The sequence below is a fragment of the Micromonospora sp. NPDC047527 genome (assembly GCF_040643015.1).
Taxonomy (GTDB): domain Bacteria; phylum Actinomycetota; class Actinomycetes; order Mycobacteriales; family Micromonosporaceae; genus Micromonospora.
The window spans coordinates 1,178,344-1,290,912 of the sequence record NZ_JBEYTK010000001.1; the positions used below are offsets into that span (position 1 = coordinate 1,178,344).

General features: G+C 72.5%; 113 protein-coding genes and 2 pseudogenes (1 of these 115 only partly in view). 56 read left to right on the forward strand and 59 right to left on the reverse strand.

The window, feature by feature from the left end; genetic code table 11:
- Positions 1-58: 58 nt before the first annotated feature.
- Positions 59-679 (forward strand): isochorismatase family cysteine hydrolase, encoded by a 621-nt coding sequence (locus ABZ808_RS05060; RefSeq protein ID WP_357001054.1) that lies wholly within the window; start codon positions 59-61, stop codon positions 677-679.
- Here ABZ808_RS05060 and ABZ808_RS05065 read toward each other — a convergent pair.
- The 3 genes from ABZ808_RS05065 to ABZ808_RS05075 form a co-directional block, all read right to left on the reverse strand.
- Positions 610-1,533 (reverse strand): IclR family transcriptional regulator, encoded by a 924-nt coding sequence (locus tag ABZ808_RS05065; RefSeq protein WP_357001056.1) that lies wholly within the window; start codon positions 1,531-1,533, stop codon positions 610-612. The genes ABZ808_RS05060 and ABZ808_RS05065 overlap by 70 nt on opposite strands.
- A 73-nt stretch (positions 1,534-1,606) precedes the next feature.
- Positions 1,607-2,806, reverse strand: a complete 1,200-nt coding sequence (locus ABZ808_RS05070) for an NAD(P)/FAD-dependent oxidoreductase (RefSeq protein ID WP_357001058.1) — start codon at positions 2,804-2,806, stop codon at positions 1,607-1,609.
- Positions 2,807-2,808: 2 nt separating this feature from the next.
- Positions 2,809-3,597, reverse strand: coding sequence for a hypothetical protein (locus ABZ808_RS05075; RefSeq protein ID WP_357001060.1), 789 nt, complete (start codon positions 3,595-3,597; stop codon positions 2,809-2,811).
- A 248-nt stretch (positions 3,598-3,845) separates the two neighbouring features.
- On the opposite strand from ABZ808_RS05075, the gene zwf reads away from it, so the two are divergent.
- Together zwf and ABZ808_RS05085 are read left to right on the forward strand one after the other, a co-directional pair.
- Positions 3,846-5,225: a glucose-6-phosphate dehydrogenase gene (gene zwf, locus ABZ808_RS05080; protein ID WP_357001062.1), complete on the forward strand. Its 1,380-nt coding sequence runs from the start codon at positions 3,846-3,848 to the stop codon at positions 5,223-5,225.
- A complete protein-coding gene (locus ABZ808_RS05085; RefSeq protein ID WP_357001064.1) occupies positions 5,222-6,052 on the forward strand; it encodes a GNAT family N-acetyltransferase in 831 nt (276 codons plus the stop codon). The genes zwf and ABZ808_RS05085 overlap by 4 nt, the downstream gene beginning before the upstream one ends.
- A 14-nt stretch (positions 6,053-6,066) precedes the next feature.
- On the opposite strand, the gene ABZ808_RS05090 is transcribed toward ABZ808_RS05085, so the two are convergent.
- The 4 genes from ABZ808_RS05090 to ABZ808_RS05105 all read right to left on the reverse strand — a co-directional run bounded on the left by ABZ808_RS05090 (position 6,067) and on the right by ABZ808_RS05105 (position 9,554).
- Complete coding sequence (locus ABZ808_RS05090) at positions 6,067-7,044, reverse strand: hypothetical protein (protein ID WP_357001068.1); 978 nt, start codon at positions 7,042-7,044, stop codon at positions 6,067-6,069.
- On the reverse strand, positions 7,041-8,399 hold the full coding sequence (locus ABZ808_RS05095) for a hypothetical protein (protein ID WP_357001070.1): 1,359 nt from the start codon (positions 8,397-8,399) through the stop codon (positions 7,041-7,043). Before ABZ808_RS05095 ends, ABZ808_RS05090 begins: the two co-directional genes overlap by 4 nt.
- Positions 8,396-8,701, reverse strand: coding sequence for a DUF6403 family protein (locus tag ABZ808_RS05100; RefSeq protein WP_357001073.1), 306 nt, complete (start codon positions 8,699-8,701; stop codon positions 8,396-8,398). The genes ABZ808_RS05095 and ABZ808_RS05100 overlap by 4 nt, the downstream gene beginning before the upstream one ends.
- 124 nt (positions 8,702-8,825) lie before the next feature.
- Positions 8,826-9,554, reverse strand: a complete 729-nt coding sequence (locus tag ABZ808_RS05105; protein ID WP_357001076.1) for an SDR family oxidoreductase — start codon at positions 9,552-9,554, stop codon at positions 8,826-8,828.
- Between the two features lie 89 nt (positions 9,555-9,643).
- On the opposite strand from ABZ808_RS05105, the gene ABZ808_RS05110 reads away from it, so the two are divergent.
- From ABZ808_RS05110 to ABZ808_RS05120, 3 genes are all read left to right on the forward strand, one after another.
- On the forward strand, positions 9,644-10,477 hold the full coding sequence (locus ABZ808_RS05110) for a patatin-like phospholipase family protein (RefSeq protein ID WP_357001078.1): 834 nt from the start codon (positions 9,644-9,646) through the stop codon (positions 10,475-10,477).
- A gap of 45 nt (positions 10,478-10,522) precedes the next feature.
- Positions 10,523-10,984: a peroxiredoxin gene (locus ABZ808_RS05115; RefSeq protein WP_357001080.1), complete on the forward strand. Its 462-nt coding sequence runs from the start codon at positions 10,523-10,525 to the stop codon at positions 10,982-10,984.
- Between the two features lie 83 nt (positions 10,985-11,067).
- Positions 11,068-11,754 (forward strand): hypothetical protein, encoded by a 687-nt coding sequence (locus tag ABZ808_RS05120; RefSeq protein WP_357001082.1) that lies wholly within the window; start codon positions 11,068-11,070, stop codon positions 11,752-11,754.
- Between the two features lie 6 nt (positions 11,755-11,760).
- Here the strand turns inward: ABZ808_RS05120 and ABZ808_RS05125 are convergent, their stop codons facing one another.
- The gene (locus tag ABZ808_RS05125) at positions 11,761-12,207 is read right to left on the reverse strand and encodes a MarR family transcriptional regulator (protein ID WP_357001086.1); all 447 of its coding nucleotides are present in this window, start codon (positions 12,205-12,207) and stop codon (positions 11,761-11,763) included.
- Positions 12,208-12,302: 95 nt separating this feature from the next.
- Here ABZ808_RS05125 and ABZ808_RS05130 point away from each other — a divergent pair, with 95 nt between their 5' ends.
- The gene (locus tag ABZ808_RS05130) at positions 12,303-12,800 is read left to right on the forward strand and encodes a MarR family winged helix-turn-helix transcriptional regulator (RefSeq protein ID WP_357001089.1); all 498 of its coding nucleotides are present in this window, start codon (positions 12,303-12,305) and stop codon (positions 12,798-12,800) included.
- Positions 12,801-12,951: 151 nt separating this feature from the next.
- On the opposite strand, the gene ABZ808_RS05135 is transcribed toward ABZ808_RS05130, so the two are convergent.
- Positions 12,952-14,145 carry a GNAT family N-acetyltransferase gene (locus ABZ808_RS05135; protein ID WP_357001092.1) on the reverse strand — a complete coding sequence of 398 codons (1,194 nt, stop codon included), beginning with the start codon at positions 14,143-14,145 and terminating at the stop codon, positions 12,952-12,954.
- Between the two features lie 152 nt (positions 14,146-14,297).
- Between ABZ808_RS05135 and ABZ808_RS05140 the strand changes: the two are divergent.
- Positions 14,298-15,032: pseudogene (locus ABZ808_RS05140) on the forward strand (methyltransferase domain-containing protein); the annotation flags it as partial.
- Between the two features lie 38 nt (positions 15,033-15,070).
- On the opposite strand, the gene cydB reads toward ABZ808_RS05140, so the two are convergent.
- Positions 15,071-16,069 (reverse strand): cytochrome d ubiquinol oxidase subunit II, encoded by a 999-nt coding sequence (gene cydB / locus ABZ808_RS05145; protein ID WP_357001095.1) that lies wholly within the window; start codon positions 16,067-16,069, stop codon positions 15,071-15,073.
- 14 nt (positions 16,070-16,083) lie between these two features.
- The gene (locus tag ABZ808_RS05150) at positions 16,084-17,499 is read right to left on the reverse strand and encodes a cytochrome ubiquinol oxidase subunit I (RefSeq protein WP_357001098.1); all 1,416 of its coding nucleotides are present in this window, start codon (positions 17,497-17,499) and stop codon (positions 16,084-16,086) included.
- Between the two features lie 200 nt (positions 17,500-17,699).
- Between ABZ808_RS05150 and ABZ808_RS05155 the strand changes: the two genes are divergently transcribed.
- The gene (locus ABZ808_RS05155; protein ID WP_357001100.1) at positions 17,700-18,473 is read left to right on the forward strand and encodes a lysophospholipid acyltransferase family protein; all 774 of its coding nucleotides are present in this window, start codon (positions 17,700-17,702) and stop codon (positions 18,471-18,473) included.
- A gap of 33 nt (positions 18,474-18,506) precedes the next feature.
- Here ABZ808_RS05155 and ABZ808_RS05160 read toward each other — a convergent pair whose 3' ends face one another.
- The gene (locus tag ABZ808_RS05160; protein ID WP_357001102.1) at positions 18,507-19,343 is read right to left on the reverse strand and encodes a nitroreductase/quinone reductase family protein; all 837 of its coding nucleotides are present in this window, start codon (positions 19,341-19,343) and stop codon (positions 18,507-18,509) included.
- A gap of 321 nt (positions 19,344-19,664) precedes the next feature.
- Here ABZ808_RS05160 and ABZ808_RS05165 point away from each other — a divergent pair, with 321 nt between their 5' ends.
- The 3 genes from ABZ808_RS05165 to ABZ808_RS05175 all read left to right on the forward strand — a co-directional run bounded on the left by ABZ808_RS05165 (position 19,665) and on the right by ABZ808_RS05175 (position 22,612).
- Complete coding sequence (locus tag ABZ808_RS05165) at positions 19,665-20,432, forward strand: glycerophosphodiester phosphodiesterase (protein ID WP_357001104.1); 768 nt, start codon at positions 19,665-19,667, stop codon at positions 20,430-20,432.
- Positions 20,433-20,449: 17 nt separating this feature from the next.
- Positions 20,450-21,841: an MFS transporter gene (locus ABZ808_RS05170; RefSeq protein ID WP_357001108.1), complete on the forward strand. Its 1,392-nt coding sequence runs from the start codon at positions 20,450-20,452 to the stop codon at positions 21,839-21,841.
- Positions 21,842-21,931: 90 nt separating this feature from the next.
- The gene (locus ABZ808_RS05175; protein ID WP_357002763.1) at positions 21,932-22,612 is read left to right on the forward strand and encodes a thymidine kinase; all 681 of its coding nucleotides are present in this window, start codon (positions 21,932-21,934) and stop codon (positions 22,610-22,612) included.
- 9 nt (positions 22,613-22,621) lie between these two features.
- Here the strand turns inward: ABZ808_RS05175 and ABZ808_RS05180 are convergent, their stop codons facing one another.
- Both ABZ808_RS05180 and ABZ808_RS05185 read right to left on the reverse strand, forming a co-directional pair.
- Complete coding sequence (locus ABZ808_RS05180; protein WP_357001112.1) at positions 22,622-23,812, reverse strand: low temperature requirement protein A; 1,191 nt, start codon at positions 23,810-23,812, stop codon at positions 22,622-22,624.
- Positions 23,799-24,257 carry a hypothetical protein gene (locus tag ABZ808_RS05185; RefSeq protein WP_357001115.1) on the reverse strand — a complete coding sequence of 153 codons (459 nt, stop codon included), beginning with the start codon at positions 24,255-24,257 and terminating at the stop codon, positions 23,799-23,801. The genes ABZ808_RS05180 and ABZ808_RS05185 overlap by 14 nt, the downstream gene beginning before the upstream one ends.
- A 148-nt stretch (positions 24,258-24,405) precedes the next feature.
- Between ABZ808_RS05185 and ABZ808_RS05190 the strand changes: the two genes are divergently transcribed.
- The 3 genes from ABZ808_RS05190 to ABZ808_RS05200 all read left to right on the forward strand — a co-directional run bounded on the left by ABZ808_RS05190 (position 24,406) and on the right by ABZ808_RS05200 (position 27,747).
- On the forward strand, positions 24,406-26,109 hold the full coding sequence (locus ABZ808_RS05190) for an acyl-CoA dehydrogenase family protein (RefSeq protein WP_357001117.1): 1,704 nt from the start codon (positions 24,406-24,408) through the stop codon (positions 26,107-26,109).
- A 29-nt stretch (positions 26,110-26,138) separates the two neighbouring features.
- Positions 26,139-27,311 (forward strand): PQQ-binding-like beta-propeller repeat protein, encoded by a 1,173-nt coding sequence (locus ABZ808_RS05195; RefSeq protein WP_357001120.1) that lies wholly within the window; start codon positions 26,139-26,141, stop codon positions 27,309-27,311.
- Positions 27,312-27,375: 64 nt separating this feature from the next.
- Positions 27,376-27,747 (forward strand): VOC family protein, encoded by a 372-nt coding sequence (locus tag ABZ808_RS05200; RefSeq protein WP_357001122.1) that lies wholly within the window; start codon positions 27,376-27,378, stop codon positions 27,745-27,747.
- Positions 27,748-27,758: 11 nt separating this feature from the next.
- Here ABZ808_RS05200 and ABZ808_RS05205 read toward each other — a convergent pair whose 3' ends face one another.
- On the reverse strand, positions 27,759-28,757 hold the full coding sequence (locus ABZ808_RS05205; RefSeq protein WP_357001124.1) for a tyrosine-type recombinase/integrase: 999 nt from the start codon (positions 28,755-28,757) through the stop codon (positions 27,759-27,761).
- Positions 28,758-28,852: 95 nt separating this feature from the next.
- Between ABZ808_RS05205 and ABZ808_RS05210 the strand changes: the two genes are divergently transcribed.
- Complete coding sequence (locus ABZ808_RS05210; protein WP_357001126.1) at positions 28,853-29,914, forward strand: YafY family protein; 1,062 nt, start codon at positions 28,853-28,855, stop codon at positions 29,912-29,914.
- On the opposite strand, the gene ABZ808_RS05215 is transcribed toward ABZ808_RS05210, so the two are convergent.
- From ABZ808_RS05215 to ABZ808_RS05235, 5 genes are all read right to left on the reverse strand, one after another.
- Positions 29,904-30,329, reverse strand: a complete 426-nt coding sequence (locus ABZ808_RS05215) for an Hsp20/alpha crystallin family protein (RefSeq protein ID WP_357001130.1) — start codon at positions 30,327-30,329, stop codon at positions 29,904-29,906. The genes ABZ808_RS05210 and ABZ808_RS05215 overlap by 11 nt on opposite strands.
- 68 nt (positions 30,330-30,397) lie before the next feature.
- The gene (locus tag ABZ808_RS05220) at positions 30,398-30,913 is read right to left on the reverse strand and encodes a GNAT family N-acetyltransferase (protein WP_357001133.1); all 516 of its coding nucleotides are present in this window, start codon (positions 30,911-30,913) and stop codon (positions 30,398-30,400) included.
- Positions 30,914-30,979: 66 nt separating this feature from the next.
- The gene (locus ABZ808_RS05225) at positions 30,980-31,495 is read right to left on the reverse strand and encodes a DUF2087 domain-containing protein (RefSeq protein ID WP_357001136.1); all 516 of its coding nucleotides are present in this window, start codon (positions 31,493-31,495) and stop codon (positions 30,980-30,982) included.
- Positions 31,496-31,613: 118 nt separating this feature from the next.
- The gene (locus ABZ808_RS05230) at positions 31,614-31,805 is read right to left on the reverse strand and encodes a DUF397 domain-containing protein (protein WP_357001139.1); all 192 of its coding nucleotides are present in this window, start codon (positions 31,803-31,805) and stop codon (positions 31,614-31,616) included.
- Positions 31,796-32,563, reverse strand: a complete 768-nt coding sequence (locus ABZ808_RS05235; RefSeq protein ID WP_357001142.1) for a DUF5753 domain-containing protein — start codon at positions 32,561-32,563, stop codon at positions 31,796-31,798. The genes ABZ808_RS05230 and ABZ808_RS05235 overlap by 10 nt, the downstream gene beginning before the upstream one ends.
- 204 nt (positions 32,564-32,767) lie before the next feature.
- Here ABZ808_RS05235 and ABZ808_RS05240 point away from each other — a divergent pair, with 204 nt between their 5' ends.
- Positions 32,768-33,052 carry a flavin reductase gene (locus ABZ808_RS05240; RefSeq protein WP_357001144.1) on the forward strand — a complete coding sequence of 95 codons (285 nt, stop codon included), beginning with the start codon at positions 32,768-32,770 and terminating at the stop codon, positions 33,050-33,052.
- On the opposite strand, the gene ABZ808_RS05245 is transcribed toward ABZ808_RS05240, so the two are convergent.
- From ABZ808_RS05245 to ABZ808_RS05255, 3 genes are read right to left on the reverse strand one after another with little or no spacing between them, the layout of a single operon-like run.
- Positions 33,049-33,621, reverse strand: coding sequence for a GNAT family N-acetyltransferase (locus tag ABZ808_RS05245; RefSeq protein WP_357001147.1), 573 nt, complete (start codon positions 33,619-33,621; stop codon positions 33,049-33,051). The genes ABZ808_RS05240 and ABZ808_RS05245 overlap by 4 nt on opposite strands.
- A gap of 24 nt (positions 33,622-33,645) precedes the next feature.
- Complete coding sequence (locus ABZ808_RS05250; protein ID WP_357001150.1) at positions 33,646-34,152, reverse strand: DinB family protein; 507 nt, start codon at positions 34,150-34,152, stop codon at positions 33,646-33,648.
- Positions 34,149-35,180 carry an aldo/keto reductase gene (locus tag ABZ808_RS05255; protein ID WP_357001153.1) on the reverse strand — a complete coding sequence of 344 codons (1,032 nt, stop codon included), beginning with the start codon at positions 35,178-35,180 and terminating at the stop codon, positions 34,149-34,151. The genes ABZ808_RS05250 and ABZ808_RS05255 overlap by 4 nt, the downstream gene beginning before the upstream one ends.
- A gap of 429 nt (positions 35,181-35,609) precedes the next feature.
- Between ABZ808_RS05255 and ABZ808_RS05260 the strand changes: the two genes are divergently transcribed.
- The 6 genes from ABZ808_RS05260 to ABZ808_RS05285 all read left to right on the forward strand — a co-directional run bounded on the left by ABZ808_RS05260 (position 35,610) and on the right by ABZ808_RS05285 (position 42,689).
- Positions 35,610-36,122, forward strand: a complete 513-nt coding sequence (locus ABZ808_RS05260; RefSeq protein ID WP_357001156.1) for a hypothetical protein — start codon at positions 35,610-35,612, stop codon at positions 36,120-36,122.
- Entirely contained in the window at positions 36,119-39,415 is a 3,297-nt protein-coding gene (locus tag ABZ808_RS05265; RefSeq protein WP_357001160.1) for a glycosyltransferase, read from the forward strand. The genes ABZ808_RS05260 and ABZ808_RS05265 overlap by 4 nt, the downstream gene beginning before the upstream one ends.
- Positions 39,416-39,610: 195 nt before the next feature.
- Positions 39,611-40,000: a hypothetical protein gene (locus ABZ808_RS05270; protein ID WP_357001163.1), complete on the forward strand. Its 390-nt coding sequence runs from the start codon at positions 39,611-39,613 to the stop codon at positions 39,998-40,000.
- 60 nt (positions 40,001-40,060) lie between these two features.
- On the forward strand, positions 40,061-41,614 hold the full coding sequence (locus tag ABZ808_RS05275) for a glycosyltransferase family 39 protein (RefSeq protein ID WP_357001166.1): 1,554 nt from the start codon (positions 40,061-40,063) through the stop codon (positions 41,612-41,614).
- Positions 41,615-41,630: 16 nt separating this feature from the next.
- Positions 41,631-42,218 carry a nucleotidyltransferase family protein gene (locus ABZ808_RS05280; RefSeq protein ID WP_357001169.1) on the forward strand — a complete coding sequence of 196 codons (588 nt, stop codon included), beginning with the start codon at positions 41,631-41,633 and terminating at the stop codon, positions 42,216-42,218.
- A gap of 9 nt (positions 42,219-42,227) precedes the next feature.
- A complete protein-coding gene (locus ABZ808_RS05285) occupies positions 42,228-42,689 on the forward strand; it encodes an HNH endonuclease (RefSeq protein ID WP_357001172.1) in 462 nt (153 codons plus the stop codon).
- 259 nt (positions 42,690-42,948) lie between these two features.
- On the opposite strand, the gene ABZ808_RS05290 is transcribed toward ABZ808_RS05285, so the two are convergent.
- Complete coding sequence (locus ABZ808_RS05290; RefSeq protein WP_357001174.1) at positions 42,949-43,986, reverse strand: amidohydrolase family protein; 1,038 nt, start codon at positions 43,984-43,986, stop codon at positions 42,949-42,951.
- A gap of 127 nt (positions 43,987-44,113) precedes the next feature.
- On the opposite strand from ABZ808_RS05290, the gene ABZ808_RS05295 reads away from it, so the two are divergent.
- A complete protein-coding gene (locus ABZ808_RS05295; RefSeq protein WP_357001176.1) occupies positions 44,114-44,839 on the forward strand; it encodes a TetR/AcrR family transcriptional regulator in 726 nt (241 codons plus the stop codon).
- A 177-nt stretch (positions 44,840-45,016) separates the two neighbouring features.
- On the opposite strand, the gene ABZ808_RS05300 is transcribed toward ABZ808_RS05295, so the two are convergent.
- The 5 genes from ABZ808_RS05300 to ABZ808_RS05320 all read right to left on the reverse strand — a co-directional run bounded on the left by ABZ808_RS05300 (position 45,017) and on the right by ABZ808_RS05320 (position 48,542).
- A complete protein-coding gene (locus ABZ808_RS05300) occupies positions 45,017-45,574 on the reverse strand; it encodes a dihydrofolate reductase family protein (protein WP_357001178.1) in 558 nt (185 codons plus the stop codon).
- Positions 45,575-45,593: 19 nt separating this feature from the next.
- Positions 45,594-45,734: a hypothetical protein gene (locus ABZ808_RS05305; RefSeq protein WP_357001181.1), complete on the reverse strand. Its 141-nt coding sequence runs from the start codon at positions 45,732-45,734 to the stop codon at positions 45,594-45,596.
- Between the two features lie 28 nt (positions 45,735-45,762).
- Positions 45,763-46,464, reverse strand: a complete 702-nt coding sequence (locus ABZ808_RS05310) for an alpha/beta hydrolase (protein ID WP_357001184.1) — start codon at positions 46,462-46,464, stop codon at positions 45,763-45,765.
- A gap of 351 nt (positions 46,465-46,815) precedes the next feature.
- The gene (locus tag ABZ808_RS05315) at positions 46,816-47,433 is read right to left on the reverse strand and encodes an amphi-Trp domain-containing protein (RefSeq protein ID WP_357001187.1); all 618 of its coding nucleotides are present in this window, start codon (positions 47,431-47,433) and stop codon (positions 46,816-46,818) included.
- A 188-nt stretch (positions 47,434-47,621) separates the two neighbouring features.
- Positions 47,622-48,542, reverse strand: a complete 921-nt coding sequence (locus tag ABZ808_RS05320) for a helix-turn-helix transcriptional regulator (protein ID WP_357001191.1) — start codon at positions 48,540-48,542, stop codon at positions 47,622-47,624.
- Between the two features lie 150 nt (positions 48,543-48,692).
- Between ABZ808_RS05320 and ABZ808_RS05325 the strand changes: the two genes are divergently transcribed.
- Positions 48,693-49,532 (forward strand): SDR family NAD(P)-dependent oxidoreductase, encoded by an 840-nt coding sequence (locus tag ABZ808_RS05325; RefSeq protein WP_357001194.1) that lies wholly within the window; start codon positions 48,693-48,695, stop codon positions 49,530-49,532.
- Between the two features lie 70 nt (positions 49,533-49,602).
- Here ABZ808_RS05325 and ABZ808_RS05330 read toward each other — a convergent pair whose 3' ends face one another.
- Positions 49,603-50,088: a DUF1062 domain-containing protein gene (locus tag ABZ808_RS05330; protein ID WP_357001198.1), complete on the reverse strand. Its 486-nt coding sequence runs from the start codon at positions 50,086-50,088 to the stop codon at positions 49,603-49,605.
- Between the two features lie 336 nt (positions 50,089-50,424).
- Here ABZ808_RS05330 and ABZ808_RS05335 point away from each other — a divergent pair, with 336 nt between their 5' ends.
- Positions 50,425-50,931, forward strand: coding sequence for a hypothetical protein (locus ABZ808_RS05335; RefSeq protein WP_357001200.1), 507 nt, complete (start codon positions 50,425-50,427; stop codon positions 50,929-50,931).
- Positions 50,932-51,020: 89 nt separating this feature from the next.
- Entirely contained in the window at positions 51,021-51,596 is a 576-nt protein-coding gene (locus ABZ808_RS05340; RefSeq protein ID WP_357001203.1) for a maleylpyruvate isomerase N-terminal domain-containing protein, read from the forward strand.
- Position 51,597: 1 nt separating this feature from the next.
- Here ABZ808_RS05340 and ABZ808_RS05345 read toward each other — a convergent pair whose 3' ends face one another.
- Both ABZ808_RS05345 and ABZ808_RS05350 read right to left on the reverse strand, forming a co-directional pair.
- Positions 51,598-52,122, reverse strand: coding sequence for a GNAT family N-acetyltransferase (locus ABZ808_RS05345; protein ID WP_357001205.1), 525 nt, complete (start codon positions 52,120-52,122; stop codon positions 51,598-51,600).
- 36 nt (positions 52,123-52,158) lie between these two features.
- A complete protein-coding gene (locus ABZ808_RS05350) occupies positions 52,159-52,644 on the reverse strand; it encodes a DUF1992 domain-containing protein (protein ID WP_357001208.1) in 486 nt (161 codons plus the stop codon).
- 233 nt (positions 52,645-52,877) lie between these two features.
- Between ABZ808_RS05350 and ABZ808_RS05355 the strand changes: the two genes are divergently transcribed.
- Positions 52,878-53,528, forward strand: a complete 651-nt coding sequence (locus ABZ808_RS05355; RefSeq protein ID WP_357001212.1) for a LysE family translocator — start codon at positions 52,878-52,880, stop codon at positions 53,526-53,528.
- A 90-nt stretch (positions 53,529-53,618) separates the two neighbouring features.
- Here ABZ808_RS05355 and ABZ808_RS05360 read toward each other — a convergent pair.
- Positions 53,619-54,491 (reverse strand): annotated as a pseudogene (locus ABZ808_RS05360) (DMT family transporter); the annotation flags it as partial.
- Positions 54,492-54,564: 73 nt separating this feature from the next.
- On the opposite strand from ABZ808_RS05360, the gene ABZ808_RS05365 reads away from it, so the two are divergent.
- Positions 54,565-55,500, forward strand: coding sequence for a LysR family transcriptional regulator (locus ABZ808_RS05365; protein ID WP_357001215.1), 936 nt, complete (start codon positions 54,565-54,567; stop codon positions 55,498-55,500).
- A 17-nt stretch (positions 55,501-55,517) separates the two neighbouring features.
- Here ABZ808_RS05365 and ABZ808_RS05370 read toward each other — a convergent pair whose 3' ends face one another.
- From ABZ808_RS05370 to ABZ808_RS05380, 3 genes are read right to left on the reverse strand one after another with little or no spacing between them, the layout of a single operon-like run.
- Positions 55,518-56,342, reverse strand: a complete 825-nt coding sequence (locus tag ABZ808_RS05370) for an SDR family NAD(P)-dependent oxidoreductase (RefSeq protein ID WP_357001219.1) — start codon at positions 56,340-56,342, stop codon at positions 55,518-55,520.
- Positions 56,339-57,655, reverse strand: coding sequence for an NAD(P)-binding domain-containing protein (locus ABZ808_RS05375; RefSeq protein WP_357001222.1), 1,317 nt, complete (start codon positions 57,653-57,655; stop codon positions 56,339-56,341). Before ABZ808_RS05375 ends, ABZ808_RS05370 begins: the two co-directional genes overlap by 4 nt.
- A 56-nt stretch (positions 57,656-57,711) precedes the next feature.
- Complete coding sequence (locus ABZ808_RS05380) at positions 57,712-58,359, reverse strand: TetR/AcrR family transcriptional regulator (RefSeq protein ID WP_357001226.1); 648 nt, start codon at positions 58,357-58,359, stop codon at positions 57,712-57,714.
- A gap of 57 nt (positions 58,360-58,416) precedes the next feature.
- Between ABZ808_RS05380 and ABZ808_RS05385 the strand changes: the two genes are divergently transcribed.
- From ABZ808_RS05385 to ABZ808_RS05395, 3 genes are all read left to right on the forward strand, one after another.
- Positions 58,417-59,838, forward strand: a complete 1,422-nt coding sequence (locus tag ABZ808_RS05385; protein WP_357001229.1) for an MFS transporter — start codon at positions 58,417-58,419, stop codon at positions 59,836-59,838.
- Positions 59,839-59,872: 34 nt separating this feature from the next.
- Complete coding sequence (locus ABZ808_RS05390; protein ID WP_357001232.1) at positions 59,873-61,030, forward strand: hypothetical protein; 1,158 nt, start codon at positions 59,873-59,875, stop codon at positions 61,028-61,030.
- A gap of 271 nt (positions 61,031-61,301) precedes the next feature.
- Positions 61,302-61,643, forward strand: coding sequence for an RNA polymerase-binding protein RbpA (locus ABZ808_RS05395; protein WP_007460094.1), 342 nt, complete (start codon positions 61,302-61,304; stop codon positions 61,641-61,643).
- 67 nt (positions 61,644-61,710) lie between these two features.
- Here the strand turns inward: ABZ808_RS05395 and ABZ808_RS05400 are convergent, their stop codons facing one another.
- From ABZ808_RS05400 to ABZ808_RS05440, 9 genes are all read right to left on the reverse strand, one after another.
- Entirely contained in the window at positions 61,711-62,238 is a 528-nt protein-coding gene (locus tag ABZ808_RS05400; RefSeq protein ID WP_357001235.1) for an FxsA family protein, read from the reverse strand.
- Between the two features lie 64 nt (positions 62,239-62,302).
- Complete coding sequence (locus ABZ808_RS05405; RefSeq protein WP_357001238.1) at positions 62,303-63,112, reverse strand: polyprenol monophosphomannose synthase; 810 nt, start codon at positions 63,110-63,112, stop codon at positions 62,303-62,305.
- Positions 63,113-63,146: 34 nt separating this feature from the next.
- Positions 63,147-64,772: an apolipoprotein N-acyltransferase gene (gene lnt, locus ABZ808_RS05410; protein WP_357002765.1), complete on the reverse strand. Its 1,626-nt coding sequence runs from the start codon at positions 64,770-64,772 to the stop codon at positions 63,147-63,149.
- 562 nt (positions 64,773-65,334) lie between these two features.
- Entirely contained in the window at positions 65,335-66,672 is a 1,338-nt protein-coding gene (locus ABZ808_RS05415; RefSeq protein WP_357001241.1) for a glutamate mutase L, read from the reverse strand.
- A 43-nt stretch (positions 66,673-66,715) separates the two neighbouring features.
- On the reverse strand, positions 66,716-67,123 hold the full coding sequence (locus ABZ808_RS05420; protein ID WP_357001244.1) for a hotdog domain-containing protein: 408 nt from the start codon (positions 67,121-67,123) through the stop codon (positions 66,716-66,718).
- Complete coding sequence (locus ABZ808_RS05425; RefSeq protein WP_357001246.1) at positions 67,120-67,869, reverse strand: OAM dimerization domain-containing protein; 750 nt, start codon at positions 67,867-67,869, stop codon at positions 67,120-67,122. The genes ABZ808_RS05420 and ABZ808_RS05425 overlap by 4 nt, the downstream gene beginning before the upstream one ends.
- Positions 67,866-69,425, reverse strand: coding sequence for a lysine 5,6-aminomutase subunit alpha (locus ABZ808_RS05430; RefSeq protein WP_357001249.1), 1,560 nt, complete (start codon positions 69,423-69,425; stop codon positions 67,866-67,868). Before ABZ808_RS05430 ends, ABZ808_RS05425 begins: the two co-directional genes overlap by 4 nt.
- Positions 69,426-69,447: 22 nt before the next feature.
- Positions 69,448-71,013 carry an amidohydrolase gene (locus ABZ808_RS05435; protein WP_357001252.1) on the reverse strand — a complete coding sequence of 522 codons (1,566 nt, stop codon included), beginning with the start codon at positions 71,011-71,013 and terminating at the stop codon, positions 69,448-69,450.
- A 4-nt stretch (positions 71,014-71,017) separates the two neighbouring features.
- Entirely contained in the window at positions 71,018-72,067 is a 1,050-nt protein-coding gene (locus tag ABZ808_RS05440) for a zinc-binding alcohol dehydrogenase (RefSeq protein ID WP_357002767.1), read from the reverse strand.
- A gap of 152 nt (positions 72,068-72,219) precedes the next feature.
- Here ABZ808_RS05440 and ABZ808_RS05445 point away from each other — a divergent pair, with 152 nt between their 5' ends.
- Complete coding sequence (locus tag ABZ808_RS05445) at positions 72,220-73,626, forward strand: lysine 2,3-aminomutase (RefSeq protein ID WP_357001254.1); 1,407 nt, start codon at positions 72,220-72,222, stop codon at positions 73,624-73,626.
- A 295-nt stretch (positions 73,627-73,921) separates the two neighbouring features.
- Here ABZ808_RS05445 and ABZ808_RS05450 read toward each other — a convergent pair whose 3' ends face one another.
- From ABZ808_RS05450 to ABZ808_RS05460, 3 genes are all read right to left on the reverse strand, one after another.
- Positions 73,922-74,584, reverse strand: a complete 663-nt coding sequence (locus tag ABZ808_RS05450; RefSeq protein WP_357001256.1) for a polysaccharide deacetylase family protein — start codon at positions 74,582-74,584, stop codon at positions 73,922-73,924.
- Between the two features lie 378 nt (positions 74,585-74,962).
- Positions 74,963-75,304 (reverse strand): YnfA family protein, encoded by a 342-nt coding sequence (locus ABZ808_RS05455; protein ID WP_357001259.1) that lies wholly within the window; start codon positions 75,302-75,304, stop codon positions 74,963-74,965.
- Positions 75,305-75,379: 75 nt separating this feature from the next.
- Positions 75,380-75,574, reverse strand: coding sequence for a CsbD family protein (locus tag ABZ808_RS05460; RefSeq protein WP_053661241.1), 195 nt, complete (start codon positions 75,572-75,574; stop codon positions 75,380-75,382).
- Positions 75,575-75,740: 166 nt separating this feature from the next.
- Between ABZ808_RS05460 and ABZ808_RS05465 the strand changes: the two genes are divergently transcribed.
- Entirely contained in the window at positions 75,741-76,352 is a 612-nt protein-coding gene (locus tag ABZ808_RS05465; RefSeq protein ID WP_357001262.1) for a histidine phosphatase family protein, read from the forward strand.
- Here the strand turns inward: ABZ808_RS05465 and ABZ808_RS05470 are convergent.
- The 3 genes from ABZ808_RS05470 to ABZ808_RS05480 all read right to left on the reverse strand — a co-directional run bounded on the left by ABZ808_RS05470 (position 76,282) and on the right by ABZ808_RS05480 (position 79,139).
- Positions 76,282-76,788: an Lrp/AsnC family transcriptional regulator gene (locus ABZ808_RS05470; protein ID WP_357001265.1), complete on the reverse strand. Its 507-nt coding sequence runs from the start codon at positions 76,786-76,788 to the stop codon at positions 76,282-76,284. The two genes, ABZ808_RS05465 and ABZ808_RS05470, sit on opposite strands and share 71 nt — an antisense overlap.
- 102 nt (positions 76,789-76,890) lie before the next feature.
- Entirely contained in the window at positions 76,891-78,033 is a 1,143-nt protein-coding gene (locus ABZ808_RS05475) for an acyl-CoA dehydrogenase family protein (RefSeq protein ID WP_357001267.1), read from the reverse strand.
- Positions 78,030-79,139: a Xaa-Pro peptidase family protein gene (locus ABZ808_RS05480; RefSeq protein ID WP_357001271.1), complete on the reverse strand. Its 1,110-nt coding sequence runs from the start codon at positions 79,137-79,139 to the stop codon at positions 78,030-78,032. The genes ABZ808_RS05475 and ABZ808_RS05480 overlap by 4 nt, the downstream gene beginning before the upstream one ends.
- 204 nt (positions 79,140-79,343) lie before the next feature.
- Between ABZ808_RS05480 and ABZ808_RS05485 the strand changes: the two genes are divergently transcribed.
- The 3 genes from ABZ808_RS05485 (at position 79,344) to ABZ808_RS05495 (ending at position 82,104) form a co-directional block, all read left to right on the forward strand.
- Complete coding sequence (locus tag ABZ808_RS05485; protein WP_357001274.1) at positions 79,344-80,714, forward strand: glycosyl hydrolase family 18 protein; 1,371 nt, start codon at positions 79,344-79,346, stop codon at positions 80,712-80,714.
- Between the two features lie 176 nt (positions 80,715-80,890).
- Complete coding sequence (locus ABZ808_RS05490; protein WP_357001278.1) at positions 80,891-81,118, forward strand: hypothetical protein; 228 nt, start codon at positions 80,891-80,893, stop codon at positions 81,116-81,118.
- 59 nt (positions 81,119-81,177) lie between these two features.
- The gene (locus ABZ808_RS05495) at positions 81,178-82,104 is read left to right on the forward strand and encodes a 5'-3' exonuclease (RefSeq protein WP_357001281.1); all 927 of its coding nucleotides are present in this window, start codon (positions 81,178-81,180) and stop codon (positions 82,102-82,104) included.
- Between the two features lie 116 nt (positions 82,105-82,220).
- On the opposite strand, the gene ABZ808_RS05500 is transcribed toward ABZ808_RS05495, so the two are convergent.
- The 6 genes from ABZ808_RS05500 to ABZ808_RS05525 form a co-directional block, all read right to left on the reverse strand.
- Positions 82,221-82,937: an isocitrate lyase/phosphoenolpyruvate mutase family protein gene (locus ABZ808_RS05500; RefSeq protein ID WP_357001284.1), complete on the reverse strand. Its 717-nt coding sequence runs from the start codon at positions 82,935-82,937 to the stop codon at positions 82,221-82,223.
- A gap of 47 nt (positions 82,938-82,984) precedes the next feature.
- On the reverse strand, positions 82,985-83,287 hold the full coding sequence (locus ABZ808_RS05505) for a GNAT family N-acetyltransferase (protein ID WP_357001287.1): 303 nt from the start codon (positions 83,285-83,287) through the stop codon (positions 82,985-82,987).
- A gap of 109 nt (positions 83,288-83,396) precedes the next feature.
- On the reverse strand, positions 83,397-83,666 hold the full coding sequence (locus tag ABZ808_RS05510) for a GlsB/YeaQ/YmgE family stress response membrane protein (RefSeq protein WP_357001291.1): 270 nt from the start codon (positions 83,664-83,666) through the stop codon (positions 83,397-83,399).
- A gap of 163 nt (positions 83,667-83,829) precedes the next feature.
- Positions 83,830-84,399, reverse strand: coding sequence for a GerMN domain-containing protein (locus ABZ808_RS05515; protein ID WP_357001293.1), 570 nt, complete (start codon positions 84,397-84,399; stop codon positions 83,830-83,832).
- The gene (locus tag ABZ808_RS05520) at positions 84,396-85,754 is read right to left on the reverse strand and encodes a HAMP domain-containing sensor histidine kinase (protein WP_357001295.1); all 1,359 of its coding nucleotides are present in this window, start codon (positions 85,752-85,754) and stop codon (positions 84,396-84,398) included. Before ABZ808_RS05520 ends, ABZ808_RS05515 begins: the two co-directional genes overlap by 4 nt.
- Complete coding sequence (locus ABZ808_RS05525; protein ID WP_357001297.1) at positions 85,751-86,434, reverse strand: response regulator transcription factor; 684 nt, start codon at positions 86,432-86,434, stop codon at positions 85,751-85,753. Before ABZ808_RS05525 ends, ABZ808_RS05520 begins: the two co-directional genes overlap by 4 nt.
- A gap of 153 nt (positions 86,435-86,587) precedes the next feature.
- Here ABZ808_RS05525 and ABZ808_RS05530 point away from each other — a divergent pair, with 153 nt between their 5' ends.
- The 19 genes from ABZ808_RS05530 (at position 86,588) to ABZ808_RS05620 (ending at position 111,524) form a co-directional block, all read left to right on the forward strand.
- Complete coding sequence (locus ABZ808_RS05530; RefSeq protein ID WP_357001300.1) at positions 86,588-86,986, forward strand: STAS domain-containing protein; 399 nt, start codon at positions 86,588-86,590, stop codon at positions 86,984-86,986.
- Between the two features lie 24 nt (positions 86,987-87,010).
- On the forward strand, positions 87,011-87,292 hold the full coding sequence (locus ABZ808_RS05535) for a GlsB/YeaQ/YmgE family stress response membrane protein (RefSeq protein WP_357001303.1): 282 nt from the start codon (positions 87,011-87,013) through the stop codon (positions 87,290-87,292).
- A 78-nt stretch (positions 87,293-87,370) separates the two neighbouring features.
- A complete protein-coding gene (locus ABZ808_RS05540) occupies positions 87,371-87,964 on the forward strand; it encodes an STAS domain-containing protein (protein WP_357001306.1) in 594 nt (197 codons plus the stop codon).
- A 32-nt stretch (positions 87,965-87,996) separates the two neighbouring features.
- Positions 87,997-88,290 (forward strand): BON domain-containing protein, encoded by a 294-nt coding sequence (locus ABZ808_RS05545; RefSeq protein WP_357001309.1) that lies wholly within the window; start codon positions 87,997-87,999, stop codon positions 88,288-88,290.
- 101 nt (positions 88,291-88,391) lie between these two features.
- A complete protein-coding gene (locus tag ABZ808_RS05550; protein WP_357001312.1) occupies positions 88,392-88,775 on the forward strand; it encodes an MmcQ/YjbR family DNA-binding protein in 384 nt (127 codons plus the stop codon).
- Between the two features lie 241 nt (positions 88,776-89,016).
- Complete coding sequence (locus tag ABZ808_RS05555) at positions 89,017-91,929, forward strand: glycosyl hydrolase (protein WP_357001314.1); 2,913 nt, start codon at positions 89,017-89,019, stop codon at positions 91,927-91,929.
- A 465-nt stretch (positions 91,930-92,394) separates the two neighbouring features.
- The gene (locus tag ABZ808_RS05560) at positions 92,395-93,687 is read left to right on the forward strand and encodes a cytochrome P450 (protein WP_357001318.1); all 1,293 of its coding nucleotides are present in this window, start codon (positions 92,395-92,397) and stop codon (positions 93,685-93,687) included.
- Between the two features lie 219 nt (positions 93,688-93,906).
- A complete protein-coding gene (locus ABZ808_RS05565) occupies positions 93,907-94,386 on the forward strand; it encodes a helix-turn-helix transcriptional regulator (RefSeq protein ID WP_357001321.1) in 480 nt (159 codons plus the stop codon).
- Between the two features lie 181 nt (positions 94,387-94,567).
- Complete coding sequence (locus ABZ808_RS05570) at positions 94,568-97,021, forward strand: nitrate- and nitrite sensing domain-containing protein (protein WP_357001323.1); 2,454 nt, start codon at positions 94,568-94,570, stop codon at positions 97,019-97,021.
- 17 nt (positions 97,022-97,038) lie between these two features.
- Entirely contained in the window at positions 97,039-97,443 is a 405-nt protein-coding gene (locus ABZ808_RS05575) for a roadblock/LC7 domain-containing protein (RefSeq protein ID WP_357001325.1), read from the forward strand.
- A gap of 38 nt (positions 97,444-97,481) precedes the next feature.
- Positions 97,482-98,675, forward strand: coding sequence for an ABC transporter substrate-binding protein (locus tag ABZ808_RS05580; RefSeq protein WP_357001328.1), 1,194 nt, complete (start codon positions 97,482-97,484; stop codon positions 98,673-98,675).
- A gap of 5 nt (positions 98,676-98,680) precedes the next feature.
- On the forward strand, positions 98,681-99,568 hold the full coding sequence (locus tag ABZ808_RS05585; protein ID WP_357002769.1) for a branched-chain amino acid ABC transporter permease: 888 nt from the start codon (positions 98,681-98,683) through the stop codon (positions 99,566-99,568).
- Positions 99,565-100,584 carry a branched-chain amino acid ABC transporter permease gene (locus ABZ808_RS05590; RefSeq protein WP_357001330.1) on the forward strand — a complete coding sequence of 340 codons (1,020 nt, stop codon included), beginning with the start codon at positions 99,565-99,567 and terminating at the stop codon, positions 100,582-100,584. The genes ABZ808_RS05585 and ABZ808_RS05590 overlap by 4 nt, the downstream gene beginning before the upstream one ends.
- Complete coding sequence (locus ABZ808_RS05595; protein ID WP_357001332.1) at positions 100,581-101,324, forward strand: ABC transporter ATP-binding protein; 744 nt, start codon at positions 100,581-100,583, stop codon at positions 101,322-101,324. Before ABZ808_RS05590 ends, ABZ808_RS05595 begins: the two co-directional genes overlap by 4 nt.
- Positions 101,324-102,094, forward strand: coding sequence for an ABC transporter ATP-binding protein (locus ABZ808_RS05600; RefSeq protein WP_357001334.1), 771 nt, complete (start codon positions 101,324-101,326; stop codon positions 102,092-102,094). Before ABZ808_RS05595 ends, ABZ808_RS05600 begins: the two co-directional genes overlap by 1 nt.
- A gap of 30 nt (positions 102,095-102,124) precedes the next feature.
- On the forward strand, positions 102,125-102,931 hold the full coding sequence (locus ABZ808_RS05605; protein WP_357001337.1) for a class I SAM-dependent methyltransferase: 807 nt from the start codon (positions 102,125-102,127) through the stop codon (positions 102,929-102,931).
- 363 nt (positions 102,932-103,294) lie between these two features.
- The gene (locus ABZ808_RS05610; RefSeq protein WP_357001340.1) at positions 103,295-108,757 is read left to right on the forward strand and encodes a carboxyl transferase domain-containing protein; all 5,463 of its coding nucleotides are present in this window, start codon (positions 103,295-103,297) and stop codon (positions 108,755-108,757) included.
- A gap of 335 nt (positions 108,758-109,092) precedes the next feature.
- Positions 109,093-110,286, forward strand: a complete 1,194-nt coding sequence (locus ABZ808_RS05615) for an endo-1,4-beta-xylanase (protein ID WP_357001342.1) — start codon at positions 109,093-109,095, stop codon at positions 110,284-110,286.
- A 494-nt stretch (positions 110,287-110,780) separates the two neighbouring features.
- Positions 110,781-111,524 (forward strand): endonuclease/exonuclease/phosphatase family protein, encoded by a 744-nt coding sequence (locus ABZ808_RS05620; RefSeq protein ID WP_357001344.1) that lies wholly within the window; start codon positions 110,781-110,783, stop codon positions 111,522-111,524.
- Here the strand turns inward: ABZ808_RS05620 and ABZ808_RS05625 are convergent.
- A complete protein-coding gene (locus ABZ808_RS05625) occupies positions 111,508-112,107 on the reverse strand; it encodes an LUD domain-containing protein (RefSeq protein ID WP_357001346.1) in 600 nt (199 codons plus the stop codon). The genes ABZ808_RS05620 and ABZ808_RS05625 overlap by 17 nt on opposite strands.
- A protein-coding gene (locus ABZ808_RS05630) for a LutB/LldF family L-lactate oxidation iron-sulfur protein (RefSeq protein WP_357001349.1) crosses the window boundary here: on the reverse strand, positions 112,104-112,569 show its end. The gene runs 980 nt beyond the window's last position; 466 of the gene's 1,446 nt are visible here — the last part of the coding sequence; its start codon lies off the right edge, out of view; the stop codon is at positions 112,104-112,106. Before ABZ808_RS05630 ends, ABZ808_RS05625 begins: the two co-directional genes overlap by 4 nt.

Sequence of the window (112,569 nt, forward strand, 5' to 3'; positions counted from 1 at the left end):
AGGGGCCGACTCCATACCACTAGTTCCTTACCAATCGCCCAACTCCGGAGGAACTGGCATGCAACACCTGTCGCAGCGCACTGCGGTGCTGGTCATTGACATGCAGAACGACTTCTGCGCCCCCACCGGAGCCATGGCGAACCTCGGTGCCGATGTCAGCGTCAACGCCGACCTGGCCCGCCGGTTGCCGAGCTTCCTCGACCACGCGCGGACCGCCGGTTGCCTGGTCATCTGGGTACGCCAGGCCGCCCACGAGCAGCTCGTGTCACCGGCCCGGCGGGCACGCGCCGAGGCGATGGGCCGCAGCCCGCTCAGCGTCTGCGCCGCCGGCTCCTGGGGCGCCGAGCTGGCCGACGGCCTGCGCCCCGAGGCGGGCGACTGCCACCTGGAGAAGACGCGCTACAGCGCGTTCGTCGGCACGCCCCTGCACAACCTGCTGCGCGCGCACGGACGTGACCACGTGGTGGTGGTCGGGACGGCCGCCAACGTCTGCGTGGACTCCACCATCCGCGACGCGTACATGGCCGACCTGACCACCACGATGCCGACCGACCTGGTCGGCTGGACCCGCGCGGACCTCGCCGAAGCGGCGATCCGCAACCTGGGCTTCTACTTCTGCGAGACCACGACCTCGGCCGAGCTGGTCGCGGCGTGGTCCACGACGGACCGGGTCGTCTGACGCCGGGTGGCGCGCTTGCGCTCCACCGGCTCGGGGGCCCCCTCCGCCGGGGCCGGCTGGTAGCCCAGCTCGGCGCTGACCTGGCGAGCCGCGTCGGCCACCAGGTCGCCGTACTCGGCCAGCAGTTGCGCGGAGAAGCGGTCCTGTGGGCCGCACAGCGACAACGACCCGTAGACCTCGCCGGAGGCCAGCCGGATGGGCGCCGCCACGCTCGCCGCGCCGGCCTGCCGTTCGCCCCGGCTCACCGCGTACCCCTGCTCACGGACCACCCGCAGGTCGGTCCAGAGCTGCTCGACCGACGTGATGGTGGCCGCGGTGACCGAGACCAGCTCGTGGGTGGCGAGGTATTCGGCGATCTCCGAATCCGGCAACGCCGCCAGGATCGCCTTGGACGACGAGCCGGCGACCAGCGAATGTCGGGAGCCGAGCGTGACCGACATCCGGATCTCGTGCGGCGACAGCACCTGGTCGGTGTAGACCCGCACCCAACCCTGCCGCATCGACAGCGTCGCCGTCTCCCCCGTGGCCTCCACCAACCGCCGCATGTGCCGATTGGTGATCGCCTGCACGTCGATGGCGCGCAGGGCGGCCAGGCCGACCGCGAGGGCGCCCGGCCCGAGCCGGTAGCGCCGGGTGCCCTCGTCGAAGGTGACGAACTGGTTGGCCGTCAGCTCCTTGAGGATGCGGTGGGCCACCGCCTTGGGCAGGTTCAACTCCCGCGCGACAGTGGACACCCCGATCATCTCCGGGCTGCGTTCGGCGAGCAGGTCGATCACGGCCAATGCCCGCCCCAGGCCGCTCGTCGTGTAGCGATGACCGTCCTCCGGCTCGGTCACCGGCGCACTGATCCCCATTCAGATCACCTCTCGAAGGTGCGTGTGAGCACGCCAGCGGTTGACCGATCTGGCTGTGGTGGGCGCCCGGCGCCTAGTGCTGGATCCCGAGCATACTGACACGCCGAAGGTACTTTTGGGCATCCTCGGGGTTCTCGGCGAGTGCCCGCAGACGCAGCAGCCGCTCGCGGCGTCCGGCCAGTTCGACCCCGTCCGCCGAGGTGCGATTCTCCGTCGTGGTCGGCTGGACGAAACGCTCGGCGATCGACCGGCGACGCTGCGCGTACTCGCTGGTGGCGGCGTCCTGGTCGGACTCGGCCAGCGCGATGGCGACCGCCACCGCGTCGTGGATGCCCGAGTTCAGACCCATGCCCCCGGTGGTGCTGCTCAGGTGTGCGGCGTCGCCGGCCAGCAGCACCCGGCCGATCCGGAAGGAGGCCGCGAGCCGCTGGTGGCTGCGGTACAGCTGGTGTTGGCTCAGCGGCAGCTCCCGGGCGTCGGGCTGACCGCCCAGCAGCAGCTCGACGGCGGCCAGGAACGCCGGGTGGGTGCCGGTCGGTGGCTCCTCGTCGACCCCGGTCCCCGTCGACAGCGCCGCGCGCCAGATGTCGGGTGTCCGGATCAGCGAGAAGCGGCCCTTCGGGCCGGACCAGTATCCGACCGCGCCGAGATCGGGCACCGCGTCCTCGAAGCGGAACGGCGTGGCCACCACCAGGCTCAGCGACGGGTACGTGAAGCCGGGGAACGGGACGTCGAGCAGCTTGCGGGCGATGCTGTGCGCGCCGTCGGCCGCCACCACCCACGGGGAGGCCACCACGGTCCGGGTGTCGCCCACCGCGACGTCCAACTCGACGCGCGTGTCGTCCTGGCGCACGCCGACCACCTCGTGCCCGAACCGGATGTCCACGTTCGGCGCCTCCGCGACCGCGCGGCGCAGCAGCCGGACCAGCTTGTACTGCTCGTACTGCAACCGGAACGGATACCGGGTCTCGCCCTCAAGCGCCTCGTAGGAGAAGCAGGCGGACTCGGTCAGCTCCAGGTCGCGGTAGTCCAGCCGGTGCACCCGGACCGCCTCCTTGAGCAGCGGGGCGGCCAGGTCGAGCTCGTCGAGCAGTTCGGTCGTCGGCGGGTGAACGGTCGAGCCGCGCCATTCCGACTGGACCTCGTCGGGGCCGCGTTCGAGCACGATCACCGGGATGTCCCGGCGGGCCAGGGCGAGGGCCGTCACCATGCCCACCGGTCCGCCGCCGAGGACGACGACGGGTGCTTGCACGGCGTGACTGGATGGCGCCACGTTCACTCCTTCCCGCCGGCGATACCGCCGACGATTCCGGTCAAGGGGGGTTGGGCCAGGGTGGCGGCCAGGTGCCGCAGCGCCGGGCTGGGCGACTCACTCGCCAGGTGGGTGATGCCGGCGGTCTCCAGCAGTTGCCAGGCGCCGGCCAGGTTCGACGACAGCACCGGCAGGGGTGCCTGCGGCAGGACCTCGTCAAGGACGTCCAGGCTGGGCGCGCCCGTCCCGGTCAGCAGCACCGCGTGCCCGGGCGGGAAGCTGTCGGCCAGTGACTCCAGGGTCTGGCGCACGGTGTCGCGCACGGTAGTCGACGTGAGGTCGTAGATGGCGCCGGTGCCGGGCACCGGCACCGGCGTGTCGACCCGGCGGCCGGTCGCCCGCCAGAACGCCGCCGCCTGCTCGGTGAGCCAGTCCGGGTACGGCGAGATCAGGGTCAGCGACCGGACCGCGAGGCGGTCGAGCACCTGCCGCACGGCGGCAGCCGCGCCGAACACCGGCGAGCCGAGTCGTGCGGTGGCCGCACCGTCGGTGCGCTGCGCGTCGGCGCGCCCCGGCCGGTAGTAGCAGCCGGTGCAGGCGACGTAGGTGGCTCGCAGGTCCAGGCCGTCCAGCGTGGCCGCGGTGTCCGGCAACAGCTCGGCGTAACGGTCCAGCCGCTGCGCGAGTGAACCGTTCACGACCGGCAGGCGGGCGGCGTGATAGCGGACCCGCGCCGGCAGCAGGCGGCGGAGTTCGGGCTCCACCGTCGGGTTGGCCGGTGGAACAATGATGCCCAGAGCTGCCTCGACCACTATCTACCGCCAAATCGTTCGACTGAGCCGTACGGCGTTCTACGTACTGGAACGATAGGGGCTGTGGTGGGGCCGGTCAACCCATCGCGGGCAGCGGCTCGCACCCACCTGACCAGGGCAACTGCCCACAATCTGGGCGCCGGGGGTCGCCGCTGCCCTGTCGCGGGCCTCACGCGGGGAATTCGACGAGGGGTTGGGAGGTTCTCCGTTCGGAAGATCAGGTTTCACTCCGATCGGATGGAAGAACCATGCGCGTGCGCTCAGACGCGGTAGTGCTGTTCGGCGTCACGGGAGATCTCGTCTCGAAGAAGCTCTTTCCGGCGCTGTACGAGCTGACCAGACGCGACCGCCTTGACGTCCCCGTGATCGGCGTGGCCCGCTCCCCCTGGGATGACCAGCAGCTCGTCACCACCGCCCGGAAGTCGGTCGCCGAGGCCAACGCCGAGGTCGACGACGACGCCTTCGACGCGCTGGCGGGCAACCTCTCGATGATCTCCGGCGACTACGCGGACCCCACCACGTACCAGCGGTTGGCCGACCGCCTGCGCGACGCCGAGCGACCGATCTTCTACCTTGCGGTCCCGCCGGCGGTGTTCGGCGCCGTCGTCGACGGGCTGGCCGCGGTGGGCCTGGCCGACCGGGGCCGGGTGATCGTGGAGAAGCCGTTCGGGCGCGACCTGGCGTCCGCCCACGAGCTGGACCGCACCCTGCGCGCGGCCTTCGACCCGCAGCGCGTGTTCCGCATCGACCACTACCTCGGCAAGGAGGCCGTCGAGGGCCTCTACGCCTTCCGGTTCGCCAACCGGCTGTTCGAGCCGCTCTGGAACGGCGAGCACATCGACAACATCCAGGTCACCCTCGCCGAGGGCTTCGGCACCCAGGGCCGTGCCGGCTTCTACGACACGGTCGGGGCCACCCGCGACGTGCTGCAGAACCACATCCTGCAGGTCGTGGCGCTGATCGCGATGGACGCGCCGGCCGCCGACGACACCGACGCGTTCCGCGCGGCAGAGGTGGCGGTGCTACGGCAGATCGCGCCGCTGTCACCGGAGTCCACCGTGCGGGGACAGTACGCCGGCTACCGGGACGAGCCGGGCGTCCGGCCCGACTCGAACACGGAGACGTTCGTCGCCACCCGACTGACCGTCGACTCTCCCCGCTGGGCGGGGGTGCCGTTCTACCTGCGCACCGGAAAGTCCCTGCCCGGGACGGCGACCGAGGTCGTGGTCGAGTTCAAGCAGCCGCAGCGGGCCCTCATCCCGGCCGCGGATGGCGTCGCGGCGCCCGCGAACCTGCTGCGGTTCCGGCTGGGCCACGGCGACGGCATCACCATGTCGATCCAGGCGAAGAGCCCCGGCGCGGAGGTCGCCAGCCGTCCGGTGCACCTGTCCGTGGACTTCGGCGCGGCGCTCGGGCACCGGCAGGAGGCGTACGAGCGGCTGCTCGACGACGCGATGGACGGGCAGCACCTCCGGTTCGCCCGCGCGGAGACCATCGAGCAGGAATGGCGCATCGTCGAGCCGATCCTGGATCATGCGCCGCCCGTGCAGGCGTACGACAAGGGCAGTTGGGGTCCGGCGGACGCCGAAGCGCTCGCCGGCGGCTGGCACACCCCGGACCTGCGATGAGCGGGCAGGACACGGTGCGTGCGCTCGCCGAGCTGGCGGAGGCCGAGTTCATGTTCCGGTACGAGTCGGGGGCGTCGCCCGAGGTCCGCGACGCGCTCGGCCTGGCCGCCGCCCGGATGGGTGGCGGGGTGGTGCTGTCCATGCGGCACGACCCCACCGGCTACTGGAGCAAGGCGCTCGGGTTCGGCGTCGACGCGCCGGTCGACGGCGACCTGATTGGCCGGGTCTGCGATTTCTACCGCACCCAGGGCAACCCCGCCGCCGTCATCCAGATCGCCCCGGACCGGCTGCCGGCGGACTGGGACGACATCTGCGCGCGGGAGAACATCACCGGCGGTAGCACCTGGGTGAAGCTCGCCGCCGAGATCGAGACGCTCCGACCCGGCCGCACCGACCTGCGGGTCGGCCCGGTGCCCGCCGAACTGGTCGACCAGTGGGCGCCGGTGGTGCTGCGTTGCTTCGGTATGCCCGAGGAGCACCTCGGGCCGATGGTCGCGGCCGGCGTGCGCGATCCGGGCTTTCAGCCGTACGCCGCCTGGGACGGCGACGAGATGGTCGCCGCCGCCAACCTGTTCGTCCACGGTGCGGTGGGCTCGCTCAACACCGGCGCGACCTTGCCGAGCCATCGGGGTCGGGGCGCGCAGTCGGCGCTGTTGACGGCCCGGGCGGCGGCCGCGGCGCGGGCCGGCTGCCGGTGGGTCGTCTCCGAGACGGGCCGACCCGACCCGGGCTCGTCGAATCCGTCGCTGAACAACATGCTCCGGGTGGGCCTCACACCGCTGTACGAGCGGCGCAACTGGGTGTGGCGGGCGGACCCGACCGAGTAGCTGTGAACGCCGCGTCACGGGCCTTTTCGATCAGTGCTGCCCACTGCCACACCAGCTGCGGACGGGGTACCGGTCAGCTGCAGCGCCCGCCGGCTCAACGCGTCGACGTGGTCGACGAGCCGGCGTACGGCTGCGTCGTCGTCCGCGTCCACCGTGGCGATGCGGTCGAGCAGTTCGGCGTAGTCCGAGGTCAGTGCCAGGTACCGCCTGCCGAATTCCTTCTCGGGGCCGCTGACGCGGGCTCGGCGTCCCGTTGCCGCGTACCGCTGGTCGAGGTCGATGATCTGCTGGGCCAGCACGGCGGCGGCGGCGCTGAGCGTGCTGCGGCCGTCGGCGTGCTCGTCGCGGTGGCGCCGGCGGGCGTTCGCGAGCCGGCCCGCCCGGCGGCCTCCGATGTAGAGCGTGGCCGCGCCGACGACGACGGCCCCGAGGGCCGCCACCGCGAGCAGGAAGCGGGGCAGCGACGGGCTGATCGTGCGCGTGCCGTCGGGAACGGTGCCGGCCTTCACCAGCAGGTCGTAGTTGACGGTGACGACCTTCAGCGCCTCCAGCGGGCGGTCGGGGAAGGTGTCGACGCCCCGACCGATGATCATCTCCGCCACGGCAGCCCGACCGAAGTTCTCGTCGTCACGCCCGGGCAACAGCGCGCACCCGTACGTGTCGTAGTCGTCGCCGTCGCGGCTCAGCACCAGCACGACGTTCCCGTTGGCGGCGCGCGTGACCTGGCGGCAGCCCTGCCGGAGGTCGGCGTCCGGCTCCAGCAGCAGCACGACCAGCCGGCGGTTGCCGATGACCCGTTCGGCCGCGGCCCGGTCCAGGTCGACGCCCGGTGCCGCGTAGACGGAGGAGGTGCGGACCTGGCGGGCGGCCGGGCCGTCGAGCACCCCGCCGGTCCACAGCGCCCAGCCGGCCAGCACGAGGCACGCCAGGACCGCGACGCCGAAGGGCGTGCCGACCAGGGCACCGAGCCATCGCCCGACGGACCGTTTCACGACAACCTGCCCTGCAGATAGAAGTCCGGGCGGTAACCGGCGAGCCCCACCGTCCGGGCGCTGTCGTCCAGTTCGTCGGCCGCCTCGTTCAGCAACGACCGCACGTGGTGCTCCGGCAGGGCCTCGTCCAACGCGGCACGTGCCGCTTGAAGCTTGACGACGCCCCGGGTCAGCGCCGGATTGCTGCGGGCGTCGGTCAGCAGGGACATCTCGACGGCGAGCGCGGTGAGGCCGGCCAGTCGGGCCGGCGCGCCGTCGCCCCGCCGGATCCCCGTACCGTCCGGCCGGCGCAGCGACCGGACCGACAGGGCCAGGAACGTCGCCACGCAGCCCGCGAACAGCCACGGCAGCGCGGGCAGCGCCACCCGCAGCGGGTCGACCGGCTGGTACGGCAGCGGACGGTCGAACAGCCCCGAGTAGCGGATGTCGGTGACCCGGTTCAGGTAGACCGACAGCACCTGGTCCTGGGAATAGTCGTACTGGCTGATCCGGTCGGCGAACTGGCCGTAGAAGCTCGCCCCGGCCACCTCCGCGAAGTCCGTCGCCGGGCCGTGGTACTCGATCCAGAGGCCGTACATCACGATGATCGGGGTGCCCGGGAACAGTTCGGTCAGGGCCGGCCCGAACCGGGGCAGGGGTTCACCGAACGGCTGCGCGGGCAGCGCCACGTACAGGGCGCCGTCCGGGAACGCGGTCGTCGCGGCCTTGCCGGGCACGCCGGTGAGGCTCGCTCCGGCTGCGGCGTGCAGGCCCTTGGCCCGCAGGTCGGCGGTGACGGCGGTCAACTCCGGACCGGTCGGCTCGCGCCACCGCAGCCCATCGTGGTCGGCCGGGACGGGCACCTCCCGCAGCGTGGCGATCAGTGTCACCAGTGGACCCGTCACGTCGGCGGTGGCGAAATGCGCGCGCCAGCCGGGCACGTCATCGGGTACGGCCCGGTAGAAGCCGCCGGACACGTCGGTGCCGCTCACCACGATGGTGGCGTTCTTCACCTCCCGTAGCCGGCGCCTCTCGTCCTCGTCGAGCCAGGGCGGCGCGACCAGGATGCGGACGGGGTGGTCGCCGGCTGCCTCGCGGACCCGCTGTTCGTTCCAGTGCGCGATCGAACCGGGCAGCCGCACCACGGGACTGTCGGCCACCAGCGCGGTCATCTCGTCCACCGACGGCACGGTCGGGTCGCCCGCCCTGGGCGCCGGGCCCTTCGCGATCGTCGCCGAGTCAGCCGGGGACCGCCCGTAGCTGACGTCGGCGCCGTGTTGCTGCTGGGCACCCAGGAAGATCACCAGGACGACCACGGCGATGCCCAGGAGCGCCCAGCGCAGCGCCTCGTAGCGGTGCGGCCGGCGGGCCGTCACCGCTGCGTCCGCCACAACCGGTCGGCCTGCTGGGCGTGTCGCTCCGCTGTCCGCGCGGCGGCCGCCCCGCCCCGTGCGGCGGCGATCAACTCGGCGCGGGCCAGCAACTGCTCGGCCGCAGGGACCGGGCTGGTCGCCGCGTCCCGGCTGACGGCCGCGCTGTCGATGGCCGCGCGGGCGCCGGACCAGGCGGTCTGCCGCTTCCGGTCCCGTGCCCGCCGGGCGGGGACCAGGGTCGTCGCGAGCCCCGCGCCCACGAGCAGAACGCCGCCGACCAACCAGATCAGGAGGGTGTGGGACATGCGCTCCAACCATCGGACGAGGGGTACGGGGTTGCTCGACGGAATTCGGGCAGCCGTGCGGGCACGACCGAGTCTGACTGACGCTGTCGAATCGGCGCGAACGAGCCACGGTCGGGTGCGGTGGTCAGAGACCGCCGGAGACGCGCAGCACCGTGCCGGTGGCGTACGAGGCGTCCGGGCCGAGCAGCCAGGCGATGGCGGCGGCGATCTCGTCGGGTTCGCCGGCGCGGCCCAGCGGGATGCGGCCGGCAGCGCTGTCGGGGCGGTCGGGTACGCCGGAGACGGCGTGGATGTCGGTGCGCACGATGCCGGGGGCGACGGCGTTGACCCGGATGCCCTTGGGGGCGAGTTCCTTGGCCAGGCCGACGGTGAGGGTGTCGGTGGCGCCCTTGACCGCGGCGTAGTGCACGTACTCTCCCGGGCCGCCGAGGGTCGCGGCGGCCGACGACACGTTGACGATGGCACCGCCGTCGGTCATCCGGCGGGCGGCCTGCTGGGCGCAGAGGACGTACCCGATGAGGTTGACGTCGACGACCCGGCGCAGGTCGTCGACGCGCAGCTCGGTGAAGGGCCCGATGGGGCTGGTGACGCCGGCGTTGTTGACCAGGCCGGTGAGCGGGCCGAGCCGCGCGGCGGCGGTGAACAGCTCGTCGACCTGGTCGGGGTCGGTGGTGTCGGCGCACACCGCCACGGCCGAGACGCCGGTGGCCCGCAGGTCGGTCAGGACCGTCTCGGCTGCGGCGTGGTCGCGGCGGTAGCACAGTGCGATGTGGTGGCCGGCCGCGGCGAGGCGGCGGGCGGTGGCCGCGCCGATGCCCCGGCCGCCGCCGGTGATGACGGTGACGGGTGCCACGGCGCCCTCCCGGGGTGTCTGGTGGCTGCGAACCGGATGCGCCGACGCTACCGTGACCGGCGCGGGTCGGTCGTCGAGAGGAGAGTCACATGCGGCGGGCGTTGGTGCTCGGTGGTGGCGGGGTGACCGGCGTCGCCTGGGAGCTGGGGCTGCTGGCGGGGTTGGCCGAGCGGGGCGTGGACGTGTCCGAGGCGGACCTGGTGGTGGGCACGTCGGCGGGTTCGGTGGTGGGCGCGCAGGTGTGCTCGGGGCTGCCGCTGGAGCAGCTGTACGAGGAGCAGTTGGCGCCACCGTCGGGTGAGCGGGCGGCACGGTTGGGCTTCGCGGCGTTGGCGCGGCTGGTGTGGGCCGGTGGCCGTACCCGTGACGCGGTGCGCTCCCGGGCGCGGATCGGCGCGATGGCGGTGGCGGCGCGTACCCCGTCGGAGGCGTCGCGGCGCGCGGTGATCGAGGCCCGCCTGCCGGTGCGGGAGTGGCCGGCGAGACGGCTGCTGATCACGGCGGTGGACGCGTCCTCCGGTGAGTTCGTGGTGTTCGACCGGGACAGCGGGGTGTCGCTCGTGGACGCGGTGGGCGCGAGCTGCGCGGTGCCCGGGGTGTGGCCACCGGTGACCGTCGGCGCGCGCCGCTACGTCGACGGGGGGATGCGCTCGCCCGTGAACGCCGACCTGGCGGCCGACGCGGGGCGGGTGCTGGTGATCGCGCCGACGTCGGGGGCGTTCGGACCGATGCCACGGTTGTCCGCGCAGGTGGCCGCGTTGCGGGTCGCCGGGTCACGGGTGGTGGTGGTGACGCCGGACGCGGCGGCGCGTACGGCGATCGGCCGCAACGTGCTGGACCCGGCGCGGCGGGCCGGGTCCGCTCGGGCGGGCCGGGCGCAGGCCGGCGTCGTGGTGGACGAGGTGGCGGCGCTCTGGGCGTGATCGCTTACGCTCACCGCCTGTCCGGTCTGACAACGGAGGTGCGCGGTGGCGGGTGTGGGCGTCGGCGACGTGGTGGAGGATTTCGAGCTGCCGGACGAGACGGGCACGCCACGGCGGCTGTCGGAGCTGCTGGCGGCCGGGCCGGTGGTGCTGTTCTTCTACCCGGCGGCGATGACCCGGGGCTGCACGGCGGAGAGCTGCCACTTCCGGGATCTGGCGGCGGAGTTCGACGCCCTGGGCGCGACTCGCGTGGGCATCAGCCGCGACCCGGTGGCCAAGCAGGCCGAGTTCTCCCGGCTGCACGGCTTCGACTATCCGCTGCTGTCGGATGAGGACGGGACGGTGGCGCAGCGGTTCGGGGTGCGGCGACGACTGCCGCTGGGGCCGCTGAGCACCAAGCGCCTGACGTTCGTCATCGGCACGGACCGGCGGATCATCGAGGTGATCCACAGCGAGGTCAGCATGAACGACCACGCGGACCGGGCGCTGCGGGCACTGGGCGGCTGAGCGGGCGCGAACCCCGTGCGGCGGGTGTCGCAGTCGGCTGGTATCAAGACAGCAATCAAACAGGTGTACGGAAGAGGGTAGTGATGGATGCCGGCCAGGGTTTGTCCACTGACGAGGTGCAGAGCATCCGCGAGGCGTTGGCGGCCGGGCGTAAGCCGAGGGTGGTGTTCACCGCGTCGGCGGGTCAGATCGCCGGTCAGGTCGGTCAGGTGATCGAGCTGACCGACCCCGAGGTGTCCGACGAGTTCATGGTGGTGCGGTTCGGCCGCGACGAGTTGCCGTTCTCCCCCGCCGATCTGGCCGTGGCGCCCAAGGGCGCTGGTCGTCGGGTGGTGGAGCCGAAGCCGGAGCCCGAGCCGCAGGAGCCGCCCGCGGTGGCGGCACCGGAGTTCGTGTTGGACACGCCGCGGGTGCCCGCGCAGCGACAGGAGGAGCCCAAGGTGGAGCAGACGGAGAAGCCGCCGGCGCGGCGGGCGGTCAAGGCCGTCAAGCCGAAGGGCCCCGCGGGCCTCACGGTGACGCTGGCGTACGCCGACGGTGAGTGGACGGTCGCCGCGCAGCAGGGCAGCAAGGCCCTCGCGAAGCCGTACGTGGTGAAGCCGGCCGAGGCGTTGAAGATGGTGGCGCTTGTCGACGTGCCGGGTGTGCAGGAGGCGGTGGAGCAGATCCTCGGCACCGAGCGGGCCGAGGCGGAGCAGCAGGCCGAGAAGCTGCGCGCCGAGCTGGCCGAGATCGAAGCACGGTTGGCGGAGTTGCGCGAGGCCCGCTGAGGCGGGTCAGCGCCGGTTGTGGTGCTCGACCAGCCGGGTGAGCAGGCGGGTCAGCTGCTCACCCTCGGCGGCGGACAGCGGTGCGAGCAGGTCGCGCTGGACACGGTCGACGGTCTCGCCCATCCGGCGGGCCTCGTCGGCTCCGGCGTCGGTGAGGCTGATGACGTTGCGGCGGCGGTCGGCGGGGTCGGGGGCGCGTACGACGAGCCCTCGACCGGCCAGGTCGTTGATGGCCGCCACCACGTCGCTGCGGTCGATGCCGCAGCGTCTGCCGAGGTCGGCCTGGCTGGCGGGCCCGGCCTCGGCCAGCGCGGCGAGCAGGCGGTAGTGGTAGCCGCGTAGGTCGTGCGCGGCGAAGCCCTCGCTGATGAGTCGGCCCGCGTGGCTGGCGGCCTGGTTGAGCAGCCAGCTCGGGGTGGTGCGTAGCCCGGCGGGTGACTGCGGGGACTCCATGGCGGCAGCCTAACAGGAATCGTTGGCGCGACCCACGATCCGTGTTACGTTGGCCGCACCAACGTTGGTTCGGCCAACGTTTCAAAGGAGGCGTCATGTCCACCACTCCCACCCTCAACGGGCAGGTCATCGGTCAGGCCCACTACGCCACCCGGGCCCTGCTGGAGCGAGCCGTCGCCCCGCTCGGGCTCACCTTCGGGCAGGTGCTCGCGCTCAACGTCCTCGCCGACGGCGCCGTCGAGCGCACGCGGATCGTGCACCGGATCACCAGCACCCTCAAGATCGACGAATCGGCGGTGCACGAGGTGATCGCCCACCTCGTCGACGAGGGCCTTGCTCGGGTCGACGGGGGCCCGTCGACGGGCGTCGACGGTCTCGCTCGGGTCGACGCCGGCCTGTCGACGGGCGCTGACGCTCGCGTGCGGCTCACCGACGCCGGTCACGTCACCCAGCGCCGCGTCTCCGCCGCCGTCGCGGACATCACCGCTCGGCTCTACGGGGACATCCCGGCCGACGAGGCGAGCGCGGCCGCCCGGGTCCTCACCCTGGTCACCCAGCGGGCGAACGCCGACCTGGCAGCGACCCCGGCCTGACCGGACGCCGTCACCAGGCGGCCACCGGAGGGTCGTCGACCGCTGATCGACTCGGGTTCAGGGAAATCAGGGTGTCCCAGTCGCCCGGACACCCCGATTTCATTGATCCCGAGTCGATCACATGCCGGAAGCCCGGCCGGCGGGCTGTCGGTTAGAAGTAGTCCAGCAGGTGCGCCGGGCCGCCGGCACCCAACAGGTCCAGGGCGTCGGGATCCACACCGGCGGCGTGCAGCAGGCCCGCCTCGGCGACCGACCGGGCGCGGGCGGCACCGGCGTAGAGCAGGGCGAAGCCGCGTACGTCCAGGCGCAGGTCCGGCTCGCCGTCGACCCGGGTCAGCTCGGCGGCGCCGTCGGCGACGACCAACCGCCAGGTGCCGGAGTTCCACTCGGCGATCGGGTCGGCGAGGGTGAAGTCGACGGCGCCCCGGGCGTGGGTGGGCCACCCCCGTGCGGCGACCGCCCGCGCCACGTCCACCGGCCGGTGCATCCACAGGTTCCGCTGGTGTTCGCGGGCCGACTCCAGCGGCAGGTGAGTGCTGACGGCGTCGCCGTCGAGGGGGCACAGCCGCAGGGTGGGCGCGACGCTTGCCCAACTGCCGAGCACGCCGACGAGTTCCCGGGCGGCCTCGGGGGTCACGGCCAACGCCTCGTCCACGGTGAGCACGGAGTCAGCGCCGTAGCCACGGCCCCGCTCCCAGGTGGCGTAGCCGACCAGGTCACCGCCGTCCTCGATGAGGGTGAGCCCGTCGCCGGGCAGACCGCCGTCGGCGGCGGGGACGTCGAACAGCTCGCCCCGGCGCGTGAGCAGCCCGTTGCGGTACCGGCTGATCCGCTCGTACAGGGTGGTGACGGCGGGCAGGTCGGCGGGGGTGCCGGCGCGGACGGTGAGTCGGGGATCCGGCCGGTGCCGGGGCAGCGCGGCGGTTGCCAGATCGAGGGTACGCAGCACACCGGCCGCTTCCCAGCCGCAGGCGCGGTACGGGGCGGCGACGGTGGGATACAGCGCGCTGATCGCCGCACCGCGTTCGCGGGCGCCCCGCAGCAGGGCGGTGAGCATCGCGCGGGCCGCTCCCCTGCCCCGGGCCTCGGGCGCGACCGCCACACCGCCCACGTCGGCGGCGGGCACCGCCTGCCCACCCCACCACTGGTCGTGGTGCAGGTCGACGGCCTTGCCGACGAGCCGGCCGTTGTCGTCGAACGCGCCGTAGCGGGTCATGCCGGGCACGTCGACAGTGGTGCGCGGGGGGCGGTGCCGCGGGTCGGAGCCGAACGCGAGGCAGCCCAGCTCCCAGGCGGCGTCGAGGTCATCGACGGTGAGTTCGCGGACGTGCACGGTGGCGGGCATCGGCACACCCTAGCGGGACGGATCTTCACCGACCGCTCATTTTCCGCCGGGTGCGGGCGTTGCGGGCGCGGCACGCCAGCACATATCGTCCCGACGTATCGCGCCGATACATCGACGCGACAGCCAGGAGGGCGGCGGACATGTCCAGCGGACAGTTGTACGACACCATCGGAGCCACCTACACCGTGACGCGTCGCACCGATCCACGGATCGCCGCGAGGCTCTGGGCCGCGCTCGGAGACGCGCGGACGGTCCTGAACGTCGGGGCTGGCACCGGCTCCTACGAGCCCGTCGACCGCGACGTCACCGCGGTGGAACCGTCGGCGCTCATGCGGGCACAGCGCCCCGCGGACGCGGCGCCGTGCGTGGCCGCCGTCGCGGCGCACCTCCCGTTCGAGGATCAGTCCTTCGACGCCGCGATGGCGGTCTCCACCGTGCACCACTGGCCGGACCCGATCGCGGGGCTGCGCGAGATGCGACGGGTGGCCCGGCGGGTGGTGGTGTTCACGCACGACGACAGTGCCACCGGATGGCACCGTCGGTTCTGGCTCACCCGCGACTACCTGCCCGAGGCCGCGAACCTTCTCGCCGACCGACCGTCGCTGGCCGAGCAGGCCCGCGCGATCGACGCCCGCATCGAACCGGTGCCGATCCCGTGGGACTGCGCCGACGGTCTGTTGGAGGCGTACTGGCGTCGGCCCGAGGCCTACCTGGACGATCGGGTGCGCCGCGGCCTGTCGCTCTGGGCCAGAGTCGGCCCGGAGGCCGAGCACCGGGCGGTGCGCAGCCTCCGGGCAGACCTCGCCTCAGGGCGGTGGGCCGAACGCAACCGCGACCTCGTCGCTCTCGACGCGGCGGAACTCGGCCTTCGCCTGCTGGTGACCTGACCGCCGCCACGGACTGGCGCGCGGCCAGGTCACCGCCATCAGTGCTGCGGGATGTTGGCCACGCCGATCCGCTTGCGGAACACCCAGTACGTCCAGCCCTGGTAGGCCAGCACGATCGGGGTGAAGATCACCGCCACCCAGGTCATGATCTTCAGGGTGTACGGGGTGGAGGCCGCGTTGGTGGTGGTCAGGGTGCCGGCCGCGTCCAGGGTGGACGGCATGACGTTCGGGAACAGCGCGGCGAACAGGGTCGCCACCGCCAGGCCGATCGCCACGGCCGTGCCGGTGAACGCCCAGCCCTCCCGGCGTACCTTGGCGGCGGCCAGACCACCGAGCAGGGCGAGGGCCGCGCCGACGGCGAGCACGACGGCGGCCGTGCTGGAGCGGATGCTCAGCGTCCAGGTCAGGAAGCCCACCGCGAGCACGGCGGTGCCGACGCCCAGGCGCACCGCGAGGGCGCCAGCGCGCTCGCGGATGTCGCCGCTGGTCTTCAGGGCCAGGAACACCGCGCCGTGGGTGAGGAACAGCGCGAGGGTGGTCGCGCCACCGAGCAGGGCGTACGGGTTGAGCAGGTTGAGCAGGCCGCCGACGTACTCGTGGTCGGCGTCCAGCGGCACGCCGCGCAGGATGTTGGCGAACGCGACGCCCCACAGGATCGCCGGCACCAGTGAGCCGACCACGATGGCGGCGTCCCAGCGGCGCTTCCAGGACGCCTCGGGGCGCTTGTGCCGGTATTCGAAGGCCACCCCCCGGGCGATCAGGGCCAGCAGGATCAGCAGCAGCGGCAGGTAGAAGCCGGAGAAGAGGGTGGCGTACCACTCGGGGAAGGCGGCGAACATCGCGCCACCGGCGGTGATCAGCCAGACCTCGTTGCCGTCCCAGACCGGGCCGATGGTGTTGATCAGGACGCGGCGTTCACGGTCGTTGCGGCCGAGCACGGGCAGCAGCATGCCGACGCCGAAGTCGAAGCCCTCCAGGATGAAGTAGCCGGTGAACAGCACGGCGACGAGGAGAAACCAGATGGTGGTGAGGTCCACGATGGGCTCCGGAATCAGTAGGCGAAGGCGAGCGGACGCTCGGCGTCGTCATGGGTGTCGTCGATGGGGGGCTGTTCGCTGACGTCGGGCACGCCGGCCTTGGCGTAGCGCAGCAGCAGCTTGACCTCGATCACCGCGAGGGTGGCGTAGATCAGCGTGAAGGCGGTGAACGAGGTCAGCACCTCGCCCAGCGAGACGCTGCGGGACACGCCGTCGCGGGTGAGCATCTCGCCGAAGACGATCCACGGCTGGCGGCCCATCTCGGTGAAGATCCAGCCGAAGGAGTTGGCCAGCAGCGGCAGCACCGGCATGGCCAGCCCGGCGCGCAGCAGCCACTTGCTGCGCGGGGTGCGGCCCTTGCGCTGGGTCCAGAGCACCAGCAGGGCGATGGCGGCGGCGGCCAGCCCGAAGGCGATCATGAAGCGGAAGCTCCAGTAGGTGACCGGGATGATCGGGGTGTAGCTGCCGGCGCCGTACTGGGCGGTGTACTGGGCCTGTAGGTCGTTGATGCCGTGCACGGTGCCGTTGGGGTCGCCGGTGCCCAGGTACGACAGCAGGTACGGGATCTTGAGGGCGAACACCTCGCGGCTGCCGTCGAGGCTGCCGATGGTGAGCACGGAGAACGAGGCGGGGCTCTCGGTGGTGTAGAGGCCCTCGGCGGCGGCCATCTTCATCGGCTGCACCTCGGTCATGATCTTGCCCTGGATGTCGCCGGTGAACACGACCGCGGCGGTGGAGACCAGGACCACCCAGGAGCCGAACTTCGTGGCGAAGCGGTAGGCGCCGGTGTCGGCGGAGTCGCGGTTGCGGATCACGTGGTACAGGCCGACGGCCACGACCAGCGAGCCGGCGACCAGGAACGATCCGGCGAGGGTGTGCGGGAAGGTGACCAGGGCGACCTTGTTGGTCATCACGGCCAGGAAGTCGGTCAGTTCGGCGCGGCCGGTCTCCGGGTTGAGTCGGAAACCGACGGGGTTCTGCATGAACGAGTTCGCCGCGAGGATGAAGTACGCGCTGAGGTTGGTGCCGATCGCGGCGGCCCAGATGCTGGCCAGGTGCAGGCGCTTGGGCAGCCGGTCCCAGCCGAAGATCCACAGGCCGATGAAGGTGGATTCGAGGAAGAAGGCGACAAGGGCCTCGATGGCCAGGGGCGCGCCGAAGATGTCGCCGACGAAGCGGGAGTAGTCGCTCCAGTTCATGCCGAACTGGAACTCCTGCACGATGCCGGTGACCACACCCATCGCGAAGTTGATCAGGAACAGCTTGCCGTAGAACTTGGTGAGTTTGAGGTAACGCTCGTTGCCGGTGCGGTGCCACATCGTCTGCAGGATCGCCACGAGCACCGACAACCCGATGGTCAGTGGCACGAAGAGAAAGTGGTAGACGGTGGTGACACCGAACTGCCACCGGGCGACGTCCAACGCGTCCACCTGAAACCCCCAGCTATTCATACTACGAGACGTAGTAAATACTACTGCTCGTCGTAGAAAAAGCGGCAGGGCCTGGCGGCCCGAACCAGCCTGGGACCAATGACCCTGATCACCCCGGCCGCCCGGCCCTCTGGGAGGGCGAGGGCAACCAGCCGACCCGCCCTCGCGGCCCCACCGCTGCGTGCGACGATGGCGCGCTGATGGACACCGAACACTCCCCCTGGCAGCCGCCGCTGATCTGGCGCGGCGCCCAGCTGCTGGCTCGGGCCCTGGTCGCCCTGGTGGCCCGCCTTGAGGTCACCGGCGACGTCCCGGCGCACCTGCGCCGAGGGCCGCTGGTGCTGGCCGCCAACCACATCAGCCCCTTCGACCCGGTGGTGCTGGTCGCCGCCTGCCAGGTCCGCGGCATCGTCCCCCGGGTCATGGCGACCGCCGGGCTGTTCCGCGCCCCGGTGATCGGCACCCTCATGCGCCGCGCCGGGCACATCCGCGTCGACCGCGGCACGACCGCCGTGCACCGGGCGCTCGACGCCGCCACCACCGCCGTCGCCGCGGGCTCGGTGATCCTCATCTACCCCGAGGGGCGCATCGGCCTGGACCCCGGCATGTGGCCCGAACGCGGCAAGACCGGCGCCGCCCGCCTCGCCCTGGACTGCGGCGCACCGGTCATCCCGGTCGCCCAGTGGGGCGCCCACGAGGTGCTGCCCTACCGGGCGCCCCGGGGGATGCTGCGCGGTGTGGCCCGCGCGGTGTGGCGTCGCCCGGTGATCCGCGTGCACTTCGGCGAACCCGTCGACCTGGGCGAGGTCGACGCCGCCGATCCCGGTGCCGCCCGCCGGGCCACCGACCGGATCATCGACGCGCTCACCGACGCCCTCGCCCCGCTGCGCCCCGACGAGCCCGACACGCCCCGGTACGTCGACCCGGGCCGCCCGAGCGACAGCAGCCGCGTACACCGCCGCCGGTCGGGCTGACCCCGCCTCAAGGGCCAGCCCGACCGGTACGCGTCAGTCGGCGGCGTTCAGCAGCGGCACGAGCTGCTCCTCCTCGTACGCCAGGTGCGCCCGTACCTGGTCGGTGAGCCGGGCCACCTCGCGGCGAAGAACCTCCCGGTCCGGCTGCGGGGTGCCCAGGACAGTGCGCAGCTCGTCCAGCACCGCCGCCATCGCCCGGTGCTCGTCGTTGAGCCGGGCCAGCACCGGAGCGAGGTCGGGCCGCTGGTCGGCGAGCCAGGCGAACAGGCCGGCGTCCTCACGCTCATGGTGGCCGTGCAGCCCGTGGCACAGGGTCAGGCAGTTCACCCGCACCTGTGCGCCCACGTGCGGGCCCGCGTCGTCGACCTCCTGTTGGATCAGCGCGAGTTCCCGCCGGAACGCGTCGTGGATGGCGACCAGCGCCGCTCCCGGCGGACCCGGTGGCGGCGTCGGCGGGCCCGGCAGTGGCTCCAGCGCCACCACCGGCAGCACGCGCCCCGCCCGGTCCTGGTACTCGCCCCAGCCGGGGTCGGCCGCCACCGCCCGGGCGAAGACGGTGTCGCGGTCGGGCCCGGTCAGCATCTCGGCGCGGGCCCGATAGGTGAACACACCGTCCTCCACCGTGACCAGCGGATCGGCCAGCACGTTGCGGAACCACTGCGGGTCGCGGGGCGCGCCACCGGCGGACGCGATGACCAGGATCCGCTCGCCCCCGTCGGGGAGGTAACCCAGCGGGGTGGTGTGCGGCGTGCCGGTGCGCGCCCCGGTCGTGGTGAGCAGGATCAGGCGGGCGTTCTCGAACCAACCGCCGACGCGGCCGCCGTTGGCGCGGAACTCCGCGATGACGTCGTCATTGAAGGTGTGCGGCATGTGACTCCCGGTGAACAGGGGCTCGCCACGCCACGGCGCGGCGGGCACGGGCAGGTGGGAAGGGGGCGGCAACGCGGCGGCGACAACACGACGCGTGAGCGCGGAGCGGTGCGGAGACAGGGCGGGCCTCGGGCCCGCCCGGGGGTCACTCGCCCGCCGGGTGCCCTGTCCGCTCGTGGCCAATGGCCGACCCGGCAGTCACGACGCCGAATCTAGTGTCCGCCCTCGCGCTGCGGCAACCCGATTTCGCCTGCGCAACGTTGCGGCGATCGTCGCCGGCGGGCCACCCGTGATCCACCGGCGGCAGGCATACTGCGTCGCGTGCTGACCCGACCCGGCTACCTCGACGCGCCAGGGCCGCTGGCGTTCGCCCACCGTGGCGGCGCCGCCGAAGGCGACGAGAACACCGCCGAGGCGTTCGCCCGCGCCATCGGCCTGGGCTACCGGTACGTGGAGACCGACGTGCACGCCACCGCCGACGGAGTTGCGGTGATCTTCCACGACCCGACGTTGCGACGGGTCACCGGCGAGGCGGGGCGCATCGCCGACCTGAGCTGGGCCGACCTCGCCTCGGTACGCGTCGGCGGTGCCGCCGTCGTACCGAGGCTCGACGAGGTGCTGGGCGCCTGGCCGCAGGTCCGCTTCAACATCGACGTGAAGGCCGACGGTGGTGTCGAGCCGACGGTGGCCACCGTGGCCCGGGCCGGCGCCAACGACCGGGTGCTGCTCGCCTCGTTCAGCGACGCCCGGCTGGCCCGGCTGCGGGCGCTCACCGAGGGGCGGGTCGCCACCAGCCTCGGCATGCGCGGGGTGGCCCGGCTGCGCCTCGCCTCACTGCACGGTCGCCCGCTGCGCCTGCCCGAGTCGGTGGTCGCCGCGCAGGTGCCACCACGCTACGGACGGGTGCCGGTGGTGGACCGCCGATTCCTGGATTACTGCCACCGTCTCGGCCTTCAGGTGCACGTCTGGACGATCGACGAACCTGCCCAGATGCACGACTTACTTGATCGTGGTGTGGATGGCATCATGACCGATCACGTCGGCCTGCTGCGCGACGTCTACCGCAGCCGCGGCCACTGGGCCGCCTGATCGTCGAAGGACCCCCGATGGCCGAAACCGTGACCCCCACGGTGGACGACACCCCGCCCCCGGCGAGCACCCGCCGCGAGCGCAGCGGCTGGTACATCTACGACTGGGCGAACTCCGCGTTCCAGACCACGGTGATCACCGTGTTCCTCGGCCCGTTCCTGACCACCGTGGCCGAGTTGGCCGCCGGCTGTGAGCTGGGCGCCGACACCTGCAACGGGTACGTGTACCCGCTGGGCATCAAGGTCGCCGCAGGGTCCTACTACCCGTACCTGATCTCGTTGTCGGTGTTCCTCACCGTGTTCGTGCTGCCGGTCATCGGGGCGATCGCCGACCGGTCGGCGCACAAGAAGCGGCTGCTCGGCGGGGCCGCGTTCACCGGCGCCGGCGCGACCATCCTGATGGCCTTCGTGACCGGCGACCGTTACCTGCTCGGCGGCGCGCTGTTCCTGATCGCCAACATCTCCTTCGGCGCGGCGATCGTGGTCTACAACTCGTTCCTGCCGCAGCTCGGCGGCCCCGACGAACGCGACGGCATCTCCAGTCGCGGCTGGGCGCTGGGCTATCTCGGTGGCGGTCTGCTGCTGGCGCTCAACCTGGTGGCGATCACCCTGCTGGACAAGGGCGACGACCCGCAACGCACCCTGGACCTGGCCCGCTGGTCGATCGTGTCCGCCGGAGTGTGGTGGGCGCTGTTCACGCTGGTGCCGCTGCGCTGGTTGCGCGAGCGCCCCAGCGTCGCGGCCCTGGCCGGCGGCGGCAACGTGCTCATCGACGGGTTCCGGCAGCTCGGGCGCACCATGCGGGAGATCAAGGCGTACCCGCTGACCCTGTATTTCCTGCTGGCCTTCCTGGTCTTCAACGACGGCATCCAGACCGTCATCACCCTGGCCAGCCAGTACGGCACCGAGGAGCTGCGGCTGGAGCAGAGCACGCTGATCATCACGATCCTGCTCGTGCAGTTCCTCGCCTTCGGCGGCGCCCTGACCCTGGGCGCGCTGGCCAAGCGCATCGGCGCCTGGAAGACCGTGCTGCTCAGCCTGGTGCTCTGGACCGGTGTGATCCTCGCCGCGTTCCGGCTGCCCGCCGAGGCGCCGGTGCCGTTCATGATCCTCGGCGCCGCCATCGGCCTTGTCCTCGGCGGCAGCCAGGCGCTGAGCCGGTCGCTGTTCAGCCAGCTCATCCCCGCCGGCAAGGAGGGCGAGTACTACGGGTTCTACGAGATCAGCGACAAGGGCACCAGCTGGCTCGGCCCGCTCGCGTTCGGCCTGGTGTTCCAGCTCACCGCCTCCTACCGGGTGGGCCTGGTCTCCCTGCTGATCTTCTTCGTGGTCGGGTTCCTGCTACTCCTGGCCGTGCCGATGCGCCGGGCCATCATCGCCGCCGGAAACACACCACCACGGGTGCTCTGAGCACGCTGCCCATCGGCCGACCAATCCAGGACGGCCGATGGGCTAGGCTGCCCGACCGTGACTGACGACGCCGCCACCTCCCCGACCTGCCTGGCCCACCCGCTCGCCGGCCCGCACCACGCGGCCGGGTGCGCGGCGGCGAGCGGACTCGACGGGCGTCCCCTGCACGCGGCGGCGCTGAAGTTCTTCTGGGGGCCGATGGACTGCGGCAAGTCGACGATGGCGTTGCAGATGAACTACAACCACGCCCGGCAGGGCCGTCGCGGGCTGGTCACCACCCGCATCGACCGCTCGCTGGGCCCGCAGGTCACCACCCGCATCGGCCTGGCCCACGAGGCCATCGAGGTCACCGACGACCTGGACCTGCGGGCGCTCGTGCGGGGCCGCTGGGCCGACGGGGTACGCGTCGACTACCTGATCTGCGACGAGGCCGGCTTCTACACCGTCGAGCACGTCGAGCAGATGGCCGAGTTGGTCGACAGCTACGACGTGGACGTGTTCGCGTTCGGCCTCGCCACCGACTTCCGGTCCTGCCTGTTCCCCGCCGCGCAACGGCTGTTCGAGCTGGCCGACGAGGTGGCCCGCATCCAGGTCGAGGTGCTCTGCTGGTGCGGCCGGGAGGGGCTGCTCAACGCTCGCGTCGTCGACGGGCGAGTCGTCCGCGAAGGCGCGCAGGTCGTCATCGGCGACACGGTGGACACCGCCGAGGTGCGCTATCAGGTGCTCTGCCGGCGGCACCACCGCACCGGCGACCTCGGCCCGCGCGACTGACCGCTCCGCTCAGGCGAGCCGGGCGGCCCGTCGTCGATCCGTCAGGATCACCGCGACGGTCACCGCCACCGCCGCCACGGCACACGCTGCCACCGGCACCGCCAGCCCCACACTCACCGGCACCAGCGTCACCAGCACCGCGACCGCCGCGATCCGGCTGACCGACCGGGTCCTCCACAGCACCGCCTGGTAGGCGGCATGCCCGGCGAGGAACAGCGCCGGCCCGCCCAGGACGAACAGCGCGGCGACAAGCGTTGCCGGCGCGCCGGGCTCGCGCAGCAGCCGCTCGTCGCCCGCCGAGGTGACGACGATTCCGGCGACCGTCACCGGGTGCAGGTAGTTGAACGCCAGCCGGCTCAGCGCCCCGGTGCGGTCACCGGCACGGGCGAGGACCTCCGTGGCGGCCGCCGCCGACCGGGCGAAGTACACCCACCACAGCCCCACCGACCCGGCGAACGCCAGCAGGAACGCCCCGGACGTCTCCAGGTCCAGGTGCCGGGTGAGGGTGCTGCCGGTGACCAGGATCGACTCGCCGAGCGCGATGAGGATGAACGCCGCGCAGCGTTCGGCCAGGTGCCCGCCCTCGACCATCCACCGCTCGGGTCGGGTGCGCTCCCGCCGGGGCAGCGGGTAGCCGATGGACAGGCCGATCACGTCGAGCACGATCGCCGCCGTCCACAGCGCCTGCCGTGCGGTCCCGCCGACCAGACCGCCGATGAGGATGAGCACCGACGTCCCCACCGCCCACGACAGCGACTGCTGAAAGCCCGCGACCAACCACGGGGTGCCCCGCACCGCCCACAGGCCGAATACCGTCCTGCTCAGCTGCACGGTCACGTAGACGACCGCGAAGAGCAGACCCATCCCGGCGAACGCCTGCGGGATCGCTGCCGACAACAGCACGCTGCCGAGCGCCACCCCGAGCAATACCGCCCGCACCGGTCCCTGGTCCGGTTGCAGCCAGTTGGTCAGCCAGGTGGTGTAGACCCAGACGAACCAGACAAGCGCCAGCAGCAGCGCGGTACGCCCGGCGCCACTCCAGTTCGGGTGCTCGATCAGATAGTGCGCCAGTTGGGTGATGCTGAAGATGAAGACCAGGTCGAAGAACAGCTCGCTGGAGGTGGTCGGCTCGACGCCTTGGCGTTTGCGCAGCAACCGGGGGTGCGCCGGGTCGGCGACCGGCGGCTCAGAAGGGGTCACCGCACACCCGCCAGCCGCCGCTCTCGCGGACCACCGGCAGGCGGCGTTCCTCGCTGAGCCCGCCGTCGCGGGTCACCTTCACGGTCACGGTGCCCTGGGGTCGCCCGCTGCGGGTCGCCACCGACACGTCGGTGATCTCGTAGTCGGTGACCATCGGCGGCGTACGCACCCAACTGGTGAAGCCGATCGGGCTCCACTTGCTGCGGGCGTCCGCGCAGAGCCGCTCGTACGCCTTGTCGCTGTCGCCGAGGGTCACCTCGCTGAGGAACCCGTCGGCGGTCTCCCGGATCGGGCCGGTGGCCTGGCGCACGGTCTGTAGGTTCCACGCGCCCAGCCCGGCCACCCCGACGCAGCACAGCACCACGCCGATCCCGACGAAGGCCAGCCCGGCGCGCATCGGGCGGTGCCGCCGGGCCGGTCGGCTCCACGGCTGCCCGGCACCCACGACTACCGACCGTAGAGAACACCGTCGCGGCAGATCGGGACAAGTCGGAAACTGGGTGCGTCCGGTGCGTGGTTGTGCCCTGTTCGCGGCGGCCACGGATCGTCTACCGTCGGCGCACACCCCCCGAGCAGTGCCAGGGAGCCGATCGATGAGCCGCTTCGTGCAGCCGATGCCATCCCCCGCCGATCCGTACGCCGGGGACGCCCTGCTGCGGTCCTGGCTGGAGCGTCACCTCGGCCCGGCCGGGCACGCGGCCGCCAAGGGTCGCCTCGCCGACCTGGCCGCCGACGTGACCGGGCCGCTGCGGGCGGCGCACGCCGACGCCGAGGCGCATCCACCGACGCTGGTCCGCTACGACGCGTGGGGCGCCCGCGTCGACCGGATCGACACCTCGGCGGGTTGGCAGGCCCAGCGGGAGGCCGCAGCCCGGCACGCCGTGGTCGCGCTGCCCTACCTGCCGGAGGCGCGCGGCACGTGGGGCGCCGCCGCGCGGGTGGTGCAGCACGCCCTGCTGCACCTGTACGGGCCGGAGTCGGCGACGTTCTCCTGCCCGGTGGCGATGGCCGACGGGGCGGCGGCGCTGCTCAGCCTGCCCGACGTCGACGCGGCGATCCGGGATGCGTGGCTGCCCCGGCTGATCTCCACCGACCCGGCCACGGCGATCACCAGCGGGCAGTGGATGACCGAGGCGCAGGGCGGCTCCGACCTGGGCCGTTCCAGCACCGTCGGCCGGCCCGCCGCGGACGGCTCGTGGCGGCTGACCGGGGAGAAGTGGTTCTGCTCCGCCGCCGACGCGGCGATGGCGGTGGCGCTGGCCCGACCGGAGGGCGCTGGCCGGGGCAGCCGCGTGCTCGCCCCGTTCCTGGTCCCCCGGTACGCGGTCGACTCGCCGCTGGCCAGCGGCACGGCACCGGACGCGCCCGCACCCGGCGTGCGGGTGCACCGCCTCAAGGACAAGCTCGGCACCCGGGCCCTGCCGACCGCCGAGATCGGCCTGCACGACGCGTACGCGGTGCCGCTGGGCGACCCGGCGGTGCCCGGCCTGGTGCGGGCGATGACCCTGGTCGTGGTGACCCGGGTGCACAACGCCGCCGCGGCGGCCGGCGGGATGCGGCGCGGCCTGGCCTACGCCCGCGCGTACGCCGACGTGCGACACGTCGCCGGCGGCCCGCTGGTGTCCTCGCCGCTGCACCGGGCCACCCTGGGCACCCTCGCGGTCGACGCGGCGGGCGCGTTCGCCCTCGCCGGGCACGCGTTCGCGCTGCTCGGCCGGGTCGAGGTCGGCGCCGACCCGGAGGCCGCCGCGGAACTGCGCATCGTGGCGCCGCTGGCGAAGCTGGCGACCGGCCGGCTCGCCGTCGGCTCCGCCAGCGAGTACGTGGAGAGCTTCGGCGGCGCCGGTTACGTGGAGGACACCGGTGTGCCCCGGCTGCTGCGCGACGCGCAGGTGCTGCCCATCTGGGAGGGCACCACCAATGTGCTGGCCCTGGACGTGCTCCGCGCGCTGACCCGGGAGGGCGCCGGCGCGCCGCTGCTGAGCCGGCTGGCCGCCGCTGTCGACCTGGCCCGGCCGCTGTCGCCCGCGCTGGCCGACACCCTGGCCACGGCCGCCGCCCGGCTGGACGACACGATCGCTGCGGTGACCGCCGATCCGGGCGGGGACGCGGTGCTCGCCGGGGCTCGTGGCCTGGCGCTGCGCCTGGCGTACGCGCTGACCACCGCGCTGCTCGTCGAACACGCCGCGTGGGGTGACGAGCAGGCGGAGTTGGCCGCCCGGCTGTGGGCGCGGCGCTGGCTGCGGCACGAGGACATCGCCGAGGACGCCCACCAACACCTGGACCTGCTCTGCTGACCGGTCGACGTGAGTGGGGGTGACGGCCGGTGGACGTCCTGATCGAGCTGGGCGACACCCGGGGAGCGCCCTCGCAGGACGACCGGAGGCCGGCGCCGCCGTCGCGTCCCGGGCGGGTGGCCGTGCTGCTGGCGGCGTGCGCGCTGCTCGGCGGTGCCACCGCGCCCGCGCGCCTGTCGGCTCAGGTGGGGCCGCCGGTGACCGGTCGTGCGGCCCTGCTCATCGCCGGCCCGCTGTTGCTGGTCGTCGACCGGGATGCGAGCCCGCCGACGGTGAGCGCGTACGACGCGGCGGCACCGCACCGCCCGGCCCGGTGGCGGGTTGCCGTGGCACCCGCCGCCAGCTGGTCCGCCCAGGCCGCTGGTGACGTGCTGCTGCTCGCCGAACGCGATCAGACGCGTCAGACGGTGGTGACCACCGCGCGGTCGATGAGCGACGGTGAACCACTGTGGCAACGACCCGACCGCATGTACGCGGCGGGCGACGCGGCGGTGGCCGTGAGTGAGGTCCGTAGTGCCTCCGAGCCGGGGCGCCGGGTCGAGGGGACGGTGCGGGGCGTCGACCTGGCCACCGGCGCCACCCGCTGGTCGGTGCCGGTGCCGTCCACCGCCGTGGTGCAGGTGCTGATCGATCCACCGGGACGGGTGCTGCTGGTGCAGGACGACGGGCTGGTTCGGCTGCTCGACGCCCGCGACGGCGCAGTCCACGGGCAGGGGTCGCTGCCACCTGCCGACTTCGGCCCGGACAATCCTCAGGTCATCGGTGGGCATCTGGTGCTGCGCCATCCGACCGACACCGGAGCGGCGGTGACCGGGTACGACCTGCCCGGGTTGACGCCGCGCTGGCAGGCGCCGGTGGAGCGGGGGGAGCTGACCCTGCGGGCCTGTCAGGGCCTGGTCTGCGCGCAGGACCGGCAGGGCCGGTGGGCGCTCGATCCGGCCTCCGGCGCGCGGAGTTGGGTGTGGCCGGCTGGGGCGCGGTGGCGCATCGTGGCGGGTGCACGGGATGGCGCCGACGCTCTGGTGCTGCTTCAGCCGGCGGCGGACGGCCACCGCATCCTGGTCGCGACGGCGGGCCGGGACGGTCCTCGGGTGCGGGGCGTGCTCCCCGCGGGGGTGACCGACTGCCGGCGCGCCGGGCCCCGGTTGGTCTGCCGGGAGACGGACGGCCGGGTGACGGTGTGGCCGCTCGACACGTCCTGACCGGGTGGAAGAAACGCCGACGTACCTGACAGTGGTTGGCAGGTACTCGGCGCAGACTGCGGACATGACGACAACCGCCGACCTCGCAATGGTCAACCTGGACAGCTCCGACCCTGCCGCGCACGCCGCCTTCTACCACCGTGCCCTGGGTTGGGAGATCACCCACAGCGAAGCCGAGTACGCGATGATCAGCGGCGGCGGTGCTTCGATCGGCTTCGGCCTGGTCGAGGGGTACCAGCCGCCGGCCTGGCCCGACCCGGCCGGGCAGAAGCGCTACCACCTGGACCTCTACGTCGACGACCTGGCCGTGGCCGAGAAGGACCTCGTCGCCGCGGGGGCGTCGAGGCCCGAGTTCCAGCCCGGCGGCGAACGGTGGGTGGTGCTCATCGACCCGATCGGCCAGCCGTTCTGCATCTGCCCCCGCCCTCAGGGCTGACGGGCGCGACGTCAGCCGCGACGACGGGACCGGGCCGCCCACACCGCGTACGCCGGGTCGCGGTCGAGGTTGTGCCGGTCCCGGTCGTAGCGGCGGGTGGTCCGCGGGTCGGCGTGCCCCATCGCGTCCTGCACGTCTTCGAGGGGGACGCCCTCCGAGCGGGCGGTGGTGGCGAAGGCGTGCCGCAGCGAGTGCGGGGACAGCCTCGCCCAGGCGGGGATGCCGGCGGCGCGGGCGAGCCGGCGGACCATCCGGAACACCGAGTGCCGGTCCAGTCGGGCGCCGCTGGCGGTGACCAGCAGCGGCCCGGCCAGCTGCGTCACCGGCACCCCGGTGGCGGCGGCCCGCTGGGCCAGGTAGGCGTCCAGCGCGTACCCGGTGCCGGGGGTGAGGGCGCGGCGGCGCTGCTTGCCGCCCTTGCCGACGAAGCGCACGCTGCGGTGCCCGCGTTCGGTGCCCAGGTCGCTGAGGTTCAGCGAGACCAACTCCCCGACCCGCAGGCCCAGGTCGGCCAGGAGTGCGATCGCCGCCCGGTTGCGGGCGGCGGTCGGGCCGGTGTCCGCGTCGGCGGCGCTGAGCAGGGCGTCGACCTCTTCGGGGCTCAGGCCGACGGTGGCGGAGTGGTCCCGGTCGACGCGGGGCCGGTCCGCGCCGGAGACCGGGTTGGCCGGCACCCCGCCGAGTTTGACGAGGAAGTCGTACCAACTGGACAGCGCGGAGAGCCGGCGTGCCACGGTCGCCGGGGTCAGTGGTCGGCCGCTGCGGGCGGCGAGGGTGGACTCCAGCGCGCGAGCGTACTCGTTGACGTGCAGGAAGCTGGCCCGCAGCGGGTCGAGGTCGCGGCCGGCGCACCAGGTGAGCCAGGCGGTGACGTCGCGCCGGTAGGCGTCGCGGGTGTGCGCGGACAGCCGGCGGTTGCGCAGCCACGCCTCGGTGACGTCGACCGGTCCGCCGGGCAGGGCCGGTCGGGCGGTGGGGCGGGCGAGCACCGGAGCGCCGGAAGACACCATGTGAAAAAGCTTCTCAGTAGTAGATGGGATTGCCATGCAGGCGCGCCGACGCCGCCGGGTGGGGCCGCCTCCCGCGTGCCGGCTACCGTCGGGCGGTGCGCGCGAGCCGGTTGGTGTCCCTGCTGCTGCTCCTGCAGACCCGGGGGCGGATGACCGCTGCCGAACTGGCCGAGGCCCTGGAGGTGTCGGTCCGGACGGTGTACCGCGACGTCGAGTCGCTGGGCGCGGCCGGCGTGCCGGTGTACGCCGAGCGCGGCCCCGCCGGTGGCTACCGCCTCCTCGACGGCTACCGCACCCGGCTGACCGGGCTGACCGCCGACGAGGCCGAGGCGCTGTTCCTGACCAGCGTGCCCGACGCGGCCGCCGAGTTGGGCCTGGGTTCGGTGCTGGCCACGGCGGAGCTGAAGTTCCAGGCGGCGCTGCCGGCGGACCTCGCGGACCGGGGCGCACGGATCCGCCAGCGGTTCCACCTGGACGCGCCGACCTGGTTTCGTGAGCCCGAACCCACACCGCATCTGGCCGCGCTGGCCACCGCCGTCTGGGAGGACCGCCGGGTCCAGGTGCGGTACCGCCGGTGGCAGGCGCCCCGGGAGGTGCAGCGGACTCTCGACCCGCTCGGCGTGGTGCTCAAGGCCGGCCGCTGGTATCTGGTGGCCGCCGCGTCCGGGCAGGTACGCACCTACCGGGTGGGCGCGATCCTGGACCTGACCGTGCTGGACGAGCCTACGGACCGGCCGGACGGGTTCGACCTGGCAGTCTGCTGGCAGGAGCACACCGAGCGCTACGAGCGCGGCGTCTACCGCGCCGAGGCCCAGGTGCGGATGACCGTGTCGGCGCTGGCGCAGACGGTGCACCTGTTCCCGCCGACGATGAGCCGGGCGGCACACGACCGCGCCAGCGCGCCGGACGCGGACGGCTGGGTCACGACGACGGTGCCGATCGAGTCGGTGCGACACGGTCGCGTCGAGATGCTCAAGCTCGGCGCGCAGGTGGAGGTGCTCGGCCCGGCCGAGCTGCGGGAACAGGTCGCCGACACCGCCCACGCGCTCGCCGCGCTCTACCCACCGACCGATGTCGCGCCCGCACGACAGCCGGCGGCCGGCACCCGCAACCAGGTGCCGGCCGCCGAGGCTCGCGCGGTGTCTGTCAGGCGTTGATCTGCCGGCGCGTGTCGCCGTTGGCCGTGATCGTCACCCGGCGGGGCTTGGCCCGCTCGGCGACCGGGATGCGCAGCGTCAGCACCCCGTTCTCGTACCCGGCCTCCAGCTTGTCGGTGTCCAGGGTGTCGCCCAGGAACAGTTGCCGGGTGAACGTGCCCATCGGGCGCTCGGCGGCGACCAGTTCGATGCCGTCGCCGGCGGGTCGGCGCCGCTCGGCGCGGACGGTGAGCACGTTGCGCTCGACGGTGCAGTCGATGGTGTCCGGGTCGACGCCGGGCAGGTCGAACGCCGCGTAGAAGTGGTCCCCGTCGCGGTAGGCGTCCAGGTGCATCGTCGCGGGACGGGCTGCCGTACCGAAGAACTGCTCGGCGAGCCGGTCGATCTCGCGGAACGGGTCGGTACGCATCAACATTTTCGTGCCTCCTCGGTTCTCCTGGCCGAAGGTGATGACTTGAGCCTTGGCGACTCAACTTCCTCTTCTTATTTACCGCGTCCGGAAGCGGGCGTCAACTGCTTCTCGAACCAGTGCTCGGCGTACGGGCCCCGCGAGTACGCCGGGATCTCGACGTAGCCGTGCCGGGCGTACAGGGCGCGGGCTTCGACCAGGTCGTGGCGGGTGTCGAGGCGGATCCGGGCCGCCCCGGCCGCCCGCGCCCGCTGCTCGACGTCGGCCAGCAGGGCGGCGCCCCCGCCGGCGCCGCGGTGCGCGGGGCGGATGAACACCCGGGTCAGCTCGGCCCAGTCGGGCTGCCACCGCAGCCCGGCGCAGCCGGCCAGATCGGCGCCGTGGTGGGCGAGCAACAGCAGACCACCGGGGTACGCCAGATCGTCGCTGGGCAGTTCGGCCAACGCGGCGTCGACCTCGCCGGGCAGGGCCGGACGACGGTGATAGCGAACCACCATCTCCGTCATGTACTCCCGCAGCAGCAGGACAGCGTCGGGATGGTCGGGGCGGGCGGTGGTGGTCAGCCAGGTGGGCCGGACGGCGGTGGTCACCTGTCGATCATCTGCACCCGGTCAACGGCATTTCCCGATCCCGGCAATCCCGAGCGGGGCGGACGATCAGGGCCGCTGGTAGATGCCGTGTTCGCGGGTGAGCAACTGCTCGTCGATCAGGTACCGACGCAGCGTCGCGTGGTCCGACCCGCCCGAGGCGCACCACGGCTTGAGCGCGTCGTCGACTGCCCGCTCGGGATAGCGCGTCCCCGGTGCGAACGACCGCTCCGCGATGTGTGCCAGCAGCACCCGCCGCCGGCCCCGCTGCGCCGGCATGCCCACCAGGACACCCGCGCGCACAAAGGTCCGCAGCACCGGATCAGCGGCCGGTTCGGCGTCGTCGGCCGGGCGGCGCTCGCGCGCAATCGCCCGCAGCGACGCCTCGTCGGCCACGAGTGTGCCGTCAGGACCGGTGACGAGGCCGGCGTCGGCGAGCCGACGGACCCCGGTGAGCACCACCCGTGCCGGCAGGCCGGTCCGTTCGGCGACCTCGGCCGCGCTGGTCGCGCCCAGCACGATCGTCGCGAAGATCCGGCGTCGTCCGTCGTCGGCCAGGGCCCCGGCCACAGCATCCGCAGTCACACCGGTCACCCTCTCAGCAGGGTACGCGGGCCGCCAGGCAATTTCGGCTCCGGTGGCAGTGCCCGGCTGACGCAAAAGCCCCCGAGCAGCGTCGGGAGCCCTCGTGCGTGGTGGTCGGTCAGCCGGCGTCGCGTGCCATCGCGACGAAGCCACGCCACGACTCCGGGCTGAAGGTCAGCGTCCCGCCGTCGCGGTCTTTCGTGTCACGAACGAGGACCACGCCCGGAAGGTTGTCGGCAACCTCGACGCAGTCACCACCGTTGCCGCCGCTCTTCGTGCTCTTACGCCACCGCGCACCGCTCATGTCCATGCTGCTGCCGCTTCTCTGAGAAGGTCCAAGGAACGCCCTCGGGGCAGTGCCTCTCCGCGAATCCGCTCCCACCGTCGTTCCAGGCTAACAAGGTCCGATGGCTGCTCGAGGATCTGCGCCTGTGCCGGACCGTCGACGTGCGCCACCCGCGAACCGTCCGGCATGTCAGCGATGGTGAAGGGTCCGTCGAGCCCGGGATAGCTGGGCGCGTCCCCCGGGACGATGTGGAGCTGGACGGTGCCCATCTCGGCGTGCCCGAGCAGGCGGGCGAGTTGCGATGCCATCAACGCGCGGTCGTCGCCGACGCGCCGCCGCAGCACCCCCTCGTCCAGCACGGCGATCAGCAGGGGCCCGCCGGCACGGCCGAGAATCGCCTGCCGGCCGATCCGCGCCTCGGCGAATTCGGCGACCGCGTCCGGTGTCAGCACCCCGCCGGCCAGGGTCGCCCGCGCATACGCCTCCGTCTGCAGCAGGCCGGGCACCCACGCGAGTTGGAACGACCGCAGCGTCACGGCCTCCCGTTCGAGGTCGACCCAGGGTCGGAACCACACCGGTTCGCGGCGACGGACGACGTCCGGCCACAGCGAGTCGGCATCTCTTGCCAGGAGCCCTGCGACAGTCGCACGGTGGCGACTCTGCGGAATGTGCCCCGGGTTGGCCCATCTGGCGACGGTCTTCGGATGCACACCGATCTGACCGGCGAGGCTCTCGGCAGTGTGGCCCGCTTGAGCGAGCGCTGCGACAAAGGCGTGGTTCATGCCGACCCTCCCCTGGAACAAACCAGCTGCGTCAAGGAGATTACGTAACGCTGTGTGTTTGTCCAGCGACCCCCGGCAAAGTGCGGTGTAGACGGCGCGGCCGGCAGGGACCCGAACCCGGCGGACGCGTTCGTAGGGGCCGCTGCCGGCGGGCGAGCACTCACGGGAGCGGCCCCTTCCCACACCGCGACGAGAGGATGAGCCGTGCCGGATGAGAAAAGAGCCCGCGAGGTCGAAGCGGGACGAGGGAAGCGCGCGAAGCACTCCCCACTGCGGCCGTCGTGGCGCTGCCCGGTCTGCGGCATCCTGTGGCCGTGTTCGGCCGCGAAGCTGCGCCTCCTCGGCGAGTACCGCGAGGATCGGCCGGGCCTGTTGACGCACCTGGCGAAGGTCCAGGAGGCAGCCACCGCCGATCTCACCGCGCTCAACCCGGGCGTCGCGCTTCCCGACCTGACCCCGCGTTTCGTCGGCTGGGCCGAAGCCCGCTAAGCCAGCCGAGCGTGCAGGTGCATGTCGTGCCACCCGTCAGCGTGGCGAACCGACTCACGGAGCACGCCCTCCACGGTGAAGCCGGCCTGGGTGGCCACCCGGCACGACGCCGCGTTGGCGGTCGAGTGCTCCAGGGCCAGCCGGTGCAGACCGGCCCGCGTGAAGCTCCACCGGGCCAGTGCGAGCAGCGCCGCGGTGGCGATCCCCCGACCACGCGCGGCAGGCAACACCCAGTACGACACCTGCGCCGACGCCTCGGCCAGCAGCACACCCCGCAACCCCACCTGACCGACCGGCTGGTCGTCGGCGTCGACGATCGCCCAGCTCGCGTCCGTCTCGTCGCGCCAACGACGCTCCCACTGCGCAGTCCACGCCCGCGCCTCGTCGTCACCGTCCAGACGGCGGACGTGCCACCGCTGGATCGCCGGACAGTCGAAGGCGGCCCGCACGGCCGTGGCGTCGTCGTCGCGCCACGGCCGCAGCGTCAGCCCGGGGCGTACCGGAAGGTGGGGTTGCTCTTGGGCGCCGAGGCTCCCGGCGGGCAGGGCGGGTGCGACGAGCAGCGGCATTTGCCCATTATGGAGTTGACGGGCTCACTCGCCGGTCGGGCCGCCGGCGAGTTCGGCGACCACGTCGAGGTGACCGAGGTGGCGGGCGTACTCCTGGACCAGGTGGAACAGCACCCGCTCCAGCGTCGCCGGGTCGGCGCCGTTCCAGCGCGGACCCGGCGCGCCGACCTCCGCCAGGTCGTGCGCCGACACCACCGCGCTGGTGTGCGCGCCCTGCGCCCGCAGCTCCGCCACCAGGTCCGCGCGGGTCTCGTCGGGGGCGACGTGCCAGCGGTCCCCCCGGCGGTCGCCCCACGGCTCGGCGACGTCCCGGCCCTGGAAACCCCACTCGATCCAGCGCCGCTCCACGTGGCGCAGGTGCTTGAGCAGCTCCAACGGGGTCCACCCCGACGGTAGGCGGCTGTGCCGCAGCTCCGGCTCGGCCAGCGCCGACACCTTGGCCACCATCGACTCCCGGAAGTAGTCCAGGTAGCGCAGGAAAACCTCGGTGCGGCTGCCGGCCGGGCTGGTGGGCTCGGGAAACGACGTCATGACGTGGTCGGTAGCTCGCGGCCGCGCTGGCGCACACCCGCGCCGCCGTACGGGTAGTCGCCCACCAGCGGGGCGCTCGCCTCGTCCAGCAGTCGCATCTGCTCGGCGTCGAGGACCAGGTCGGCGGCGGTCAGGTTGTCGTCGAGCTGCTCCATCGTCCGCGCGCCGAGGATCACCGAGGTGACGGCCGGTCGCGCCGCCAGCCAGGCCAGCGACACCGCCGACATCGACACGCCGCGTTCCCCGGCGACCCGGCCAACCGCGTCGAGCACCCGCCAGGTGCGCTCGTCGGCGTTGCGACCGGCGTACGCCTCGACGCCACGCTGCGGGTTCTCGCCGAGGCGCGTGGCGCCGGTGGGCGTGGTGTCGCGCTGGTACTTGCCGGTCAGCCAGCCGCCACCCAGCGGCGACCACGGCAGGATGCCGATGCCCTCGTTCTCGCAGACCGGCACCAGCTCGAACTCGATCTCCCGGGCCAGCAGGTTGTACTGCGGTTGCAGGGTCACGATCGGGGTGAGGTTGAGGTGCTGGGTGAGCAGGGCCGCCTTCTGCAACTGCCACCCGGTGAAGTTGCTGACGCCCGCGTAGCGGATCTTGCCGGCGCGGACCGCGTCGTCGAAGAAGCGCAGCGTCTCCGGCAGCGGGGTCAGCGGGTCCCAGGCGTGCGCCTGGTAGAGGTCGACGGCCTCGACGCCGAGCCGGCGCAGGCTGGCGTCCAGAGCCCGGCTGAGGTGCACCCGGGACAGGCCGGCGTCGTTCGCCCCCGGGCCCATCGGGAACCGGCCCTTGGTGGCGATGACGAGGCGGTCGCGCAGGTCGGGCCGCGCCCGCAGCCAGCGACCGACGATCTCCTCGGAGGTGCCGGCCGAGTAGACGTCGGCGGTGTCGATGAACGTGCCACCGGCCTCGACGAACCGGTCCAGTTGGGCGAAGCTGCCGGCCTCGTCGGTCTCCGCGCCGAAGGTCATCGTGCCCAGACAGAGGGTCGACACCACCGTGCCGGTGGCGCCCAGAGTGCGATAGCGCATGTCTTCCTTCCGGTCGAGCGAACCAGCCGATCCTGCCACCGCCGCCCCCGACCGGATGAGGGAGGCGGAGCGAATAGATCACCGGGCGCTTTTCATCCCTATTCATCACCCTTAAACCTCTTTGGGCATGGAACGCCTTCTGCGTCAGTCATCCCGTTTCACTATTCCACTCACGATCGTTCTGTTTGACCGCTCGCGGCCCCTGTTTCCGGATGTTCGGATGCCGAAATATCCCGCTGGGCCCTGACGCACCAATCAGGACATACATTGACAAGCTCCACATAGCCTCGATCGGTGTCCGCTCACATGTCTTTCGATGGGTCGCCAGGTCGCCCTCAGCACGTTCCGCCCACTGTCCTGTCCCGACCCGTCGAACCGGTGTTCGTGGACGCCACCGGCGTCCGCCACCGTTGGCTACGACGCGCGGGCGTGCTTGTCGCAGCCGCCTCGCTGAGCTACCTACCGATGGCCGCCACCGCCCTGCTCCCCGGTCCGCCGACGCCGACGCAGCCCGCTCCACTGTCCGTCGGTGACCCCGCCGGCGGGACCGGGGAGCACCCTCCCACGGAGCCACCGCCGCTCGGCGATCCGGACCTGAACCTCACGCCGGAGCCGGAGGACACCATGGATGGTCCACCACTCCCGACCGAACCGGCACCGGACGCTGTGGCGCCGACCGCCATGCCGTCGATCGACCCACCCGAGCCCAGCCACCCGACCACCGTGCTTCCGACCGGTCGCCCGTCCGCTACCCCCATGCCCCCGACCAGTCGCCCGCCCACCACCCCGGTGGCCCCGACCTCGCCGCCGGCCCCGCTGCCCGAGGACCCGCCACCGCCCGTCACCGATTCGCCGACCATGTCCACGCCGGTCGAGCCCAGCCCCGAGCCCGTCGAGAACCGGCCGATCACGTCCGGGCTCGCGCCGTGGGTGACCGGATGACCCTGACGAACCGTCGCCGCCGCGCCACCAGCCGCGCCGGTGACCGTCGATCCGGTGGCATCGGCCGGTTCGTCTGTGCCTCCCTGGTGACGGTGGTGGTCTGCGTGCTGCTGGTCGAGGCGTACGCGAACTCCAGCTTCAGACCCGATCACGTGCGGGATTCCGAGGGACAGGGCACCGTCCCGACCGATGTCCTCAACGGCGGGCCGGTCCTCGACGCCCGGTACGACCAGCCCCGCTCCTACCGCCTGCCCGCGCGGACCATCGCCCTCACCTTCGACGACGGACCAGACCCCGACTGGACCCCGCAGGTGCTGGACGTCCTGCACCGACACCGAGCCGCGGCCACCTTCTTCGTGATCGGCTCGCAGGTCGCCAGGCACGGGGACCTGGTCCAGCGGTCCGTCCAGGAGGGTCACGAGCTCGGCGTGCACACCTTCACCCACCCCGACGTGAGCCTGCTGCCGGGATGGCGACAACGGATGGAGTACGCGCAGACCCAGATGGCGATCGTGGACGCGGCCGGCGTCCGGACCAGCCTGCTGCGCTTCCCCTACTCCTCGCTGCCCAGCGCCGTCGACGACGCGAACTGGCCGGTGATCCGCGACGCCGGCCGGCTCGGCTACCTGACGGTGGTGAACGACGTCGACAGCGACGACTGGGACCGACCCGGCGTGGACGCGATCGTGCGGAACATGACGCCGACCGACGGAGCGGGCGCCGTGGTGCTGCTGCACGACGCCGGCGGAGACCGGTCGCAGACCATCGCGGCGCTGGACCGGTTCATCCCGATGATGCAGGCGCGCGGCTACACCTTCACCACGGTGAGCGACGGGATGAACCGGGCGCGGCCAGGAGCGGCGCCGTTCGTCGGCAACGTCCCCACGTCGACCATGGACCGTTGGCGGGCCGCCCCCGTGGTGTGGGCGATCCAGTTGGCGGACTCGATCCTGCGCGTACTCGCCCTGCTCTTCGTGGTCGTCGGGGCCCTCATCCTGGTCCGGACGCTGCTGCTGCTCCTGATCGCCGGCAGGCTCGCCCGGCGCAGACGGGCGCACCGCTGGCCCTGGGGATCGTTCGACGCACCGGTGTCGGTGATCGTGCCCGCGTACAACGAACAAGCCGGAATCGTCGCCACGGTCCGTTCGCTGGTGGCCAACGACCACCGGGACATCGAGGTGATCGTGGTCGACGACGGTTCGACCGACGGCACGGCGGACCTTGTCGACGCACTGGGACTGGACGGCGTCCGGGTGATCCGCAAACCCAACGGCGGCAAGGCCAGCGCCCTCAACACCGGGATCCGGTACGCCTCGCACGACATCATCGTGACCGTCGACGCGGACACCATCTTCGAGCCGAACGCGATCCGACGGCTGATCGAGCCGTTCAACGACCCACGGATCGGAGCGGTGGCCGGCAACGTCAAGGTCGCCAACCGGCGCCGGCTGCTCGGCCAGTGGCAGCACATCGAGTACGTCATCGGCTTCAACCTGGATCGCCGGTTCTACGAGCGGCTGGGCTGCATCCCCACCGTCCCCGGGGCGATCGGGGCCTTCCGCCGCCGCGCCCTGCTCGGCGTCGGAGGAATGAGCGGCGACACCCTGGCCGAGGACACCGACATCACCATGGCGATCCTCCGGGCCGGGTGGCGGGTGGTGTACCAGGACCGCGCCCGCGCCTGGACGGAGGCGCCCGCCACCGTGCGCGAGTTGTGGCGGCAGCGCTACCGGTGGAGCTACGGCACCATGCAGGCGATGTGGAAGCACCGGCGCGCGGTGTTCGACCGGGGCGCCGCGGGCCGGTTCGGCCGGTTCGGTCTGCCGATGCTCGCCCTCTTCGGCGTGGTGCTGCCATTGCTCGGCCCGGTGCTGGACCTGCTCGCCCTCTATGGCCTCTTCTTCATGGACACGACGAAGACCGCGGTGGCCTGGGTGGCGATGCTGGTCGTCCAGGCCGCGACCGCCGCGGTGGCCTTCCGGCTCGACCGGGAACGGATGCGCCCGCTGCTGACCCTGCCGATCCAACAGTTCGTCTACCGCCAGTTGATGTACCTGGTCCTGGCCCGGTCCGTGGTGACCGCGCTGACCGGTGCCCGGCTGGGCTGGCGCAAACTCAAGCGGGCCGGTGACGTCGTGGACGACAACCGCCGCGCCGTCTCCCCGGTGGCGGACCGACGTGAGGGGCGCGACCGCTGGTTCGACGCGCTGCGGGCGCTGGCGCTGGCTCGGGTCATCACCTACCACATGTTCGGGGCCGCCTGGCTGAGCTTCGCCTTCCCCGCCATGGGCGTGATGTTCGCGCTGGGCGGCTCCCTGATGGCCAGTTCCCTCGACCGGTCGCCGCAGCGGGCGGTCAGCGGTCGGCTTCGGCGCCTGCTACCGGCGCTGTGGGCCATGGGCATCGTGCTGCTGCCTTTGATGCTCTGGCACGGCTGGTCCGACCGTCCGGGCTGGCCGGCGCTGCTGAGCTGGCTGGTCCCGCTGCTGCAACCACCAGGCAGTGCGTGGGCGGCGGACGTCACGGGTGTGCTGTGGTACCTCGTCGCGTACCTGTGGTTCGTGCTGCTCTCCCCCGCGGTGCTGACGCTGTACCGACGCTGGCCGGTGTGGTCCGTGCTGACACCGCTCGCCGGCGTGGTCCTGCTGCAGACCGCGGCGCCGGCACTGGGCGGCCCGGTGGATTCGGTTGTGACCGACCTGGCCACGTTTGGCGCTTGCTGGCTGGTGGGCTTCGCACACCGCGACGGTCGGCTGCGACGTATCCCGCTCCGGTCCCTGCTGGCCCTGGCAGCGCTCTGTCTGGGCCTCGCCGTCGGCTGGCTCACCACCCACCGCGATGCCGGGCTGGACCTCAACGACATCCCGGTGGCGCAGGCGTTCTGGTCGCTCGGGTTCGTGCTGCTGCTGTTGCGGCTGTCCCCACCGATGACCTGGCTGGCCCGGATCCGGCCGCTCGACCGGCTGGTCACCGCGTTGAACAGCCGAGCCCTGACCATCTACCTCTGGCACAACGCCGCCATTGCCGTCTGCTTCGCCGTCGGTGACCTACTCGGGGTCTGGCGAATCGGCATGGTGGGCTACCTGGTGGTGGCCCTGGTGCTGCTCATCGGCGTGGTTCTGACCCTCGGCTGGATCGAGGACCTCAGCGCACGACGGTCGCCTCGCTTTCTGCCCTGGCCCCGACCGCCGCGAGCGCCAGCGCGGGATCGGACGGTACAGCCGGCTTCGGGGGCCGCTCTGGCGGAAGGGCAGGACGTCCCAGAAACGCGCCACGAACACGTACTCACGTGAGTGTTCTTCGGCGCCACAGCACGCCGCGACGGCACGGCCGGACATCGACACGGCCCGGCCGAGCCGCCGTTGGCGCAGACGGTGATGAGAGGTGATCACCGTCGGCCGGCACGGGCCTCGCCTCCTACGGGCCCGTGCCGGCCACCCCAACAAAGACGCCGAGCCGCGAGCCCGGCACACAGAGAGGAGATAGTGATGTGGCAGGTGCCCACACCGGCGGAGCAGGAGCTGTGGAACGCCGTGGTGGCCGGGGTACGAGCGGCCAACCAGAAGGATCACGCGCAGTTCCGGACCTGCGTCGACCGCCTCCTGCGGCTGCCCCACGCGTGGGTGCACCAGGTCCTCAGGGACACCGCAGGACTGCTCGCCGACGAGCTGGGCCCGGACGGGTGGGACCAGGGGCCACGTCTGGCCGCGCAGATCGACCACTCCGAGGACTGCTCACATCGACTGCTGCTCATCGCCCAGCTCGCGGACGCCGCGCAGGTCGGCGTCGGAGCATTCGTCGACGCCGCGTTGGCGCACACCAGGCGGCCTCGGCGAAATCTTGCCGGATCGGTCCCCCATGGCCGGACCGGGAGCTGACGCGCGAAGCAACCAGTTAGCGGGTATGAACCGGCGTGACGCATCGGTGATGATGGGCGCGTGAGCGATCTCGGCACCGCCACCGACCGCCCTCACCAGCCTGCGCCGACCTCCCCGCAGGTGGGGCCGCCGACGCCCGGCCCGCGTGCGCTCGGCCCGTTCCTGGTGGCCGCGATCACCAGCGTGACGCTGCTGCTGCTCGCCGGCCGTTACGGCTATCACCGCGACGAGCTGTACTTCCTGCTCGCCGGCCGCCACCTCGACTGGGGCTACGTCGACCAGGGCCCCCTGGTCCCGGCGCTGGCCCGCCTGCTGGACACGATCGCGCCGGGCAACCTGGTGGTGCTGCGCACGCCGTCGGCACTGCTGGCCGGCGGCGCTGTCCTGCTGGTCGCCGCCATCGCCCGCGAGTTGGGCGCCGGCCGTGCCGCGCAGACCTGCACGGCGGTGCTGGCCGCGCTGTCCGGCATCGTGCTCGCCAACGGGCACCTGCTCAGCACCACGACCATTGACCTGCTGGTCTGGCTGGTCGCGGCGTGGTGTGCGGTGCGGTTGCTGCGCACCGGGGACACCCGGTGGGCTCTCGGCATCGGGCTGGCGCTCGGCATGGGCATGCTCAACAAGGTGCTGCCCGCGCTGCTGGCCGTGGGTCTGATCGCCGGGGTGGCCATCGCCGGGCCACGTCGGCTGCTGGGCGACAGGTGGGTGCTCGCCGCCGCCGCGATCGCCGCACTGCTGGCCGCGCCGAACCTGATCTGGCAGGCGACGCACGGGTTCCCGCAACTCGGTGTGGCCGCCTCCATCGCCGACGGCGACAGCTCCTACAGTGGCCGCCTCGACGCGCTCTTCCTCCAGTTCGTCATCATCAGCCCGTACGCCGTACCGATCTGGATCGCCGGCCTCGTCGCGCTGTTGCGCCGGCCGGAGTGGCGGGCGTACCGGGCGATGGGTTGGTCCTGGTTGGTCGTGGTCGGCGTCGTGCTGGCGGCCGGCGGCAAGGGCTACTACGACGCGCCGTTGATGCTGGTCCTCACCGCCGCCGGCGCGGTGGTCACCGTCGCCTGGGCGTCGCGCGGGTCCGTCTGGCTGCGTCGCGGGCTGCTCGCGGTGGGCGTGCCGCTGTTCCTCCTGCCCAGCATCGTGTTGTTGCTGCCGGTGCTGCCGGCCGAGCGACTGCCCGGGTTCGTGGTCGACGTCAACTACGACGCCGGAGAGACCATCGGCTGGCCGGCGTTCGCCGACTCGCTCGCCGCCGTCCATCGTGGGCTGCCGCCCGAGGAGCGCTCGCGAGCGGTCATCCTGACCGGCAACTACGGCGAGGCCGGCGCGGTGGCCCGCTACGGCCCGGCCCGTGGTCTTCCCCACGCGCACTCCGGGCACAACAGCATGGTCGACTTCGGCCGGCCACCCGCCGACGCCGACGTGGTGATCGCCGTCGGCTGGGAGCGCCCCGAGCCGCTGACCGCCTGGTTCGACGCGTGCGCGCTCGGCGGGCGGGTGGACCAGCGGGTCGAGGTCGACAACGACGAGAACGGTGGCCCGATCTACGTGTGCCGGGGGCTGCGGCGTCCGTGGGCGCAGATCTGGGACACCGAGGTACGCCGCACCGGCTGACCATTACCCTCGGCGCATGGCTACGGCGGGGTTGCTCCTCGCGGCCGGTGCCGGCCGCCGGTTCGGCATGCCGAAGGCCCTCCTGTCCTACCGGGGGCAACTCCTGGTGGAGCACGCCGCCGCGATCCTCACGGCCGCCGGCTGCCAGCCCGTCGTGGTGGTGCTCGGCGCGCAGGCCGACCAGGTCCGCGCCCGCACCCGGCTGCCCGGCGTGGTGGTCAACGACGACTGGGCGACGGGCATGGGCTCGTCGCTGCGGGCCGGTTTGTCCGCCCTGACGTCCGACACCATCGAGGCCGCCGTGGTCACCCTGGTCGACATGCCCGGCCTCACCCCCGAGGCGGTACGCCGGGTGGCGCGTGACGTCACCGCCGACTCCCTCGCGGCGGCCACCTACCAGGACGGTCGTCGAGGGCATCCGGTGCTGCTCGGCCGCGACCACTGGCCCGGCGTGGCCACGGCGGCCACCGGCGACCGGGGCGCGCGGGACTACCTGCGTGCCCAGGGCGACGCGGTACGGCTGGTGCCCTGCGCGGACGTCGCCGACGGCACCGACGTGGACCTGCCCGCACAGGCGGCCCGCTTCCGTCTCACGTCCAGCTAGAGTGGCGGCGTGCTCAGCGGGGTCAAGGGTCTGTCACGACACTTCACCGAGGACACTCTGCGCGAGTATCTGCTGGAGCGCTCCGTCCGAACCAACGACGGCTGCCTGATCATCCGTGGCTACGGCACCCAGCGCGGCGTCTACCAGAAGGTCGCGGGCCGGGCCTGGGCGCACATCGCGGCCTACGCCGCCTTCGTCGGCGGTTACGACCCGGCCCTGGATGTCGACCACCTCTGCGACGTCAAGGACTGCGTCGAGCCCACTCACCTGCGGCAGATCAGTCATGCGGACAACTGCCGTACGCGCGCACAGGCACCGACCTGCCGCAACGGGCACGACCGCGAAGTCGACGAGTCGACGGGGCGATACCGGCGGACGTGCCGCGCCTGCAACCGGGAAAGTCAGCGCCGCTGGCGGGAGCGCCAGGCCGCCGAGGTGGCCCAGGCCCGTGCGGCGTACGCCCGGAGCTAGAGCCCCTTCCACCTCCCATGCGGTGAGCCCAGTGCCGGGCGACTCATAACCGTCTGATGATCGGATCTACACCATCCTGATTCCTTACGCACATTAACTGTCATTATGATGTCGTGCCGTTATGTCCGTAATGCCCGGCCAGATTATCGGATTGCCGGTAATGGCAATCCGATAATCTGGCCGGGCGCTTGTCAGGAAGGTGATCTGTCGGCCCAGGTGGCGAGTGCGCGGCGGCGGTCCGACCGGCCGGTGTGCTGGGTCAGACCGCTGTCGGCTTGGCTGCGCGGGCGGTGAGGCGTTCCCAGTTGCGGTGGGCGATGTCGGCCTTCTGGTCGTCGTTGAACGGCGCGTTCTCCAGGAAGGAGCGGGCGGCGCCGTTGCTGGTGTCGACGTAGGGGAAGCCGCCGGGGCGGAAGCCGTAGGTGAAGGGGTAGTCGGTGGAGTAGAGCATCCGGTCGGTGCCCATGATCTCGGCGGTCCAGCGCAGGTAGCGGGGGCTGTTGGTGCCGCTGCCGGCGACCCAGAAGTTCTGCGTGAAGTAGTCCGCGAGTGGTCGCTGAAGGCCACCGGCCGCGGCGAAGAATCCGGTGTGGTCGAGGTAGAACAGAACAACCTCGCCCCAGTGTCCGGCGATCACCTGTAGGTCGGGGAACCGGTCGAAGACACCCGAGAAGATCATCCTCAGGTACTGCACGCCCAGGTCGTAGTACCAGCCGATCGCCGCCCCGGCCAGCGGGGTGCCGATCGGGCCGATGTTCGAGTAGTAGGCGTCGATGACCGGCTGGACCGGCATCTGCGGGTGGAAGTGCAGCGGCACCCGGAGCCGCTCGGCGGCGGCGTACAACTGGTCGTTGTCCGGGTGGTCAGCCAGTTTGTCCCCGGTGCGGCCGTAGAGCATGGCGCCGGGGAAGCCCAGCTGGACCACCGCGCGCTCCAGTTCGGCCACGGCCGCGCCGGGCGACTGGGTGGGGATCGCGGCGAACGCCTGGAACCGGTCTGGGTGCGCGGCGACGATCTCCGCGAGCTGGTCGTTGGCGTCACGTGCCACCGTGATCGCGTCGGCCTGCGGCAGGTCCTGGACGCCGGGCGAGGACAGGGACAGCACCGCGACGTCGATGCCCTGGTCATCCATGTGGGCCAGCCGCCGCTCGCCGACCTCGCGCAGGTTCGTCGCGATCGGGTTGTCCCCAAAGCCGCGGGCGGGGATCCGCGGCGATCCGGCTCGCTGGTACGCCTCGTAGACGGCGGGTACCACGACGGTCTCTTCCACCCCGATGATCCGCAGACGGTCGGACATGGTGACGCTCCCTCACTGGTGTTTCCGACGGAATCGCCATCACGGTATCACTGATACTAACGTTGTAAACGTGACGGTGTTAACGCTGGCAATATCCTCGGTATCTGGTACGGGTTATCCTTGATACATGCCTGGTGACCCGAACCGCTCACCGTCTGCCGCGAAGCCCGACGGCAACGCGCGCGAACAGACGCGCCGCCGGATCATGGATGTCGCAATCGACCTGTTGGAGCGCGGGGGCCGCGACGCGGTCACCACCCGCGCGGTCGCCGAGGCCGCTGGACTGCAGGCGCCGGCCCTGTACCGGCTGTTCGGCGACAAGGAGGCCCTGCTCGACGCGGTGGCCGAATACGGGTTCACCCGGTTCCTGGCCGCCAAGCACATCGACCCCGACCCTCAGGACCCGATCAAGGAACTACGCGTCCGCTGGGACACCGCGGTCGAGTTCGGACTGACCAACCCCGCTCTGTACGCGCTCATGTACGGCGAGCCCGCCCGGTCCACCATCGCTTTCCGGCTCGGCCTCGGTCTGCTCATGGACCGCATCCGCCGCCTGGCCGTCGCGGGCCGACTACGCGTCGACGAGAACCTCGCCGCCCAAATCATCCACGCCACCGCCCGTGGCGCCGTCCTGACCTGGCTGTCCCTGCCCGACGCCGAGCGAGACCCCGCCCTCCTGGTCGCGCTGCGCGAAGCGATGATCACCGCCGTCACCAATCAGGAACCGGCCGTGCGGGAAGAGGGCCTGGCGGGCGCCGCTCGCGCCCTGCGCGCCGCCCTGCCCAGCCAGAACGCCCTCAGCGGCGCCGAACAGCAACTCCTGACGGAATGGCTGGGGCGACTGTCCGCATAGCGCCTGCCCGACCATGACGAGCAGCACCGAAGCGGTGCGGCTCGGCCAATCCGGGCGTGGGCCGGACACCCGGCGTCGGCCCAGGCTGGGGTCGTCGAGGCCGGCTTCCTCGGGGTGAGGCGGGAGAGGGCGGAGCGGAGGAATTCCGCTGAGCTGGCGGCGATGGACTCCGGTGATTCAGAGCGCGCGGCGGTAGTGCATGGACATCACGCCGTTGCTCAGCGGCTCGGCCGAGAGCAGTTCGAGCCGGCGAGTGGCGGGCAGCCCGCCCTGGTACAGCGTCGGGCCGTGGCCGGCGATCATGGGTTGAACAAGCAGCTTGTACTCGTCGATCAGGTCCAGCCGGTCGAGCTCGGTCGCGAGCTTGCCGCTTCCGATCAGCACCCCGTCCGGGGTCGCGTCCTTGAGTTTCTGCACGCCCTCGCGCAGATCGCCGGTGATGTGGTGGCTGTTGGTCCACGGGAAGTCCGTGCGCGTCGATGACACCACGTACTTGGGTTGAGCCTCCAGCTTGGCCGCCCACTCACGCATGGCCGGCGGCGCCTCCACGTCACCGCGGGCGACGGCCGGCCAGTGGCCCTCCATCATCTCGTAGGTGACGCGGCCCCACAGCATCGCCCCGCTCTCGTCCATGAGACGAGTGAAGAAGGCGTGCGTCTCGTCGTCGGCGATCCCCTCCTGGTGGTCGACGCAGCCGTCCACAGTGACGTTGATGCTGAAGGTGAGCAGCCCCATGGCCGGGAGCCTAACGCCACTACTGCGTCGCGTCAGCGACCTCGAGGTACACGCCGCCCCGTCTCGTCGAAGTCGTCGGTCTGACGAGCCTGCGCTCGCTCGCGGTCGTCGCCAGCTCGACCTCGGCGACGATGCGACGCGCCAGGTGGGTCTTGCCCATCGGCGAGCACCACTGGACGGTCTGTCGGTCAGTGCGGCGTCAGGTGGCGGGTGAAAAACCGGACCGCGCTGTCCAGTTCGTGGTCGGGCAGTCGGTCGCCGTGGCGGCCTGGGTTGGCGTGCAGGGTTTTGTCGGCCGAGCCGAACGCGTCGAACAGGGCCAGGCTCTGCTCGCGCGGTACCCGCTCGTCCTCCCACTGAACCAGGAACTCGATCGGCACGGTGATCCGTGCCGCGGCCTCCGCGCAAGCCGGGGCCGAGGCTCCGCCCAGACCCAGAACCGCCGCGCGGACCTGGGGCTCGGCGGCCACGAACGGCACTCCGAGCCCGCAGCCCAGCGAGACGCCCCAGTAGCCGACTGATCCGAACTCGAGGTGGTCCAGGACGGCCTGCCATTCCGGGACTGTCTGTTCGGCGACCAGAGAGTGGAAATCGGCGAGCAGGGGGGCCAGTTCCTCGCCGGAGTCGACGCGGGTCCCAATTTCGGTGGCGATGCTCTGGTAGCGGTCGTCGGTCGGGCGGTCGCCGTGGTTCGGGACGTCCACCGAGACTGCCGCGAATCCGCTGTTCACGAAATGGTGGGCGCGGTGCAGGACGCCAGGGGCGGTCTTGTGCTGGCCGCCGCCGTGGCCGATGAGGATCAGGGGGCGAACGTTCGTGGTGTCATCAACCGAGGTCCACAGGACAGCGGGAACACCATCGACAGTGAAGAATTCTTCATGGATGTGCATGCCGAGTACGTGCCTTTCAGGGGTGCCTTGTGCGGGCGCTCCCTAGGCAGTGCGGGAGAGGGAGTCCCAGCCTGTCAAAGCGTTGATCGGACTCACCTCCTCAAGTAGCGACCATGCACGGCGGACCAGACCGTAGCACCTTCGGCGGGCGGGTGTGGGCCGGCACCAGGACCTCACCGGGTGAACTGCCCACCTGAGCGGCACAGGCGGTAGTGGATTTCGACGACCACGGACAGGTCGTCAAAGACGCCATCTCCCCCGCAACTGCGGGCAACCGTTTGCCGGGGGCCGGTGTCGGTTCTCCGGAGGACACGCAGGGTGGCTCTCCGGAGAACCTCGCGGGACCTGGGGTCAGGCCGTCTTCTCGGCGGTGCCGGCGTCGACCGCCTCGGCGGCGGTGTCCTCGCCGGCCGTCTTCTCGGCGGGAGTCTCCTCGCCGGCACCGGCCGCGGGCGTCTCTTCCGCGCTGGCGGTGTCGGCAGGCTCGGCGGCGGCCGGCGTGGCATCCTCAGCCGGGGTCGCGGGCTGTTCCGCGGCAGCGGCCTCAACCTCGGTCGGCGCGGCAGCGGTCTCGGCCTCCGCCGGTGCGGCACCGAGGGATTCCGCCGTGACCGGGGCGGTGACCTCCACAGCGGCGGCGGTGGCGGCCTGCTTCTCCACGGCCGGCTCGTCCTCGTCCTCCGACTCCTCCGAGTCTTCGTCCTCGTCGTTCGACTCCTCCGCGTCCTCGTCCTCTGAGGCGTCGGCGGAGGCCGACCGAGGGCTGGGCCAGGTGAACTCGATCTCGACGGAGATCTCCCCGTCCTCGTCCTCGATCTCGAATTCACACTCGACCTCGTCGGGGACCCGCACGGTGCCTGCGGCGCCGAAGAAGATCCGCCCATCGGATTCCAGTTGACTGGCGAGTTGGCGAAGCCAGGCGGCCAGATCGTCGCGCGACACGTTGCGGGAGTCCTCGAAAATCTCCATGCGATCATGCTCCCACCCGCCTTCAACCCCGCTGCGGGCTGCCTGCCCCGGCGCCGGATCGCCCTGATAGCGGCGCGGATCTTCGGCCCCGCAGCCGCGCCGTCCGTAGTTTCCGAACCAGGAACGACCTGCTCGTCCGTGGCGGCGTCCACACCCGCGCCAGGAAGGGTGACGGGCACGCGCGCTGATCAGCGCCCTCGTGAGCTTCGGGCGCTTGTGTCCTGCGGCTTTCCGGTGCCGGCTGCCGCCGTACTCCATTGGGCCAGCAGGCGCAGCGCGGTCTCGGACGGGCTGCCGGCTTCGGTGCCGTAGACGAAGAGGGTCTGGTCCGGGTCGTCTCCGGGGGTGAGGGCCTGGTAGCTGATGGTGAGGTCGCCGACGAGCGGGTGGTGGTAGTTCTTGGTGCCGGTCGTGCGCCGGTGGACCTTGTTGTCCGACCAGAAGCGCCGGAATTCCGCGCTGCGGATGGACAGGTCACCGACCAGGGCGCTCAGAGCCGGGTCGTCCGGGTGGCGGCCCGCGTCGAGGCGGAGCATGGCGGCGGTGTCCGCGGCGACGTGGGCCCAGTCCCGGTACAGCTCGCGGGCGTGCGGGTCGAGGAAGACGAAGCGGGCCTGGTTGCGGTCGGCGGCGGGGAGCGCGCGGAAGTCGGTGATCAGGCGTCCGGCGAGTGGGTTGTTGGCCAACACGTCGAGGCGCCGCCCGAGGACGAAGCCGGGGCGGCCGGCCTGCTGGAGGGTTTCCAGCAGGTCCAGGGTGGCGGGGTGGACGCGCTGAGGGCGGGGGCGGCGGCGGCGGGCGGGCTGGGGCCGGGCGAGGGTGTGCAGGTGGCTGCGCTCGGCGTCGTCCAGGTGCAGGGCGGTGGCGAGCGCGTCGAGGACCTCGGCGGAGGCGCTGCGGCTGCGGCCCTGTTCGAGGCGCGTGTAGTAGTCCACGCTCACCCCGGCAAGCCGGGCGAGTTCTTCGCGGCGCAGGCCGGACACCCGGCGTCGACCCAGGTTGGGGTCGTCGAGCCCGGCCTCCTCCGGGGTGAGCCGGGAGCGGGCGGAGCGGAGGAATTCTGCCATCGGTGCGCTGTGCTCACGGTCCATCTGCCCACTGTCGCGCATCAGCCGATGATAGGCCGACGATAAGGGTGGCCCACTTTGTCCCCCGATCAGGCGGGCCATTTTGCGGCCTGTCTCGCCTCGTCAGCGCTGGTTCAGTGGATGTCAGGCCCCACTGGGGCACTTCCCTGACAGACAGTATGGAGGCATCTCATGTCGACGTGGTTCATCACTGGCGCATCCCGGGGGCTGGGTCTGGAGATCGCGCGGGCCGCTCTCCGGGGCGGCGACACGGTCGTGGCAGCCGCCCGGGACCCGCAGAAGCTGCCGGACGACCTGCGGCGCTCCGACCGGGTCCTCGGCGTCGCCCTCGACGTCACCCAGACCTCGCAGATCACCGCTGCCGTCGAGACGGCCGTGCGGCACTTCGGTGGCATCGACGTACTCGTCAACAACGCGGGCCGTGGTCTGCTCGGCGCGCTGGAGGAGATCAGCGACGACGAGGCGCGCTCCCTGTTCGACCTGAACGTCTTCGGGTTGATCAACATGACTCGGGCTGTCCTGCCGGTCATGCGAGCCGCCGGATCGGGCAAGCTCGTGCACATCGGCTCCCGCTCCGGATTCGAGGGCGAACCCGGAGTGAGCCTGTACAGCGCCTCGAAGTTCGCGGTGGCCGGCATCAGCGAGGCGCTCGCGGTGGAGCTGGAGCCGTTCGGGATCCAGAGCATGGTCGTGGAGCCTGGCGTCTTCCGCACCGACTTCCTGGACGCCAGTTCGCTGTCGACCCCGGCGCAGCGCATCCCCGCGTACGACGGCACACCCGCGCACGTGACGCTGGAGTGGAGCGACACCGCCAACCACACCCAGCTCGGTGACCCGGTCAAGGGCGCTGCCCTGATCTACGAGGTCACCGGTGGGGACAAGCTGCCCGGGCATCTGGCCCTGGGTCGTGACGCGATCGAACGCCAGCTGGTCAAGATCGCCAGCATCCAGGACGACCTCGCGGCCTGGCGGGACAAGTCCGCCGCCACCGCCTGCGACGACGCCGCCTGATCGCCCCGAGATGGCATCCATGCTCAGCCGTAGCCGGGCGGACCGGGTGGTCCGCCCGGCTACGGCCGCGCTAGTCCCCGGCCAGCACCGTGAAGGTGAATCCGGCGCTCGTGGGACGGCGCGACGGAATGTCGCACTTGACCCGCCGCCGCACCTCGTTCCTGCTGAGGCCGAGCCCCTGTGCGATGAGCCGTTCCGGGCGCACCGGCACGGGATCTTCGAAGGCGACCGCTACCCGGACCGGCCACGCCTCGTCGAGCCGCGCCGGCCCGATGTCCAGTCGCCAGGCGTCGGACCAGTCCAGGGTGAAGTGGCAGCGCCGGGCAAGCAGCGGATCCAACAACGTGGACGCCACCAGCGCCGGATCGTTGAGGCGGTAGCCGCGAAGTTCGACGGGATCGAAGGATCCGACCGTCTTTCGCTCGTGCACGGTGAGTTTGCTGGTCCGATCGCAGGACACGCAGCGGACCAGCAGCCACACGTCCAGCAGTTTGCCGTTGGCGTTGACGCGGAACCTGCCCTGGCCGGTGGTGGCCGACTCCGATCGGCAGTCCACGCAGCGTAACGACAGCAGGGGCAACCTGGTTCGACGAACGACCCAGGGCAGCACGATATGCGGTGGTGAGGACATGACTCTCCAGACCTGACAAGAGGCCGGTCATACGCGGCCTCGAACGCTGGATGACCGGGCGCACGAGGGCAGCCCGGAAGAGCCGACGGCAGCGTCGGCTACAGGTGAGCGCGAGAAGGTGTCAGGTCTACAGAGCAGGCGGGGTCACGCGTTTTTGTCCTCTGTCCGCACTGGGATGGGTTGAGGGCACCGTACGGAACGCCGACGGCGCGCTCAATCGGATTTGACCCTCGACCGGGTCGAGGCCCGAGCATCGGCGGCATGGACGACCAGCCGACACCCGACCCGACCATGACGCGCATCATCGAAGCGGTGCAGCTCGGCCAATCCGGTACGCCGACGCGGGCCCGCGAACTGCTCACCGCCCTCTGGGACGAGATCGGTCCCACCGGCGACGCCCTGCACCGCTGCACCCTCGCCCACTACCTCGCCGACCTCCAGGACACCGCCGAGGCCGAGCTGGTGTGGGACGAACGCGCGTTGGCCGCCGTCGCCGACCTGACCGACGAGCGGGCCCGGCAACACGACGACGCCCTGCGGGTACGCGGCTTCCTGCCCTCGCTGCATCTCAATCTCGCCGACGTGCACCGGCGGCTCGGTCACACCGGGCCTGCCCATGAGCACCTGGCCACGGCCCGCCAGCTCACCGACGCTCTGCCCGACGATCCGTACGGCGACATGATCCGCGCCGGGATCCGCGGCGTCTCCGACGCGCTGGCGGCCGGGTCGACGACACGCCTCGATGCCGCAGCCACGTCCGCCGGCTGACGAACCGGGTTGCGCCAACCCGGAGCCGCCGCGTCCGCTGGCTGACGATTCCGGTTGCGCCGAGCCGGAGCCGCTGCGAGGGTCGACGGATGCCAGCGGTGACCGGCGCCGACCTGCTCCAGGCGGCCGACGAGATGACCCGGGTGCTGCACCCGCACCGGGAGCACGACTGGTCGGTGCCGGCCGGCACGCTGACGTGGAGCTGCTGGACCACCGCCGCGCACGTCGCGCACGACCTGCTCGCGTACGCCGGGCAGGTCACCGGCCGCCCGCAGGACGGCTACCTCCCGTACGACCTGCGGGTCTCCCCCACCGCGAGCCCGGCGGAGGTGCTGGCGGTGGTGCGGGCCTGCGCCGGCCTGCTCGCCGCCGTGGTCGACGCCGCCGGGCCGGACGTGCGGGCCTGGCACTTCGGCCCCTGCGACCCGGCCGGCTTCGCCGCGATGGGTGTGGCGGAAACCCTGCTGCACACGTACGACATCACCGCAGGACTGGGCGTGCCATGGCTGCCCCCGCAGGGGCTGAGCGCGCTGGTGCTGCGGCGCCTCTTCCCGGACGCACCGGACGGCGACGCACCCGACGTGCTGCTGTGGATGACCGGCCGCGGCGAGCTGCCCGGCCGGGAACGGCGTACCTCCTGGAGTTGGCGGGCCGCCGTCGACTGACTCAGGGGGCGGCCAGTGTGTGCCGGTGACCGTCGAGGGGGAACGGTGGCCGGGCCGGCAGCACCTCCTGGAACAGGTAGCCGCTCTTCTGCGCCACCCGGCAGGATGCGACGTTGTCCACCTGGTGCATCAGGTCGATGTGGGGCAGCCCGGGAAACCGGTCGAACGCCCACTCGCTGAGCACGGTGACCGCCCGTGGGGCCATCCCCCGCCCACGCGCCCACGCCGCCGTCCAGTACCCCACCTCGGCGCCCGGCCGGTAAAGGTTGGCCCGCTTGAGCACCACGTTCGCCACCAGCGGTGAACCGGCCGCGTCGCCGTCGAGGACGGCGAACGCGTACCGGTTGCCGTCGTCCCAGTCGTCGCGCACCCGGTCCAGCCACCGCCGGCCCTCGGCGGCGGTGGTCACCGGGACCCGGGTCCACTGGCGCAGCACGGGATCCCGGTAGGCGGCCAGCAGCGCGTCGAGGTCGTCCGCGCACCAGCGGCGCAGGGCGAGTGTCGAGGACGCGGACACGATCAGCATCGGCACAGTCTGCCGTCGCGGTCGCCGCCGTGGGGGTCAGCCGCGGCGGCGCCAGCGCAGCCACCAGCCGCGCCGGGGTCGCCGGGCCGGCGCGACGACCGTCGCCTGCTCGGCGGCGGGCGGGCGGACCTCGCGTCGGGTGCGCTCGGCGCGCCAACGGTGGACCACCTCGTCGGCGTTCACCGGACGCACCACCACCCGGGGGCCGTCAGGGTTGCGCAGCCAGGCCAAGATCTGCGCGTTGAGCTGCGCCACGAAGTCCCGCACGGACTGTTCGGTGGGCAGGTCGCGGACCTCGTCGGGGACCTGTTCGACGCGTCGACGCAGTTGCAGCGGGGTGGGCAGCAGCAGGTCGCTGGGCAGCGCCTCGCGCTCCAGGAAACTCTTGATCCACCACGACTCGTCGTACGGGGCGCCTTTGCCGGGGATCGGCTTGCCCATGCCGGGCAGGTCGTCGAACTCGCCGCGTTGCACGGCTCCCCGGATCTGCGCCTCCACGGCCGCGTCCCACGCTTCGGTCACCCTGCGGCACCTCCCCTGGCCACCGTAACGCGCCGCCTCCGGCCGGCGACACGCACCGCAACGGATCAGCGCGGACGGGCCGTCGACCATTCCCGGCGGACGTCCAGCAGGTGGTTCACGCCCCCGGTGACCGGTTTGGCGCGGCAGGCCACCGTCGCGGAGGTGGATCTGGGCCGGAGGTGACCGCCCTGCCTACGGTCAGTGTCAGTGATCATGGGGCAGGGGGGTTTGTCATGGTGGGTACGGGTGCACTGCTGGGCATCACGCTGGTGGCGTTGGGGCTGGTGCTCACGCCCGGCCCGAACATGGTCTACCTGATCTCCCGGTCGGTGGCGCAGGGCCGCCGGGCCGGCCTGGTCTCGCTGCTCGGGGTGGCCGCCGGGTTCGGCGTCTACCTGGCAGCGGCGGTCGCCGGGCTGGCCACCGTCTTCGTCCTGGTGCCGACGCTGTACGCGGTGGTGAAGCTCGCCGGGGCCGGCTACCTGCTCTGGCTGGCCTGGCGGACGCTGCGCCCGGGTGGGAAGTCCCCGTTCACGCCCGCGCCGCTGCCGCCGGACCCGCCCCGGCGGTTGTTCACGATGGGCCTGGTCACCAACCTGTTGAACCCGAAGATCGCCATCCTCTACGTGTCGCTGCTACCGCAGTTCATCGACCCGGCGCGGGGGCACCTGGCGGCGCAGAGCCTGCTGCTCGGCCTGACCCAGATCACCGTGGCGCTGACCGTGAACGCGCTGATCGTGCTCACCGCCGGCTCCCTCGCCGGGTTCTTCGCCCGCCGGCCGCTGTGGCTGCGGGTGCAGCGCTGGGTGACCGGGACGGCGCTCGCGGCGCTGGCCGTGCGGATCGCCGCCGACCGGTCCCGCGCGGCGGTCGCCACCGGCTGACCTCTGGTGGGTTGGCCCGGGGTCGGACGCTCGACGCGTGCTCGGGCCCGGGCGGCGGTTGCCGGTGCGTCGGAGTTGGAGGACGACGACGGAGGACAGCACCAGCGCGCCGCCAGCGAGTTGCACCGGAGTCAGGGACTCGCCGAGGACGAGCGCGGCCAGAGCGGCGGTGACGACGGGCTCGAAGGTGGACAGGATGGCGGCGGCCGACGGGCCGGTGCGCTTGAGCCCGGCGAAGAAGCTCAGCATCGCCACGACGGTGGAGACCACGGCGATGCAGGCCAGCCAGAACCATCCCGCCACCTCGAAGTCGAGGTCGACGCCGCCGGTGAACAGGGCGCGGGCGCCGAGAGTGCCGGCCGCACCGGTCATCACCAGGGCGGACAGCACCACGGGTGCCAGCCGTCGCACGACGGTGTCGGCGACGAGGATGTAGACGGTGTAGGTGATCGCGGAGGCGAAGGCCAGCAGCGCCCCGAGCAGGTGGAAACTCACGGCGCCGGCCCCGAGCAGGACCAGCAGTGTTCCGCCGGAGGCCGCCGCCAGCGCGGCGCCCCGCGCGGGTGTGAGCCGGTCACGGCCGAGCAACACCGCTGCCACGGTGACCATGACCGGGTAGGTGTAGAGGATCAGGGCCAGCAGCGAGGCGTCCATCAGCTGCAACGCGGAGAAGAACAGGCTCGCCTGCGTGGCGTACCCGATGGCACCCAGACCGACGGCGATGGCCAGCACCCGGGAGCGCGTCATCGTCGGCTGACCGGCCGCCTCACCCGAGGGAGTGCCGGACGTGGCGCTGCGCATTCCCGGCCGCACCAGGAGGACGATTCCGAGCAGGACGGCGGCCAGGGTGAAGCGGACCAGTAGCAGCGACCCGGGTGAGACGCCAGCGTCGTAGGCGAGCTTGCCGAAGATCGCCATCGCGCCGAAACAGGCCGCGGACAAGAGACACAGTGCTGCACCCATGCCGCCAAGGATCTCGGACGTGACCGATCGGGTCTAGCGATGATTCCCGGAGCTGAATCGTTAGGATTTCCGCATGATCGAGCTGGGTCTTCGGCGGTTGCGCTTCCTGCGGGAGTTCGAGGAACGAGGCACCCTGGCCGCGGTCGCCGCGGCTCTGGGCTACAGCCCGTCCACCGTCTCCCAGCAACTGGCCCTGCTGGAGAAGGAGGTCGGCGCCCGCCTGTTCGACAAGGCCGGGCGGGGTGTGCGGCTCACCGACGCCGGACACCTTCTCGCTCAGCACGCGCGGGTGCTGCTGTCGGCGGCCGAGGCGGCAGAAGCCGACCTTGCCGCCCTCAGCGGCGATATCCGGGGCACCGTGCGTGCCGGCGGCCTGCAGTCGGCGGCCCGCCGCCTCCTCGTCCCGGCGGTGGCCCGCATCAAGGCCGACCACCCGCAGGTCCGCGTGGAGATCTTCGAGCTGGAGCTCGAACAGTCCCTGCCAGGTCTACGCCTGGGCGCGGTCGATCTCGTCATCGGCGACGAGTACGACAGCCACCCCCGCCCCCGCCCCGCCGGACTCCGCTTCACCCTCCTGCTCGAAGAGCGCCTGAAGATCGTCCTGCCCGCAGCGCATCCCCTCGCCCAGCCCGGCGGACCCGTCGCGGTGACCGACCTGCGATCCGACATCTGGGCCGCCTCAGCCGAGGGCACCGGCCACCACGCCATGGTCGTCGGGACCTGCCGCGCTCTCGGCGGTTACGAGCCCGACCTGCGGCACCGCTGCAGCGACGCGGACGTTCAACTCGAACTCGTCCGTGCCGCTGCCGCCGTTGCCCTGATGCCGACCTTGACCGTGCCCCGCGACGACCCCGCGCTCGCGATCCGAGATGTCGCCGAAGCCACCCTCAAGCGGCGGTTGTTCGCCGCCACCCGAGACACCCCGCCGGCTCCCGCTCTCACTGCCTTCCTGGCAGCCGTGACGGACCAGGCACACAGGATCGGCGCTCAGCCCGCGGCCGCGCGCTGATGCGGACGTAGCAGGGGTCAGCGGTCGAGATCGCGGTGCCGGCGCACCATCCCGGCGGCCAGCGGCGCGGCGTCCAGGTCGCCGGCGGCGAGGCGGGCCGCGAGGGTACGACGTACCAGCCGGTCGGCCAGCGCGGGCGCGTGCCGGCCGACGGCCAGCTCCAGCCGGCCGCGTGTCGTGGTCGCCACGTCCCGGGGTGCGCGGCGGGCGGTGGCGGCGCGCAGGATCGCCGCGACGACACCGGCGACGGGCTCGGGCCGGGACACCCCCTGCAGGGACAGGCCGGCCTCGGCGGTGCTGTCGTGGATCGGTGAGGCCACCATGCTCGGGTAGACGACGCTCACGCCGACGTGGGTGCCGACCTCGTGGCGCAGCGCGTCGGCGTACGCGACGAGGGCCCGTTTGCTGACCCCGTACGCCGCGGCGAGCGGCAGCGGCAGCACCGCCATCCGGCTGGCCACGAAGATCACCCGTCCGCGGGCGGTGACCAGCGCGGGCAGCGCCGCGGCGGTGGTCCGCCACGCGGCGAGCAGGTTGACCTCCAGTTGCCGGTGCACCACCTCGTCGGGCGGCAGCTCGGCCGGGGCGGGGCCACCGACCCCGGCGTTGTTGATCAGCAGGTCGAGCCCGCCGAGCCGGTCGACGGCGGCCTGCACGGCCGGTGGCACGGCGGTCGGGTCGGTCAGGTCGCAGCCGAGCACCGGCAGGTCCTCGTCGGGGCGCGCGTGCAGGTCCAGCCCCACGACCCGGGCGCCGGCGGCGCTCAGCGCAGCGCCGAGGTGCCGGCCGAAGGTGCCGCTCGCCCCGGTGACCAGCACCCGCCGGCCGGTCAACCCGGTCACCGTCCGGCTCCCGTGCGGCGGGCGCCCGCGGTCAGCTCGCGGGTCAGCTCGGCCAGGTACGCGTCGAAGTCCACCCGCATCGCCGGGCGGCGCTGACCCCAGCGGGCGGTCGCGGCTCGCAGCTCGGCCCGGCAGGCGGCCCGCTGTCGCTCCGGGTCGGGCAGCGCGTACCGGCCGGTCAGTTGCGCGGCGATCAGCTTGGCCTGCGCCTCCACCAGGGGAAACGCGGACCCGGTGGACTGCATCAGCCCGACGAACGTCAGGCCGGGAGCCTCGGGGTGGAACACGTGCCGGTACAGCGGCAGGGTGTCGGCGGCCCCGCCGAGCAGCGCCGGGTCGAGGAACGGGATCTCCACCCGGTAGCCGGTGCACCAGACGATCAGATCGACGTGGTCGCTGCGGCCGTCGGTGAAGTCGACCCGGTCGCCGTCGAGGGCGGCGACGCCAGGCCGGGCCTCGACGTCGCCGTGGGTCAGCCGGGACAGCAACCCGTCGGAGAGCGTCGGATGGTCCTGGAGGAAGCCGTGCGTCGGCGCGGGCAACCCGTAGCGGGTCGGGCTGCCGACGGTGGCGCTCAGCATGGTCTGGCTGATGCGCTGGCGCAGTCGCCACGGCAGCCGGCGGGCCAGCGCGCCGTTGAGGGTGTCCGAGGGGCGGCCCAGCAGGTATTTGGGCACCACCCAGACGCCTCGGCGCAGCGACAGCAGGGTGCGTTCGGCCGCGTACGAGGCGTCGACCGCGATGTCCATCGCCGAGTTGCCGCCGCCCACGACCAGGACCCGCTTGCCGGTCAACTGCTCGGGGCCCCGGTAGTCGTGGCTGTGCAGCTGCTCGGCCGTGCAGGTGCCGGGGTAGGCCGGGTCGGGCAGTCGGGGCGTCCGGTTGTGGCCGTTGGCGACGACCACCGCCTCGACGGTGACCTCGACCGGCCCGTCCGGACCGTTGGCGGTCACCGTCCAGGTGCCGGCGGGATCGCGGGTGACCCGCTCGACGGTGTGCCGCAGGCGGATGGCGTCGCGCAGGCCGAACCGGTCGGCGTAGTCGGCCAGGTAGCCGGCGACGCGGCGGTGGTCGGGGTAGTCGGGCCAGTCGGCGGGCATCGGGTGGTCGGCGAACTCGGTGCGGCCCCGGCTGGTGTTCAGGTGCAGCGTGCGGTACGCGGGCGAGTCCGGAGCGCCGTACACCCAGAGGCCGCCGACCTGGTCGGTGGCCTCGAAACACACGGTCGGCACGGCCGCGTCGCGCAGTGCCTTGACGGCGGCGAGTCCGGCCGCGCCGGCGCCGATCACCGCCACCCTGGGTGGTGCCTGCATCGCTGCCCCCATTTAATCCAACGTCCGATGGATAATCGTCGCGCGGGGGCGGCCCGTCAAGCGACCGGCGGTCCGTACAGCCCGTCGAGCAGGCGGTGCACGAACGCGCGGAACTCGCGCCGCTCCCGGGCGCCCGGCGCACCGGCGGCCAGCGCCACCACGTGCCCGTGGGTGGCCCAGACCAGGCTGCGTACGGTGACGTGCGGGGTCGGCTCGGTCAGCGCGCCGGCCGCCGCCGCGGCGGTGAGCAGTTCGGCCACCAGCCGGTACAGCGGTTCGGCGTAGCGCTGGTCCAGCTCGGTGTGACGCTGCGGTTCCAGCCAGCGGCGCAGCCACAGCGCGGTGGTCTCCGGGTGGTCCTCCAGGAAGTCGACGAACACGTCGACGAGATCGTGCAGCGCCTGCCGCGCCGCGTCCGGCCCGGCGTCGAGGGCCGTGCGCGCCCGCTCGGTGGCCCCGGTGAGCACCTCCCGCTCGGCGGTGAACACCCGGGCGAAGCAGGCGTCGTACAGCGCCGCCTTCGTACCCGTGTGGTGCGCGACAGTGGCGACGTCCACGCCGGCGGCGGCGGCGACCTCCCGCAGCCCGACGGCGTCGAAGCCGCGTTCGGCGAAGAGCGCGGTGGCGGCGGTGAGCACCACCTCGCGGGTCGGTCGGGTCTCCTCGCGTCGGGGCCGACCCGGACGGCGTCGGGGCATGGTCATGGCCGCCATTCTGCCCCTAGAATCCAGCAACCGTTGGATTGCGGAGAGGATGCGGCGATGACCGGGCTCGACCGGCGGCCCGTGGCCGCCACCGACACGACGCTGCCCCGCGGCCCCCTGGCCGGTTTCGCGGCCGGCTCGCTCGGCATGGGTGTCTGGGTGACCGTGCCCGGCCTGCTGCTGCTCTACTTCCTCACCGACGTGCTGGCCGTCGCGCCGTGGCTGGCCGGTCTGGCGCTGCTGCTGCCGAAGATCGCCGACGTGCTGCTGCACCCCTGGGTGGGCCACCGCGCCGACGTCGAGCAGAGCCGCCGGGGCGACCGGCGGAGACTGCTGCTGCTCGGCTGCGCCCTGCCGATCGCGTTCGCCGCGCTCTTCGCGGTGCCCGGCGGGCTGACCGGCGCGCCGGCCGCCGCGTGGGTGGCGGTGTTCTTCGTCGCCGGCAACCTGCTCTTCGCCGCCTACCAGGTCCCCTACCTGGCCACCCCGGCCGACCTGCGGATCGGCTACCACGAGCGCACCCGGCTGATGGCGTTCCGGATGGTCGTGCTGACCCTGGGCATCCTGGTGTCCGGGCTGCTGGCCCCGCTGCTGACCGGCGGTGACGCCGCCACCCGGGGTGGCTACCAGCGGATGGGCGTGGTCCTCGCGGTCGGGATGCTGGCCGCCATGCTCGTCGGCGTGGCCGGCATCGCCCGCCTGCGCGGCTCCGCGGCGACCCCCACACCGGCGGGGCACGGCGGCTGGCGGGCACTGCGCACGGCGTTGCGCGATCGGCAGTTCCGCTGGCTGGTCGCCGCGTACCTGGCCATGTCGACCACCACCCACCTGGTGCTGGCCGGGGTGCCCTACTACGCCGAGTACGAGCTGCGGGCGCCCGGCCTCACCACGGTGCTGGTGGCCGCGTTCGTCGCGCCGGCGCTGCTGGTCACCCCGGGGTGGCTGGTGCTGGCCCGCCGCGTCGGCAAGCAGCGGGCGCTGCTCGGCGCGCAGGGCGCGTTCGCGGTGGGCTCGCTGGTGCTGGCGGTGGGTCGGCCGGCCGGGCTGCCGCTGCTGATCGGCGCGGTGGCGGTGCTCGGGGTGGCGTTCGCCGGCATGCAGCTGCTGCCGTTCTCGATGCTGCCCGACGTGATCCGCGCCGCCACCACGGCCGGCACGGACACCACCACGGCCGGCACGGACACCACCACGACCGCCACGGGCGCCAGCGCTGCCGGCACGACCGGCGCGGGCACCTACACCGGGGTGTGGACCGCCGCCGAGGCCACCGGCGCGGCGCTCGGCCCGTACGCGTACGCGCTGTGCCTGGCCGTGGGGGGTTTCGTGGCCTCGACGGCCGGTGAGTCGCCGGTGCAGCCGGATGCGGCGCTCGCGGCGGTCCGTTACGGCTTCGGGTTGCTGCCGGCGGTGGCGATGCTCGCGGCGCTGCTGCTGCAACGCCGCTACACCCTCGACGCGACCGCCCGGACCGCGACCTGACCCGTCGGCGCCCCGGCACTAGACTGCGACCTCGATGGACGCCGAGCCCACCACCACCGACACCCGCCCGTGCGCCCACTGTGGACGGCCGGTGCCGCAGCGGGTCGGCGCGGGTCGACCGTTTCGCTACTGCCGGGACAACGACGGCGCCTGCCAGCGTGCCTCTCGCAACAGCCGGATGCGGCACCGCAACGCCCCGGGCCTGCCCGGTCAGGTGGCCCGCACGTGGGAGGCGGTGGACCGGCTCGACCAGGTCGTCGAGACGTTGACCGAGGCGTTGCACGCCGAGTTGTCCCCGGTGGGTGTGCAGCGGCAGGTCGCCCAGGTGCGCGCCGAGGCCGCCACCGAGATCGCGGCGGCGCAGACCGAACGCGACGAGGCCCGCGACGACGCCGAGAACGCGGCGGCCGACGCGGCGCGCGCCCGGGAGCAGGCCCGCGCCGCCCTCGCCGAGGCGGACGACGCCCGGCAGCGCGCCGAGCGGGCCGGGCGGCAGGCCACCGCGGCCGAGGAGCGGGCGCAGCACGCCGAGGCTGCCCGCGACCAGGCGCGGCACGACGCCAGCGCCGCCGAGGCGCTGCGCGCCCAGGCCGAACGGGACCGGGACCAGGCCCGCGTCGAGGTGCGTGACCTGCGGGCGGAACGCGACGCCGAGCGGCAGCGGGTGGCCGACCTGACCGTCGAGCGGGACGGGGTGCGTGCCGAGGCCGAGCGGGCCGCACGGGTCGCCGCCGAGGCGACCGAGCGGGCCGGGCGGTGGCAGAGCGAGGTGCAGGACGTTCGCCGCCAGATCGACCAGGCCCGCGCCGACGCCGCGCGGACCCGCGCCGAGGCAGCCGACGCGGCCCGCGCCCGCGAGCAGGCCGACCGGGCGCGCGACCGCGCCCAGGTCGCCGCCCGTGAGGCCGACGACGCCCGGCAGGAGGCCGCCGAGGTCGCCGCCCGGCTCCGCGCGGAGTTGGCCGCCACGGCCGCGCAGCGCGACGCCCTCGCCGCCGATCTGACGGCCGTCCGGCAGGCCGCGGCCACCGCCGAGGGCCGGCTCACCGCCCTGTCGGTACGCCTCGACGCCGCCGAAACCGACCGTGACCTGGCCCAGCGGCGGGTGGCGCAGCTCGGTGACCAGGTCAGCGACCTCGCTCTGGCGCTGGCCCGACTCGGCGCCGCCGCCCCCGACGAGGCGGCCCGCTGACCGGTGCGGCGCCGGTGCGGGCGGTAGGGTTGCCGGCCGGTGGACGCCGGCGCAACCTTCACCGCGTCCGGGCGGTTAACATCCCCGGTGGCAGCCATCACCCGCCACCGCCGAGACCCGCCCGGGATCACCCGGTCGGGTAGCCGGCCAGGCCGGCTACCCTTGGTTGCGGCCCACCCGTGGGCGCCTCACGCCCTCGGGCGGGAATGAGGCGACGGGAACCCACCGTTACACCCAGAAGACCAGCACCACGAACGAGGGGAAGTCGATCATGGGCGAGCGTATGCTGCGCGGAAGCCGGCTCGGCGCGGTCAGCTACGAATCCGACCGCAACACGGAGCTCGCGCCGCGTCAGACCCGCGAGTACCTGTGCGCCAAGGGCCACCAGTTCGAGGTGCCGTTCGCCGTCGACGCCGAGGTCCCGACGACCTGGGAGTGCAAGTTCGACGGCAGCGTCGCTCGACTCGTCGACGGCAACGAGCCGGAGCAGAAGAAGGCCAAGCCGCCGCGTACCCACTGGGACATGCTGCTGGAGCGGCGCTCGATCGCCGAGCTCGAGGACATCCTCGCCGAACGGCTCCAGGAGGTCCGTACCCGCCGCGGCCGCGCCTGAGCAGCCGCACCACCACACGCGTCGGCGCCCCCGGGGAAGTCCCCGGGGGCGCCGACGCGTGTATGCCTCAGTTGCGGTGGCCGGGCTCGACGATCTCACCCTCGATGGCCTGGCCGCCGTCGACCACGACCGGCTGCTCCGGCTCCGGCTGCGGCGTCGGTTGCGGCGCGCCCTGACGCACCCGCACCGTCCGCGGCCCGAACAGGTCACCGGCGACCATCGACGACACCCGCCGCTCGGCGCCGCGTTGCACCCCGGCTCGGACCAGCCGACGCACCGGCGGCACCATCAGCAGCAACCCGACCAGGCCGCTGACCAGCCCCGGCACCGCCAGCATCAGCGCACCCGCCAACCCCACGAGCCCATCGGTCACCTGCCGTCCCGGCGGCTGACCGGCCTGCGCGGCGGTGCGGAACCCCCGCCAGGCCCGCATCCCCTCCCGGCGCAGCAGCACCAACCCCAGCAGGGACGCGGCGAACACCAGCAGCACCGCCACGCCGAACCCCACCGCCCGCCCCAACAGGACGAACGCCGCCAGCTCCAGCATCACCGCCAGCAGCAGGGCAACCGGTACGAACCTCAGTCCTCGCCGCATCTCACCTCATCGCTGTCGCGCGGCACCTGACACGCGCCGCTCATCCAGCATGACACGGCCGCGCTCACGGCCACCGCGCCTGACCGGTGGGGGTGCCGTGCACGCCCCGGCGTACCGCCTGGCGCCGGTCCTGCACACCCCAGCGGGTGATCCGCCACAGCGCCTCGGCCACGATGCGCGGGCTCATCTTGCTGTCACCGCGTTCCCGCTCGGCGAACGTGATCGGCACCTCCACGATCCGCACACCCGCCCGGTGGGCCAGGCGGGACAGCTCCACCTGGAACGAGTAGCCCTGGGAGCACACCGACGCCAGGTCGATGGCGTCCAGGGCGCTGATCCGGTACACCCGGTACCCGCCGGTGGCGTCGGAGACCGGCATGCCCAGCGCGAGACGCGCGTACAGGTTGCCGCCGCGCGACAGCAGGAGCCGCCGCAGCGGCCAGTTCACCACCCGCGCCCCGCTGGTCCAGCGGGACCCGATCACCACGTCCGCGTCCCGGGCGGCCTCCAGCAGCGCCGGCAGGTCCTCCGGGGCGTGTGAGCCGTCGGCGTCCATCTCCACGACCGCGTGATAGCCGTGCTCGCGCGCCCACCCGAAACCGGCCAGGTACGCCGCGCCGAGCCCTTCTTTGCCCTTGCGGTGCAGCACGTGCACGTGGGCGTCGTTCTCGGCGAGGCCGTCGGCGATCGCGCCGGTGCCGTCGGGGCTGTTGTCGTCGGCGATGAGGATCCGCACGGCGGGGGTGGCTCGGCGGACCCGACCCACGATCGCCGCCACGTTGTCGGCCTCGTTGTAGGTGGGGATCACCACCAGCACCCGGCCCACGCCGGGCACCTCGTCCGGACGCCGGATCGTATCGGTCGCCTGGATCACGGTTCCTCCGCTCCCGCCGGCGTACCGGCTGTTGCTACCCGGGCACGACCCGTTGGCGGCGGCGCAGCACCCCCGCGCCGACCAGGGCGGCCACGGCCAACCCGGCCAGGGCCAGCTCCGGCCACCAGCCGAGACGGGTGGCGAGCGTCCGTCCGTCGTCGAGTCGCAGCTCCCGCACCACGACCTCCCGGGTGTTGAACCCGGTAGCGTCGCTTACCCGGCCGTCGGGGGCGACGAACCCGGACACCCCGACCGTGGAGGCCATCAACGCCGGCCGGCCGTGCTCCACCGCCCGCAACCGCACCATGGCCAGTTGCTGGCGGGCCTCGGCCACGTCGAACGTGGCGTTGTTGGTCTGCACCACCAGCAGTTGCGCGCCGCCGGTGACGGTGTCGCGGACCACCTCGTCGTAGGCGACCTCGAAGCAGATGACGTCGCCCAGGACCACCTGGCCGGCGCGCACCACGCCCGGGGTGCTGCCCGGCACGAAGTCGTTGCGGACCAGGTCGACCTTGTCACTGACCATCCGGGCGACGTCGCGCAGCGGCACGTACTCGGCGAACGGCACCGGGTGCCGCTTGGTGTAGAGCTGCGACAGGTCCGCGCCGGTGTCGGGCCGCCACAGGATGCCCGCGTTGCGGACCTGCCCGGGGTCGGGGCCGAGCAGCACCGCGCCGACGAGGATGGGTGCGCGGATCGTGTCGGCGGCCTGGGAGATGCGGGCGCCGGCGGTGGGGTTGCGCAGCGGGTCGATGTCGCTGGAGTTCTCCGGCCACACCACCAGGTCGGGCTGGCGTTGCGTGCCGGCGGCGACCTGGCCGGCCAACTCGATGGTGGCGTCGACGTGGTTGTTGAGCACCGCCTGCCGCTGGGCGTTGAAGTCCAGCCCGAGACGCGGGACGTTGCCCTGCACGATGGCCACGGTGACCGACGCGCCGTCGCCGGCGGCGGCGACCGGCACCAGCAGGCCCGCCGCGACCACCGCCACCGCCGCGGCGGCCGGCGCGACCACGGGCGTCCAGCGCCGCCCCGACCCGGCCCCGGTCGGGGCGCTGCCGCCGTCGTCAGGCGTGGTGTCGGCGGGTGCGCCGTCGGTCAGGTCGGTGTCGACCGGCACCCGGTGGGCGCGCCACGTGGCCCAGGCGCGCCACGCGGCGGTGACCAGCAGCCCACCGGTGAGGGCCACCGCGAAGGTGACCAACGGCGCACCACCCAGCGCGGCCAAACGCAGCAGCGGCGACTCGTCCTGGCTGAACGCCAGCCGGCCCCACGGGAAACCCCCGAACGGGGTCCGGTCGCGCAGCGCCTCCTGCCCGACCCACAGCAGCCCGGTCAACGCCGGCCACGCCCACCGGCCCCGGTCGGCCAGCGGCGACACCCAGGCGGTGGCCGCGCCGAGCAGCGCCAGGTAACCGGCCTGCAACAGCGACAGCAGCACCCACGGCAGGTAGCCGGTGTGCAGGTTCGTCCAGGCCAGCAGCGGCCCGAACAGCGCCACCCCGGTGAGGAAGCCCACGCCGGCGCCACCGCGCAACCGCCGCCGGTGCGCGGCGGCGGCCAGCAACGCCACCCCGACGGGCGCGAGCGGCCACACCCCGTACGGCGGGAACGCCAGCAGCAGCGCCAACCCGGCGACGACAGCCATCGGCACGGCCACCATCAGCGGCAGCGGCCGTCCGGCGACAACCGGGCGTGGCCGTACCGCCGGGGCGTGGGTCTCATCCCGGTCCAGCGTCGTCACCGCAGCGTCCCCTCGATCACGGGGCGAAGGCTACCTGGCCGGCGGGCACATCGGCCGCATCGGGCTGCCGGGGACAGACCGCCCGGCGGACATGAAATCGGGGCGCGGCTCGCGCCGCGCCCCGATGCTCCCAGGCCCTCCCCGGCCGGTGTGGCGAGGACGAGGCACGCCGACCTTCGGACCGACCGGACGCGGACTGGCTGCCCCCGCCGGGCCGTTGTCTACTGGCCGTGCACCTCACCCTGCCCGTACACCGGTAACCGCGACCGGTTCGCGCCGCCCCGCCGACCCCCGCCCGCTGGACCTGGCCGCCGCGACGATGACGCTCAAAATGTCGCTCGGCCAGCGGACGAAGGGACGAAGCGAACAACAGCCGCTTCCCGTGGTAGGACTCAAAGACGGTACGTGCTGCACCCCGCCTCCTGTCAACCCACCCCCGGCCTGTCGTGTCTTGCGCCACGGCGTGTCGGGTCGGCGTGTCTCACTGCGTGCCCAGATGCTTGCGCAGCAGAGCCCCCGCCGCCGTCGGGTGCTCCTCGGCGAGCAGCCCACCGGCGGCCAACACGTAGTCCACGTCCACCACGGCGCGGGCGGCGCGTGGCAGCGCCCACCCGCCGGCGTGGTCGGCGAGGACCGCCGCCAGCACCTGAGCGGACACCGGCTCGGCCGCGTGGCGCAGCACCCCACCGGAGCCCACCAACAGCCGCACGTCGCGCAGGTCCCGGCCGGCGCGTTCCCCCGTGGCGGCGCCCCGGGCGTGCCGGCGCAACGCGACAGTCGCGGCGAGGGTGGCGATGCGCCGGTCCACGGCCCGCTCGGCGTCGTCGGCGGCCAGGAACCCCGGGTCGGCGGCCCGCCGCGCCGCAGCCGCCGTCAGGTCGTCGGCGTCACCGGCGGCGAGCAGCCGCTCCTCCACGGCGGCGCGTACGACCCCGGGGGCGCTCCACCGCATGCCCAGGTCGCCCTCCACGGTGCGGGCCCGCCACAGGCTGCCGGCGACCTCCCGACCCGGCCCAGTGGCCCGCTCGTCGGGGGTGAGCACCGAGTACACGTCGGTGGTGGCCCCACCCACGTCGACGACGGCGAGGTCCCCACCGATGGTGTCGGCGAGGACCTCCACGCCGGTGAGCACCGCGTCGGGGGTGGCCGCGCGCACCAACTGGGCGAACCGGCCGCCCCTCGACAGCCGTTTGCCGCCGATGACGTGCCGCAGGAACACCGCGCGGATCGCCGCCCGCGCCGACGTCGGCGCGAGCACCCCGATGCGGGGCAGCACGTTGTCCGCGCCCGTCACCGGCACCCCGGCGGCCTCCAGCAGCCCGGTCAGTTCGGCACGCACGTCGCCGTTACCTGCCAGCACCACCGGCACCCGCCAGCGGGCCCGGGCCAGCCGCGTCGCGTTGTGGATGATCGTGTCGGCGTCGCCGCCGTCGGTGCCGCCGACGAGCAGCACCACGTCGGGTCGGGCCGCGCGCAGGGCCGACAGGTCGGCGCCGCCGAGGCGCCCGGCGGCCACGTGCACCACGTGCGCGCCGGCGGACAACCCGACCCGCCGGCCGGCCTGCGCGGTGACCAGCGGCTCGTAGCCGATCACGGCAAGCCGCAGCCCACCGCCGGCCGACGAGCACACGTACCACGGCACGTCACCCACGCCCAGCTCGGCGGTGGCCGCCGCGACCGCGGCGTCCAGGCCGTGCAGCACGTCGCTGCCCACCGTGGTGGGCGCGGCCGCCGCACCCACCAGGACACCGGCGGTCAGGTCCACCACGGCCGCCTTGGTGTACGTCGAGCCGACGTCCGCGCAGACCGCGAGGGTCACAGGCCTCCCCCCTGTTCGCGACTGCGGGGCTCGCAACCCCCGCTCACTCCTCGCGACTCACACCTGCGGCGGGAACGACCACGGTGCCGGTCGCGGTGACCGCCACGATCGGCGGGTCGAGGACCTCGGCGGCCGACTCGGAGCGGTCCGGGCGGCCCCGGCACACCACCGCGCAGCTCAACTCCAGGGTGCGGCTGCGGCTGCCCACCCGGGCCACCCGCGCGGTCACCTCCACCACGTCACCGGCCCGGATGGGCGCGGCGAACCGCACGTCGGCGTACCCGGCAAACAGGCCCTCGTCACCATCGGTGCGGATGCACACCTCGGTCGCCACGTCACCGAACAACGCCAGGGCGTACGCACCGTCGACGAGGTTGCCGGCGTAGTGGGCGTGCGAGTACGGCACATACCGCCGGTGCGTCACCGTCAACCCGAGCCTGGAGTCGGTCATACCATCGCCTTCCGCTGCGTGATCAGGGCGTGCACCAGATAACTGGCCACCTCGCCGGGCGTGGTGCCCCGACCGAAGATCCGGTCCACGCCCAACTCGTCGGTCATCGTCTCGTCGAACCGCGGGCCACCGACGATCAGCAGGGGCCGCCGCCCGGCCGGCATGGCCTCCCGGAACGCCGCCGACATCTCCCGGGTGTTGTGCAGGTGCGCGTCGCGCTGGGTGACCACCTGCGACACCAGCACCGCGTCGGCCTTCTCCACCCTCGCCGCCTCCACCAACTCCGGCACGCTGACCTGCGCGCCCAGGTTGGTGACCTTCAACTCCCGGTAGTACTCCAGGCCCTTCTCCCCCGCGATGCCCTTGACGTTGAGGATCGCGTCGATGCCCACGGTGTGCGCGTCGGTGCCGATGCACGCCCCGACCACTGACAGCTTGCGCCGCAGCCGCTGCTTCACCACCGTGTTGACCTCCTTGGCCGACAGCAGCGCGAAGTCCCGCTCCACCACCTGCACCGCGTCCAGGTCGACCAGGTGGTTCACCCGCCCGTACACGACGAAGAACGTGAACCCGTCGCCCATCGGTTTGGCGTGCACCACCATCGCCGGGTCGATGCCCATCCGGTTGGCCAACTGCACCGCGGCGCCCTCGGCCCGCTTGTCGTGCGACACCGGCAGGGTGAACGACACCTGCACCATCCCGTCGCCGGTGGTGTCCCCGTACGGACGCACGATCTGCTTACTCACGCCGCCGCCTCCAGGATCTCGGTGGCCGGGTTGCAGTAGTCGGCCTCGTGCGCGGCGACCCCGGCGAGGCCCTTGCCCCGGTCCGCCGGCCGCTTCATGATCCCGAACGTGCCCTCGGCGATCGCCGTGAGCAGCGTCTGCTCCCCGATGCGCTCCAACAGGTCCAGCGCCTCACCGAGCACCTGGTTGGCGCGACGCCGGATGAACCCGCCCGGCGCGGGCACGAAGTCCTCGTGCAACCCACCGGCCGCGCCCAGCACGTACCGCACGTTCTGCAGGGCGATGTCCCGGTCGGACAACCACGGCGTCACCACCGCCTCGGTCATCATGCCCACCAGCAGGATGCCCTGCCCGGTCATCGCGCCCGCCAGGTTGAAGAACCCGTCGAGCAGGTTGCCCCGGAACACGTCACCGGTCATGTGCTTCGTCGGCGGCATCCACTTCAGCGGCGCCTCGGGGAACAGCTCCCGGGCCAGCAGCGCGTGCGCCAACTCCAACCGGAACGACTCCGGCACCTCCGGATTGATCTCGAACGCGTGCCCCAACCCCAACTGCCAGTCCGCCAACCCCGCCTCGTGGGCGAAGAACTCGTTGAGCAACTGCGACACCGTCACCGTGTGCGCCTCGTCGACGGCGTCGGCGGTGGTCAGGTAGTTGTCCTCACCGGTGTTGATGATGATCCCCGCGCGGGCGTGGACCTGCCGGGAGAACCGCTGGTCGACGAACGTACGGATCGGGTTGATGTCACGGAACAAAATCCCGTACATCGAGTCGTTCAACATCATGTCGAGCCGTTCCAACCCGGCCAGGGTCGCCATCTCCGGCATGCACAACCCGGACGCGTAGTTGGTCAACCGCACGTAGCGGCCCAACTCCTTCGACGACTCGTCCAGGGCCGCGCGCATCAGCCGGAAGTTCTCCTGCGTGGCGTACGTGCCGGCGAACCCCTCCCGGGTCGCGCCCTCGGGCACGTAGTCCAGCAGCGACTGCCCCGTGGAACGGATCACCGCGATCACGTCCGCGCCCGCCCGCGCCGCCGCCTGCGCCTGCGGGATGTCCTCGTAGATGTCCCCGGTCGCCACGATCAGATAGATCCACGGCCGCTGCGCCGGGTCACCGTGCCGCTTCACCAGGCGGTCCCGCTCGGCACGCCGCCGGTCGATACGCCGGACACCCGCCCCGACGACCTTGCGCGCCGCCGACCGGGCGGCCGTCGCGGCCCGACCGGTGGGCAACGCGAACCGCACCGACCCGGCCGCCGCCTTCTGCGCCAGCAACGTCACATCCGTGAGGCCCTCCCGCGCGAGGGCGTCGAACACCGGCACCGCCACCCCGTGACCCAACCCGACATCCGCGACGACCGCGTCGACGAGCCGGTTCACCCACGGAATACCGTCCGGGTCCGCACCGGTCACACCGGCAAGCCGCAGCACCGCCCGCTCCACCGACACCGTGGTGTGACTACGCGCCAGGTCCACCACCGGCTGCCCGGCCCGCCGCGCCAACTCCCGCGCCCGCGCCACCAGCACCGGATCAAGATCAAGCTTCCCGGTCACGCCACACCGCTCATCTGCTCGCTCACGACGACCCTTCCTCGTAGATGACCTCACCGCGCAGCACCAGACGCCGACACACCGGCAGCGGCGTCGGGTCGTCCGGCCCCCGCAGCTCCGGATCCTCCGCCAGCAGCACCGGCAGGCCCCGCTCCACACCGGCCGGCGTCGACCACACCGCGAACGTCGCCGGCGCGCCCAACGCGAGGACCCCCTCGACGTCCAGGTGCACCGCCCGCCACCCACCCCGCGTGTGCGCGGCGAACGCCGACCGCACACTCATCCGCTGCGCCGGATTGTGGTGCGCCGCCGCCGCCCGCACCGACCCCCACGGGTCCAGCGGCGTCACCGGCGAATCCGACCCGAACGCCAACGCCACACCCACCGAGTGCATCGCGCCCATCGGGTTCGACTCCAACGACCGGTCCAGACCCAGCCGCGACTCGTACATCCGGCCCGCGCCACCCCACAACCGGTCGAACGCCGGCTGCATGCTCGCCACGACCCCGTACTCCACGAACCCGGCGATCAACCGCTTACTCATGATCTCCGCGTGCTCGATGCGGTGCCGGGCAGCCCGCAGCCGCTCCACACCCACCGCCCGCGCCGCCGCCGCGAAACCCTGAAGCACCGTGTCGATCGCCGCGTCACCGATCGCGTGGAAACCGCCCTGCATGCCGTGCGCCGCGCAGTCCAACAGGTGATCGCGCACCTGCTCGGCCGACACGTACCCGTGGCCACACCCGTCACCGTCGCCGTACGGCTGCGACACGTGCGCCGTCCGCGAACCCAACGCCCCATCGGCGAACAGGTCACCCCCGGCGCCCACCGCACCCAACTCCCGGGCCCGCGCCGCGCCACCCAGCTCACCCCAGTACCCGTACACCTCCGGCAACCCACCGCCGGAGATGCCCAGCAGACCGGTGAAGTCCTCCTCGTCGGAGATCTCCGGCCCGCCGCACTCGTGCACCGCAGCGATACCCAGCGACGCCGCGTGCGCCAGCGCCACCCGCTGCGCGGCCACCCGCTGCGCCCGACTCACCGACCCCTGTGCCGCTGCCCGCACCACATGGTGCGCGTCACGCCGCAACCAGCCCGACGCGTCGTACCCGGCCGCGTCGGCCACCTGCGGGCACGCCGCCAGCAACGCCGACGACACCAACGCCGAGTGGATCGACGCCTGCGACAGGTACACCCGCCGACCACCGGCGGCCCGGTCCAGCGCCGCCGCGTCCGGCAGCGTCGCATCCGACCAGCCCGACTCGTCCCAGCCGTGCCCCAGCACCACCGCATCCGCAGGCAGACCGGCCGCGAACCCGGCCACCGCCTCCAGCAGCTGCGCCGCCGACCGCACCCCGGACAACTCCAGCCCGGACAGCGCCAACCCGGTGTCGGTGGCGTGCACGTGGGCGTCGACGAACGCCGGCGTCACCAGCGCCCCACCCAGGTCCACCACCCGGTCGGCCGGCGGCGCGTCACCGTCGGTGCCCAACCAGGCGATCCGCCCACCGGAGACCAGCAGCGCGGTCGCGCTCGGATCGGCGGGACAGTGCAGCACACCGCCGCGGTACAACGTCGAGGGGTTCGTCATGACCTCAGTCTGCCGCCACCCGCGCCGCGAACAGCTGACGCACCCCCGGCTCGGCGCGCAACAACCCCAACGCCAACTCCGCGTGCCCCGGCACGTACCCGTTGCCCACCAGCATCGTCACGTCCGCCGCCAGCCCCTCCGCGCCCAGCGCGGCGGCGGAGAAGCTCGTCGCCATCGAGAAGAAGATCACCGTGCCGCCGTCCGCGGTGGCCAACACCGCCCCGTGCTCGCAGCCCGGCACGTCCACGCACACCACTGTGACGTCCGCCGGGGCACCCAGCGCCGTGGTCACCGCCATCGACAGCCCCACCGGATCCCGGGCGTCGGCCAACGCCACCACCGAGGCCAGACCGGCGGCCGTCAGCGCATCGCGCTCCGCCGCCACCGGCACCACTCCGACGGTACGCGCCGCACCCGCGCGCCGCGCCGCCGCGAGCGACAGCGACCCACTCTTACCCGCCCCACCGATCACCGCGACCCGCACCGGCGTCTCGTCACCGGCGCGCCGACGATCCTCGACGTAGCGCGACACCACCCGCGCGGTCAGCGCGGGCGCCCCGCACACGTCCAGCACCGCCAGGGACAGCTGCGGGTCCTCGTCCTCGGGCAGCACCGCGGCGATGGAACGGGCGAACAGGATCGCCCACCCGTCGCAGGGCACCTGCTCGCTGCGCCCGTCCCAGCGGGCCAGCCCGTCGGTGACCACCAACGGCGTCAGCGTCAGCGACACCAGCGTGGCGACCCGCTGCCCGGGCTTGAGCCCCAGTGGGGAACGCCGACCAGCCTCCTCGACCGTGCCGATCAGCATGCCACCGGAGCCGGTCACCGGGTTCTGCATCTTCCCCCGGGTGGAGATGATCTCCAGAACCTCGGCGCGCACGGCGTCCCCGTCACCGCCGTGCTTCTCCGACAACTGCCGGAAGCTCGCCGCGTCCAGGTTGAGCCGCTGCACCCGGATCCGCACCTCGTTGGGCGCGATCGCCGCCGATGCGTCCAGGCGCCAGGCCGCCTGCGGCAGCACCCCCGCTGGCTCCACGACACGGTGCAGTCCCACCGGTGACGTCACGCCGACCTCCCCTGCCCAGCCGTTCGAAGCCCCGGTCAAGGCTCGCGTAACGGGAAAACTTACGGCAGACTAGTTTCTATACCGAATATTTTCCAGTAGCCTTCGGGCCCGTTGAACACCCGCGACACCGAGGAGGGGCCGTGACCCAGACCCAACCGGTTGAGACCATCCCTCAACCCCGTCACGCCCCGGTCGCCGCACCGACCGCCGGGCAGCCCTACGAATACCACCGCCGCCCCCTGGTCGAACCCGACTGGACCCGCTTCCCCGGCTGGCGACACGTCACCCGCGACCAGTGGGAATCCGCCCAGTGGCAGCGCGTCAACTGCGTCAAGAACGTCAAGCAGCTCCGCGCCGTCTTCGGCGACCTCATCGACGACAGCTTCTACACCGACCTCCAGGCCGACCAACAGGCGCTGGCCACCATGTCGATGCTCGTGCCACCCCAGATGATCAACACGATGGTGCCGTTCGCGCCCCTCACCACCGAGGCGCTGCTCGCCGACCCCATCCGCCGCTACATGATCCCGGTCGCCTCCGACCGACGCACCGACTGGCCCTCACACCCCTACGCCAGCCGCGACAGCCTGCACGAGCACGACATGTGGGTCGCCGAAGGGCTCACCCACCGCTACCCCACCAAGGTCCTGGCCGAGCTGCTCTCCACCTGCCCGCAGTACTGCGGACACTGCACCCGCATGGACCTCGTCGGCAACTCCACCCCCGCCGTCGACAAGCTCAAACTCACCCTCAAGCCCGTCGACCGCTACGACGCCCACATCAGCTACCTCAAAGCCCACCCCGGCGTCCGCGACGTCGTCGTCTCTGGCGGCGACGTGGCCAACGTCCCGTGGCGCAACCTCGAGTCGTACCTCATGCGCCTGCTGGAACTGGAGACGGTCCGCGACATCCGGCTCGCCACCAAGGCCCTGATGGGCCTCCCCCAGCACTGGCTGCAGCCCGACGTCGTCGAAGGCCTGGAGCGCGTCGCCCGCACCGCCGCCCGACGCGGCGTCAACCTCGCCATCCACACCCACGTCAACCACGCCCAGTCACTCACCCCACTGGTCGCCAAGGCCGCCCAGACCGCCCTCGACGTGGGCGTCCGCGACGTGCGCAACCAGGGCGTCCTCATGCGCGGCGTCAACGCCACCACACCCGAGCTGCTCGACCTCTGCTTCGCTCTCCAGGGCGAGGCCGGGATCCTGCCGTACTACTTCTACATGTGCGACATGATCCCCAACGCCGAACACTGGCGGGTCCCCGTCTGGCACGCCCAGCAACTCCAGCACGACATCATGGGCTACCTGCCCGGCTACGCCACCCCCCGGATCGTCTGCGACGTGCCCTTCGTCGGTAAGCGCTGGGTGCACATGCTCACCGACTACGACCGCGACCGCGGCATCTCCTACTGGACCAAGAACTACCGCACATCCATCGAGTCGGCAGACCTGGAAGCGCTCAACAAGCGCTACGCCTACTACGACCCGATCGACACCCTGCCCGACAGCGGGCAGCAGTGGTGGGCCGACCACCGCGACGACTGACCCACCACCCGCCGCCCCCGGAGATGTCGTCGCTCCTGGGGGGCGTCGGCTGCTGCGGACCGGCCTGGGCGGGATGTCGGCGAGCGTGATGTCGTGGAGACATATTGATGTCGCAGAGACATCATGCTCGTCGCGGACCCACCCCCGGCGGCGGCCGACGCCCACGACGGCTGACGCCCGACGCCGACGACGACGGCCGCCGCGCCTGCCCCCTGGCCGCCCGCAGCCGACAGCCATGAGGACCACCCCAGCCGCCACCCCACGCGCCGGTCCGATCCGGGCCGCCGCCCGGCACTCAGGCGCCGGCCAGCACCTCCGACAGCGGCGCTGGCACCAGGCCCCGCTCGCGCAACCCGGCCAGGATGTGCGGCAACGCCTCGTCGGTCATCGAGGCGTTCGCCTCCGTCACGTGCATGATCACAATCGACCCGGGGCGCGCCTTGTCGAGCACCGCGCGCACCAGCGGCTCCCAGGCCTTGGCGAACGGATCGCCGCTGACCACGTCCCCGTCGACCACCGTCAGCCCGAGCGGAGCGAGCGCGTCCAGCGCAGCCTTGTCGTGGCACAGCCCCGGGAAGCGGAAGTACCGGGTCTGCCGACCCCCGTACGGCTCGATCACCCGGAACGTCTTCGCCACGTCCTCGGTCATGCCCCTCGCCGCCACCCGGGGCAGGTCATAGCAGTTGCCGGTGAACGCCGCGTGCCCGTAGGTGTGGTTGGCCAGCTCGAAACGCGGGTTGCCGGCGATCCGCCGGGTGACCTCCGGATACCGCTCCACCCACTTGCCGGTCAGGAAGAAGGTCGCCGGAACCTGCTCCCGTTCCAGCAGGTCGAGGATGCGCAGGTTGGCGTACGACTTCACCCGCCCGCTCCGCAGGCTCTGCAGCATCCCGTCGGTCATGTCCGCGTCGAACGTCAACGCGACCCGGTTGCCGACCCGCGGCCCGTGATCGACCACCGGCGGCCTGGTCCCCGTCGGCGTAGCACCCGGGACGCCGGCCGCCGGTGGGCGCTCCGCTCCCGTGCCACCACCGGGCGACGGCGGAGGCGTGCCGCCCTCCGGTGACGGCGGGGCCGTGGTGACTGCCGCGCCAGCGCTGGGTGACGGCGGGGCCGTGGTGACCGACGGAGCGACGAAGGTTGGCGGCTGCGATGCCCTGGAGGGCGGTGCCGCGCACCCGGCGCCTCCGAGGGTGGCGGCCACCATCAGCGCGCCGAGCAGGGGACGGAGCCGAGGGCGGATCACGCCGTGGATCATGGCAGAAGTGAACGGGATTCGGTGTCCCCCGTACGCCCCGGCCGCGATGCCGGGTCAGGCCCGCGGATGTGGCAGCGACTACGCCGGGCCGCCGCGCGGCGCGTACATGATGACCGCGACGCCGAGCAGGCAGAGCGCCGCGCCTGTCACGTCCCACCGGTCCGGGCGGAAACCGTCCACCACCATCGCCCAGCCCAACGAGCCCGCCACGAACACCCCGCCGTACGCGGCCAGGATCCGACCGAAGTTCGGGTCCGGCTGGAACGTCGCGACGAAGCCGTAACACCCCAGCGCGACCACACCGGCGGCGATCCACCAGAGGCCGCGCTGCTCCCGCCAGCCCTGCCAGACCAGCCAGGCCCCACCGATCTCGGCCAGCGCGGCGAGCACGAACAACACCAGGGAACGGAGCACGGTCACTCAGCGACCCTAGCCGGAACACACGACGGGTCCCCGGGCGTGCCATCGCGCCCGGGGACCCGTGGACAACTCAGGTCACTTCGTGAAGGAGTCCTTCGCGTTGCGGCCCGCGTCCTTCATGTTCTGACCGGCCTGCTTGGCGCGCGCCTCGCTCTTCTCGCTGGCGCCCTCGCCACGCATCCGCTCGTTGTCGGTCATGTCGCCGACCCGCTCCTTCGCGGCGCCGGCCATCTGCTCAACCTTGTTCCGTGCCTTCTCGGTGAAGCTCATCGCGCCTCCTCGGTCTGGCGATTGTCCCCGTCCGCTTGCCCTCTCTCCGGGTGCCGAAACCGGTGGTGCCGGTCGGCACATCCGGTAGGGCATCCTAGGAAGATAGGTGGGATGGTGAAGCCGCAGCCGTCGGGTGCCACCGCCCCCACGATGGTTAACTTGCCGCATGGGAGAGCTCCTGCTGATCCGGCACGGCGAGACCACCTGGAGCGCCACCCGCAGACACACCTCGTACACCAATCTGGAGCTGACCCCCGACGGCGAGCGACAGGCCCGCACCCTCGCCGCGTTCCTGGCCGGCCGGCGGTTCGCCACCGTGCTGGCCAGTCCCCGCTCGCGGGCGCTGCGCACCGCGCAGCTGGCCGGGCTCACCGTCGACGCCGTCGACGAGGACCTCAGTGAGTGGAACTACGGCGAGTACGAGGGCCGCACCACCGCCGACATCCACGACGACCAGCCACACTGGAACATCTGGACCGACGGCTGCCCCGGCGGGGAGTCCCCCGCGCAGGTGGGCGCCCGGCTCGACCGGGTGCTGGCCCGGGTCACCCCGCTGCTCGACCGTGGCACCGTCGCGCTGGTCGGCCACGCGCACAGCCTGCGGGTCCTCGGCGCCCGCTGGATCGGCCTGCCCCCGTCCGCCGGCGGCCTACTGCGGCTGGACACCGCCACGGTCAGCGCGCTCGGTCACGAGCACGGTCGGCCGGTCATCCTCCGGTGGAACCAGCCGGCTCCTCCGGCACCCGGGACCGCGACCGACTCGGTGCCGCAGCGCTGATCTTCGGCGGCCGGTTCTCGTACGGGGTGGACAACACCACCGTCGTCCGTGTGGTCACGCTCGCCGACGTGCGGATCTCCTGGAGCAGCCGCTCCAGGTCGGCCGGGCTGGCCACCCGCACCAGCAGCATGTAGAAGTCCTCCCCCGCCACCGAGTAGCAGGAGTCGATCTCGGGCAGGTGGGCCAGCCGTTCGGGCGCGTCATCCGGCTGCGACGGGTCGAACGGTCGGATCGCCACGAACGCCGACAACGGCAGGTCCAGCGCCTCGAAGGAGACCCGGGCGGCGTACCCCTTGATGACCCCACGCTGCTCCAGCCGGCGCACCCGCTGGTGCACGGCGGACACCGACAGCCCCACCCTCTCGGCCAGGTCGGTGTACGACAGCCGGCCGTCAGCGGTCAGCGCGGCAACGATGGCGCGGTCGATCTCCTCCACGGCGAGCAACCTACCGGGAAAACGGCCCGGCGGCGACGAGAAACCCGCCGGGCCGGGCCGCGGCGGGTGCGGTCGACACCGCCGCACCCGCCCGCTGCCCGTTCAGCCCTTCGCCAGCGCCCGGGAGATCACCATCCGCTGGATCTGGTTGGTGCCCTCCACGATCTGCAACACCTTGGCCTCGCGCATGTACCGCTCCACCGGGTGATCGGCCACGTAACCGGCCCCGCCGAGCACCTGCACCGCGTCGGTGGTCACCCGCATCGCCATGTCGGTGGCGAAGAGCTTGGCCTTGGCGGCCTCGATCGAGTACGGCCGACCGGCGTCGCGCAGCCGGGCCGCCGCGAGGGTCAGCGCGCGGGCCGCCGAGATCTGCGTCGCCGCGTCGGCGAGCAGGAAGCCGAGCCCCTGGAAGTCGATGATGGACCGGCCGAACTGCTGACGCTCCCGGGCGTAGGAGACCGCGTAGTCCAGGGCGGCCTGGGCCAGCCCGACCGCGCAGGCCGCGATGCCCAGCCGGCCGGAGTCCAACGCCGACATCGCGATGGTGAAGCCCACCCCCTCGCCACCGACGAGCCGGTCGGCCGGGATCCGGGCGTCGTCGAAGGCGATCTGCGCCACCGGTGAGGAGCGCAGACCCATCGTCCGCTCGGCCGCCTGCGGGGTGACGCCGGCCGTGCCCGCGTCGACCAGCAGGCAGGAGATCCCCTTCGGGCCGGACCCTCCGGTGCGGCAGAACACGTTGTAGAAGTCGGCGACCCGGGCGTGGGTGATCCACGCCTTGGTGCCGGAGACGACGTACGCGTCGCCGTCACGCTCGGCCCGGGTGCTCAGCGACGCCGCGTCGGAACCGCCCTGCGGCTCGGAGAGGCAGTACGCGCCGAGCAGTTCGCCGCCGAGCATGTCCGGCAGCAGCTTGCGCTGCTCGTCGGTGCCGAACGCGGCCACCGGATAGCAGGACAGGGTGTGCACGCTCACCGCCTCGGCGACCGCGAGCCACCGGCTGGCCAGGATCTCCAGCACCTGCAGGTACACCTCGTAGGGCTGGGCGGCCCCGCCGTACTCCTCGGGGTAGGGCAGGCCGAGCAGGCCGGCCCGGCCGAGGGTGCGCAGCACGTCGCGGGGGAACTCGGCGCGCTCCTCGAAGCCGGCGGCCTTCGGCGCGAGCTCACGGTCGGCGAGCTCGGTGGCGAGGTCCAGCAGGTCGTGGGCCTCGTCGGTGGGGAGGATCCGGTCGACAGTCATAGGGCGATGAGCTCCGTGGGGGTGGTGTTGAGCCGTTGCACGCCGTCTGTTGTGCAGACGACGATGTCCTCGATGCGGGCGCCGTGTCGGCCCGCCAGGTAGATGCCCGGTTCGATGGAGAACGCCATCCCGGCCTCCAACGGCCGGTCGTTGCCGGTCACCAGGTAGGGCTCCTCGTGACCGTCCAGCCCGATGCCGTGGCCGGTGCGGTGCAGGAACGCGTGGCCGTAGCCGGCGGCGGCGATCGGCTCCCGGGCCGCGGCGTCGGCCGCCGCGCCGGTGATCCCCGGCCGCACGGCCGCCACGGCGGCGCGCTGGGCGTCGTGCAGCACCGCGTAGTAGTCCAGGAACTCGGCGGGCGCCGGACCGCCGGCGACGTAGGTGCGGGTGCAGTCCGAGCGGTAGCCCGACGGCATGGTGCCGCCGATGTCCACGACCACCGGTTCGCCGGCCCCGATCGGCCGGTCCGAGGTGCCGTGGTGTGGGCTGGCCCCGTTCGGCCCGGCGGCCACGATGACGAAGTCGACGCTGACGTGCCCGGCGGCACGGATCGCGGCGGCGATGTCGGCGGCCACCTCGGCCTCGGTGCGCCCGGGGCGCAGCCACTGCCCCATCCGCAGGTGCACCTCGTCGATCGCCGCGCCGGCCTCGGCGAGTGCCGCCACCTCCGCCGGGGACTTACGGATGCGCAGCTCGCGCAGCACCTCGCCGGCGAGGTGCTGCGCGGCGCCGTGCAGCGCCGCGCGCAGCGCGAGGACCTGCTCGGCCCACATCCGGTCGGCAAGCCCCACCGCCGCCGGCGGGCCGTCGAGGGCGGCGACGACCAGGGGGTACGGGTCGACGCCGTCGGGGTGGTCGACGATGCGGATGCCGGTGGCCGGCGCCGCCTCCGCGGCCGGACGTTCCAGTGTCGGCACGATGAGCGTGGGCTCCCCCTCGGCGGGCAGCACCAGGCAGGTGAGCCGCTCCCCCGCGTGGGCGTCGTAGCCGGTCAGGTAGCGCAGGTCGGAGCCGGGGGTGAGCAGCAGCGCGTCCAGACCGGCGGCGGCGGTGGCGCGCTGCGCGGCGATCAGCCGGTCTGAGGGGTACAACTCGTCGGTTCCCACCCTGTCAGCTTAACGGTCGTTTGGGCATCCTCCGAAGCCGCGCCCGCCGTCGGCGAGAAATCCACAGTTGTTGATTGACTCTGACAGTTAACACTCTTTAAGATTTGGCTGCCTCGAGGCCCACCCGTCCCTGCGTTCTCGCACCTCCCGCCCGTGACAACCCTGCACGGGCGGGCGTCGTCCCCCGCCACGGGAAGGCCTCCGATGTCCTCACCACTGCGCCGCGCCCTCGCCGCCAGCCTGCTCGCACTGGCCACGGCCGGCGCGACCCTCGCCGTCACTCCCACCGCCGCCCAGGCCGTGGTGCTGCCGAACAACTTCAAGAGCGTCGGCTACATGCCCTCCTGGGCCGGCAACGTCAACACCGTCCAGTACAACAAGCTCACCCACATCAACTACGCGTTCGTGCTGCCCAACAACGACGGCAGCCTGCGCCCGGTGGAGAACCCGAGCAAGCTCTCCTCGCTGGTCTCCCTCGCACACGCCAACAACGTCAGGGTGTCGATCGCGGTCGGCGGCTGGAACGACGGCAACGACTCGGCCTTCGAGGCCCTCGCGGCCAACTCCGGCAGCCGGACCGCCTTCGTCAACAACCTGGTCAACTTCGTCAACCAGTACAACCTCGACGGCGTCGACATGGACTGGGAGTACCCCGACCCGGGCGCCTCGGCCAACAACTACACCCAGCTCATGACCCAGCTCGGCAGCGCGATGCACAGTCGCGGCAAGCTGCTCACCGCCGCCGTGGTCTCCGAGGGCACCTACGTCCAGGGCGTACCCACGGCCGTCTTCAACCAGGTCGACTGGCTCAACATCATGGCGTACGACGGCGGCAGCCCGCACGCCAACTACGACTGGTCGATCGCCAGCATCAACCTGTGGAAGTCCCGTGGCCTGCCGGCCAGCAAGGCGGTGCTCGGCATCCCGTTCTACAGCCGCCCCGGCTACTACACGTACTCGGCACTGGTCGGCATGGACCCGGCCAACGCCAACCGGGACTGCGTCACCGTCGGCGGCGCCCAGCAGTGCTACAACGGCATCCCGACGGTCAAGCGCAAGACGCAGTGGGCGCTCGCCAACGCCGGCGGCGTGATGAACTGGGAGCTGTCGCAGGACACCGCCGGCTCGACCTCGCTGGTCAGCGCCATGTACGACACCATCATGGGCGGCACCACCCCGCCCCCGACCGGTCGTACCGGCCGGATCACCGGCATCGGCGGCAAGTGCGTCGACGTGGCCTCCGCGAGCACCGCCAACGGCGCCGCCATCCAGCTCTGGGGCTGCAACGGCACCAACGCGCAGACGTGGACCGTCGCCAGCGACAGCACCCTGCGGGCCCTCGGCAAGTGCGCCGACATCACCAGCGGCTCCACCGCCAACGGCGCCAAGGTCCAGCTCTGGGACTGCAACGGCACCGGCGCCCAGGTGTGGCAGGCGCAGTCCAACGGCACGCTGCGCAACCCGCAGTCCAACAAGTGCCTGGACGCCACCGACAACAGCTCCGCCGACGGCACCCGGTTGCAGATCTGGGACTGCTTCGCCAGCACCAACCAGCGCTGGACCCTCCCGGCCTGACGGTGTGACCCCGCGGTCCCCGGTCGACGCCCAGCGTCGGCCGGGGACGCCGCAGGCAGCCGGGCGAAGGGGTCGGCGTCCGGCCCGCCCGCACGGTGGTTTCCTGGCCGGATGGCAGCGGGGGCCCTAGCCTGGATTCGGGCGGCCCGCGCGGGTAGCCCGACCGGGAGGTCCACGTGGCACCGAGCGACACGAACCGGACGGCGACCCGCCGTCGCCGGCAACTGTGGGCCGGAGTGCTCGCGCTCGTCGGCCTGGTCCTGCTCGTCATCGGGCTCACCGTGGCCGACGGCGTCGCGGCCTGGATCGAGGTGGTGGTCGCCATCCTGCTGCTGGTGACCAGCTACGTCGTTCAGCACCTGGCCCGGCGGGAGACCGTCTACCAGGACGACGAGCAGCGCTGACGCCACGGGCCGGCCGGGCGTACCCCTGATCGTCGGAGGGGTGTGCCAGGCTGTCCGGCGTGGCACATCGACCCCCGATCCTGCTGATCGACGCAGCCAGCCTCTACTTCCGGGCCTACTTCGGCGTTCCGGAGTCCGCCGCCCGCACCGAGGACGGCACTCCCGTCAACGCCGTCCGCGGCTTCCTCGACATGCTCGCCACCCTGATCCGCGGGCGCGGCGCCGACCGGATGGTCTGCGCCCTGGACTACGACTGGCGGCCGGCGTGGCGGGTCGAGTTGCTGCCGTCGTACAAGGCGCACCGGGTTGCCCCGCAGGGCGGCGAGGTCGTTCCGGACACGCTCTCCCCGCAGGTCCCGATGATCCTGGAGGTGCTGGCCGCGGTCGGCATCACCGCCGTCGGCGCGACCGGCTACGAGGCCGACGACGTGCTCGGCACGCTCTCGGTGACCCAGCCGGGCCCGGTCGAGGTGGTCTCCGGCGACCGGGACCTGTTTCAGCTCATCGACGACACCCGACCGGTCCGACTGCTCTACGTCGGGCGCGGCGTCGCCAAGCTCGACGACTGCGACGACGCCGCGGTGCGCGCCCGCTACGGCGTGCCGGCCGACCGGTACGCCGACTTCGCCGCGCTGCGCGGTGACCCCAGCGACGGGCTGCCCGGTGTGCCAGGCGTCGGCGAGAAGACCGCCGCGCGGCTCATCGAGCGGTACGGCTCCATCGCCGGCATCCTGGCCGCGCTGGACGACTCCGACTCGTCCTTCGCTCCGGGCCTGCGCACCAAGCTGGCCGCCGCCCGCGACTACCTGGCCGTCGCGCCGACGGTGGTCCGGGTCGCCCTGGACGTGCCGTTGCCAGAACTGCCCACCGCCCTGCCGACCGCTCCCGTCGATCCGGACCGGCTCCTCGACCTGGCCGGTCAGTGGAACCTGGCCGGATCGACCCGCCGCCTCGTGGACGCCCTCGCCGCCCGCGCCGACGCCTGACACCGGCTCGGCGCTGGCCGCGCCCCTCGTGGCGGGCGGATATCAGCCGGGGCCGCTGGCCGCGCAGGCGTCAGCCGTGCGCAGCCCGCGACCGCCGGCCATGCTCCGGGCCAGCATCAGCCGCGCAGGCTGGCGGCGCGGTCACCGACCGCGCCCATGGCGTACCGCTGCATCCCGGGGCCGAAGGTGATGCGGGTGGCGCCCAGCCGCGCCAGCTCCGCCACGGAGTCCCTGGTCGGTTCGGCGGCCATGTTGATGGGGCCGGTGATGCCCTCCCGCAGCACCGGGAGCACCTCGGTCGGCGCCAGGATCGGATAGACGCAGTCGGCGCCGGCCGCCACGTAGAGCTGGGCGCGGGCCACGGCGTCCGCCGGGTCACCCGTGCCGACCAGGAACGTGTCGACGCGCGCGTTGATGACGAGCGCGTCACCCGCCGCCGCCCGCACCTCGGCCAGCCAGTCCGCGTGCCGCCGCGGGTCCCTGAGCGTGGCGTGCCCGTCGGAGTCCTCCAGGTTGCAGCCGACCGCACCGGTCTCCAGGAGCCGCTCGACCAACTCGGCGGGGGCGAGCCCGTAACCGCCCTCGACGTCTGCGGAGACCGGCACGGAGACGGCCCGGACGATCCGCGCCACCGCGGCGAACATCTCGTCCGGCGGTGTCGCGCCATCCTCGTACCCGAGGGAGGCGGCGATCCCCGCGCTCGGGGTCGCGAGCGCGGGGAAACCGGCGTCGGCGAACACCCGGGCGCTGCCGGCGTCCCACGGCCCGGGCAGGACGAGCGGGTCACCGGCGGCGCGGCCGTGATGCAGGGCACGGAAGGTGGAGGCTGTCATCGTTCACGTCTCCCGACGGGTGCGCAGGGCGATGGGACGGGCCGCCCCTATTTGACCTTGCGGGTCGACCGGACCACGATGCCCTCGTACTCCGGGTGCTTGACCAGCCACTCGGCGATGAACGGGCAGATCGGCACGACCGTGCGCCCCTTGGCCCGGGCGTCGTCCAGCACCGCGCGGGCCAGCGTCGACCCGACACCCCGGCCCTCGAACGCCGGATCGACCTCGGTGTGGGTGTAGGCGATGATGGCGCCGGTCAGCTGATAGGTGACGAACCCTGCGACCGTGCCGGCCTCGTCGCGCGCCTCGAACCGCTCCCGCGTCGGCGCCTCTGTCACGGTGAACTGCACCGGACCATCCAACCACAGCACGTTCTCGGCACCCGTTTGTCCGTCGGCCCGCCACCGCGGACAGGCGAGCCCACCCTTGTCGAAGGGTGGGCTCGCCTGTGAAGACTCGTCAGTGGCGTCGGCGGCCGTACGTGCCAGCGACGATGGACACGCCGATCGCCGCGAAGACGACCTGGATGAACAGTTCGATCCAGTCGATGCCGGCGGTGTCGTCGACGCCGAACACACCAGCCACGAGGGTGCCGAGAATCGCGGCGAGCACACCGATGGCCAGGGTGAGCCAGATCGGGATGCTCTGCTTGCCCGGCACCACCAGCCGGCCGAGGGCCCCGATGATCAGACCGATGATGATGGCGGCGAAGAAGCCCGTAACCTCCACGGGAACCTTCCTTCCTCAGTTGTGTCGACCGTGAGTCGCTGTCGTCAGCGACGCATTCGTGCCCCTGGTGGGGCACCCCCGAAACCGCTGATCGGCTCAGAAGCCTGTTTGTCACGCAACTGTCATGAACCGTGCGACCGCGCCGCACGGTAGGCGGCCGAGGTCATTGCGGGACGATGAGTGGGGCGAAGTCGGCGCGGGTGAGCGGTTGTTCGGTCAGCGAGCCGTCGGCGCGGGGCACGCCGAGGGGCTTGCCGTCGCGCAGGAACGTGACGGTGGCGACGTCGTCACGACTGGTCAGGGTGCAGACGATCTGCCCGAAGGCGAGGACCTCGTCGCTGCGGCCGACGTCGTGGCCGGGTTCGTCGACCGCGACGTGAGCTTGGGCGCCGTTCACCGTCGCACCGGCTGCGGTGACCGCTCCCGCGAGCGCGCTGGTCAGGTCGTCGTCCCGCTCGACTGTGGTGGGCCCGGCGAGCAGGTGCCGCAGGTGCTCCTCGACCGTCGGCGGGCGGTCCACGCGCCGGATGACGGGGACGATGCGGTTGTCGCGGACCAGGCAGAGGATCTCCACGGCGCTGCCGGGCGGGGCGGTGGTGGCATCGGTGGGTGCCGCCGTGCTGAGGAACGGCCCGCGCGGGGGGCGCACCGGCCGGGCCGCGTCGTCGGTGGGGATGCCGCAGCCGGTCAGCAGCGCGGTGAGCGTCAACGTGACGACCAGACGGCGGTTCATGGCAGGCTCCCGGCCAGGGTGACCCGGAAGCAGGCGCCCCCGCCGGGCCGGTCGGTGAGGGTGACGCGTCCAGCGTGCGCGGCGGCGTGCTGGGCGACCAGCGCGAGCCCGAGCCCGGTGCCGTCCCCGGTGCCACGGGTGTGCGCGGCACGCCCCCGCACGAACCGGTCGAAGATCGCCTCGCGGTCCTCGACCGGCACTCCCGGGCCGTCGTCCTCGACCTCGATGACACCGGCGCTGCCGTCGCGGCTCAACCGGACGGTCACCGGACCGCCCCCGTAGGTCGCCGCGTTCTCGAGCAGGTTCGCCAGGATCTGGGCGACCCGCCGCCGCTCCACCTGCCACGTGGCCGGCACGTCGGGGGTGAGGTGGACCAGGGTGGCGGGCAGGTCGAGGGCGTGGCAGGCGTCCCGGGCCAACTCCACCACGTCCACGGGGGCCCGGTGGGCGGGCTGGTCGCTGCGGGCCAGGTCGATCAGGTCGTTGACGAGCCGCTGGAAACGATCGATCTCGGCGGCGACGAGCCCGGCGGCGACAGCCGTCCGTTCGTCCTGGTGTTCGCGGCGACGCGCCAGGACGCTGGCCGCCGCGGCCAGGGTCTGCAGCGGTGAGCGCAGCTCGTGGCTGACGTCGGCGGCGAAGCGGCGGTCCCGCTCGATGCGGTGCTCAAGGCGGTCGACCATCTGGTTGAACGACGACGACAGGCGAGTCAGGTCGAGGTCGGTGGCCGGGTCGAGGCGGGCGGTGAAGTCACCGGCGGCGATCTTCTCGGCGGCGTCGGCGACCGCCGTCAGCGGACGCAGCCCGTGCCGGGTGGCGTACCAGCCGAGCGCGGCGCCGGAACCCGCGACCATGATCGCGACGGTGGTCAGCGCCAGCGCCAGAACCTGGAACGTCTGCTCCAGCTCACGCAGGGAGTTGACCTCGAAATACGTCGACGTCGCCGACAGCGGCACCCCGACCACGAGGGCGGGCTGGCCGTCCAGGCGTACGCGCTGCAACGCCGGCTGCCCGGCGGCGACGATCCGCCGCAGGTCGGCGGGGATGGCGGTGGTGGTGCCCGAGTCGACGGTGCGGGCGTACCACTCGCCGTCCAGGTGCAGCACGGGCCGCCGGCCGCCGCCGGTGTCCAGCGAACGGAGCACCTCCACCACGTCGGGGGTGCCCGTGTCGAGCCCGGCGCGCACGACGGTGGCGTCGAAGTAGGCGGCGCGCAGGGCTGTGCGCTCCCGCTCCTCCAGCAGCGAACGGCGGACCAGCTCGTACGAGACGAGGGCCATCGACGCGGCCAGCAGGAACGCGCCGACGGCGAACGCGGCGGTGACCCGGGTACGGAGGCCGAGGCGGAGTCTCATCGCTGCAGCTTGTAGCCCATACCCCGCAGGGTGACCAGGTGTCGGGGTGTCGCCGGATCCAGTTCGATCTTTTGCCGCAGCCGACCCACGTGCACGTCGACCAGCCGCTCGTCACCCAGGTCGTACCCCCAGACCCGTTGCAGCAACTGCTGGCGGGACAGCACCCGGCCGGCGTGCTCGGCGAGCTCGCACAGCAGCCGGAACTCGGTGCGGGTCACCGGCACGGGCTGGCCGGCCCGGCGGACCTCCCCCGCGTCGGGGCTGATCTCCAGGTCACCGAAGGCGAGCACGGGCAACGGTTCCGGTTCCGCGACGCCGGCACGGGCGCGGCGGCGCAGGGCGCGCAGCCGAGCGGTCAACTCCTTGATCGCCACCGGCTTGACCACGTAGTCGTCGGCGCCGGCTTCGAGTGCGGCCACGATGTCGTGGGTCTCGTCGCGGGCGCTGACCACCACGATCGGCACGTCGTCGTCGCGGCGCAACTGCCGGATGCACTCGAAACCGTCGAGGCCCGGCAGCATCAGGTCGACCAGCACGTAGTCGGCTGGATCGCGGCGCTGGGCGCGCAGGCCCTCCTCGGCCGTGGCCGCGCCGACGGCGTCGTACCCCTCCTCTTCCAGCGCGAGCAGCAGCGCCAGGCGGATGCGGTCGTCATCCTCGATCACCAGTACGGCCGTCATACCGGCATCATCCCCAGGCCGCACGCCACAGGGCCAACCCCGTCCGCCGGCTGGCGGATTTGTCACGCAACTGTCATGGATCCGCGCGGTGATCGCCAAGCCGGCCCGGCACGGTCGTGGAAGACCAGGTCCGCGAGGGGAAGGGGTACGCCCATGACAGAGTCACCGGCACCGCCGTCGTGGACACTGCCGCTGGTCGAGGTGTGTATCAGCGAGTTCGACCGGGCCGGTCTGCCGGAGACCGGCACCGTGTTCGACCGGCTGCTGGCCCTGCGACCCGCACACGTCGTGGTGGACCTGTCGCGGTGCCGGCACATCGACGCCGCCGCCATCGGGCTGCTGCTCGACGTGCACCGGCGGTTGGTCCGCGCCGACGGGGTCCTCACCGTCCGCAACCCGAACCCCCGCATCCGGCGCATCCTGCACACGGCCCGCCTCGACCAGGTCCTGCCGATCGTCATCGATGCCGAGGCCGGCGGCGGCGGCGAACCCGTACCGGCCGCGCCGTCGCCGATCGCGCACGGCCGGGCATCGGTAACCGCGCGTCACTAACCGCCAACCGCGACAGGAGGCAACGTGAGCATCAGTGGATTGGTCAGCGCCGTCGTCGTCGGCGTCGTCGTCGGGCCTCTCGGTCGGCGTGTCGTGCCCGGCCCGCACAGCGTCCCGCTCTGGGTCGCCCTGACCGTCGGCGTCGTCGCCGCGCTGATCGGCTCCACCGCCGCGCGGCTCGCCGGCGTCACCGCTCAGGGGTTCGGCTTCCTGGAAGTGCTCCTGCAGATCTGCGTGGCCGGCGTCGGCGTGGTCCTCGTCGTGGCCACCACCGGTCGCACCGCCCCACCGACGCCAGAGCCCTGACGCACGGGATTCGCACCACCGATTCAGCCCGCACCGAGGTCGTCCGCGGCCGGGCACGGACGTAGGAAGGACAGCGCCATGACCGTCGTCCCCGACGACGACCTGATGACCCTGATCTGCGACATCTGCGGTGACTCCCTCCGGGCCACCGCGTGCGTGCTGCCCGACGCGGAGGTCGTCTGGACGTTGGTGTCCGAGCACGGCTGGAGTGGATCTCCCTTCGCGACCGGTCCACACCGCTGCCCCCACTGCAGCCTGCTGCCGACCTCGCGTGGTGGGACGACGGCGTGCGGCGACCACGGCCCGGGCGGCATCCTCGGTATCGACCATCTCGACGACGTGACAGTCGTGGCGGCCACCGGGGACATCGATCTGGCCGCCGGGGACACCCTGCGTTCGGCCCTGCGCCACGCGGCCGAGATGGGTGGACACGTCGTGGTCGACCTGAGCCGCGTGCACCTCATCGACTCCACCGGCCTCGGCCTGCTCGTGCGCGCCCACCAGGACGCCCGCGGCCGTGGCGCCACGCTCAGCCTCGCCGCGCCGTCGCGGTTCATTCGCACCGTCCTGCACACCATGCGCCTGGACGGTGCTCTGCCGATCTTCGAGAGTCGTGATGACGCGCTCGCCCACCTGTCGCAGGGCGCGTCCGTGTCGGGCACCCGCGCCTGATCAGGGCCTATCCACCAGCAAGGAGCTCTCTCGTGCACACGCCATGGCCGCTGCCCGACGACAACGGGTTCGCCGCCGGTCCGCCCGAGCCGGACAGCACGGACCGGCATCTCGAGGCGTTGGTCGCGCAGCGGCTGAGCATCGACTCGACCACGCGGCGGCAACAGATCAGCATCGCCGTGCAGAACCGGGTGGTCATCCTGTCCGGGTTGGTGAGCGACGCGAACGCCCGCCAGGTCGCCGCGGACCTCGCCTGGGACGTGCCGGGAGTCTTCGACGTCTGCAACACAATGCGGCTCGGCGACCAGCGTCGCACCCGTCGTTGACCGAGGCGGGCCGTCGTCGCCGCTTCGCACCGACCGGTGACCGCAGCGCGTGGGCGCGTAGCCTCGGCACATGCGGATCGCGCGCGCGGTGAGGGGGCACGGTGGCTGACGCGGACGACGTACGCCGCCTGGCGCTGGCCCTGCCGCAGGTGGTGGAGATCGCCAGTGACGGCTTCGACTTCCGGGTGGCCGACAAGGGGTTCGTCTGGTCCTATCCGGAGCGTCGGGCGGGGAAGCCACGCCTGATCCGCACCGACGTCGCCGTGCTGTACGTCGGCGACGAGGCCGAGAAGCAGGCGCTGCTGCTCGGCGAGCCCGACCTCTTCTTCACCGCGCCGGGTTATGAGGGACTGCCCCTGGTGCTGCTGCGCCTGCCCGAGGTCGACGTCGAACGCCTCGACGAGCTGGTGACCGACGCGTGGCGGATGCGCGCGCCGGACACGCTCCTCGCCGACCTCGACGATCCCGCCGCGCTCCCGGGGTAGCGGACCCCGCCGATGGCGGGGACGCGACCAGCGGCGACAGAGGGTGCGACCGGCGGTGGCGAGGGGTGCGCCCGGCGGCGGCAAATCGCGACATGAGTACGCAACCCGCCTGACACATTGACGCGGATCTCGGCGTTCGATTACCGTGCGGACTGAGAGAGCGCTCTCTCAGTCGACCTTCTCCTCAATTCAGACGCAACGCGCCGCGTCCGGCACGGACCCGGCGTGCGATGGAGGCACCATGAAACCTCCCGTCCCCCACCGCCGATGGGTCCTGGCCGCTACCACGGCCCTGGTCCTGGCCGTCGGCGGCCTCACGATCCCCCTCACGCGCGCCGCCGAGGCCGCCCCCGTCGGCGCCGGCAGCTACACCACCACCCCGGTCGGCCCGCTCCCCACCGGCTGCGGCGCGATGTCCAGCAACCCTCGGCAGTTCGCCACCGCCAACGCGCCCGGCGGCGCCATACCCACCAACGACTGGTGGTCCTCGCTGCTGTGGAAGCGCACCGACTGCGCCTTCAGCGAGCCCCTGCACGCCCACCCGATCTCGTACGACACGTTCACCGACGGGCTCGGGTTCTCCGCCAACTCCACCCCCGCCATCAGCGGCACCGCCACCGGCGTCGGCGAGTTCCACTTCCCGTACGTCCAGGACATCCGGGTCGGTGTCGCCGGGCTCGGCGCGCCCCAGGTCAAGGTCGACGGCTGGACCGACTGGACGGTCAGCCCACACTGGAGCGACGGCACCCGCACCCTGCGGGCCACCATCGGTCACGGCCTGCCGTTCGCGTACTTCCAGAGCACCGGCGGGGACGCGGTGATCAGCACGAGCGGCAACCCCGAGGTCTGGTCCAACAGCGGCACCACCGTCGGATTCCGGGTCAACGGCCACGACTACGTGGGGTACGCCCCCAGCGGCGCGAGCTGGAGCGTCGGCTCGGGCCGGATCTCGTCAACCCTTGCCGGTCGCGGGTACTTCTCGGTGGCCCTGCTGCCGCCGACCTCCAGCGCGTCGGAGCGCGCCGACCTGGCCGCGACCTACGGCCGGTACGCGCACGCCCACGTCACCGGAACCACCGTCTCGTACGCCTACGACCCGGCGACCAGCGGGCTGAACACCACGTACGCGTTCACCACCACCGCCCGGGAGGGCAGCGCCACGCAGACGGTGGTCAGCCTCTACCCGCACCAGTGGAAGTCGCTGGCCGGCTCCACCCCAATCACCCCCACCTACCCGTCCGCGCGGGGCCGGATGAAGGTGCTCACCGGCGTCAACCAGTTCCGCACCGCCATGAAGTTCCAGGGCGTACTGCCGGAGTTGCCGGCCGTCGCCGACGGCAGCGGCGCCGACCTGGCGACGCTCACCGGCCACCTGGCCGCCGCTCGCGGGAACCCGATGGACCAGCGCGGCAACGACACCTACTGGACCGGCAAAGGGCTCGGCCGGGCTGCCCGGCTGGCCGAGGTCGCCGACCTGGTCAACGACACGGCCACCCGCGACAGCGCGCTGAACGCCATCCGCAGCACGCTCACCGACTGGTTCACCGCGTCCAGTGGCAAGACCAGCAGGGTCTTCTACTACGACAGCAACTGGGGCACCCTGATCGGCTACCCGGCGTCGTACGGCTCGGACCAGGAGCTCAACGACCACCACTTCCACTACGGCTACTACATCGCCGCCGCCGCGACGCTTGCCAAGTTCGACCCGTCGTGGGCCTCCCCCAACCGCTACGGCGGCATGGTGGACCTGCTGATCCGCGATGGCAACAACTACCGGCGCGACGACACCCGCTTCCCCTACCTGCGGGACTTCGACATCTACGCCGGCCACGACTGGGCCTCCGGGCACGGCTCGTTCGGCTCCGGCAACAACCAGGAGTCCTCGTCGGAGGGGATGAACTTCGCCAACGCCCTCATCCAGTGGGGACAGGCCACCGGCAACACCGACGTCCGTGACGCCGGCATCTTCCTCTACACCACGCAGGCCGCGGCCATCCAGGAGTACTGGTTCGACGTCAGCGACCAGAACTTCCCCGCCGCCTTCGGGCACTCGACGGTCGGCATGGTCTGGGGCGACGGCGGCGCGTACGCCACCTGGTTCAGCGCCGAGCCGGAGATGATCCAGGGCATCAACCTGCTGCCGATCACCGGTGGGCACCTCTACCTGGGCAACAACCCGGCGTACGTCCGCACCAACTACGCCGAGTTGGTCCGCAACAACGGCGGGCCACCGACGGTGTGGCAGGACATCCTCTGGCAGTTCCAGGCCCTCGGCGACGGTGACGCGGCGCTGGCGAACCTGCGCGCGAACCCCGGCTACACGGTCGAGGAGGGGGAGAGCCGGGCGCACACGTTCCACTGGATCCGCAACCTCGCGGCGCTGGGCACCGTCGACACGGCGGTCACCGCCAACCATCCCCTGAGCGCGGTCTTCTCCCGCAACGGCTCGCGCACCTACGTGGCGTCGAACCCGACCGCGAGCCCGATCACCGTCACGTTCTCCAACGGCACCCGGCTCACCGTGGCGGCCGGAAAGACGGCCACCACCGGGGCGTACACCTGGAGCGGTGGCAACGCCTCCGGCGGCGTCACCCCGACCACGCCGCCCACCACCGCCCCGCCGACCACGGCTCCGCCCACCACCGCCCCGCCGACGACGCCTCCCCCGACCACGCCGCCGCCGACCTCGGGCTCGCCCACGCGGTACCTGCTGGCCGGTGGCGGGCTGGGCGCCGCCGGGAGCGCGGCCACGACGACGGTCGTGGCGGCCAACGGAAACCACGACGGTACGCCGACCAACGCGCGGGTCTTCACGGCGACCGGCCTCAACCTCGCCTACTCCGGCGGGCAGACCGCGTTCGACCTGTTCCTGGACGCGGGCACGGCGGTCGGCAACGGCGTACAGGTGCGGATCTCCTACGACCTGACCGGCAACGGCAGCTGGGAACGGGTGGAGACGCTGCGCTACTTCGCCACCGACCCGGTTCCCGGCTACGAGCACTACACCCAGAACGCCGGCCTGGCCTCGGCCACCGGCACGTTGGGCGCGCTGGTCAACGGCACGGTGCGGGTGGAGGTCTGGTCGGCGATCGGCAACAACCCCACCACCCTGGGCATCGGCAACCAGTCGGTGCTCCGGCTCCCGTACTCCTGAGCACGGGCCCGGGTCGCCGTCGGTCGAGGTACGGCCGGCGGCGACCCGGGGCCGCACGGTGATCGTGGTCGTGAGGGGCGCGTCACCCTGTCGTACCGGAGATCGTTTGCCGGTCGTGGGGGTGGCGCGCTCGGTCATTGGCGCGCGGTCCGACGGGGAGGACCCACATTGCGTCGGGGAGGGAACGATCGTGGCCGGAAAACGCTCGGGGCACCGGATGGAAAGGCAGCCGTGCGCGGACCGGCAACGTCCCGGGCGCAACTTGCATCCGGCGGCGATTGGCGACGCTTTTGCAAGGCGCAACGGCGGTGCACATTAATAGATGGCCGCCTATCTTGACTTGTGCATCGAGCTGACGCACCGTGAAGAGCAACAGGCGGCGGAACGCCATTGTCGACCCCGATCTGACGTCGCTCGGAAAATGGCGTCGTCGTCGATTTCACGCCGTGCGTCAGGAGGCGTTCCATGCGGTTGAATCCGTTCGGCGGAATCTATCTCACCGACCCGGCCGCGATGTGGCGGCGCATTCTCGACGACCCGGACGGGGTGCAGCACGCCGAGGATCTGGGTCTGTGGTTGATCAGCCGGCACGCGCACGTGCGGCGTGCCCTCTCCGACCCGGCGACGTTCGGCAACTCCCTCACCCTCGCACCGGTCTACGAGGTCTGCCCGGAGGCGCTGAGCGTGATCATGCGGCTCGACGTGCCGCCCACCACGGTCGCCGCCGACCCGCCCGTCCATCCCCGCACCCGCCGCGCCCTGCGGGCGACCTTCGCGAACACCCCGGACCGGGTCGAGGCCGCGTACGGCGCGATCGTCCGTCGCCGCGTCGACCAACTGGTGTCCCGGCTCGCCGCCCGATCCGGCCAGCGGGTCGATCTCGTTCGGGAGTTCACCAGCGAGCTTCCCCTGCTGGTCGTGCTGGACATCCTCGGGGTGCCCGACACCGACGTCGATCGGATCCGGAACTGGGCGGACGGCCAGATCGCCCTCATCTGGGGGCAGCCGGACCCGGTCGAGCAGGTCCGCCTGGCGCGGGGTCTGCTGGAGTTCTGGCACTACTGCCAGGACCTGGTGCGGCAGCGGCTCGACAGTGGGCGCGACGGTGACGACTACATCTGTCGAGCGCTGGCCTACCGCGACGACGATGACGAGGTGCTGACGGTGACCGAGGTGGCGAGCATCGCCTTCAACCTCCTGGTCGCCGGCCACGAGACGACCGCCGGCCTGCTCGCCCACGCCCTGGACCAGGCGCTGTCCCAACCGCACCGGTGGCGGGAGATGGCCGCCGACCCGCGCTGCGTCCCCGCGTTCGTGGCCGAGACGCTGCGGTTCGCGCCTGCCATCGACGGCTGGCTGCGGGTGACCCAGCGCGACGTCACCCTGGGCGAGGTCACCATCCCGGCGGGGGCGCGCTGTCTGCTGCTGATCGGGGCGGCGAACCGGGACCCCTCGGTCTTCGCCCACCCGGACCGGTTCGACCCGCATCGCACCGACGTGGCCGATCAGCTGTCGTTCGGCCACGGGCCGCATTTCTGCATCGGCGCCGCATTGGCGCGACTGGAGGCCGACGTCGCCCTCACCGGCCTCGCGGCGGCCATTCCCGGCCTTCGACTGACGCCCGGATATCGCCGTTCCTTCAAGCCCAATGTCGCGTTTCGCGCACACCACGCGTTGCCCGCGACAATCGATGTCACGACGCCGGCCGACGGCCCGACGGCGCCACCGGCCGCACCCGCCGAGGCGCACGCCGCCTGAGCGCGCGGCGCGAACTGGGGCCGGCCGGGGCGGGTCGGCGCACCGCTCGGGGGCGACCCGAGCGCACCCGTTCGCACATTGCGCGACGATCCATGTCGGTGAACGTCTTCACACCCATCGGGTCCTGGGTTAAGAATTGCCCCCTACGAATCTACCGTCCATCGGCCGATCTCGATCTGACACCCAATGCTGATTCACGGGTGCCACGAAGGTGAGCGCATGGAGCACACGCCCCCGCAGGACGCCGCTCACGCCGCCGCCAGCCACCGGTTCCGGTGGGAACTGCGCAGCTGTCGGGTGCGACGGGGCCTGACCCAGCGGGCCCTGGCGGATCTCGTGCGATTCAGCCGGGAAACGGTCGCGGCGGTGGAGTCGGGTCGCCGCTTCGGCAGTCACGAGTTCGCGGTCCGCTGCGACGACGTCCTCGACACCGGCGGCCGACTGGCGGCGCTGTGGCCGCAGGTCGCCGCCGAGCAGTTGGCGGCCGACGGCCGACGAGGCCCCCGGTCCCCGGAGCCGGCGCGGCTGGATCCACCGGTGCCGCGCCAGCGCGGTCGACGCGACGCGCGCGACCCGGGCGCCGTCGTGGACGCCATCGACGAGTTGCGGGAGCTGATCGGCCAGGTGCTCAACGGCCAACCCGAGGCCGACGATCCGGCAACCCGCCGCGCGCTCGACCCCCTCGACGACCAGCGCTGAGTGCGTGATCGCACGACCGACGCGGGGAGCGACCGGCCGCTGACTCTGGGTACAGATGCTGGTACGGGCAGTTTGTACCACCGCCAGGTATGGCCTCAGGGCGCGGGTTCCGGCGGAATGGGACTTGCATTCGGCAAGGTGCGAATAGACCGTCGTCGACGAGTCGTGGGAGTCAATCTTGGTGTCGAGCACGAGGTCCCACGCGGCCCGACCCTACCCGACCCGTCGGCGCGGCTGGAAGATCGCCGGTCGGATGCGCCTCATCGTGGCCGCGCCGCTGGTCGCCGTGATCGGGTTCGCCGGCCTCGCCCTCACCGAGAGCGCGCGACAGACGGCCCGCGCCAGCGACCTGGAGGTCGTGGCCCGCCTGGGCGGCGAGGCCGGCGACCTGGCCTACCGGCTGCAACGCGAGCGCATCGCCGCCGCCGACCTGCTCACCACCGCCACCCCCGAGCAGCAGGACGCCTTCGGCGACGCGATGGTCGCCACCGACGCCGCCGTCGACCGGTACCGCCGACAGCGCGACCGGGTGCACGCCGGCGCCGACGCGCCCCTCCTGCGCCGCATCGACAGGGCGCTGGAGGGCCTCGCCCCGCTGCGCACCCAGGTACGCACGGCCGAGCACGCCGCGGTGTCGGCGATGACGTTCAGCTACCGCATCGCGATCGCCGACCTGATCACCTTCCGGGAGAGCATCTCGCACGGCGTGGTCGACGCCCGGCTCGCCGACGGGATCCGCGCCTCGGCCGCCCTGTCGAAGACCGCAGAGGCCATCGGTCAACAGCAGGTCGCCGTGCTCCGCGCGGTCGCGGCCGGCGAGTTGACCCCCGCCATGCAGCAGGACATCACCGCCGCCCGCACGAGCTACACCGAATCCAGCCTGTCGTTCCTGGCCCTGGCGCCCGCCGAGTGGAGCCTCTGGTGGGAGCAGGCCGGCACCGGCAAGGACGCGCTCACCCTGCAACGGATGCAGGACGACGTGTCCCGCGCGCAGCCGGGATCACGCCTGCGACTGCGGACCGACGCGTGGGTGACCACCACGCAGCAGCGCTCCGCCCGCCTGTCCGACCTGCGGGCGCGCGTCGACGCCGCGGTGCTCGACGACGTCCGGGCCGCCCACACCGACCAGCGCCGCCGGGCCGTCGCCGAAGCGGTCGGTGTGCTGCTGGCCCTGCTGCTGACCGCGCTGGTGACCTGGGCCGTGGCCCGGCAGATCACCCGCCGGCTGCGCCGCCTGCGCGACGCCGCCAACGCCGTCGCGTTCGAACAACTGCCCGCCGTGGTGGCCCGCCTCCAACGCCCGGACAGCTCCAGCGTCGACCCCGACGAACTGGCCCGCCAACAGTCCACCGCCGCCCTCGAACCCTCCAGCGACGACGAGATCGGCGAACTAAGCCAGGCGTTCAGCGCCGTGCACCAGGCCGCCGTGCGTACCGCCGCCGAACAGGCCGTCATGCGCGCCAACACCGCCGACATCTTCATCCACCTGAGCCGCCGCGAGCAGCGCCTGGTCGACGCCGTCCTGGCCCAGGTCGACCGCGTCGAACGGGACGAGACCGACCCCGACCGGCTCGACCAGCTGTACACACTGGACAACCTCGCGACGCGGATGGGACGCATCAACGCCAGCCTGCTGGTGCTCGGCGGCGTCGGCGTGGGACGGGTGCGCCAACACGACGTACCGCTGCAACAGGTCCTCCAGGCCGCCCTGTCCCAGATCGAGCACTACGCGCGCATCCGGCTCGGCATGATCGACGGGGACATCGCCGTCGCGGCCAAGAACGTCGACGAGGTCGTCCACCTGCTCGCCGAACTCATGGACAACGCCACGGCGTACTCGCCACCGGGCAGCGAGACCTGGGTGAGCGGCCGCAGCCTCGGCGACCGGGTCATCGTCCAGATCAGCGACGAGGGCGTGGGGCTGCCCCCGCAGCGGCTGCAACAGCTCAACGACCTGCTGGCCCGCCCACCGGCCATCGACGTCGCCGCCGTCCGGGCGATGGGCCTGGTCGTCGTGGGCCAACTCGCGGCCGGCCTCGGCGCCAACGTCCAACTGCGACGCGGTCCCCGACGCGGCACCATCGCCGAGGTGACGCTGCCCGCGGCGATGATCCGGTCGCTGCCGCCGGAGGAGTACCTCCTCGCACCCGGCCGGCTGTCGCGCCGGGCCGCCCGTACGGCCGCTCCCCCGGCCTACCGGCCACGCCCAGAGCCGACAGCCGGCCGGCCTCCCGCCCAGCGGACCCTGCCGGCGGCCCCGGTGTTCCGACCGACCCCCACCGCGGCCGACCGGGGCGCCGCGCCGACCGAGGAGTTGCTCATCTTCGAGGAGGTCAACCACTGGTTCCACAGCGACGTCACCGCCGCGCCGGCCGACCGGCAGTGGTCCAGCCCCGCCGACGACGCCTGGCGCACGGCCGCCCAGGCGCACACCCCCGACGTCGGCGCGACCACCCACTCCGGCCTGCCCAAACGACAGCCGCAACGGCACCTCGTGCCCGGCGGCGTCACAGTGCCCCAGCAGCGGGAACGCTCCGAACACCGGGATCCGGCCCAGGTGGCCACGGCGATGGCCGCGTACGCGCGCGGAGTCGCGGCCCGCCGACGTACCCCGATCAACCTCGGCAAACCATGACCCGACAGGGAGAGCACGTGACCGACCACCAGGACCTCGGCTGGCTGCTGGACAGCTTCGCCGAGCGCGCGACCGAGGTCAGCCATGCGATCGCCATCTCCAGTGACGGCCTGATGGTGGCCGCCACCCGCGACCTGCCACCCGACCGGGCCGACCAACTCGCCGCGACCGGCAGCGGGCTGGTGAGTCTGCTACGGGGCGCGGCGGCCTTCTTCGACGCCGGGGCGGTGATCTCCAACGTCACCCAGCTCGAAGGCGGATTCATGTTCTCGATGGCGTTCAACGACGGGGCGTCGCTGCTGGTGCTCGCCTCGCCGGAGTGCGACGTGGGCATGGTCTCGTACGAGATGACCGAGCTGGCCAACCGGATCGGCGACACGCTGACCCCCGCGGCCCGAGCGGCCCTCGCCCGCAGCCGCTGACCCCCCGGCACACCCCTCCCCCTTCCCCTGGAGACGACATGTCCCTCACCACCCCTGCGCGCCGCCGCGCCCTCGGGGCCACGCTGCTCGCGCTCGTGCTGACCGCCGGCACGGCCTGCGCCGGCGACGGGCCCGACACCACCGCCGGCGGACCGATCAAGATCGGCCTGCTCGCGTCGCTGTCCGGGACGTACCAGTCCGTCGGCAAGGACATCCGCGACGGCTTCGAGCTGTACCTGGCCACGCACGACGGCAAACTCGGCGGCCGGCAGGTCGACCTCGTCGTCGCCGACGAGGGCAACGGCGCCGCGACCGCCGTACCGGCGGCCACCAAACTCCTCAAGCAGGACCGCGTGGCCGCGCTCACCGGCATCGTCGGCGGCGGCTCGGTCGCCGGGGTCTACCCCCTGCTCCAGGAGACCAAGGTGCCGCTCGTCGGCTCCAACGGCCGCCCCGAACTCAAGGACGTCTCCCGGGTCTGGCACACCTCGTACCTGTCCGACGAGCCCGGCGCCGCGATCGCCCAGCACGTCCGGGACAACGTCAACGGCTCGGTGTACGCGATCGGCCCGGACTACCAGGGCGGCTGGGACGAGTTGCGCGGCTTCACCGACGCGTACGCCAAGGCCGGCGGGAAGCTCGCCAACCCCGACGGGAAGACCACCTTCACCCCGTTCCCGGCCACCACCAACTTCACGCCGTACTTCGCCCGGATCAAGGCCTCCGGCGCGCAGGCGGTCTACACCTTCTACGCCGGCAGCGCCGCCGTCGACTTCGTCAAGCAGTACGCCCAGTCCGAGATCAAGGACATCCCCCTGTACGCGGCCGGGTTCCTCACCGAGGGCGGCGTGCTCAACGCGCAGGGCGAGGCGGCCCGGGACATCTACTCGGTGCTCAACTACTCCCCCGACCTGGACAACGCGGAGAACCGCGCCTTCGTCGCGGCGTGGAAGGCCAAGCACGACGGATCGCCGACGACCTACGCCCTGGCCTCGTACGACGCGGCGGCGGTGCTCGACCGGGCCATCGGTGCCGCCGGCAACGACCCGACACCGGAGGCCATCAACGAGCAGATCGGCAAGCTCGGGCAGATCGCCAGCCCCCGGGGCGCCTGGCAGTTCTCCACCGTGACGCACTCGCCGGTGCAGAAGTGGTACCTGCGCCAGGTCCGCCAGGACGGCCGGGCGCTGTCCAACACCGTCGTGGGTGACCTCGCGACCATCGGCCAGTGACCACGATGGCGGCCGGCATGAACCGGATCGACCCGTACGTCATCCCGGCGCTGGACGGTGTCGCCTACGGGCTGCTCGTCTTCGTCGCCGCGGCGGGCCTGGTCTTCTGTTTCGGCGTCGCCAACATCCTCAACCTGGCACACGGCACGCTCTACGCGATCGGCGCCTACACGGCGGCGGCCGTCCTCGACGGCGGCTGGGCGAGTCTCGCGCTGGCACTGGCGATCGGTGTGCTGGCCGCCGCCGCCGCGGGTGCGCTGCTCGCCGGCCTGCTCACCCCGGTCGCGACCGGCAACCACCTCACCCAGGCGCTGCTGACCTTCGGTGTGGCCCTGGCCGGCGGCAGCCTGCTCGTCGCCGGCTTCGGCCCCGACGATCCGCAGGTCCGGGTCCCCGCCGCCCTCGACGGGTCGGTGGTCGTCGCCGGCCACCGCTACGCCGCGTACCGGCTGGTCTTCATCGCGGTGGCCGCGGCGCTGGCCGCCGGGATCTACCTGATCGTCCGGCGGACCAGGGCCGGAATGCTGGTCCGGGCAGCCGTCGACGACCCCGAGATGGTCGCCTGTCTGGGCGTGAGCCCCGCACGGATCCGGGCCGGTGTGCTCGCCGCCGGTGGCGCGCTGGCCGGCGCGGCCGGCGTCCTGGGCGCGCCCATCATCGGCCCCGGCACGGACACCGCCGACACCGTGCTGCTGCTGTCCCTGGTGGTCGTCGTCCTCGGCGGCCTCGGGTCCATGATGGGCACCCTGCTCGCGGCACTCGCGATCGGGGAGATCCAGACCCTGGGCGTGGCGCTGCTGCCGTCCGCCGCGCCGTTCCTGCTGTTCGCCGCCATGGCCGCCGTCCTTGCCGTACGGGCACGGGGCCTGGCCCCGCGGTGGAGGGCGACATGAGGGAGGCGGTGATCCGGTGGGTGCGCGGCGCCGTGGCGGCGGTCGTCCTGGCCGGCCTGGCCGTGGCGCCGTGGATGGTCGACGACTACACCACGGCGATCCTCGCCCGGACCCTCGCACTGGGCCTGGTCGGGGTCAGCGTGGCGCTGCTCACCGGCGTCGCCGGGCTGCCCACCCTCGGCCAGACCGCGCCCTACGCGGCGGGCGCCTACGCCTGCGCCGTGCTGGGCAGTCAGGTCTCCGACGTCGGCGTCGTGCAACTCGCCGTGGCCGCGACGGCCGGGGCGACGCTGGCCGCGCTGACCGTGCCGCTCGTCGCGCCCGCCCGGGGCGTCATCGTCCTGATGATCACCCTGGCGATCGGCGAACTCGTCGTGACAGTCCTCGGCCGCTGGCGGTCGGTGACCGGCGGCACGGACGGGCTCGCCGGCATCGCCCCGGTTCGCCCGTTCTGGGGCCTGCCGGTCCTGGCCACCGACCAGGCGCGATACCTGTACACGTTGGTCGTCGTGGCGACGCTCGTCGGTGCCGTGCTGCTGCTGCTGAGGACCCGGGCCGGCCTGGTGCTGCGCGCCGGCCGCGACGACGAGATGCGGCTGCGGGCCAGCGGGCACCGGATGCCGCTGTACGTGTCGGGCGCGCACATCGCCGCCGGGGCGATCGCTGGCGCCGCCGGTTCCCTGCTGGTCGTCGCCCAGCAGTACATCTCCCCCGCCGACTTCGGCTTCGACACCTCCGCACTACTGCTGCTCGGTGTCGTCATCGGCGGCACCGCCTCCGTCGGCGGGGCACTGGTGGGCGCCGCGCTCGTCATCGCCGTACGGGACTGGCTGTTCGGGGTGCTGCCCGGCCACGCGCCGCTGGTGCTGGGCGCGCTGTTCGTGGCGACGGTCTACCTGCTGCCCACCGGCGTCGGCCGCGCCCGACGCCCGCGCCGCGGGTCGCCGCCGCCGACCGCCGCGCCGGACGTCGCTCCCACCCCGGACCACGCCGCGGTGGCGGGGTCACGCCGATGACCTGCCTGCTCGACGCCGAGGAGGTCACCGTGCGGTACGGCTCGCTCGCCGCGCTCGACGGCGTCGACCTGTGCGTGCACGACGGTCAGCGGCACGCGCTGATCGGCCCCAACGGGGCCGGCAAGTCGACCCTGCTCAACGTGATCGGCGGGTCGACGCGGCCACGGCACGGCACGGTGCGCTTCGCCGGTCGGGACGTCAGCCGCCTCGGGCCGGCGGCGCGGGCCCGGCTGGGCATCAACCGGATCCACCAACGACCCGCGGTCTTCTCGACGCTCACCGCGACGGAGAACATCGTGGTCGCCGCACTACCGCGGACCATCCGGCGCCGCCGGTGGTGGCCCGGTGGGAGCGGGCGGCTCGCCCGACAGCGAGCCGGTCCGCTGCTGGAGCGGATGGGCCTGACCGAGGTCGCGGCGGTGCCCGCCGGGCACCTCGCGCACGGGCAACGACGGCAGTTGGAGATCGCGATGGCCCTGGCCGGCCGTCCCCGCCTGCTACTGCTCGACGAACCGGCGTCCGGGCTGTCCGCCACCGAGGTCGGCCGGCTGGCCGAGCTGCTCGCGGGGCTGCCCAGAGAGGTCGCGGTGCTGCTTGTCGAACACCACCTGGACCTGGTGTACGCCCTCTGCGACACGGTCACCGTCCTGCGCGACGGCCGGACGGTGGCCGCCGGAACACCGGACGAGATCCGCACCTCGCCGCAGGTGCGGCGGGCCTACGCCGAGGGGGTCTCCTGATGTTGTACGTGGAGCGGCTCTGCGCCGGCTACGCCGGTGGGATCGTGCTGCACGAGGTGAGCCTGCGGGTGCGGCCGGGCAGCGTCCAGGCCGTGGTGGGCCGCAACGGGGCCGGCAAGAGCACGCTCGTGCACACGATCGCCGGGCTGGTCCGCGCCTCCAGCGGCCACATCGAGATCGGCGGCGTCCACGTGGCCGGTCGGCAACCGCACCGCGTCGCGCAGTCCGGCGTCGGTCTCGTCCCGCAGGGACGGCGGGTGTTCTCCCGGTTGACGGTGGCCGAGCACCTCGTCCTGGCGGCCGCGCCCTGGCGGGCGGCGACACCCGGCGGCGAGGGCTGGACGGTGGCCCGGATCCTCGAACTGCTGCCGAGGCTGGCGACGCGGCTGCGGCACCGCGGCAGCGAACTCTCCGGCGGTGAGCAGCAGATGCTGGCCATCGCCCGCGCGCTGCTCGGCCAGCCACGGGTGCTGCTGCTCGACGAACCGTGTGAGGGGCTCGCCCCCGACCTGGCCGCGCGGGTTCGCGCCCTCATCGCTGACCTGGCCGCCGACGGGTTGACCGTGCTGCTCGTCGAACAGCAACTCCAGCACGCGATGGAGGTCGCGGACCGGGTGGCGGTGCTGGAGTACGGCCGGGTGGTCTACGACCGGCCGACAGCCGAGGCGCGCGCCGACCCGGCCCGGTTGGAGGCGCTGCTGAGCCTCGCCCCCGCCCCGACGCCCCCGGCCATCCGCACGACCCCTCGGCTCTGGGCCGACACCCCGTAGGTCACCCGACCCCTGGAGAGGCAGACACCGATGGCGACCCACGCACCCGATGGCGACTACACCTTTGACAACGGCTCACCGGACGCCGTCCCGCAGATGCGGGCCCTGGAGTCCTTCCTGGACCCGATCACGATGCGCCGCCTCGCCCGCCCCGTCCTGCGCCTCGGGTCGAGGTGCTGGGAGGTCGGGGCCGGTGGCGGCTCGATGGCCCGGCGGATCGCCCGCGCGGTCGGCGAGGACGGCGACGTGCTGGCCACCGACATCGACCCCACGCACCTCGTGGCCGAGGGCAACCTGCGCGTACGACGGCACGATGTCCGCACCGAGCCGCCGCCCGGGGACGCGTTCGACCTGATCCACGCCCGGCTGGTGCTGCTGCACCTGCCCGACCGGCGGCGGGTGCTGCGTACCCTCGCCGACGCGGTGGCTCCGGACGGCTGGCTGGTGGTCGAGGAGTTCGACTGCACCGCGCCGGTGCGGGTGCTGACGGCGCCGACCGACGACGCGGCGAAGCTATTCACGCAGGTGATGGACACGATGATGGGCGTCCTGCAGGATCACGGCGCCGATCTGGGTTGGGCCCAGGACGTCCACACCGAGATGGCCACGGCCGGCCTGGCCGACGTCGACACCATCACCCACTCGCAGAGCTGGGTCGGCGGGTCGAGCGGGACGTCGCTCTACGAGACGAACTCCCGCCAGTTGGAGCCGGACCTGCTGGCGGCGGGGCTGTCGTCCCAGCAGTTGCACGCCTTCCGTCGGCTGGTGCGCGACCCCGGGTTCGCCGTGATGTCGTACCACTTCGTGTCGACGCGGGGTCGCCGACCAGGCAGGTAGGTCCCCGACGGTCGGCGCGCCGCACACCCTGTAGAGCATCCTAGGAAGTTACCGCCGCGCGGCCGGTGGCCTTGTCGACCGTGGTCGGCGGGGCCACCGGCCGCGTCGCCGTCCCGGTGGCGAAGCGGCCACTATCTCGCGAACCTCGCCAACGGCGCATAAAGGTATCGACGCCGAGGATCGGGCAGGGATCCCGCACCCCCGGCTCGACAGCCAAAAAGTTTTGTCGAGTTCCTACAATTGAGCGGCGGTTGGTTCGGTGGTTGCGCCATGGCGCTGCCCGCTCCCAGCCGGAAAAGTGATCACTAGCGGGAGCAGTCGTCTCGCGGCGCGCACATCATGGTCTACCAAAGGGGTCGTCGGGTGTTCAACCGTGTCGCCATCGTCAACCGTGGTGAAGCCGCCATGCGGCTCATCCACGCGGTCCGAGAGCTGGCCGCGGAGACGGGCATCCGGATCGAGACCGTCGCCCTCTACACCGACGTCGATCGCACCGCCACCTTCGTCCGCGAGGCGGACATCGCCTACGACCTGGGTCCGGCGTCCGCACGCCCCTACCTCAACATGGCGAAGCTGGAGCGTGCCCTGGTCGAGACCGGGGCCGACGCCGCGTGGGTCGGCTGGGGTTTCGTCGCCGAGGACCCGGCGTTCGCGGAGCTGTGCGAGAAGATCGGCGTCACGTTCGTCGGCCCGAGCCCGGACGCCATGCGCCAACTCGGCGACAAGATCGGCTCGAAGCTGATCGCCGAGGAGGTCGGCGTACCTGTCGCGCCGTGGAGCCGTGGCGCCGTCGAGACGCTGGACGCCGCTCGCGCCTCGGCGGCCGAGGTCGGCTACCCGCTGATGCTGAAGGCGACCGCCGGCGGAGGCGGGCGCGGCATCCGCGTGATCCGCGACGAGGCCGAACTGGTCGACGCGTACGAGCGCACCAGCCAGGAGGCGGCGCGGGCATTCGGCAGCGGCATCGTGTTCCTGGAGCGTCTGGTCACCGGAGCCCGGCACGTCGAGGTCCAGGTGATCGCTGACGGGCAGGGCACCGCGTGGGCGCTCGGCGTGCGTGACTGCTCGGTGCAGCGACGCAACCAGAAGGTCATCGAGGAGTCGGCGTCACCGGTGCTCAGCCCCGAGCAGGCGGCCGAGTTGAAGACGTCGGCGGAGCGCCTCGCCGTCGCCGTCGGCTACCGCGGTGCCGCGACCGTCGAGTTCCTCTACCACCCCGGCGACCGGCTGTTCGCGTTCCTCGAGGTCAACACCCGCCTGCAGGTCGAGCACCCGATCACCGAGCTGACCACCGGGTTCGACCTGGTCAAGGCCCAGCTGCACGTCGCCTCGGGCGGCCGGCTCGACGGCGAACCGCCGGTCGAGCGCGGGCACGCCATCGAAGCCCGGCTGAACGCCGAGGACCCCGACCGCGACTTCGCGCCGTCGCCCGGCCGCATCGCGCGGCTGGACCTGCCCGCCGGTCCCGGCATCCGGGTGGACACCGGTGTCAGCGAGGGCGACACCATCCCCGCCGACTTCGACTCGATGATCGCGAAGATCATCGCGTACGGCCGCACCCGCGACGAGGCGCTCGGCAAGCTGCGCCGGGCGATGGCCGACACCACGGTGATCATCGAGGGCGGGGCGACGAACAAGAGCTTCGTGCTCGACCTGCTCGACCAGCCCGAGGTGCTCGACGCCAGCGCGGACACCGGCTGGATCGACCGGGTTCGGGGCGAGGGCCGGCTCGTCACCCACCGGCACTCCGCGGTGGCACTGGCCGCCGCCGCCATCGAGTCGTACGAGGAGGAGGAGCACGTCGAGCGGCAGCGGCTGCTGTCGACGGCCTCCGGCGGGCGCCCACAGGTGCAGCACACCAGCGGCCGACCCCTCGACCTCAAGCTGCGCGGCGTCACCTACCGCCTGCGGGTGGCACGGATCGGCGCGCACCGGTTCCGCGTCGGCATCGAGGCGGGCGGCACCGTGCGCACCGCCGACGTCGAACTCGACCGCTTCGACCGGCACACCGGCCAGATCGTCGTCAACGGTCTCCGGTACCGCCTGCTCACCGGCACCCACGGCCCGACCCACCTCGTCGAGGTCGACGGCGTGACGCACCGGGTCAGCCGCGACGAGGGTGGCGTCCTCCGCTCCCCCATGCCGGCGCTGGTCGTCGCCACCCCGCTGGAGGTCGGCGCGGAGGTCGAGGCCGGCGCGCCGGTGCTGGTGCTGGAGGCCATGAAGATGGAGACGGTGCTGCGGGCGCCGTTCCGGGCGCGGCTCAAGGAGTGCGCCGTCTCCGTGGGCAGCCAGGTCGAGGCCGGGGCGCCGCTGATGCGGCTGGAGCCGCTTGGCGACGAGGCCACCGACAGCGTGGCCGGCCCGAGCGCCACCGCCGCCGTCGAGCTGGATTTGCCCGCCGCCGACGACGAGGTGTCGGCGTACGAGCGCGGCCGGCGCGGGCAGGAGGATCTGCGCGGCCTGCTGCTCGGGTTCGACGTCGACCCGCACGACGACCGTCGGGTGCTCGACGACTACCTCACCGCGCGGCGGACGGCCACCGAGGACGGCCACCGGCCGCTCGCCGCCGAGCTGGACCTCATCGAGGTCTTCGCCGACCTGGCCGAGTTGAGCCGCAACCGGCCGACCGGCGAGGACGGCGGCGCCCACGTCCGCAGCGCACGCGAGTACTTCCACACCTACCTGCAGAGCCTCGACGTGGAGCGGGCCGGGCTGCCGGACGCCTTCCAGGCCAGGCTCGCCAAGGCGCTCGGCCACTATGGTGTCACCGACCTGGAGCGCACCGGCGACCTCGAAGCCGCCGTCTTCCGGATCTTCCTCGCCCAGCAGCGCGCCGCCGCCGACGCCACGGTCATCGCGACGTTGTTGCGCGCGTGGCTGCGGGAGACCCCGCCGGACGAGGCGCTGCGGGAGCCGGCCGGTCTGGCGCTGGAGCGGCTGGTGGCCGCCACGCAGGTGCGGTTCCCCGTCGTCGCCGACCTGGCCCGGGGCGTGGTGTTCGCCTGGTTCGCCCAGCCGCTGCTGCGCCGCAACCGCGCCCGCGTCTACGCCCAGGTCCGTGGGCACCTGCGGCACCTGGACGCGCAGCCGGACTCGCCCGACCGCGCCGAGCGCGTCGCCGAGATGGTCCGCAGCACCGAGCCCCTGGTCCGGCTGCTCGGCCAGCGCCTCGTCCGCGACCACCTCGACAACACGATCATGCTGGAGGTGCTGACCCGGCGGTACTACGGCAACCGGGCGCTCACCAGCGTGCGTACCCACGAGGTCGAGGGCTGCTCGTTCGTGGTCGCCGAGCGCGCCGAGTCCAGCGTGGTCTCCACCGCGGTGCGCTTCGACGCGCTGGGCGTCGCGCTGCGCGGGCTGGCCGAGCTGACCGGCGGTGAGGACGCCGTCGACGCCGACATCTACCTCGCCTGGGAGAACCAGCCGGAGGACTTCGACGCGATGGCCGCCGCGCTGCTGGAGGTCGTCACCGCGCACCCGCTGCCGCCGCGGGTCCGCCGGCTCACCACCACCGTCGCGGGTCGCGGCGGGGCGGTGATGCACCACCACTTCACCTTCCGCCCGTCGGACGGTCAGCTGACCGAGGACCGCCTGATCCGCGGCCTGCACCCGTACATCGCGCAGCGGATGCAGATGGAGCGGCTGCACCGGTTCGACCTGACCCGGCTGCCGTCGGCCGACGAGGAGGTCTACCTCTTCCAGTGCGTGGCCCGGGAGAACCCGTCCGACGAGCGTCTCGTCGCGTTCGCGCAGGTGCGTGACCTGACCGAGCTGCGCGAGCAGGACGGCCGGCTGGTGGCGCTGCCCACCGCCGAGGACACCATCGCCGCCTGCGTCGACTCGATCCGCCGCGCCCAGACGCTGCGACCGTCGAAGACGCGCTTCACCACCAACCGCATCGTGGTGTACGTCTGGCCGCCGAGCGAACTGACCCGCCAGGAGATGGAGATGATCGCCGGGCGCGTGCGCCCGACGACGGTGGGCGCCGGGCTGGAGGAGATCCTGTTCATCGCCCGCCAGCGCGACCGCCGGACCGGTGAGCTGACCAAGATCGCCGTTCGGATCACGTTCGACCCCGCGGGCGGCGCCGAGCTGACCGTCGGCGAGCCGCCGGTCGAGCCCGTCGAGCCGCTGGACGACTACCGGCTCAAGGTGCTGCGGGCGAGCAGCCGCAACACCGTCTACCCGTACGAGCTGACCGGTCGGCTCGGTGACTTCGCCGAGTACGACCTCGACGACGACCACGTGCTGGTGCCGGTGGAGCGGCCGAAGGGGCGCAACCGCGCCGCGATCGTCGCCGGTGTCGTCACCACGCCGGCACCGCTGCACCCGCAGGGCGTCACCCGGGTCGTGCTGCTCGGCGACCCGACGAAGTCGCTGGGCGCCCTCTCCGAGCCGGAGTGCCGGCGCGTGATCGCCGCACTGGACCTGGCCGAGCAGATGCGGGTGCCGCTGGAGTGGTGGGCGCTGTCCGCCGGGGCTCGGATCTCGATGACCTCGGGCACGGAGAACATGGACTGGGTGGCCGCGGCGCTCAAGCGGATCGTCGAGTTCACCCAGGCCGGCGGCGAGATCAACATCGTGGTGGCGGGCATCAACGTCGGCGCGCAGCCGTACTGGAACGCCGAGGCGACGATGCTCATGCACACCAAGGGCGTCCTGGTGATGACACCGGACTCGGCCATGGTCCTCACCGGCAAGCAGTCGCTGGACTTCTCCGGTGGCGTGTCCGCCGAGGACAACTTCGGCATCGGCGGCTACGACCGGGTGATGGGGCCGAACGGGCAGGCGCAGTACTGGGCGCCGAACCTGACCGCCGCGCGGGACGTGCTGATGGCCCACTACGACCACACGTACGTCGCGCCCGGCGAGACCGCGCCACGGCGGGCGACGACCACCGACCCCGTGGACCGGGACGTCTCCGACTTCGCGCACGACGTGGCGGGCAGCCCGTTCCACACGGTCGGCGAGATCTTCTCCGCCGAGGCCAACCCGGACCGCAAGAAGCCGTTCGACATCCGGACGGTGATGCGGGCGCTCTCCGACCAGGACCACCCGGTGCTGGAGCGGTGGGCGGGCATGGCCGACGCGGACACCGCGGTGGTGCAGGACGTCCACCTCGGCGGCATCCCGGTGTGCCTGCTCGGCATCGAGTCCCGGTCGGTGCCGCGACGCGGGTTCCCGCCCACCGACGGCCCGGACACCTACACGGCGGGCACGTTGTTCCCGCGCTCGTCGAAGAAGGCCGCGCGGGCCATCAACGCGGCCAGCGGCAACCGCCCCCTGGTCGTGCTGGCGAACCTGTCCGGCTTCGACGGCTCACCGGAGTCGATGCGCAAGCTGCAGTTGGAGTACGGCGCCGAGATCGGCCGGGCGATCGTGAACTTCCAGGGCCCGATCGTCTTCTGCGTGATCTCGCGTTACCACGGCGGCGCGTTCGTGGTGTTCTCGAAGGCGCTGAACCCGAGCATGACGGTGCTGGCGCTGGAGGGGTCGTTCGCCTCGGTGCTCGGCGGCGCTCCCGCCGCGGCGGTGGTGTTCTCCGCGGACGTCAACGCCCGCACCGCCGCCGACGAGCGGGTACGCGACCTGCAGGCTCGCGTTGCCGCCGCGTCCGGCACCGAACGCGCCGCGTTGACCGCCGAGTTGGACGAGCTGCGGTCCTCGGTGCGCGCGGAGAAGCTCGGCGAGGTGGCCACGGAGTTCGACCGGGTGCACAACATCCAGCGCGCCGTCGAGGTGGGCTCGGTGGACGCCGTCATCCGCGCCGCCGAACTGCGTCCGCGCATCATCGAGGCCATCGAGGCCCGCCTGCGCTAGTCCGCGCTTCACCAATGGTGCCACGGTCGATCCTTCGACCGTGGCACCGTCGTTTGTGCACGTGGATCGGACCATCGAAACTTTCAGTGATCGGATGTTCGTGGCAGTGCAGCTCACCCCGGTGATTTCCGGAAGTTTTCAGTGTTGACGAGGCCCATCGACGGGCTTAACGTTTCGAGCATATTTCCGGTTCCCCCGCGGAACCACCGGCGCCACCCCTGACCTGTCCACACCCCCGGCACCCGGCGCCGACCCCACTCACCGCTCACCAGACACCGGGGCCGCACCTCCCTTCAAAGATCGACATCTGTCGATCAATATCGAGAGGAAGGCAGATGAAGCCAAGACGGTGGATCAGCGCCGGCGCCGTCGCCGTCGCGACCGCTGCCACGCTGAGCGCGATGCCCGCCACCGCGAGCAGGCCGTACGACCCGACCGCGCAGAGCCTCGGCGCGCTCGGCCAACGCCACGGCCTGCACATCGGCACCGCGGTGAACGCGACGGCCCTCAACGACGCCAGCGACCCGGAGTACCGCCGGTTGGCCGCCTCCGAGTTCTCCTCGGTCACCGCCGAGAACGCCATGAAGTGGGAGAGTCTGGAGCCCACCCGGGGCACCTACGACTGGGCCGCCGCCGACCAGCTCATCGAGTTCGCCAAGCGCAACAAGCAGAGCGTCCGAGGCCACGTGCTGGTCTGGCACAACCAACTGCCCGCCTGGCTGACCAGCGGCGTCGCCGACGGCAGCATCAGCAAGCAGCAACTGCGCGACCTGCTCCGCAAGCACATCACCACGGTGGTGAGCCGCTACAAGGGCAAGATCTGGCAGTGGGACGTGGTCAACGAGGCCGTCAGCGACCCGTGGGACACCCCGTCGACGCTGCACTACAAGGGCTTCTGGGCACAGAACCTCGGCCCCGACTACATCGCCGACGCGTTCCGCTGGGCACGCGCCGCCGACCCCAAGGCGCTGCTGTTCTACAACGACTACAACATCGAGGCGTTCGGCTCCGGAAATCCCGCCGACGACAAGACGCAGTTCGTCTACGACATGGCCAAGGGTCTGCGCGCCAAGGGCGTCCCGATCGACGGCGTCGGCGCCCAGGGCCACCTGGGCACCCAGTACGGCAACTTCGACACCCTGCAGGTGACCGCCGCGCTGAAGAGGTTCTCCGGGCTCGGTCTCGCCACCGCGTTCACCGAGGTCGACGTGCGCAGTGAGATGACCGAGGCCGTCCGGGCCGGCAACTCCGCGGAGATCAACCCCCGGTTGCAGGCGTCGGCCGCCAACTTCAGCGTGCTGATGAAGGCCTGCCTCGCCGTCCGCACCTGCCTGTCGTACACCGTCTGGGGTTTCAGCGACAAATACTCGTGGGTGCCGGAGTGGTTCAGCGACCCGCCGGAGGGCATGGCCACCATCTACGACGAGAACTACCAGCCCAAGCGTGCGTACCAGGAGATCAAGTCCGACCTGATCTTCGCCGGCCCGCCGCACGTCCTGCCCCGCGTCGCGCCGAAGCCGCGCCGCTGAGCTGGACGCGGGCCGGGTGCGGGTTGACCACCCGCACCCGGCCCGCGTTCGCGCGGCCGCTCGGTCGGTCGGCAGCAGTGGCCGCGTGAACGTCCGCTCGTAGCGCACCGGATGCGGTCCGCCGCCACGGCTCCAGCCGCCGGCCTGCTCGCAGTAGGATCAGGGGCACCTCGGCGAAGGCCGTCGCCTCCCCCACCGGAGTCCGCATGTCCGAGCAGCCGGGCGCCGACACCACCCGATCCCGGTGGCACCCGCGCGGCCTCGTCCGGCTCCGGGGTCGCGACGTCGCCGGTCGTTCGCACCGACGTCTCCGCCGGGCCCTCGCCCTCGGCTGCCTGATCGCCGCCGCCGCGATGCCAGCCGGATCGTCGGTCGCCGGATGGCCGGTCACCCGATCGCCAGCCGCCGGCCCGCCCGTCTCTGGATCGCCTGCCTCTGGATCGCCGACGGCCGGACCGCCGGTCGCCGACATCCCCGCGCCCACCGTCCTGCGGATGCTCCAGATGAACCTGTGCAACAGCGGTCGCGCCGGCTGCTACACCGGCCGATCGGTCGCCCGGGCCGCCGAGGTGATCAACGCGGAGCGGCCCGACCTGGTCACCCTCAACGAGATCTGTCAGGACGACGTGCCCGCCCTGCGACGCGTCTTCGCCGAGGTCCACACCGGCGGGAAAGTCGTGTCGGCCTTCCAGGCCGCTGGCGACCGCCCCAGCGGCGCCGACACCCGGTGCCGCAACGGAAAGTCGTACGGCATCGGGTTGCTGACCCGCCTGAGCGCGCCGGACACCCGACACACCGTGCACAGTGGAATTCATCCGACGCAGGACGTCGCGGACCCCGAGGAACGGGCCTGGCTCTGCGTGCACGTCGACAGCACGCTGCACGCCTGCACCACGCACCTGGCGGCCACCAGCCGCACCGTCGCGCTCGCCCAGTGCGGTCACCTGCTCGACGGGATCCTGCCGGCCATCCGCCGGAGCACCGGCTACGCGCCCACCGTCCTGGCCGGCGACCTCAACCTCCGCGCCGGCGACCCCGACGTGCGCGCCTGCGCCCCACCGGGCTATCTGCGGGTCGACGACGGCGCGCTGCAACACGTCCTGGCGAGCACCGACATCACCTTGCGCCGCACCAGGACGGTGCTCATGGACGGCGCGACCGACCATGCCGCGCTGCTGACCACTCTCACCATCGACGGGCCGTACCAGTCGCTGACCGGCGTCAGGGCAGCAGGATGACGTGCATCTGGCGTGGACCGTGCACCCCCTCGACCCGGATGAGCTCGATGTCGCTGGTGGCCGACGGGCCGCTGATCCAGGTCAGTGGGCGGTGTGGCGTCAGCCGGGCGACGGCCTCGGGCACGGTGGCCACCACCTGGTCGGCGCGGACCACGCAGATGTGCCGGTCCGGCAGGAGGCTGAGCACCCGGCGGCCCTGGTCGGGCGAACCGTCGAGGACGACCGTGCCGGTCTGCGCGATGGCGAGCGCGGCGGCGGTCACGACGGCGTCCGCGGCAGCGATCCGCGCGTTGTCCAGCCCGTCGTCGGGCAGCGCGGTCACCGTCGACGGCAGCCACGACGGCGGCAGACCCGGGGGTACGACGACGGTGCCGCCCGTGGGCAGGATGCCGGCGATCGTCTCGGCGACGGCCGCCTCGGTGACCCGGTGCACGTGTGCCCGGTAGTCGGTCAGCCGCTCCACCAGTTTGTCGAGGTCGAGGGTGCCGGTGTGCCGGTAGTCGCGGGGTACCTCGACGGGCGCGGCGTCGCCGGTGGCGAGCGCGGCCCGCAGCCGGCCGAGGACGACGTCTCGCGAGGTCACCGCTGCGCCCACCAGTCGCGGAACGTCTGCGCCGGTGGGTCCGGCAGGTCCCGGCTGCCCGTCCAGCCGTTCAGCGGTGGCGGCAGACCTCGTCCGCGCCGGCCGGCGAACCGGCTCAGCCGGGCCGCGCGCTGCCCGGCCGCGTAGAGCCGGGGGTGGTCCATGGCGTACGCGGCGGCGGCCATCACGATCGACTCGGCGGTGGGTCGGCGGTGCGACTCGACGGCCTCGGCCCGCAGGTGCACCAGCAGCTCCGGGATGTTGATCTTCACGGGGCACGCGTCGTAGCACGCGCCGCACAGCGTTGAGGCGTACGGCAGTGAGGCGTTGTCCTCGATGCCGGTGAGCTGGGGTGACAGCACCGCCCCGATCGGCCCCGGATACACCGACCCGTACGCGTGCCCGCCGGCGCGCTCGTACACCGGGCACACGTTGAGGCAGGCCGAGCAGCGGATGCACCGC

Bases quoted from the DNA above. Each gene is read 5' to 3' on its own strand.
- ABZ808_RS05315 (WP_357001187.1), bottom strand. From the start codon at position 47,433: ATGGAGATTTTCGAGGACTCCCGCAACGTGTCGCGCGACGATCTGGCC.
- ABZ808_RS05120 (WP_357001082.1), top strand. From the start codon at position 11,068: ATGGATGCCGGCCAGGGTTTGTCCACTGACGAGGTGCAGAGCATCCGC.
- ABZ808_RS05320 (WP_357001191.1), bottom strand. From the start codon at position 48,542: ATGCGCGACAGTGGGCAGATGGACCGTGAGCACAGCGCACCGATGGCA.
- ABZ808_RS05565 (WP_357001321.1), top strand. From the start codon at position 93,907: ATGGAGCACACGCCCCCGCAGGACGCCGCTCACGCCGCCGCCAGCCAC.
- ABZ808_RS05270 (WP_357001163.1), top strand. From the start codon at position 39,611: ATGTGGCAGGTGCCCACACCGGCGGAGCAGGAGCTGTGGAACGCCGTG.
- ABZ808_RS05200 (WP_357001122.1), top strand. From the start codon at position 27,376: ATGACGACAACCGCCGACCTCGCAATGGTCAACCTGGACAGCTCCGAC.
- ABZ808_RS05310 (WP_357001184.1), bottom strand. From the start codon at position 46,464: ATGCACATCCATGAAGAATTCTTCACTGTCGATGGTGTTCCCGCTGTC.
- ABZ808_RS05250 (WP_357001150.1), bottom strand. From the start codon at position 34,152: ATGACGTCGTTTCCCGAGCCCACCAGCCCGGCCGGCAGCCGCACCGAG.
- ABZ808_RS05280 (WP_357001169.1), top strand. From the start codon at position 41,631: ATGGCTACGGCGGGGTTGCTCCTCGCGGCCGGTGCCGGCCGCCGGTTC.
- ABZ808_RS05255 (WP_357001153.1), bottom strand. From the start codon at position 35,180: ATGCGCTATCGCACTCTGGGCGCCACCGGCACGGTGGTGTCGACCCTC.
- ABZ808_RS05170 (WP_357001108.1), top strand. From the start codon at position 20,450: ATGGCCGAAACCGTGACCCCCACGGTGGACGACACCCCGCCCCCGGCG.
- ABZ808_RS05400 (WP_357001235.1), bottom strand. From the start codon at position 62,238: ATGCGGCGAGGACTGAGGTTCGTACCGGTTGCCCTGCTGCTGGCGGTG.
- ABZ808_RS05420 (WP_357001244.1), bottom strand. From the start codon at position 67,123: ATGACCGACTCCAGGCTCGGGTTGACGGTGACGCACCGGCGGTATGTG.
- ABZ808_RS05365 (WP_357001215.1), top strand. From the start codon at position 54,565: ATGATCGAGCTGGGTCTTCGGCGGTTGCGCTTCCTGCGGGAGTTCGAG.
- ABZ808_RS05245 (WP_357001147.1), bottom strand. From the start codon at position 33,621: ATGCCGCTGCTCGTCGCACCCGCCCTGCCCGCCGGGAGCCTCGGCGCC.
- ABZ808_RS05205 (WP_357001124.1), bottom strand. From the start codon at position 28,757: ATGGTGTCTTCCGGCGCTCCGGTGCTCGCCCGCCCCACCGCCCGACCG.
- ABZ808_RS05305 (WP_357001181.1), bottom strand. From the start codon at position 45,734: ATGGGCAAGACCCACCTGGCGCGTCGCATCGTCGCCGAGGTCGAGCTG.
- ABZ808_RS05265 (WP_357001160.1), top strand. From the start codon at position 36,119: ATGACCCTGACGAACCGTCGCCGCCGCGCCACCAGCCGCGCCGGTGAC.
- ABZ808_RS05395 (WP_007460094.1), top strand. From the start codon at position 61,302: ATGGGCGAGCGTATGCTGCGCGGAAGCCGGCTCGGCGCGGTCAGCTAC.
- ABZ808_RS05560 (WP_357001318.1), top strand. From the start codon at position 92,395: ATGCGGTTGAATCCGTTCGGCGGAATCTATCTCACCGACCCGGCCGCG.
- ABZ808_RS05235 (WP_357001142.1), bottom strand. From the start codon at position 32,563: ATGAACCACGCCTTTGTCGCAGCGCTCGCTCAAGCGGGCCACACTGCC.
- ABZ808_RS05390 (WP_357001232.1), top strand. From the start codon at position 59,873: ATGGACGCCGAGCCCACCACCACCGACACCCGCCCGTGCGCCCACTGT.
- ABZ808_RS05230 (WP_357001139.1), bottom strand. From the start codon at position 31,805: ATGGACATGAGCGGTGCGCGGTGGCGTAAGAGCACGAAGAGCGGCGGC.
- ABZ808_RS05100 (WP_357001073.1), bottom strand. From the start codon at position 8,701: ATGTCCCACACCCTCCTGATCTGGTTGGTCGGCGGCGTTCTGCTCGTG.
- ABZ808_RS05540 (WP_357001306.1), top strand. From the start codon at position 87,371: ATGACCGTCGTCCCCGACGACGACCTGATGACCCTGATCTGCGACATC.
- ABZ808_RS05340 (WP_357001203.1), top strand. From the start codon at position 51,021: ATGCCAGCGGTGACCGGCGCCGACCTGCTCCAGGCGGCCGACGAGATG.
- zwf (WP_357001062.1), top strand. From the start codon at position 3,846: ATGCGCGTGCGCTCAGACGCGGTAGTGCTGTTCGGCGTCACGGGAGAT.
- ABZ808_RS05375 (WP_357001222.1), bottom strand. From the start codon at position 57,655: ATGCAGGCACCACCCAGGGTGGCGGTGATCGGCGCCGGCGCGGCCGGA.
- ABZ808_RS05615 (WP_357001342.1), top strand. From the start codon at position 109,093: ATGAAGCCAAGACGGTGGATCAGCGCCGGCGCCGTCGCCGTCGCGACC.
- ABZ808_RS05125 (WP_357001086.1), bottom strand. From the start codon at position 12,207: ATGGAGTCCCCGCAGTCACCCGCCGGGCTACGCACCACCCCGAGCTGG.
- ABZ808_RS05555 (WP_357001314.1), top strand. From the start codon at position 89,017: ATGAAACCTCCCGTCCCCCACCGCCGATGGGTCCTGGCCGCTACCACG.
- ABZ808_RS05060 (WP_357001054.1), top strand. From the start codon at position 59: ATGCAACACCTGTCGCAGCGCACTGCGGTGCTGGTCATTGACATGCAG.
- ABZ808_RS05475 (WP_357001267.1), bottom strand. From the start codon at position 78,033: ATGACTGTCGACCGGATCCTCCCCACCGACGAGGCCCACGACCTGCTG.
- ABZ808_RS05620 (WP_357001344.1), top strand. From the start codon at position 110,781: ATGCTCCAGATGAACCTGTGCAACAGCGGTCGCGCCGGCTGCTACACC.
- ABZ808_RS05215 (WP_357001130.1), bottom strand. From the start codon at position 30,329: ATGTTGATGCGTACCGACCCGTTCCGCGAGATCGACCGGCTCGCCGAG.
- ABZ808_RS05465 (WP_357001262.1), top strand. From the start codon at position 75,741: ATGGGAGAGCTCCTGCTGATCCGGCACGGCGAGACCACCTGGAGCGCC.
- ABZ808_RS05295 (WP_357001176.1), top strand. From the start codon at position 44,114: ATGCCTGGTGACCCGAACCGCTCACCGTCTGCCGCGAAGCCCGACGGC.
- ABZ808_RS05190 (WP_357001117.1), top strand. From the start codon at position 24,406: ATGAGCCGCTTCGTGCAGCCGATGCCATCCCCCGCCGATCCGTACGCC.
- ABZ808_RS05595 (WP_357001332.1), top strand. From the start codon at position 100,581: ATGACCTGCCTGCTCGACGCCGAGGAGGTCACCGTGCGGTACGGCTCG.
- ABZ808_RS05345 (WP_357001205.1), bottom strand. From the start codon at position 52,122: ATGCTGATCGTGTCCGCGTCCTCGACACTCGCCCTGCGCCGCTGGTGC.
- ABZ808_RS05385 (WP_357001229.1), top strand. From the start codon at position 58,417: ATGACCGGGCTCGACCGGCGGCCCGTGGCCGCCACCGACACGACGCTG.
- ABZ808_RS05160 (WP_357001102.1), bottom strand. From the start codon at position 19,343: ATGCCGCACACCTTCAATGACGACGTCATCGCGGAGTTCCGCGCCAAC.
- ABZ808_RS05155 (WP_357001100.1), top strand. From the start codon at position 17,700: ATGGACACCGAACACTCCCCCTGGCAGCCGCCGCTGATCTGGCGCGGC.
- ABZ808_RS05525 (WP_357001297.1), bottom strand. From the start codon at position 86,434: ATGACGGCCGTACTGGTGATCGAGGATGACGACCGCATCCGCCTGGCG.
- lnt (WP_357002765.1), bottom strand. From the start codon at position 64,772: ATGGTGGCCGTGCCGATGGCTGTCGTCGCCGGGTTGGCGCTGCTGCTG.
- ABZ808_RS05530 (WP_357001300.1), top strand. From the start codon at position 86,588: ATGACAGAGTCACCGGCACCGCCGTCGTGGACACTGCCGCTGGTCGAG.
- ABZ808_RS05085 (WP_357001064.1), top strand. From the start codon at position 5,222: ATGAGCGGGCAGGACACGGTGCGTGCGCTCGCCGAGCTGGCGGAGGCC.
- ABZ808_RS05135 (WP_357001092.1), bottom strand. From the start codon at position 14,145: ATGCCCGCCACCGTGCACGTCCGCGAACTCACCGTCGATGACCTCGAC.
- ABZ808_RS05130 (WP_357001089.1), top strand. From the start codon at position 12,303: ATGTCCACCACTCCCACCCTCAACGGGCAGGTCATCGGTCAGGCCCAC.
- ABZ808_RS05590 (WP_357001330.1), top strand. From the start codon at position 99,565: ATGAGGGAGGCGGTGATCCGGTGGGTGCGCGGCGCCGTGGCGGCGGTC.
- ABZ808_RS05380 (WP_357001226.1), bottom strand. From the start codon at position 58,359: ATGACCATGCCCCGACGCCGTCCGGGTCGGCCCCGACGCGAGGAGACC.
- ABZ808_RS05065 (WP_357001056.1), bottom strand. From the start codon at position 1,533: ATGGGGATCAGTGCGCCGGTGACCGAGCCGGAGGACGGTCATCGCTAC.
- ABZ808_RS05585 (WP_357002769.1), top strand. From the start codon at position 98,681: ATGGCGGCCGGCATGAACCGGATCGACCCGTACGTCATCCCGGCGCTG.
- ABZ808_RS05600 (WP_357001334.1), top strand. From the start codon at position 101,324: ATGTTGTACGTGGAGCGGCTCTGCGCCGGCTACGCCGGTGGGATCGTG.
- ABZ808_RS05580 (WP_357001328.1), top strand. From the start codon at position 97,482: ATGTCCCTCACCACCCCTGCGCGCCGCCGCGCCCTCGGGGCCACGCTG.
- ABZ808_RS05605 (WP_357001337.1), top strand. From the start codon at position 102,125: ATGGCGACCCACGCACCCGATGGCGACTACACCTTTGACAACGGCTCA.
- ABZ808_RS05300 (WP_357001178.1), bottom strand. From the start codon at position 45,574: ATGGGGCTGCTCACCTTCAGCATCAACGTCACTGTGGACGGCTGCGTC.
- ABZ808_RS05355 (WP_357001212.1), top strand. From the start codon at position 52,878: ATGGTGGGTACGGGTGCACTGCTGGGCATCACGCTGGTGGCGTTGGGG.
- ABZ808_RS05435 (WP_357001252.1), bottom strand. From the start codon at position 71,013: ATGACGAACCCCTCGACGTTGTACCGCGGCGGTGTGCTGCACTGTCCC.
- ABZ808_RS05325 (WP_357001194.1), top strand. From the start codon at position 48,693: ATGTCGACGTGGTTCATCACTGGCGCATCCCGGGGGCTGGGTCTGGAG.
- ABZ808_RS05460 (WP_053661241.1), bottom strand. From the start codon at position 75,574: ATGAGCTTCACCGAGAAGGCACGGAACAAGGTTGAGCAGATGGCCGGC.
- ABZ808_RS05520 (WP_357001295.1), bottom strand. From the start codon at position 85,754: ATGAGACTCCGCCTCGGCCTCCGTACCCGGGTCACCGCCGCGTTCGCC.
- ABZ808_RS05290 (WP_357001174.1), bottom strand. From the start codon at position 43,986: ATGTCCGACCGTCTGCGGATCATCGGGGTGGAAGAGACCGTCGTGGTA.
- ABZ808_RS05335 (WP_357001200.1), top strand. From the start codon at position 50,425: ATGGACGACCAGCCGACACCCGACCCGACCATGACGCGCATCATCGAA.
- ABZ808_RS05110 (WP_357001078.1), top strand. From the start codon at position 9,644: ATGCGGCGGGCGTTGGTGCTCGGTGGTGGCGGGGTGACCGGCGTCGCC.
- ABZ808_RS05485 (WP_357001274.1), top strand. From the start codon at position 79,344: ATGTCCTCACCACTGCGCCGCGCCCTCGCCGCCAGCCTGCTCGCACTG.
- ABZ808_RS05515 (WP_357001293.1), bottom strand. From the start codon at position 84,399: ATGAACCGCCGTCTGGTCGTCACGTTGACGCTCACCGCGCTGCTGACC.
- ABZ808_RS05500 (WP_357001284.1), bottom strand. From the start codon at position 82,937: ATGACAGCCTCCACCTTCCGTGCCCTGCATCACGGCCGCGCCGCCGGT.